This is a genomic window from Sheuella amnicola, from assembly GCF_010499255.1.
GTDB lineage: Bacteria > Pseudomonadota > Gammaproteobacteria > Burkholderiales > Burkholderiaceae_B > Zwartia > Zwartia amnicola.
In genome coordinates this window covers 1-115,343 of sequence record NZ_JAAGRN010000007.1, presented here as the reverse complement: position 1 = coordinate 115,343, position 115,343 = coordinate 1, and the positions used below count along the sequence as shown (strand labels likewise).

102 protein-coding genes, 1 tRNA gene and 1 other RNA gene (1 of these 104 running past the window's edge) are annotated in these 115,343 nt (G+C 51.1%); 55 read left to right on the top strand and 49 right to left on the bottom strand.

The features are described from left to right. Both carB and carA read right to left on the bottom strand, forming a co-directional pair. A protein-coding gene (gene carB / locus G3I67_RS11335) for a carbamoyl-phosphate synthase large subunit (protein WP_163655412.1) crosses the window boundary here: on the bottom strand, nucleotides 1-3,241 show its 5' portion. The gene continues 2 nt to the left of window position 1, outside the view; only the first 3,241 of its 3,243 coding nucleotides appear in the window; the start codon lies at nucleotides 3,239-3,241; only part of the stop codon is in view: it crosses the left edge, with 1 base visible at nucleotide 1. Nucleotides 3,242-3,250: 9 nt separating this feature from the next. After that, complete coding sequence (carA, locus tag G3I67_RS11330) at nucleotides 3,251-4,420, bottom strand: glutamine-hydrolyzing carbamoyl-phosphate synthase small subunit (protein ID WP_163655410.1); 1,170 nt, start codon at nucleotides 4,418-4,420, stop codon at nucleotides 3,251-3,253. Between the two features lie 51 nt (nucleotides 4,421-4,471). On the opposite strand from carA, the gene tal reads away from it, so the two are divergent. Next, nucleotides 4,472-5,431, top strand: coding sequence for a transaldolase (gene tal / locus G3I67_RS11325; RefSeq protein WP_163655408.1), 960 nt, complete (start codon nucleotides 4,472-4,474; stop codon nucleotides 5,429-5,431). A 9-nt stretch (nucleotides 5,432-5,440) separates the two neighbouring features. On the opposite strand, the gene recR is transcribed toward tal, so the two are convergent. The 7 genes from recR to G3I67_RS11295 all read right to left on the bottom strand — a co-directional run bounded on the left by recR (nucleotide 5,441) and on the right by G3I67_RS11295 (nucleotide 10,692). Continuing rightward, nucleotides 5,441-6,049, bottom strand: a complete 609-nt coding sequence (gene recR / locus G3I67_RS11320) for a recombination mediator RecR (protein WP_163655405.1) — start codon at nucleotides 6,047-6,049, stop codon at nucleotides 5,441-5,443. After that, nucleotides 6,049-6,375 (bottom strand): YbaB/EbfC family nucleoid-associated protein, encoded by a 327-nt coding sequence (locus tag G3I67_RS11315; protein WP_163655403.1) that lies wholly within the window; start codon nucleotides 6,373-6,375, stop codon nucleotides 6,049-6,051. Before G3I67_RS11315 ends, recR begins: the two co-directional genes overlap by 1 nt. Before the next feature lie 42 nt (nucleotides 6,376-6,417). Next, the gene (dnaX, locus tag G3I67_RS11310; RefSeq protein WP_163655401.1) at nucleotides 6,418-8,298 is read right to left on the bottom strand and encodes a DNA polymerase III subunit gamma/tau; all 1,881 of its coding nucleotides are present in this window, start codon (nucleotides 8,296-8,298) and stop codon (nucleotides 6,418-6,420) included. Nucleotides 8,299-8,326: 28 nt separating this feature from the next. Beyond that, nucleotides 8,327-8,424: signal recognition particle sRNA small type (ffs, locus tag G3I67_RS11305), an RNA gene on the bottom strand. Between the two features lie 20 nt (nucleotides 8,425-8,444). Then, nucleotides 8,445-8,582 carry a hypothetical protein gene (locus tag G3I67_RS14930; RefSeq protein ID WP_203583627.1) on the bottom strand — a complete coding sequence of 46 codons (138 nt, stop codon included), beginning with the start codon at nucleotides 8,580-8,582 and terminating at the stop codon, nucleotides 8,445-8,447. Nucleotides 8,583-8,607: 25 nt separating this feature from the next. Further along, complete coding sequence (locus G3I67_RS11300; protein ID WP_163655399.1) at nucleotides 8,608-9,828, bottom strand: MFS transporter; 1,221 nt, start codon at nucleotides 9,826-9,828, stop codon at nucleotides 8,608-8,610. A gap of 42 nt (nucleotides 9,829-9,870) precedes the next feature. After that, nucleotides 9,871-10,692 (bottom strand): DUF3313 domain-containing protein, encoded by an 822-nt coding sequence (locus tag G3I67_RS11295; protein WP_163655397.1) that lies wholly within the window; start codon nucleotides 10,690-10,692, stop codon nucleotides 9,871-9,873. A 127-nt stretch (nucleotides 10,693-10,819) separates the two neighbouring features. Here G3I67_RS11295 and G3I67_RS11290 point away from each other — a divergent pair, with 127 nt between their 5' ends. Beyond that, on the top strand, nucleotides 10,820-11,605 hold the full coding sequence (locus G3I67_RS11290; RefSeq protein WP_163655395.1) for a DODA-type extradiol aromatic ring-opening family dioxygenase: 786 nt from the start codon (nucleotides 10,820-10,822) through the stop codon (nucleotides 11,603-11,605). Between the two features lies 1 nt (nucleotide 11,606). Here the strand turns inward: G3I67_RS11290 and G3I67_RS11285 are convergent. Both G3I67_RS11285 and xerD read right to left on the bottom strand, forming a co-directional pair. Further along, nucleotides 11,607-11,682, bottom strand: a tRNA-Arg gene (locus G3I67_RS11285). A gap of 52 nt (nucleotides 11,683-11,734) precedes the next feature. Then, nucleotides 11,735-12,646, bottom strand: coding sequence for a site-specific tyrosine recombinase XerD (gene xerD / locus G3I67_RS11280; RefSeq protein WP_163655393.1), 912 nt, complete (start codon nucleotides 12,644-12,646; stop codon nucleotides 11,735-11,737). 127 nt (nucleotides 12,647-12,773) lie between these two features. Here xerD and tsaE point away from each other — a divergent pair, with 127 nt between their 5' ends. From tsaE to miaA, 4 genes are all read left to right on the top strand, one after another. Beyond that, complete coding sequence (gene tsaE / locus G3I67_RS11275) at nucleotides 12,774-13,346, top strand: tRNA (adenosine(37)-N6)-threonylcarbamoyltransferase complex ATPase subunit type 1 TsaE (protein ID WP_163655391.1); 573 nt, start codon at nucleotides 12,774-12,776, stop codon at nucleotides 13,344-13,346. After that, nucleotides 13,274-14,659, top strand: coding sequence for an N-acetylmuramoyl-L-alanine amidase (locus G3I67_RS11270; RefSeq protein WP_163655388.1), 1,386 nt, complete (start codon nucleotides 13,274-13,276; stop codon nucleotides 14,657-14,659). Before tsaE ends, G3I67_RS11270 begins: the two co-directional genes overlap by 73 nt. A 63-nt stretch (nucleotides 14,660-14,722) precedes the next feature. Further along, nucleotides 14,723-16,546: a DNA mismatch repair endonuclease MutL gene (mutL, locus tag G3I67_RS11265; RefSeq protein ID WP_163655386.1), complete on the top strand. Its 1,824-nt coding sequence runs from the start codon at nucleotides 14,723-14,725 to the stop codon at nucleotides 16,544-16,546. Beyond that, entirely contained in the window at nucleotides 16,543-17,508 is a 966-nt protein-coding gene (miaA, locus tag G3I67_RS11260) for a tRNA (adenosine(37)-N6)-dimethylallyltransferase MiaA (RefSeq protein WP_375539319.1), read from the top strand. Before mutL ends, miaA begins: the two co-directional genes overlap by 4 nt. Here the strand turns inward: miaA and purM are convergent. Further along, nucleotides 17,505-18,551, bottom strand: coding sequence for a phosphoribosylformylglycinamidine cyclo-ligase (gene purM, locus G3I67_RS11255; RefSeq protein ID WP_163655384.1), 1,047 nt, complete (start codon nucleotides 18,549-18,551; stop codon nucleotides 17,505-17,507). The genes miaA and purM overlap by 4 nt on opposite strands. A gap of 71 nt (nucleotides 18,552-18,622) precedes the next feature. Between purM and hda the strand changes: the two genes are divergently transcribed. From hda to folK, 4 genes are read left to right on the top strand one after another with little or no spacing between them, the layout of a single operon-like run. Beyond that, nucleotides 18,623-19,324, top strand: coding sequence for a DnaA regulatory inactivator Hda (gene hda / locus G3I67_RS11250; RefSeq protein WP_163655382.1), 702 nt, complete (start codon nucleotides 18,623-18,625; stop codon nucleotides 19,322-19,324). Further along, nucleotides 19,321-20,019, top strand: coding sequence for an HAD family hydrolase (locus G3I67_RS11245; RefSeq protein ID WP_163655380.1), 699 nt, complete (start codon nucleotides 19,321-19,323; stop codon nucleotides 20,017-20,019). The genes hda and G3I67_RS11245 overlap by 4 nt, the downstream gene beginning before the upstream one ends. Beyond that, on the top strand, nucleotides 20,019-21,395 hold the full coding sequence (gene pcnB / locus G3I67_RS11240; RefSeq protein WP_163655378.1) for a polynucleotide adenylyltransferase PcnB: 1,377 nt from the start codon (nucleotides 20,019-20,021) through the stop codon (nucleotides 21,393-21,395). The genes G3I67_RS11245 and pcnB overlap by 1 nt, the downstream gene beginning before the upstream one ends. A gap of 6 nt (nucleotides 21,396-21,401) precedes the next feature. Continuing rightward, a complete protein-coding gene (gene folK, locus G3I67_RS11235) occupies nucleotides 21,402-21,914 on the top strand; it encodes a 2-amino-4-hydroxy-6-hydroxymethyldihydropteridine diphosphokinase (RefSeq protein ID WP_163655376.1) in 513 nt (170 codons plus the stop codon). A gap of 21 nt (nucleotides 21,915-21,935) precedes the next feature. Here folK and G3I67_RS11230 read toward each other — a convergent pair whose 3' ends face one another. Genes G3I67_RS11230 through G3I67_RS11215 form a run of 4 tightly spaced genes read right to left on the bottom strand, consistent with a single transcriptional unit; the run spans nucleotide 21,936 to nucleotide 26,314 of the window. Then, complete coding sequence (locus G3I67_RS11230; protein ID WP_235931872.1) at nucleotides 21,936-23,141, bottom strand: CaiB/BaiF CoA transferase family protein; 1,206 nt, start codon at nucleotides 23,139-23,141, stop codon at nucleotides 21,936-21,938. Further along, nucleotides 23,138-23,968, bottom strand: a complete 831-nt coding sequence (locus tag G3I67_RS11225) for an HTD2 family dehydratase (RefSeq protein ID WP_163655374.1) — start codon at nucleotides 23,966-23,968, stop codon at nucleotides 23,138-23,140. Before G3I67_RS11225 ends, G3I67_RS11230 begins: the two co-directional genes overlap by 4 nt. Nucleotides 23,969-23,989: 21 nt before the next feature. Continuing rightward, nucleotides 23,990-25,105: an acyl-CoA dehydrogenase family protein gene (locus G3I67_RS11220; RefSeq protein ID WP_163655372.1), complete on the bottom strand. Its 1,116-nt coding sequence runs from the start codon at nucleotides 25,103-25,105 to the stop codon at nucleotides 23,990-23,992. A gap of 21 nt (nucleotides 25,106-25,126) precedes the next feature. Next, nucleotides 25,127-26,314 (bottom strand): acyl-CoA dehydrogenase family protein, encoded by a 1,188-nt coding sequence (locus G3I67_RS11215; protein WP_163655370.1) that lies wholly within the window; start codon nucleotides 26,312-26,314, stop codon nucleotides 25,127-25,129. A 199-nt stretch (nucleotides 26,315-26,513) separates the two neighbouring features. Between G3I67_RS11215 and G3I67_RS11210 the strand changes: the two genes are divergently transcribed. The 6 genes from G3I67_RS11210 (at nucleotide 26,514) to G3I67_RS11185 (ending at nucleotide 31,961) form a co-directional block, all read left to right on the top strand. Continuing rightward, a complete protein-coding gene (locus tag G3I67_RS11210; protein WP_203583625.1) occupies nucleotides 26,514-27,482 on the top strand; it encodes a Bug family tripartite tricarboxylate transporter substrate binding protein in 969 nt (322 codons plus the stop codon). Between the two features lie 2 nt (nucleotides 27,483-27,484). Continuing rightward, nucleotides 27,485-28,156: a 3-oxoacid CoA-transferase subunit A gene (locus tag G3I67_RS11205; RefSeq protein ID WP_163655368.1), complete on the top strand. Its 672-nt coding sequence runs from the start codon at nucleotides 27,485-27,487 to the stop codon at nucleotides 28,154-28,156. Then, complete coding sequence (locus G3I67_RS11200) at nucleotides 28,153-28,863, top strand: 3-oxoacid CoA-transferase subunit B (protein WP_163655366.1); 711 nt, start codon at nucleotides 28,153-28,155, stop codon at nucleotides 28,861-28,863. Before G3I67_RS11205 ends, G3I67_RS11200 begins: the two co-directional genes overlap by 4 nt. A 19-nt stretch (nucleotides 28,864-28,882) precedes the next feature. Next, nucleotides 28,883-29,857, top strand: coding sequence for a tripartite tricarboxylate transporter substrate binding protein (locus tag G3I67_RS11195; RefSeq protein WP_163655364.1), 975 nt, complete (start codon nucleotides 28,883-28,885; stop codon nucleotides 29,855-29,857). A 57-nt stretch (nucleotides 29,858-29,914) separates the two neighbouring features. Then, a complete protein-coding gene (locus G3I67_RS11190) occupies nucleotides 29,915-30,904 on the top strand; it encodes a Bug family tripartite tricarboxylate transporter substrate binding protein (RefSeq protein ID WP_163655362.1) in 990 nt (329 codons plus the stop codon). Nucleotides 30,905-30,980: 76 nt separating this feature from the next. Next, a complete protein-coding gene (locus tag G3I67_RS11185; protein WP_203583624.1) occupies nucleotides 30,981-31,961 on the top strand; it encodes an NAD(P)H-dependent flavin oxidoreductase in 981 nt (326 codons plus the stop codon). 42 nt (nucleotides 31,962-32,003) lie between these two features. On the opposite strand, the gene G3I67_RS11180 is transcribed toward G3I67_RS11185, so the two are convergent. Continuing rightward, entirely contained in the window at nucleotides 32,004-32,987 is a 984-nt protein-coding gene (locus G3I67_RS11180) for a Bug family tripartite tricarboxylate transporter substrate binding protein (protein ID WP_163655360.1), read from the bottom strand. A gap of 272 nt (nucleotides 32,988-33,259) precedes the next feature. On the opposite strand from G3I67_RS11180, the gene G3I67_RS11175 reads away from it, so the two are divergent. The 9 genes from G3I67_RS11175 (at nucleotide 33,260) to G3I67_RS11135 (ending at nucleotide 42,377) form a co-directional block, all read left to right on the top strand. Beyond that, on the top strand, nucleotides 33,260-34,174 hold the full coding sequence (locus G3I67_RS11175) for an SDR family NAD(P)-dependent oxidoreductase (protein WP_163655358.1): 915 nt from the start codon (nucleotides 33,260-33,262) through the stop codon (nucleotides 34,172-34,174). Nucleotides 34,175-34,176: 2 nt separating this feature from the next. Further along, nucleotides 34,177-35,034, top strand: coding sequence for a MaoC/PaaZ C-terminal domain-containing protein (locus G3I67_RS11170; protein WP_163655356.1), 858 nt, complete (start codon nucleotides 34,177-34,179; stop codon nucleotides 35,032-35,034). Continuing rightward, nucleotides 35,031-36,236, top strand: coding sequence for a CaiB/BaiF CoA transferase family protein (locus G3I67_RS11165; protein WP_163655354.1), 1,206 nt, complete (start codon nucleotides 35,031-35,033; stop codon nucleotides 36,234-36,236). The genes G3I67_RS11170 and G3I67_RS11165 overlap by 4 nt, the downstream gene beginning before the upstream one ends. Nucleotides 36,237-36,344: 108 nt before the next feature. Beyond that, on the top strand, nucleotides 36,345-37,463 hold the full coding sequence (locus tag G3I67_RS11160) for an ABC transporter substrate-binding protein (RefSeq protein WP_163655352.1): 1,119 nt from the start codon (nucleotides 36,345-36,347) through the stop codon (nucleotides 37,461-37,463). A gap of 34 nt (nucleotides 37,464-37,497) precedes the next feature. Then, nucleotides 37,498-38,370 carry a branched-chain amino acid ABC transporter permease gene (locus G3I67_RS11155; RefSeq protein ID WP_163655350.1) on the top strand — a complete coding sequence of 291 codons (873 nt, stop codon included), beginning with the start codon at nucleotides 37,498-37,500 and terminating at the stop codon, nucleotides 38,368-38,370. A 12-nt stretch (nucleotides 38,371-38,382) separates the two neighbouring features. Next, on the top strand, nucleotides 38,383-39,267 hold the full coding sequence (locus G3I67_RS11150) for a branched-chain amino acid ABC transporter permease (RefSeq protein WP_163655348.1): 885 nt from the start codon (nucleotides 38,383-38,385) through the stop codon (nucleotides 39,265-39,267). Then, on the top strand, nucleotides 39,264-40,016 hold the full coding sequence (locus tag G3I67_RS11145) for an ABC transporter ATP-binding protein (protein ID WP_163655346.1): 753 nt from the start codon (nucleotides 39,264-39,266) through the stop codon (nucleotides 40,014-40,016). Before G3I67_RS11150 ends, G3I67_RS11145 begins: the two co-directional genes overlap by 4 nt. Next, on the top strand, nucleotides 40,013-40,729 hold the full coding sequence (locus G3I67_RS11140) for an ABC transporter ATP-binding protein (protein ID WP_163655344.1): 717 nt from the start codon (nucleotides 40,013-40,015) through the stop codon (nucleotides 40,727-40,729). Before G3I67_RS11145 ends, G3I67_RS11140 begins: the two co-directional genes overlap by 4 nt. A 16-nt stretch (nucleotides 40,730-40,745) precedes the next feature. Next, entirely contained in the window at nucleotides 40,746-42,377 is a 1,632-nt protein-coding gene (locus G3I67_RS11135; protein WP_163655342.1) for an AMP-binding protein, read from the top strand. A gap of 110 nt (nucleotides 42,378-42,487) precedes the next feature. Here G3I67_RS11135 and G3I67_RS11130 read toward each other — a convergent pair whose 3' ends face one another. Together G3I67_RS11130 and G3I67_RS11125 are read right to left on the bottom strand one after the other, a co-directional pair. Further along, nucleotides 42,488-44,011, bottom strand: coding sequence for a fumarate hydratase (locus G3I67_RS11130; RefSeq protein ID WP_163655340.1), 1,524 nt, complete (start codon nucleotides 44,009-44,011; stop codon nucleotides 42,488-42,490). Between the two features lie 82 nt (nucleotides 44,012-44,093). Beyond that, nucleotides 44,094-44,861 (bottom strand): crotonase/enoyl-CoA hydratase family protein, encoded by a 768-nt coding sequence (locus G3I67_RS11125; protein ID WP_163655338.1) that lies wholly within the window; start codon nucleotides 44,859-44,861, stop codon nucleotides 44,094-44,096. 133 nt (nucleotides 44,862-44,994) lie between these two features. Between G3I67_RS11125 and glyQ the strand changes: the two genes are divergently transcribed. The 8 genes from glyQ (at nucleotide 44,995) to G3I67_RS11085 (ending at nucleotide 53,030) form a co-directional block, all read left to right on the top strand. After that, a complete protein-coding gene (glyQ, locus tag G3I67_RS11120) occupies nucleotides 44,995-45,894 on the top strand; it encodes a glycine--tRNA ligase subunit alpha (protein ID WP_163655335.1) in 900 nt (299 codons plus the stop codon). After that, nucleotides 45,894-48,029: a glycine--tRNA ligase subunit beta gene (gene glyS / locus G3I67_RS11115; RefSeq protein ID WP_163655333.1), complete on the top strand. Its 2,136-nt coding sequence runs from the start codon at nucleotides 45,894-45,896 to the stop codon at nucleotides 48,027-48,029. Before glyQ ends, glyS begins: the two co-directional genes overlap by 1 nt. Continuing rightward, the gene (gene gmhB, locus G3I67_RS11110; RefSeq protein ID WP_163655331.1) at nucleotides 48,026-48,565 is read left to right on the top strand and encodes a D-glycero-beta-D-manno-heptose 1,7-bisphosphate 7-phosphatase; all 540 of its coding nucleotides are present in this window, start codon (nucleotides 48,026-48,028) and stop codon (nucleotides 48,563-48,565) included. Before glyS ends, gmhB begins: the two co-directional genes overlap by 4 nt. Nucleotides 48,566-48,573: 8 nt before the next feature. Beyond that, nucleotides 48,574-49,335, top strand: a complete 762-nt coding sequence (locus tag G3I67_RS11105) for a lysophospholipid acyltransferase family protein (protein ID WP_163655329.1) — start codon at nucleotides 48,574-48,576, stop codon at nucleotides 49,333-49,335. Between the two features lie 2 nt (nucleotides 49,336-49,337). After that, nucleotides 49,338-50,177 carry a M48 family metallopeptidase gene (locus G3I67_RS11100; protein WP_163655328.1) on the top strand — a complete coding sequence of 280 codons (840 nt, stop codon included), beginning with the start codon at nucleotides 49,338-49,340 and terminating at the stop codon, nucleotides 50,175-50,177. Nucleotides 50,178-50,245: 68 nt separating this feature from the next. Beyond that, nucleotides 50,246-50,635 (top strand): lactoylglutathione lyase, encoded by a 390-nt coding sequence (gloA, locus tag G3I67_RS11095; RefSeq protein ID WP_163655326.1) that lies wholly within the window; start codon nucleotides 50,246-50,248, stop codon nucleotides 50,633-50,635. 15 nt (nucleotides 50,636-50,650) lie between these two features. Continuing rightward, entirely contained in the window at nucleotides 50,651-51,880 is a 1,230-nt protein-coding gene (locus G3I67_RS11090) for a spore maturation protein (RefSeq protein WP_163655324.1), read from the top strand. A gap of 7 nt (nucleotides 51,881-51,887) precedes the next feature. Then, a complete protein-coding gene (locus G3I67_RS11085; RefSeq protein WP_163655322.1) occupies nucleotides 51,888-53,030 on the top strand; it encodes a glycerate kinase family protein in 1,143 nt (380 codons plus the stop codon). Nucleotides 53,031-53,034: 4 nt separating this feature from the next. Here the strand turns inward: G3I67_RS11085 and rsmA are convergent, their stop codons facing one another. From rsmA to G3I67_RS11070, 3 genes are read right to left on the bottom strand one after another with little or no spacing between them, the layout of a single operon-like run. After that, entirely contained in the window at nucleotides 53,035-53,817 is a 783-nt protein-coding gene (gene rsmA / locus G3I67_RS11080) for a 16S rRNA (adenine(1518)-N(6)/adenine(1519)-N(6))-dimethyltransferase RsmA (protein ID WP_163655320.1), read from the bottom strand. A 3-nt stretch (nucleotides 53,818-53,820) separates the two neighbouring features. After that, on the bottom strand, nucleotides 53,821-55,443 hold the full coding sequence (locus tag G3I67_RS11075) for a peptidylprolyl isomerase (RefSeq protein ID WP_163655318.1): 1,623 nt from the start codon (nucleotides 55,441-55,443) through the stop codon (nucleotides 53,821-53,823). Next, nucleotides 55,443-57,797, bottom strand: coding sequence for an LPS-assembly protein LptD (locus G3I67_RS11070; RefSeq protein WP_311197095.1), 2,355 nt, complete (start codon nucleotides 57,795-57,797; stop codon nucleotides 55,443-55,445). Before G3I67_RS11070 ends, G3I67_RS11075 begins: the two co-directional genes overlap by 1 nt. Before the next feature lie 177 nt (nucleotides 57,798-57,974). On the opposite strand from G3I67_RS11070, the gene G3I67_RS11065 reads away from it, so the two are divergent. The 3 genes from G3I67_RS11065 to G3I67_RS11055 are packed head-to-tail and all read left to right on the top strand — an operon-like array spanning nucleotide 57,975 to nucleotide 60,487. Further along, nucleotides 57,975-59,018, top strand: a complete 1,044-nt coding sequence (locus G3I67_RS11065) for an aminoglycoside phosphotransferase family protein (RefSeq protein WP_163655316.1) — start codon at nucleotides 57,975-57,977, stop codon at nucleotides 59,016-59,018. An 11-nt stretch (nucleotides 59,019-59,029) separates the two neighbouring features. Next, nucleotides 59,030-59,716: an N-acetylmuramate alpha-1-phosphate uridylyltransferase MurU gene (murU, locus tag G3I67_RS11060; RefSeq protein WP_163655314.1), complete on the top strand. Its 687-nt coding sequence runs from the start codon at nucleotides 59,030-59,032 to the stop codon at nucleotides 59,714-59,716. 42 nt (nucleotides 59,717-59,758) lie between these two features. Further along, nucleotides 59,759-60,487, top strand: coding sequence for a DUF6776 family protein (locus tag G3I67_RS11055; protein ID WP_163655312.1), 729 nt, complete (start codon nucleotides 59,759-59,761; stop codon nucleotides 60,485-60,487). A 32-nt stretch (nucleotides 60,488-60,519) separates the two neighbouring features. Here the strand turns inward: G3I67_RS11055 and G3I67_RS11050 are convergent, their stop codons facing one another. Both G3I67_RS11050 and G3I67_RS11045 read right to left on the bottom strand, forming a co-directional pair. After that, the gene (locus G3I67_RS11050) at nucleotides 60,520-61,527 is read right to left on the bottom strand and encodes a LacI family DNA-binding transcriptional regulator (RefSeq protein ID WP_311197094.1); all 1,008 of its coding nucleotides are present in this window, start codon (nucleotides 61,525-61,527) and stop codon (nucleotides 60,520-60,522) included. Continuing rightward, the gene (locus G3I67_RS11045) at nucleotides 61,524-62,279 is read right to left on the bottom strand and encodes an SDR family NAD(P)-dependent oxidoreductase (protein ID WP_311197093.1); all 756 of its coding nucleotides are present in this window, start codon (nucleotides 62,277-62,279) and stop codon (nucleotides 61,524-61,526) included. Before G3I67_RS11045 ends, G3I67_RS11050 begins: the two co-directional genes overlap by 4 nt. Before the next feature lie 172 nt (nucleotides 62,280-62,451). Here G3I67_RS11045 and G3I67_RS11040 point away from each other — a divergent pair, with 172 nt between their 5' ends. The 4 genes from G3I67_RS11040 to G3I67_RS11025 are packed head-to-tail and all read left to right on the top strand — an operon-like array spanning nucleotide 62,452 to nucleotide 67,102. Beyond that, on the top strand, nucleotides 62,452-64,029 hold the full coding sequence (locus tag G3I67_RS11040) for a glycosyltransferase family 39 protein (protein ID WP_235931871.1): 1,578 nt from the start codon (nucleotides 62,452-62,454) through the stop codon (nucleotides 64,027-64,029). Beyond that, complete coding sequence (locus G3I67_RS11035) at nucleotides 64,026-65,039, top strand: lysylphosphatidylglycerol synthase transmembrane domain-containing protein (RefSeq protein ID WP_235931870.1); 1,014 nt, start codon at nucleotides 64,026-64,028, stop codon at nucleotides 65,037-65,039. Before G3I67_RS11040 ends, G3I67_RS11035 begins: the two co-directional genes overlap by 4 nt. A 25-nt stretch (nucleotides 65,040-65,064) precedes the next feature. Continuing rightward, a complete protein-coding gene (locus tag G3I67_RS11030) occupies nucleotides 65,065-66,318 on the top strand; it encodes a glycosyltransferase family 9 protein (protein WP_163655306.1) in 1,254 nt (417 codons plus the stop codon). Then, complete coding sequence (locus G3I67_RS11025) at nucleotides 66,311-67,102, top strand: phosphatase PAP2 family protein (RefSeq protein ID WP_163655304.1); 792 nt, start codon at nucleotides 66,311-66,313, stop codon at nucleotides 67,100-67,102. The genes G3I67_RS11030 and G3I67_RS11025 overlap by 8 nt, the downstream gene beginning before the upstream one ends. Here G3I67_RS11025 and G3I67_RS11020 read toward each other — a convergent pair. Further along, the gene (locus tag G3I67_RS11020) at nucleotides 67,094-68,029 is read right to left on the bottom strand and encodes a dihydrodipicolinate synthase family protein (protein WP_163655302.1); all 936 of its coding nucleotides are present in this window, start codon (nucleotides 68,027-68,029) and stop codon (nucleotides 67,094-67,096) included. The two genes, G3I67_RS11025 and G3I67_RS11020, sit on opposite strands and share 9 nt — an antisense overlap. A 155-nt stretch (nucleotides 68,030-68,184) precedes the next feature. Here G3I67_RS11020 and G3I67_RS11015 point away from each other — a divergent pair, with 155 nt between their 5' ends. Genes G3I67_RS11015 through G3I67_RS11005 form a run of 3 tightly spaced genes read left to right on the top strand, consistent with a single transcriptional unit; the run spans nucleotide 68,185 to nucleotide 70,482 of the window. Beyond that, nucleotides 68,185-69,168, top strand: coding sequence for a Bug family tripartite tricarboxylate transporter substrate binding protein (locus tag G3I67_RS11015; protein WP_163655300.1), 984 nt, complete (start codon nucleotides 68,185-68,187; stop codon nucleotides 69,166-69,168). Nucleotides 69,169-69,175: 7 nt separating this feature from the next. Continuing rightward, the gene (locus tag G3I67_RS11010) at nucleotides 69,176-70,075 is read left to right on the top strand and encodes an amidohydrolase family protein (protein ID WP_163655298.1); all 900 of its coding nucleotides are present in this window, start codon (nucleotides 69,176-69,178) and stop codon (nucleotides 70,073-70,075) included. 14 nt (nucleotides 70,076-70,089) lie between these two features. Then, nucleotides 70,090-70,482, top strand: coding sequence for a carboxymuconolactone decarboxylase family protein (locus G3I67_RS11005; RefSeq protein WP_163655296.1), 393 nt, complete (start codon nucleotides 70,090-70,092; stop codon nucleotides 70,480-70,482). A 6-nt stretch (nucleotides 70,483-70,488) separates the two neighbouring features. Here the strand turns inward: G3I67_RS11005 and pagP are convergent, their stop codons facing one another. Beyond that, nucleotides 70,489-71,043, bottom strand: coding sequence for a lipid IV(A) palmitoyltransferase PagP (gene pagP / locus G3I67_RS11000; protein ID WP_163655294.1), 555 nt, complete (start codon nucleotides 71,041-71,043; stop codon nucleotides 70,489-70,491). A gap of 162 nt (nucleotides 71,044-71,205) precedes the next feature. On the opposite strand from pagP, the gene G3I67_RS10995 reads away from it, so the two are divergent. Further along, nucleotides 71,206-71,580: a sirohydrochlorin chelatase gene (locus G3I67_RS10995; RefSeq protein WP_163655292.1), complete on the top strand. Its 375-nt coding sequence runs from the start codon at nucleotides 71,206-71,208 to the stop codon at nucleotides 71,578-71,580. Between the two features lie 45 nt (nucleotides 71,581-71,625). Here G3I67_RS10995 and G3I67_RS10990 read toward each other — a convergent pair whose 3' ends face one another. From G3I67_RS10990 to G3I67_RS10970, 5 genes are read right to left on the bottom strand one after another with little or no spacing between them, the layout of a single operon-like run. Beyond that, complete coding sequence (locus G3I67_RS10990; RefSeq protein ID WP_163655290.1) at nucleotides 71,626-72,690, bottom strand: isocitrate/isopropylmalate dehydrogenase family protein; 1,065 nt, start codon at nucleotides 72,688-72,690, stop codon at nucleotides 71,626-71,628. Nucleotides 72,691-72,694: 4 nt separating this feature from the next. Further along, the gene (locus tag G3I67_RS10985; protein WP_163655288.1) at nucleotides 72,695-73,069 is read right to left on the bottom strand and encodes a cupin domain-containing protein; all 375 of its coding nucleotides are present in this window, start codon (nucleotides 73,067-73,069) and stop codon (nucleotides 72,695-72,697) included. A gap of 51 nt (nucleotides 73,070-73,120) precedes the next feature. Continuing rightward, a complete protein-coding gene (gene rd / locus G3I67_RS10980) occupies nucleotides 73,121-74,494 on the bottom strand; it encodes a rubredoxin (protein WP_163655287.1) in 1,374 nt (457 codons plus the stop codon). Continuing rightward, nucleotides 74,491-75,585 carry an acyl-CoA dehydrogenase family protein gene (locus tag G3I67_RS10975; protein WP_375539318.1) on the bottom strand — a complete coding sequence of 365 codons (1,095 nt, stop codon included), beginning with the start codon at nucleotides 75,583-75,585 and terminating at the stop codon, nucleotides 74,491-74,493. The genes rd and G3I67_RS10975 overlap by 4 nt, the downstream gene beginning before the upstream one ends. After that, entirely contained in the window at nucleotides 75,585-76,139 is a 555-nt protein-coding gene (locus G3I67_RS10970; protein WP_311197092.1) for an OsmC family protein, read from the bottom strand. The genes G3I67_RS10975 and G3I67_RS10970 overlap by 1 nt, the downstream gene beginning before the upstream one ends. A gap of 152 nt (nucleotides 76,140-76,291) precedes the next feature. Here G3I67_RS10970 and G3I67_RS10965 point away from each other — a divergent pair, with 152 nt between their 5' ends. After that, nucleotides 76,292-76,786 (top strand): MgtC/SapB family protein, encoded by a 495-nt coding sequence (locus G3I67_RS10965; RefSeq protein ID WP_163655283.1) that lies wholly within the window; start codon nucleotides 76,292-76,294, stop codon nucleotides 76,784-76,786. Here the strand turns inward: G3I67_RS10965 and G3I67_RS10960 are convergent. From G3I67_RS10960 to G3I67_RS10950, 3 genes are read right to left on the bottom strand one after another with little or no spacing between them, the layout of a single operon-like run. Beyond that, nucleotides 76,760-77,521 (bottom strand): metal ABC transporter permease, encoded by a 762-nt coding sequence (locus tag G3I67_RS10960; RefSeq protein ID WP_163655281.1) that lies wholly within the window; start codon nucleotides 77,519-77,521, stop codon nucleotides 76,760-76,762. The genes G3I67_RS10965 and G3I67_RS10960 overlap by 27 nt on opposite strands. Before the next feature lie 7 nt (nucleotides 77,522-77,528). Next, on the bottom strand, nucleotides 77,529-78,467 hold the full coding sequence (locus G3I67_RS10955) for a metal ABC transporter substrate-binding protein (protein ID WP_163655279.1): 939 nt from the start codon (nucleotides 78,465-78,467) through the stop codon (nucleotides 77,529-77,531). Between the two features lie 15 nt (nucleotides 78,468-78,482). After that, entirely contained in the window at nucleotides 78,483-80,063 is a 1,581-nt protein-coding gene (locus tag G3I67_RS10950; protein WP_163655277.1) for a TonB-dependent receptor, read from the bottom strand. A gap of 482 nt (nucleotides 80,064-80,545) precedes the next feature. Between G3I67_RS10950 and G3I67_RS10945 the strand changes: the two genes are divergently transcribed. Next, a complete protein-coding gene (locus G3I67_RS10945; RefSeq protein ID WP_163655275.1) occupies nucleotides 80,546-81,115 on the top strand; it encodes a 5'-methylthioadenosine/S-adenosylhomocysteine nucleosidase family protein in 570 nt (189 codons plus the stop codon). A 137-nt stretch (nucleotides 81,116-81,252) separates the two neighbouring features. On the opposite strand, the gene G3I67_RS10940 is transcribed toward G3I67_RS10945, so the two are convergent. The 3 genes from G3I67_RS10940 to G3I67_RS10930 are packed head-to-tail and all read right to left on the bottom strand — an operon-like array spanning nucleotide 81,253 to nucleotide 84,193. Next, nucleotides 81,253-82,908, bottom strand: a complete 1,656-nt coding sequence (locus tag G3I67_RS10940) for a rhodanese-like domain-containing protein (protein ID WP_163655273.1) — start codon at nucleotides 82,906-82,908, stop codon at nucleotides 81,253-81,255. 25 nt (nucleotides 82,909-82,933) lie between these two features. Beyond that, nucleotides 82,934-83,506: a cysteine dioxygenase family protein gene (locus G3I67_RS10935; protein ID WP_163655271.1), complete on the bottom strand. Its 573-nt coding sequence runs from the start codon at nucleotides 83,504-83,506 to the stop codon at nucleotides 82,934-82,936. 60 nt (nucleotides 83,507-83,566) lie between these two features. Then, complete coding sequence (locus G3I67_RS10930) at nucleotides 83,567-84,193, bottom strand: response regulator transcription factor (RefSeq protein WP_163655269.1); 627 nt, start codon at nucleotides 84,191-84,193, stop codon at nucleotides 83,567-83,569. A 502-nt stretch (nucleotides 84,194-84,695) separates the two neighbouring features. Between G3I67_RS10930 and G3I67_RS10925 the strand changes: the two genes are divergently transcribed. The 4 genes from G3I67_RS10925 to G3I67_RS10910 all read left to right on the top strand — a co-directional run bounded on the left by G3I67_RS10925 (nucleotide 84,696) and on the right by G3I67_RS10910 (nucleotide 91,945). Continuing rightward, the gene (locus G3I67_RS10925) at nucleotides 84,696-87,893 is read left to right on the top strand and encodes an efflux RND transporter permease subunit (RefSeq protein ID WP_163655267.1); all 3,198 of its coding nucleotides are present in this window, start codon (nucleotides 84,696-84,698) and stop codon (nucleotides 87,891-87,893) included. After that, nucleotides 87,890-89,080, top strand: coding sequence for an efflux RND transporter periplasmic adaptor subunit (locus tag G3I67_RS10920; RefSeq protein WP_163655265.1), 1,191 nt, complete (start codon nucleotides 87,890-87,892; stop codon nucleotides 89,078-89,080). The genes G3I67_RS10925 and G3I67_RS10920 overlap by 4 nt, the downstream gene beginning before the upstream one ends. Further along, nucleotides 89,077-90,579: an efflux transporter outer membrane subunit gene (locus tag G3I67_RS10915; RefSeq protein ID WP_163655263.1), complete on the top strand. Its 1,503-nt coding sequence runs from the start codon at nucleotides 89,077-89,079 to the stop codon at nucleotides 90,577-90,579. Before G3I67_RS10920 ends, G3I67_RS10915 begins: the two co-directional genes overlap by 4 nt. A 76-nt stretch (nucleotides 90,580-90,655) precedes the next feature. Beyond that, on the top strand, nucleotides 90,656-91,945 hold the full coding sequence (locus tag G3I67_RS10910; protein ID WP_235931868.1) for a malonyl-CoA decarboxylase: 1,290 nt from the start codon (nucleotides 90,656-90,658) through the stop codon (nucleotides 91,943-91,945). 37 nt (nucleotides 91,946-91,982) lie between these two features. Here G3I67_RS10910 and G3I67_RS10905 read toward each other — a convergent pair whose 3' ends face one another. From G3I67_RS10905 to G3I67_RS10890, 4 genes are all read right to left on the bottom strand, one after another. Continuing rightward, complete coding sequence (locus tag G3I67_RS10905; protein ID WP_163655260.1) at nucleotides 91,983-93,452, bottom strand: efflux transporter outer membrane subunit; 1,470 nt, start codon at nucleotides 93,450-93,452, stop codon at nucleotides 91,983-91,985. After that, complete coding sequence (locus G3I67_RS10900) at nucleotides 93,449-96,607, bottom strand: efflux RND transporter permease subunit (protein WP_163655257.1); 3,159 nt, start codon at nucleotides 96,605-96,607, stop codon at nucleotides 93,449-93,451. Before G3I67_RS10900 ends, G3I67_RS10905 begins: the two co-directional genes overlap by 4 nt. Further along, the gene (locus G3I67_RS10895) at nucleotides 96,607-97,782 is read right to left on the bottom strand and encodes an efflux RND transporter periplasmic adaptor subunit (protein WP_163655255.1); all 1,176 of its coding nucleotides are present in this window, start codon (nucleotides 97,780-97,782) and stop codon (nucleotides 96,607-96,609) included. Before G3I67_RS10895 ends, G3I67_RS10900 begins: the two co-directional genes overlap by 1 nt. Nucleotides 97,783-97,885: 103 nt before the next feature. Continuing rightward, a complete protein-coding gene (locus G3I67_RS10890) occupies nucleotides 97,886-98,971 on the bottom strand; it encodes an isocitrate/isopropylmalate dehydrogenase family protein (RefSeq protein WP_163655253.1) in 1,086 nt (361 codons plus the stop codon). Between the two features lie 120 nt (nucleotides 98,972-99,091). Between G3I67_RS10890 and G3I67_RS10885 the strand changes: the two genes are divergently transcribed. After that, nucleotides 99,092-100,300, top strand: a complete 1,209-nt coding sequence (locus G3I67_RS10885) for an ammonium transporter (RefSeq protein ID WP_163655251.1) — start codon at nucleotides 99,092-99,094, stop codon at nucleotides 100,298-100,300. A gap of 30 nt (nucleotides 100,301-100,330) precedes the next feature. Beyond that, nucleotides 100,331-100,999 carry a DsbA family oxidoreductase gene (locus tag G3I67_RS10880; RefSeq protein WP_163655249.1) on the top strand — a complete coding sequence of 223 codons (669 nt, stop codon included), beginning with the start codon at nucleotides 100,331-100,333 and terminating at the stop codon, nucleotides 100,997-100,999. On the opposite strand, the gene argE is transcribed toward G3I67_RS10880, so the two are convergent. Further along, on the bottom strand, nucleotides 100,978-102,159 hold the full coding sequence (gene argE, locus G3I67_RS10875) for an acetylornithine deacetylase (protein WP_163655247.1): 1,182 nt from the start codon (nucleotides 102,157-102,159) through the stop codon (nucleotides 100,978-100,980). The genes G3I67_RS10880 and argE overlap by 22 nt on opposite strands. Nucleotides 102,160-102,233: 74 nt before the next feature. Between argE and G3I67_RS10870 the strand changes: the two genes are divergently transcribed. Then, a complete protein-coding gene (locus tag G3I67_RS10870; protein WP_163655245.1) occupies nucleotides 102,234-103,007 on the top strand; it encodes an SDR family NAD(P)-dependent oxidoreductase in 774 nt (257 codons plus the stop codon). Between the two features lie 6 nt (nucleotides 103,008-103,013). Here G3I67_RS10870 and G3I67_RS10865 read toward each other — a convergent pair whose 3' ends face one another. The 3 genes from G3I67_RS10865 to G3I67_RS10855 are packed head-to-tail and all read right to left on the bottom strand — an operon-like array spanning nucleotide 103,014 to nucleotide 107,737. Then, nucleotides 103,014-104,222 carry a beta-barrel domain-containing protein gene (locus G3I67_RS10865; RefSeq protein WP_163655243.1) on the bottom strand — a complete coding sequence of 403 codons (1,209 nt, stop codon included), beginning with the start codon at nucleotides 104,220-104,222 and terminating at the stop codon, nucleotides 103,014-103,016. Between the two features lie 44 nt (nucleotides 104,223-104,266). Then, the gene (locus G3I67_RS10860) at nucleotides 104,267-106,438 is read right to left on the bottom strand and encodes a type I secretion system permease/ATPase (protein WP_163655241.1); all 2,172 of its coding nucleotides are present in this window, start codon (nucleotides 106,436-106,438) and stop codon (nucleotides 104,267-104,269) included. Between the two features lie 24 nt (nucleotides 106,439-106,462). Continuing rightward, nucleotides 106,463-107,737: a TolC family protein gene (locus G3I67_RS10855; protein ID WP_163655239.1), complete on the bottom strand. Its 1,275-nt coding sequence runs from the start codon at nucleotides 107,735-107,737 to the stop codon at nucleotides 106,463-106,465. A 226-nt stretch (nucleotides 107,738-107,963) separates the two neighbouring features. Here G3I67_RS10855 and G3I67_RS10850 point away from each other — a divergent pair, with 226 nt between their 5' ends. After that, nucleotides 107,964-108,677 (top strand): haloacid dehalogenase type II, encoded by a 714-nt coding sequence (locus G3I67_RS10850; RefSeq protein WP_311197090.1) that lies wholly within the window; start codon nucleotides 107,964-107,966, stop codon nucleotides 108,675-108,677. Between the two features lie 41 nt (nucleotides 108,678-108,718). Here the strand turns inward: G3I67_RS10850 and G3I67_RS10845 are convergent, their stop codons facing one another. Genes G3I67_RS10845 through G3I67_RS10835 form a run of 3 tightly spaced genes read right to left on the bottom strand, consistent with a single transcriptional unit; the run spans nucleotide 108,719 to nucleotide 111,460 of the window. Continuing rightward, nucleotides 108,719-110,137 (bottom strand): serine/threonine protein kinase, encoded by a 1,419-nt coding sequence (locus G3I67_RS10845; protein ID WP_163655237.1) that lies wholly within the window; start codon nucleotides 110,135-110,137, stop codon nucleotides 108,719-108,721. A 16-nt stretch (nucleotides 110,138-110,153) separates the two neighbouring features. After that, nucleotides 110,154-110,906, bottom strand: a complete 753-nt coding sequence (locus tag G3I67_RS10840) for a metallophosphoesterase family protein (protein WP_163655235.1) — start codon at nucleotides 110,904-110,906, stop codon at nucleotides 110,154-110,156. Between the two features lie 17 nt (nucleotides 110,907-110,923). Beyond that, a complete protein-coding gene (locus tag G3I67_RS10835) occupies nucleotides 110,924-111,460 on the bottom strand; it encodes a YaeQ family protein (protein ID WP_163655233.1) in 537 nt (178 codons plus the stop codon). 126 nt (nucleotides 111,461-111,586) lie between these two features. Between G3I67_RS10835 and G3I67_RS10830 the strand changes: the two genes are divergently transcribed. Then, the gene (locus G3I67_RS10830) at nucleotides 111,587-113,200 is read left to right on the top strand and encodes an NAD(P)/FAD-dependent oxidoreductase (RefSeq protein ID WP_163655231.1); all 1,614 of its coding nucleotides are present in this window, start codon (nucleotides 111,587-111,589) and stop codon (nucleotides 113,198-113,200) included. 131 nt (nucleotides 113,201-113,331) lie between these two features. Here the strand turns inward: G3I67_RS10830 and G3I67_RS10825 are convergent. After that, nucleotides 113,332-115,343 (bottom strand): cadherin repeat domain-containing protein (locus G3I67_RS10825; RefSeq protein ID WP_163655229.1); only part of this gene is annotated, 2,012 nt, incomplete at its 5' end.

The following is a 115,343-nucleotide window of genomic DNA, read 5'->3' as shown; positions in this document are numbered from 1 at the left end:
AAGCCTGCTTGATTGACCGGTGCAGATCCTGCAGCGCGTAGACCTTGATACCAAGACCTTCGCGCAAATACTGCATACCTTCTACCGCAGCACGCGCACCCGCGATCGTAGTGTAGTAAGTCACCCGTGCAGCTAACGCCTGGGTTCGAATCGCACGCGAGTCTGTAATCGCGTTGCGACGCTCTTCCACTGTGTTGATCACCAGCGACACTTCGCCGTTTTTCAGCATGTCGACAATGTGGGGACGGCCTTCGGCTACTTTATTGACGATCGAAACCGGTATGCCGGCCTGCTCAATCGCAGCAGCAGTACCGCGCGAAGCAACTATCTTGAAACCAAGAGTATGCAATACGCGGGCGACTTCCACCGCCTTCGGTTTATCTTGATTTTTGACGCTTATGAATGCCGTACCGGATTCGGGCAAATTCACGCTCGCTGCCATCTGCGACTTCACGAATGCCTCGCCAAAAGTCACGCCAACGCCCATTACCTCACCCGTAGACTTCATTTCGGGTCCGAGAATCGTGTCAACGCCCGGGAACTTGACGAAAGGAAACACAGCTTCCTTAACGGAGAAGTACTGAGGCACCACTTCATTTTTAATGCCTTGGGCTTCGAATGTCTGACCGGCCATCGCGCGCGCAGCGATTTTGGCAAGCTGCAAGCCCGTGGCTTTCGAAACAAACGGAACGGTTCGCGATGCGCGAGGATTGACCTCAAGCACATACACATCGCCATTTTGCACGGCGAACTGCACGTTCATCAGACCCTTAACGTTCAAGGCGCGAGCCATCAACGCTGTCTGGCGCTTGATTTCTTCAGTCATTTCAGCCGATAACGAGTACGGCGGCAGACAGCATGCCGAATCGCCCGAGTGCACACCGGCCTGTTCGATGTGTTCCATCACGCCACCGATAAAAACGGTCTGCCCATCACAAAGGCAATCGACATCGATTTCAATCGCGTTATTCAAAAAGCGATCGAGCAAAACAGGAGAATCATTGCTGACCTTGACGGCCTCGCGCATGTAGCGCTCCAGATCCGTCTGCTCATGAACGATTTCCATGGCTCGTCCGCCGAGCACATAGCTGGGGCGAACAACGAGGGGATAACCGATTTCCTGGGCATGAGCCAAAGCTTCGCTTTCGGTTCGGGCGGTACGGTTAGGCGGCTGACGCAAATTCAGCTTATTCAGCAGCTTCTGGAAACGCTCACGATCTTCGGCAACGTCAATCGATTCGGGACTTGTGCCGATAATGGGTACGCCATTCGCTTCAAGGGCACGCGCCAGTTTCAAGGGAGTCTGACCGCCATACTGAACGATCATTCCGACGGGTTTTTCGATATGAACGATTTCGAGAACATCTTCAAGCGTCAACGGCTCGAAATACAAACGATCTGAAGTGTCGTAATCGGTCGAAACAGTTTCGGGATTACAGTTGACCATGATGGTTTCATAACCATCCTCGCGCAACGCCAACGCTGCGTGAACGCAACAATAATCGAATTCGATGCCTTGGCCAATCCGGTTCGGGCCACCACCAAGCACAATGATTTTCTTGCGATCGGTAGGTTTGGATTCGCACTCTTCTTCGTAAGTCGAATAAAGATAGGCGGTATTCGTGGCGAATTCCGCAGCACAGGTATCCACGCGCTTGAAAACGGGTCGAACGTTGTACTGATGACGCAACTTACGCACCTCAGCCTCGACCGTGTCGAGCAAGAAGCCCAGGCGACGATCCGAAAAGCCACGACGCTTCAACTGGAATAGTGTTTCTGCATCAAGGTCAGCGAGTGTCCTTTGCTCCAAAGCCAGTTCAATATCGACAATCTCTTTGATCTGCGAAAGGAACCAGGGGTCGATCTTGGTCAGCTGATGCACTTCATCAAGCGTGAAACCTTGAGCGAACGCGTCACCTACATACCAGATACGCTCAGGCCCCGGCTCGCCAAGTTCGACCTGAATCTTTTCCCGATCGGTGGTTTTCTGATTCAAACCATCAACGCCGACTTCCAGACCGCGCAGGGCTTTTTGGAAGGACTCCTGGAAAGTGCGACCAATCGCCATCACTTCGCCAACGGATTTCATTTGCGTCGTCAAGCGCGCATCAGCTGTCGGGAATTTTTCGAAAGCAAAACGCGGTACTTTTGTGACTACGTAGTCGATGGTAGGCTCGAATGAGGCCGGTGTCGCTCCGCCGGTAATTTCGTTCTTGAGTTCATCAAGCGTATAACCGACAGCCAGGCGGGCGGCCACTTTTGCGATCGGAAACCCGGTCGCTTTGGAAGCCAATGCGGATGAACGGGAAACACGAGGATTCATCTCGATCACGATCATGCGTCCGTTGTGCGGATTCAAGGCAAACTGCACGTTTGAACCACCTGTGTCCACACCAATTTCGCGCAAAACGGCGATCGATGCGTTACGCATGATTTGATATTCTTTGTCCGTCAAGGTCTGCGCCGGCGCAACCGTAATCGAATCTCCGGTATGCACGCCCATCGGGTCGAGGTTTTCGATAGAACAGACGATGATGCAATTGTCGGCGGTGTCGCGCACCACCTCCATTTCGAACTCTTTCCAGCCAAGCAAGGACTCTTCAATCAAAAGCTCGCTGGTGGGAGAGGCTTCCAACCCGCGACGGCAAATCGTCTCGAACTCTTCGGCGTTATAAGCAATACCGCCACCACTGCCCCCAAGCGTAAAACTGGGGCGAATCACAGCGGGAAAGCCTGACGTGCCAACCTCGGCGGCGATACGGCGCTGAACCTCCCAGGCCTCTTCAAGCGAATGTGCAACGCCGGACTTAGCCGACTCAAGACCAATCGCCTCCATGGCGACCTTGAACTTCTGACGGTCTTCGGCCTTTTCGATCGCATGCGCATTCGCACCGATTAATTCGACACCAAACTTTTTCAGAACCCCATGCTTGTCCAGATCTAGTGCGCAGTTCAATGCGGTCTGTCCACCCATGGTTGGCAATACGGCATCGGGACGTTCTTTTTCGATGATTTTTTCAACAACCTGCCAGGTGATCGGTTCGATGTACGTGACATCAGCCGTCTCGGGATCGGTCATGATCGTCGCAGGATTGCTATTGACCAAAATGGTTCGGTAACCCTCAGCCTTCAGGGCTTTACAGGCTTGTGCGCCGGAATAGTCGAATTCGCAAGCTTGCCCGATGATGATGGGGCCTGCGCCGATAATGAGAATACTTTTTAGGTCTGTACGCTTTGGCATGGTGACTCTTTATTTTTGACCGGCCATCTGGCTCATGAATTTATCGAACAGCACGACTATGTCGTGCGGGCCAGGACTTGCTTCAGGGTGTCCCTGAAAACAGAATGCGGGGCGATCCGTCAACTCGAATCCCTGCAACGTGCCATCAAACAGCGACACGTGCGTTGCCCTTGCATTTGAAGGCAGCGTGGAGGCATCAACTGCAAAACCATGGTTTTGCGCGGTGATGAATACGCGACCGCTCGAGAGTTCTTGAACGGGATGATTCGACCCGTGGTGACCGGTTTTCATTTTGACGGTTTTGGCACCAACCGCCAAACCCATGATCTGGTGACCGAGACAAATACCGAAGACAGGCAATTTACGGTCGAGAAAGGTTCTCGTGGCCGCAATCGCATAATCGCAGGGGTCGGGATCGCCCGGGCCATTGGAAAGGAAAATGCCGTCCGGATTAAGCTTGAACACTTCTTCTGCGGAAGTCTGCGCTGGAACCACCGTGATATGACAACCACGCTCTGCCAGCAAGCGCAGGATATTGAATTTGACACCGAAGTCATACGCGACGACATGCGGTTTTTTGCTGTCCGTTTTGCCGTAACCTTTGCCTAAAGTCCATGTGGACTGCGTCCAGTTCACGGACTTGGGAGCAGAGACGACTTTAGCGAGATCCTGACCGGTCATTCCCGGAAAACCGCGAGCCAACTCCAGTGCCCGATCCGCATCATCACCAACAAGGATGCAACCGCCTTGAGCGCCGCCCTCGCGCAGAATTCTGGTCAATTTACGCGTATCGATATCGGAAATCGCAACAATACCGTTGGCCTTGAGATAATCCGGCAGTGATTGAGTGGAGCGAAAATTTGACAGGCGCGCCGGACAATTTCGTACGATCAGCCCTGCTGCAAACACTTTTGAAGATTCGATATCTTCGGGGTTAATACCGGTATTACCGATATGCGGGTAAGTCAGTGTCACCATTTGACCGCTATAACTAGGATCAGTAAGGATTTCTTGGTATCCTGTCATGGCCGTGTTGAAAACAACCTCGGCAACGGTATGGCCTGGCGCACCTATGGACAGACCTCTGAAGATCGTTCCGTCCGCCAAGGCTAGAATGGCTGTTTGGGGGCTATTTATGGCACCACCTGCGGTAGCCTCAGGAAATATATTTGGCAGCACGATCAACCCCGGCAATAAAAATCAGTAAGCAAACCTTGGAAGTATAACCCGATGGCCAATCTTCTAGAATCCCTTCGCATTCATACCACCGTCGTCGCCGATACGGGCGACTTCGAGAGCATGAAACTTTACAAACCAACCGATGCGACAACCAACCCGTCGCTCATCCTCAAGGCGGTACAGCAGGATGCATACCGGCCTCTTCTTGAACGTTGCGTAAAAGACTACCCCCTTGCCGACGCCAAAATGCTAGTCGATCGACTGCTTGTGTCGTTCGGACGTGAAATTCTGAATATCGTGCCCGGTCGTGTCTCGACTGAAGTGGATGCGCGCCTGTCGTTTGATACACGCGCAACCATCGAACGCGCTCGCCGGTTGATTTCTCTGTACCGTGCGGCTGGCTTTGATCGCGACAGGGTGCTCATCAAGATTGCCGCCACATGGGAAGGTATCCAGGCCGCGCGTCAACTCGAGTCGGAGGGAATACGTTGCAACCTGACTTTGCTCTTTTCCTTGTCGCAGGCCGTGGCCTGTGCAGATGCCAAAGTCAGGCTGATCTCCCCTTTTGTCGGACGAATCTACGACTGGCATAAAAAACAGCAGGGATCGGCATGGGATGAAGCCGCAAACAGCGGCGAGATGGATCCTGGCGTACTTTCGGTGTCACGTATATACGCCTACTACAAAAAATTCGGCATCCCGACCGAAATCATGGGAGCAAGCTTCCGAAATACAGGGCAAATCCTGGCTTTGGCCGGCTGCGACCTGCTCACCATCAGCCCTGACCTACTCTCGAACCTTGCCGCAACAGAGGGTAATTTAAATGCCCGCCTCAACTCGGCATCAGCTCAGAATAGCGATATCGCCGCAATTGATGCTTCAGAAAAAAACTTCAGATTCATGCTGAACGAAGATGCAATGGCAAGCGAAAAGCTATCGGAGGGGATTCGCGCTTTTGTTGCCGATGCCCGCAAACTCGATCAATTGATTGCGAACTTGCGTCAAAGTTAAGAAAGCTACTCAGGTCGGCCTGCGCTCCATCAACGCCCAGGCGACCGTACCGGCATCCACATACTCGATCTCGCTGCCGGCAGGCACGCCCCGGGCAAGTCGAGTGACTTTCACGCCGCGCGCGCGCAGCGCTTCCGACAGATAATGCGCAGTGGTCTCGCCCTCGGCAGTAAAGTTGGTGGCGAGAATCACTTCCTGAACGACCCCATCACCTGCCCGTTCCAAAACTCTTCGAAAATCCAATTCATCAGGCCCCGTACCCTCAAGTGGTGCAAGCCTGCCCATCAACACGTAATACAGGCCTTGATAGCCGTGTGTGGCCTCGATAGTGTTTTGATCGGCGGGAGTTTCGACTATGCAAAGCAAACTATGATCCCGCTCGGGATGGGCGCACATTGCGCAAATAGCGACTTCGGTGAACCCATTGCACTTTTGGCAATGCTGCAAACGCTCGACCGCATGAGTTAACGCCAAACCAAGCTGTTCGGCGGACTTCAAATCGTGCTGCAACAAATGGTAAGCCATGCGTCGTGCCGTTCGTACTCCAACGCCGGGCAAGCGACGCAACGCTTCGACTAGCTCAAGCAGTGGCTGGGGTTCAGACGAAAGATTTGACATCAGAAAGGCAATTTCATGCCGGGAGGCAGTGGCATACCGGCAGTCACAGCAGCCATTTTTTCGGAGGAAGTTGCCTCCGCCTTACGCAGTGCGTCGTTGAATGCGGCGGCGACAAGATCTTCAAGCATGTCTTTATCGTCGGCCAATAAGCTTGGATCAATAGTGAGCCGCTTGACATCATGGCGGCAAGTCATGGACACCTTAACCAAACCGCCTCCGGCCGCACCTTCGACAATGATCTCGGCAAGCGCGTCCTGCGCTTTTTTCATGTTTTCCTGCATCTGTTGCGCCTGGCGCATCAGACCCGCAATTTGACCTTTCATCATGACTTGAATTCCTGAATGTGATGTTTGAATTAAAGAGAATATTTAAATCTGGACACCGGGGCGAATCGTACCCGGGATCACTTGAGCGCCGAATTCGGCCACAAGCGTTTGAACAAATGGATCGGCATGAACGGATTGTTCAGCGGCTTTCTGCCGCATCTGCTTTTCCGCTTCATCGATGGCATGAGCTGACTGCCCCAATCCCGCAGCGATTTCAAACTGAAACTGAACGGGAAAACCAAAGAACTCGGTCAATACTGTACGAAGCCGATCCGTATGTGGTCCCTCAGTCAGTGCGCGAGTCGGCACGCGAAGCGAGATCACCTTGCCTGCCACCCCTAAGCATTCAGACTGGCGCGCGAGCTGAGAGGCCAAACCCGACAAGGGCAACTTGGCAGCAAACGCAGGCCATGGCTCAGGCAATACGATTGATTCTGACGGTGCATGGGGTACAACTCGCGACGTCGGACCAGGTTCGGGAACTTGATCCGGGACAAAATCGAAGCCATCATCAATCGGCATCGCCATGGACATCTGATCTTGTGAAGAAGCATCATCCAAATCTCTGGCATATGACTCCGGCTCATCCTCCCATGGCGGCGTCACACTTTCGGAAGCCTTTTCAGATATCGGTGCCGTTGGAATCGGTACTGACGGCGTGGGCACAGCCTCAATTCTTGAGGCTTGCACCGGAACGGATTGAGTCGTGGCGGCGGGCTGGGCGAGTGCCTTTAAAGGGATAGAACCGTTCTGTGTCGTTTGCGATTCGACAGGCGTCAATGCAGTGCCCGAGGCAACTGGAGCCGCGCTGGAGGAAATGGGACGAGAGCCAGCCGAGCTGTCCGCATAAACAGACAACATGCGTAAACATGCCATGACAAAACCGGCATATTCATCCGGGGCAATAGAAAGTTCGGAGCGACTGTGCACTGCGACCGTATAAAACAACTGGAGCGCATCAGGATGCAGTGACTGCGAGAGGCGTCTGAGATCCTCAATCATGGGATCCGAATCATCCGCCGCCTGCGCCACTCTCTGCATGATCGCTATCCGCGACAACAAAACAGCAAGATCTCCCAAGGCGGCTCTATAAGACAGGCCTCTAGTCGATAATTCGTCGGCGACTTCCAGCACAGCACTTGCCTGACCTGAGTGCAATGCATCAATCAGTCGTATCAAGTGGCGTTGATCAATCGTGCCCAACATCCCGCGAACAGCTTCTTCAGTCAAATTGCCGGCGCTGTAGGCAATCGCCTGGTCCGTCAATGACAGGGCATCACGCATCGAACCCTGTGCCGCTTGCCCTAGCATGCGCAATGCAGGCACTTCAAAAGGAATATGTTCCTGATTCAATACGGATTGAAGATGCCCGACAATCGAATCGCCCGCCATCTGTTTCAGGTTGAACTGCAGACAGCGAGAAAGCACCGTCACGGGAATTTTTTGCGGGTCGGTCGTAGCCAGAATAAACTTGACGTGGGGTGGCGGTTCTTCGAGCGTTTTGAGCATAGCATTAAAGGCATGCCCGGTAAGCATATGAACTTCGTCGATCATATAGACCTTGAAACGACCGGCGCTAGGCGAATAGACAGCCTGCTCAAGCAACTGGGTCATTTCTTCAACACCACGATTGGATGCGGCATCGAGCTCAAGGTAATCGACGAAACGACCGGCATCAATCTCGGTACAGGCCTGACACACGCCGCAAGGTGTGGCGGTGATACCGGTTTCGCAGTTCAAGGATTTGGCGAGTATGCGAGACAGTGTCGTCTTGCCTACGCCACGCGTACCCGTGAAAAGCCAGGCATGATGCAATCGCTGTGTAGTTAAGGCATGAGTCAGGGCGCGGACAACGTGGTCTTGTCCCACCAGGGTATCAAACGAACGGGGACGCCATTTGCGCGCAAGAACCAGATAAGTCATGGACGTATGAACCACCGACTGAAATTAGAAAGGCGAGCCTGACTTCGGCACTGTTTCTGCACGGCTGTGGCTGCTTCGTTCCCGACCTGACCAGATTGACCGCCGAACCATGCGAAGGGGCCCGCCGAACAGCATTTTAGCAGGCTTCAAAATCCGCACATTGTCGCAATGGTTTCCCACTGCAACTGCATGCTGGGATGGAGGTATCCCAAAAAGCCGATCCCCAGCACCAAAACAAGAAGCAACCACAAGCCGAACCGAAGCAGTCGGGATGGTTTGTTCATTGAATTGAGCGCCATCATCGAAGCATCACGCCGCAGCAGCGACAGCCGGCATGGTCAAGGGCTTCTCCCGAACCGGTAAACAAAGTGCGGCTGCGATCAGGGCCAGCACGACACCCATCCACCAAACCAGATCATAGCTGCCAGTCATTGCCTGAACACGACCGCCCAGATAAACCCCGACAAAGCTACCCAACTGGTGTCCGAGAAAAACCATACCCGATAAGGTTGCCGCATAACGCAAACCATATACCTGGGCAATCAACCCCTGAGTCAGGGGCACAGTCCCAAGCCAGAACAATCCCATCCATCCTGCAAAGACGTAAACGACAAAATCTGTCGTGGGCATGTACAGAATCCACAGAATGCCGAAGGCCCGCATGGCATAAAGAAAGGCGAGCAGATTTTTTTTGCTGTATTTACCGCCCATTTTTCCGGCAGTAAACGAACCGAAAACATTGAATAATCCGATCAAGGCAATCGCCATTGCTCCAACCTTTTGATTCAATCCCGAATCGATGACAAATGCAGGCAGATGCAATGTAATGAAAGCGGTATGAAATCCGCAAACAAAATAACTCCAAAACAAGAAATGAAACGTGGGATGTTTAAGCGCCTGCCGAATCGCTGACAGCATGGATTGCTGAGGACCAGAGCTTGCGGCGGGCTTGCCTCGCAAGAACCAGGTTAAAGGAAGCGTTGCCGCTAGAACGACAGACAAAATCCAGAAAGCACCCGTCCATTCGAAAGTATCGATCAATAATTGCCCTGTCGGCACAACGAGAAATTGACCGAGTGATCCGCCTGCACTCGCGATGCCCATCGCCGTCGAACGGGATGAAAGTGGAACCGTGCGCGCAATCACAGGCAAAATCACAGCAAAGGTCGTCCCCGCCTGTCCCAGGCCGATCAAAACACCTGCCGTCATGTAAAGCTGAAACTCGCTGGTGGACAACCTTGCGCCTATTAATCCAGCTGCATAAAACAACGCGCACATAGCAATGGTGCGCGCCGACCCGAAGCGATCGGCCATCATGCCCGCACCGATTGCCGCAGCACCCCAGACCAGATTCTGAATCGCGAAAGCCATCGAAAACACTTCGCGCTGCCAACCGTACTCAAGTCCCATTGGCTGCATGAACAATCCGAATGTTGCACGTGTCCCCATTGCAAGTAACACTATGAACGTGCCGACCAAGATGGTGCGAACGGAATTGGTGCTTTCTTCGGATGCGGTAATTTGTGTCATGACGCTTTCAAGCCGGCAGGATACTGAGAAGGTGACTGTACTTTACTTCTTTTGTGCGGTTTCGTTGGCTCGCATCTGTGTGATGCGTTGCGCCACCAATACAGACCACTTATCAAACGCGTTTTTTGCGTATGACCAGGATTGGAATGAGTTCAAATAACCACCCGCCCATGTCTTGGCAGCACCCAGGACACCGGAATCTAGATCAGCCGCATACTTGCGACCGATTTCGGCATCCCTGCATTCTGCGAGAATGGCTCCCGTCACGCCATCCCGAAACTGCAACTCCATGCCAGTTTGACCAAGATACGGCGTAGATCCCGCCGGGCGGCCGGTTGCGGTTCCGGAGCTAGCCTCTGCAATGAATGCATATGGGATCAGGGTGCCAGCCACACTTTCGGCAACAGTCGTCGGAACCAGATCGGTCAACGCAACTCTTAACACCGCCACGCCGGGGCCGGGCTTGTCGACTACCTTCATCACAGGATTCAGGTTTTTAACTAAAGCATCATGGAAGTAATCCGTCAGCATCTTGAGGTCTGTCGGATCGATTGTCTGGTTGCTACCCTGCTCTGCATCCTTGGTTTTGGGTGGTGCAATTGAAACGACAATGCGCGGAATCACAACCTTGTTGTAGTTCCTGACTTTCAAATTAGGCGCACTCCAGCACTCGATTCCTTCACCCCAGGTCGTAGGCTTGAGTCGAGCGTAATCAGTCAAAAATCCCGTATGTGTCATGCCCATCTTGTTAGATGCCGTTATGTCTGCGCTATTGAGGACTGAAGATTGGTCCGAAGCGCAACCAGCAATTAAACCGATTGAACAGATTAAGAGATAAAACGATGTGCTTTTGATTAATTTCATTTGGGTTCGATTCTTCTCATTTTTGGAACACTCATCGCCAATTAAGTGTATTTATCTTTGATTCTAGAACAATTAAGGTATCCCCATAGAATTATCCAGAACTAACTCTTTACTTTCGGGAGTCATCATGACATCCACTACAAAAGCCCCTGTCATTTTCGTATCGCATGGCGCACCAACTTTTGCAATCGAACCCAGCAAACTGACGCCTCAACTCAATGCGCTAGGTAAGACATTGAGCACTGTGCGTGCGATTTTGGTTGTATCTCCCCATTGGCAATCTCAAGGAGTCAAGGTCGGCACCACCAGCACGCCCGAAACGATTCACGATTTCGGAGGCTTTCCAGCCACCCTGTACAAATTGCAATATCCGGCCACAGGCGCACCGGAAATTGCAAAGGAAGTGATCGAACTCCTCACGCTTGCGGGCTGGCCAACTCGCCAGGACGAATCACGAGGCCTGGATCATGGGGCATGGGTACCGTTGATGCATCTGCTGCCTCATGCCGATATTCCGGTTTTTCAGGTATCCATGCCGCACGATCTGGATGCCAAGACCGCATTCGCCCTTGGTCAGGCATTGGAACCCTTGCGTGGTCAAGGCATTATGATTCTGGCCTCTGGCAGCATGACGCACAACCTGTATGAATTCCGGTATGGGGACGCCCGACCGGATTCATATGCAACAGAATTCACTGACTGGGTACGCGGCACTGTGATCAATCACGACACCGTCAAACTTCGGGATTATCGTAGCCTTGCTCCACATGCGCAGCGCGCGCATCCGACTGATGAACACTTTTTGCCGCTGCTCATCGCAATGGGTGCGACAAGCAAGCAGGATCAAGTCACTGTGCTGGATGGAGGCGTAGACCACGGAGTACTATCCATGGAGTCCTACGCCTGGAAATAAGTGGCACCGCCGACACGAATCGAACGTGCGACTCCCTTCTTAGGAGGAAGGTACTCTATCCACTGAGTTACGGCGGCAAGAGCGCTAGTTTAGCAAGGCTGGCGAAATACCGCAGACACAATCCGCACGCTACCCGCGAGGATGATGTTGCGCGTGAAGACTCTTGAGCCGTTCGCGCGCCACATGCGTGTAAATCTGTGTAGTGGAAATGTCGGCATGCCCAAGCAGCATTTGAACCACGCGCAGATCCGCCCCGTGATTCAACAAGTGTGTCGCAAAGGCGTGACGTAAAACATGCGGAGATAGGGGTGCGTTAATGCCGGCAATGATGGCGTATTTCTTAATCAGCAACCAGAAAGATTGTCGGGTCATCGCTTCGCCACGGGCGGTGACGAATAACGCGGGACTTGTTCGGGTCCCCAGTAGTTCCGGCCTGGACTGAGTCATGTACTGGGTTACCCAGTGAGCGGCTTCGGCTCCCAAAGGGACGAGTCGATCCTTTCCTCCCTTGCCCTGCACGACTCGCACAACGCCATCCGTCAAACTCACCTCAAGCACTCCAATGCTGACGAGCTCGGAAACGCGCAGCCCGGTTGCATACAACACTTCAAGCATTGCGCGATCGCGCAAACCTCGTGCGACATGAATCGAGGGCGCAAGCAACAGCGCCTCGACTTGCGACTCGGATAAAGTTTTGGGAACTCGCAAAGGTTGCCGTGCAGTCACCATCCTCAAGCATGGATCGACTGACACGCGTTGATGACGGATGGCCCATAAATAGTATCGGCGCAAGACCGCAAGCCTTCTGTTGGCGGTGCTAGGCTTGGAGTCTTTGTGCCTGGCCGCGAACCAAGCTTCTATATCAGCGGCAGTCGCGGCATCGATTTCAAGAGCACGCTCCTCTTTCAGCCACTGCTCGAACGCGACCAAATCCCGACGGTACGCCGCAAGCGAATTGGCAGCCAATCCGTCTTCCAACCATACCGAATCGATAAATGCAGAAACAGCAGCAGATTCTGTTCGCGCGGTTTTTCGCGTCACCTTTAACCACCAGCAATTGCACGCAGTTGATTGCGCATGCGTCACAATAGCAGTATTTTGAATCAAGTACTGCCGCACTTGCGCTTGGCATTCAGCGACAAAGGGCAATCCGGATTACCCCGAAATCATGACAAAAACGCCCCCACTCTTAACTCTCTCCATAGATTTGCCGGATGAGTCGGCTACCGAAGCCTTAGGTAGGCAATTAGCTGTTATCGCTGCCAAATTGCATCCGGATGCATCCGGCAGGCTTATACCTGGCGACGGGGCGGGCGGACGTATCCACCTTCAAGGTGACTTAGGGGCGGGTAAAACATCCTTAGTTAGAGCTTTTTTACGACATTGTGGGGTTTCCGGTCGAATTAAAAGTCCAAGTTATGCTTTACTTGAATCTTATGAAGTTTTTAACTTATACTTGTATCATCTTGATTTCTATAGATTTAGCGACCCAACCGAATGGTTAGATGCTGGGTTTAGAGATTTGATGCAAGAAAACGCGCTAATTTTGATTGAGTGGCCAGAGCGCGCGGAAGGTTTTATAGGCGATCCGGATATATTAATTAACCTGAGATATGCCGAAACCGGTCGACACGCCACGATAGATGCAAGGACAGGGAAAGGCCTCATATGGCTCACCGCTCTAAATCTTCAACGGACGGAACAGCGTCCAACGTCAGAGCGCCAAAACGCCGCCAGCTAATCAGCGCGGTCTCTACCCTATTGCTTTTGCCCGTTATTCCACGCGTCGCCATGGCGGCAAAATTATTGGCTGTTCGTACTTGGCCTGCGGATGAATACACTCGCGTCACCCTTGAGCTTGATAGTGAACTGAAAGCTGAACATTTCACTCTTGAATCTCCCCACCGTATGGTCGTGGACATTCAGGGGCTGGATATGAGTCCGGCATTGAACGATTTGGTTCGCAAAGTCAGAACAGATGATCCATACATCAGTTCTTTGCGAGTCGCGCAAAATCGACCGAATATTGTTCGCCTTGTATTTGATCTGAAGCAGGCCATTGCGCCACAAGTATTCACACTCAAGCCTGTTGGTGACTACAAGTTCAGACTTGTGCTTGATCTCTATCCCAAAGCGATGCAGGATCCGCTGACCGCTTTACTCAAAAAATCGCCCCAGAAAAACGATGACGATCCTTTGGCTCGTGTGCTCGAGGATATCGGTCGAAATCCACAAGGAACGGGCATGGCAAGCATGCCGGTCATTCCGGAGCGAGTAGTGCCGACCATTGCACCTCCAGCTTCCGGCATCGAATCGCCAGATACGGCTCAGCAACGACTTGGCCGTAACAAACGCGTCGTGACGATTGCACTTGACCCAGGCCACGGCGGGGAAGATCCTGGTGCAATCGGCAAAGGCGGAACGCGGGAAAAAGACGTTGTTCTAGCGATCGCACTCAAGCTAAAAGCCCGTATCGATGCGACACCGGGCATGAGGGCATACTTGACGCGGGATGGTGACTACTTTGTACCGCTGCATGTTCGCGTCGAAAAAGCCAGGCGCGTGAAAGCCGACCTGTTCGTCTCCATACACGCGGATGCTTTCGTTCGCCCAACTGCCGGCGGAAGCTCGGTGTATGTTTTGTCACAAAGCGGCGCATCGAGTACTGCGGCGCGCTGGTTGGCGGATAAGGAAAACGCAGCCGATCTGATCGGAGGTATCAACCTGAATGTGCAAAACAAGCAGGTTGCCCAAATCATGCTCGACATGTCGACATCCGCTCAAATCAAGGACTCCAGGCTTTTGGCCGATACCATGTTGAGTCAATTGAAAAACGTGTATCGACTGCACAAACCGCAAACAGAGCAAGCCGCTTTCGCGGTGCTCAAAGCACCCGATATGCCATCCATTCTGGTCGAAACTGCATTTATCAGCAATCCCGACGAAGAACGCATGCTCCGATCCGGAACCGATCAGGAGAAGTTCGCCCAAGCGTTGCACGGCGGCATACGGCAATTCTTCAAAGCCAACCCGCACTTGGCCATGGCGAACTAAGAACCGCAACAAAGACCACTGCAAAAGCCCTAAAATGTGGGGTCATCTTCCGCAGTGGTCGCTATGTCCAACCGTCGCTCCATCCATCAGTTACCCGATCTGCTGATCAGCCAAATTGCGGCCGGCGAAGTCATCGAACGCCCCGCCTCCGTTCTCAAAGAGCTTGTTGAAAATGCGGTTGACGCCGGTTCCCAAACTATCGAAGTTCGTCTCGAAGCAGGCGGTATACGACGCATAGCCGTCATTGATGATGGGATCGGAATTCCTTCAAATGAACTGTCTCTGGCGTTAACACGACATGCCACCAGCAAAATCACATCGCTCGATGAACTCGAATCAGTCGAGTCGATGGGATTTAGGGGCGAAGCATTAGCCTCGATTGCATCGGTCGCATCACTGACTTTAACGTCCAGAACGCGCGATGACCAACATGCATGGAGCTTCGAATCAGGCATGCCCGAACCAGTTGCCGCGGCAGGTGCTCCAGGCACAACCGTAGACGTTCGTTATTTGTTCGACATGGTTCCGGCCAGACGCAAATTCCTGCGCGCGGAAGCGACTGAATTTGGTCATTGCATCGATGCAATCGAGCGAATCGCCCTTGCGTTTCCCGAGGTGGGTTTTCGAGTATTCCACAATGATCGGGCGGTCAGGCAATGGCTGCCAACAACAGTATTGCAACGGATCAGTGATGTGCTAGGCCAGGAATTCAATGAGCATGGCATCGAAATCAATGCACAAAGCGGATTAATCTCATTGCTTGGCGTAATCACAAGGCCAACGGCTGCACGCGCGCGTGCCGATCGTCAGTTTCTCTTCGTCAATGGACGACACGTTCGCGACCGAACGGTATCGCATGCGATTCGCAGTGCATATGCCGATGTACTTCACGGAGATCGACAGCCATCGTTTGTATTGTTCTTGAACATTGACCCTGCAGCGGTTGATGTCAATGTTCACCCGGCAAAACATGAAGTCAGATTCCGGGACTCCGGCGCGGTGCACCGTTTCGTTGCACACACAGTTACGCAAGCATTATCAGGTTCGGCGAGTCTTCAGGCCGCCGATAGCCGCTACGCGTCCCCGAATGAGTCAACCCCTACAGCTTTATCGACTCACTCATCCGGTTCACCACTGCATCACGCCCAGACATCTTTCTCTGAATCGGCTGCTCGACCTGGCTGGCAACACTCGACACAACAGCCGCTGCACCTTCGAGAGCGCCAATACGAAACTTATCAGAGCAAGGCCGGCACGACTGTCTGGCAACAAGCCTATGCCCCTCTTCCGGAGGAAACAACAACATGGCCTCTTGGACGTGCGCTCGCGCAAGTACATGGCGTTTATATTTTGTCCCAAACCGCCAAGGGACTTGCCCTGATTGACATGCATGCAGCGCATGAACGCGTTGTCTACGAGCAACTTAAACAGGCGCTAGATGCACACACATTGCCGCAGCAGACATTGCTCGTTCCGGTCGTCTTTAGAGTGACGGATAAAGAGCTGGCCTTGGCCGATGAATTCAGAGATCAACTACTCGAGCTTGGTTTCGAAATGACACCGGGCGGTCCGCAATCGATGACACTACGCGCCGTCCCCGCGATTCTTGCACGAGGCGATCTGGAAGCACTGGCTCGTGGGGTATTACGGGATCTGGATCAGGTCGGTGCAAGCAAGCTTTTGACGGAACAGCGCAACACCTTGCTTGCAACAATGGCGTGTCATGGCGCAGTACGCGCAAACCGGCAGCTGTCGATCGAAGAGATGAATGCGCTACTGCGTCAAATGGAACAAACCGAGCGCGCAGATCAATGCAATCATGGTCGTCCGACCTGGGTGCACTGGACCGTTTCTGATCTCGATAAGCTTTTTCTGCGTGGCCAATGAAGGATTCGACCACCTTCGGCATGCAACCAATACTCTGTCTCGCGGGCCCGACTGCCTCAGGCAAGAGCGCGATCGCCCGAGCTATCGCCGAGCGTTGGCCGACAGAAATCATCAACGTCGATTCAGCCACGATCTATCGAGGCATGGACATCGGCACAGCAAAACCAACTCTCGAAGAACGCAAAGCCGTCAGACATCACTTACTTGATATTCGGGACCCTACGCAATCCTATTCCGCAGCCGCATTCAGACATGACGCGCTGAAGTGTGTCGCCGAAATTCGCGAAAGAGGACACCTGCCATTACTGGCCGGTGGAACGATGCTTTATTTCAAGGCGCTTCGCGAAGGCCTGAATGACTTACCGTCAGCGAACCCCGAAGTAAGACAAGCACTAGAAGTACAGGCTCAAAAAATCGGTTGGCCCGGCATGCATGCCGAGTTAACTCGCATCGATCCAGTCACCGCTCACCGGCTGGCTCCCAATGACAGCCAGCGAATACAACGCGCACTGGAAATATGGCACATCAGCGGTCTCCCGATGTCAGAGTTAATTGGCAAAGCAAACCCTTCCGATGCACCCGTTGCGACCTTGACCATTAGCCTGGAACCGAGTGACCGAAGCATTTTGCACATGCGAATTGCACACAGATTTGATGAAATGCTCGAGCAAGGACTTCTTGCGGAAGTCGAAAATCTTCACAAGCTACCCGACTTGCATCCCGGACTGCCCTCCATTCGATGCGTCGGCTATCGCCAGCTATGGTCAATGCTTGATGGAGAGGTCAATATGCAAACCGCTCGAGAACAGGCAATCGCTGCTACGCGCCAACTGGCAAAGCGTCAACTCACATGGCTGAGAAGCCTACCAGGCAGGCAAATTGTTGATTCGCTCTCACCGGACGCATTGCAACAGGTGCTGCAATGCGTCCAAAAACAGGCACGCGAAATTACGGGGTTTTAAACCACAACCGTCTGGGGTTGATCAACAGCGGCGGAACGAATATCACCTAACTGATAAACGGTTTCGCCCTGATCACGGAATGCCTTCATGATCTCTTGCGCACGGGCGGCCGGTACAACAACTACCATGCCGATACCGCAATTAAACACACGATGCATTTCAGTGTCCGCAACCCCGCCCTGCTGTTGCAACCAGGAGAACAGCTCTGGCATGGTCCAAGCATCCCGATTTAAATGCGCCTGCAGGCCTGGTTGCAAGATACGCGGAACGTTGTCCAGCAAGCCACCACCGGTAATGTGAGCCAACCCTTTGATATCACTACCGAATTCTTTCAAAACAGCCAAAACAGGCTTGACATACAAGCGTGTCGGCGCCATCACCACATCACCTAATGGACGGCCATGAAAATCCTGCTCGGGGCGTGCATTGGCGCGTTGAAGGATTTTGCGCAACAACGAATAACCATTTGAATGGGCGCCGCTTGAAGCCAGCCCCAACACCACGTCACCGGGAACGATGGATTTGCCGTCGATCAGCTTGGACTTTTCTGCTGCGCCAACCGCAAAACCGGCTAAATCATACTCGCCGTCAGGATACATACCGGGCATCTCGGCGGTTTCACCACCGATCAACGCGCAACCGGAGAGTTCGCAGCCTTTGGCAATGCCGCCCACGACTTGTGCGGCCACATCCACCGAAAGTTTGCCGCAGGCGAAATAATCCAGAAAAAACAAGGGTTCGGCACCTTGCACCAAAATATCGTTCACGCTCATCGCAACCAGGTCGATACCGACCGTGTCGTGGCGCTGCCAGTCGAAAGCCAATTTAAGCTTGGTGCCCACCCCGTCCGTACCTGACACCAAAACCGGCTCTTTGTAGCGTTTGGGTACTTCGAACAGTGCACCAAAACCGCCAATACCGGCAAGAACACCTTCCCGCATCGTTCGGGCGGCCAAAGGCTTGATGCGATCAACCAGGGCGTCTCCGGCATCGATATCGACGCCAGCATCACGGTAAGTCAGGGGGGCTTGTTGTTGAGTCATAGGAAAATGCCGTTGTTGTGTGACAATTGCGGGGTTTTATACGTAGTTTTCACTAATTTTACGACGAGTCAATGAGCAGGCAATTACTTCTGGAGATCATTCCCGCCCCGGACCCGACATTAGACAATACTCTGGTCGGACAAAATGGGGCTGCAATCGATGCTGCGCGCGCCTTGCAGCCGGGTCGGGCACTCTACTTATGGGGTCCTCCGGGGGCAGGACGCAGTCACCTTTTACGAGCGATGGCGGGCGGGAGACCATCCGTTCTGGTCAATTCCGAAACAAATTCGGCCGATATCCTCTCAATGGCAACGTCCTCGGCCCTGGCACAAGAAATCAAACTGGTTGCGGTCGATGACATTCAATTGATGGATGATGCCCAGTTGGCTGGGGTATTTGCCTTGTACAATCACTGGCGAGAGTCGGCTACGACATCTTCGGCCTTTGCGCTGGCGGTAACTGGCGATCGCGCGCCGATGATGATGTCTTTACGTGAGGATTTACGCACCAGGCTGGGTTGGGATTTGGTTTTCAGACTTGAGCCTCTATCCGATGCCGATAAGTATGCCGCCCTCAAAACCCATGCCCGTCAGCTTGGGTTGCCCTTATCGGACGATGTACTTGACTGGATGCTGACACATTATTCCCGCGATATTCGCCAACTATTCGCACTGGTCGATGCGATCGACCGGTATTCACTGTCTAAACACCGGGCAGTCACCGTACCCTTGATGCGTACGATGCTTTCCGATCGTGAGTTTTTGCAATCATGACCTCCAGACGACTTGCCCTTTTCGATCTTGACCACACATTGCTACCTCTTGATAGCGATCATCAATGGGCCGTCTACATGGCTGAATCAGGGCGAGCCGGCGATCCTGCCGAAGCATTGCGTCGCAATGAGGATCTGATGAACCGCTACAACGCGGGTGACCTGACCGCCGAGCAGGCTGCAGAGTTCATGCTCGGCCTCTTGGCGGCACACCCCCCGCACCTGCTTGCCGCCTGGCACGAAGACTTCATGCAACGGGTGATTCGTCCTGCCATGAAACCTCAGGCTATCGAACTAGTTCAGCGCCACCTGGCCGCCGGAGACCTATGCGCCCTGGTTACTGCAACAAACAGTTTCGTCACAGCGCCTATTGCGCGCGCTTTTGGCGTCCCGACATTGATCGCGACTGATCCCGAATATATCGGTGGCCGTTACACCGGAAAAATCGCAGGTACGCCCAGCTTCAAACATGGCAAGGTTTTGCGCGTGAACGACTGGCTGGCCGGCATGAACAAAAAAATTGTCGATTTCGAGGAGTCCTATTTTTACAGCGACTCTATCAATGATTTACCACTTCTTGAAGTTGTCACGCATCCGATCGTGACCAATCCAAGCCCAAGCCTTTTGCAAATCGCAGAGCAACGCAAATGGCCCGTACTGAATCTGTTCCCGAAACTGGCTGATAACAAATCCTGATGATTACAGACACGATCAAGCGCTTCGTCGGCCAACTTTTCAAGCAACGCTCGCATGGCGCTCAGCATATTCCGAAAGAAAAGCATGGCATTGATCGACGCAATGTTTCAAGACACGCCATCAAAGTCTGCGAAGTTCTTCAACACGAAGGTTATCAAGCCTATATCGTCGGTGGTGCCGTTCGGGATCTGATTGTCGGTCTCGAACCAAAAGACTTCGATGTGGCGACAAATGCCACTCCCGAACAGATTCGTCCTCTATTCAGGCGAGCCAGAATCATCGGTCGCAGATTCCAGCTCGTTCATGTCGTATTCGGTCAGGAAATCATAGAAACTTCAACGTTTCGCGCTCCGGCATCGATCTTGAACACCACCGACGACCATGGCCGGATATTGCGTGACAACGAATTCGGCACACATGAGCAGGATGCTGCACGTCGCGATTTCACGATCAACGCACTTTATTACGACCCCACCACCGAAACAGTGATCGACTTCCATCGAGGTGTGGAAGACCTCAAAAAACGAACGGTCAACATGATTGGCGACCCCCGTACTCGATACCGTGAAGATCCCGTCAGAATGTTGAGAGCCGTTCGCTTCGCGGTCAAACTCAATGGCAAGATTTCACCCGCAACGCGTGAACCGTTGCAATCGATGGCGAATCTTATCGAGAACGTTCCTGCATCCAGACTTTTCGATGAAATGCTCAAGCTTCTGACTTGTGGGCACGCCATGGAATGCCTTCAACAATTGCGTCAGGATGGCTTGCACCATGGCATGTTGCCGCTACTTGATGTGGTGCTTGAACAACCGGGCGGTCAGGCTTTTATCGAGCTAGCCCTGGACAGAACCGACCATCGCGTTCGAGCCGGAAAAACCGTCAGTCCGAGCTTCTTGTTTGCGGCATTACTGTGGCATCAGGTTGATCTCCGTTGGAAACAACGCATCAAGAATGGCGAGCCCACCATCCAAGCCATCATGCAGGCAGCCGACTCCGTTCTTGACGAACAAACCGAAAAACTCGCAATCCAAAAACGCTTCAGTTCGGACATGCGCGAAATCTGGTTCATGCAACCACGATTCGAGAAGCGCCTACCAAAAGCGATTTGGCGCATCCTCGAGCAACCCAGAATCCGCGCCGCTGTCGACTTTCTGCAATTGCGCGCGGCAGCACATGAATTCGACAGCGTGCTCGCTCAGTGGTGGATGGATCTGGTCAACGCAGACGATTCGACACGCGCTCGGATGGTTGAAGATCTGGGGAAGCTTCCCCGTGAGTTGGGCTCCGGCGCATCCAAATCGCGGACACGCAGGCGCCGTCGCGGCCCCAGACCCGGCATACCTGAACACTCCAATGCGCCAACAATCGATTAATTCACAATGAACGCCAGTGCCTATATCGGTCTTGGCGCCAATCTGGGTGATGCCAAACAAACACTTCTGGATGCCGTAGACTCGCTTAGAACCACAAGCGGCATATTCCGATGCGTCGTATCCCCTTTTTATGCAAGTGACCCAATCGATGCAACCGGACCGACATTCGTCAACGCGGTTGCGCATCTTGAAACCAGTCTGGCGCCGCTTAACTTACTGGATGAGTTGCAGCGCATCGAAAATCGATTCGGAAGATTGCGTCCTTATCGCAATGCGCCTCGTACGCTAGACATGGATCTGCTTTTGTACGACAAGCTGACAATCAATACGCCACGATTAACTTTGCCACACCCGAGAATGCATCTTCGGGCATTTGTTTTAAAGCCACTGCAAGATTTGGCACCCGATGCCAAAATTGCTGGCCGATCATTGCACGCATGGCTCGAAAACTGCCGAGACCAGAATATACGCCCACTAAAAATCAAAGATCCGACCGCATTGAACGGATCGGATCTTTAAGGACAGCGATCTTCGAGCAGACTAGATTGCCTTGTCGGCTTCAAGTCGTGAGATGATGTCAGCAGTAACTCCCAACTCTTTCAATATGGCATGCGTATGCTCTCCGATATCCGGAATCCGATCCATGCGCGCATCGAACTGATTGTTTGTGGCAGGCGGAATCAGCGCAGGCAATGCGCCAACAGGACTATCGATATTCGTCCAGCGGTCCCGCGCCTTGAGTTGCGGATGAGCCCATACGTCTTTCATCTCATTGACACGGGCATTGGCGATCTGTGCATCTTCAAGATACTGAACGACCTGATCGATTGTCATCTTCGCAAAAGCCCCAACAATCAAACCTCTCAGACGATCACGATTTTTGACGCGCAAAGAATTGGACGCGAAGTCTGGCTCATCTGCCAAGTCAGGCTGTTTAAGAACCTTTTCGCAGAACACGCGCCACTCACGTTCGTTTTGCAAGCCCAGCATGACGTTGCTGCCATCGCCAACAGGAAATGGTCCGTAAGGGTAAATGGTTGCATGGGCCGCGCCTGCTCTTGGTGGAGGAGAAGCACCATCAAACGCGTAATACATCGGAAAACTCATCCACTCGACCATGCTTTCCAGCATCGAAACGTCGAGGCGACTTCCCAAGCCTGTTTTGCCGCGCAAAAGCAATGCGTTCAATATACCCGAGTACGCATACATACCCGCGGCAATATCCGCAATCGAACAGCCTGCTTTGGCAGGCTCATCGGGAGAGCCTGTCACGGAAACAAAACCGCTTTCGCTCTGAATCAACAAGTCGTAAGCTTTCTTTGTTTCGTAAGGGCCACCATCACCGTACCCGGAAATATCGCAAACGATCAGGCGCGGGAAACGGGCATGCAACGCATCAAACGACAAGCCCATCCGCGCGGCTGCGCCTGGCGCAAGGTTCTGCACAAGAACGTCTGCCTTCTCAAGCAATTTTTCGAGCGCAGACATAGCGTCGGCGTTCTTGAGATCAAGCGTCAGACTTTCTTTTGATCTGTTGGTCCAGACAAAATGCGAAGCCATGCCGCGAGTGCGCTCATCGTATTTGCGTGCGAAATCACCGACACCAGGGCGCTCGACCTTAATCACGCGTGCGCCCATATCCGCCAACTGACGTGTGCAAAAAGGGGCCGCAATCGCATGCTCCAGACTGACGACAGTTATACCGTCAAGCGGGCGCGGCGATTGACTTTTATCTTGTTTCATCATGCTTCAAACCTCAATTCAGCTTGGTGGGCCAGCGTACCATCCTGCTCGGCCCAAAGTTGCGCCAATCCCGCTTGCGTCACGTGCCCGGCAACTGCAAAAGGCGTTGGAGCAATCAAGGGGCGAAGTCCGCGATAACTTAATTGACGCAGCCTGGCCTGGGGATTCGCATGCGCAAAGGCTTGGCACATCAATGTCGCAATCATGGGGCCGTGCACAACCAGTCCGGGGTACCCTTCTTTTTCGGTGACATAGGGATGATCGTAATGAATACGATGGCTATTGAAAGTCACTGCAGAATATCGGAACAGCAAGACAGGGGTCGGGTCAACGGCTTCTTTCCACTGCGAGACGGGTGCAGGCTCGGTGCCGACAAGCTTGGGAGGACTGGGTTCCCGATAAACGATATCCTGCTCTTCGCTGACGACCATTACGCCATTTTGAACAATCTCGTGTTTGACCGTCACGAACAAAAGAGAGCCGGTTCGCCCCTTTTTCTCCTGAATCGCGGTCACCGTAGAGGTTTTATGTGCCTCAACACCAACTAGCAGCGGTCCATTAAACGTTACTCGCCCTCCGGCCCACATACGATTTCGATTATCGGCAGGAGGCAAAAAGCTACCCCGAGCAGGGTGGCCATCCGTACCGGTTTGCGCAATCGGCACAGTCTCGAGAAAGTATGCCCAATGCCAAAGTGCAGGCAACGGCTTGCCTGAAGCCGGAACCGGTTCGCCCAACGTAACGGCAATGCATGCCGCATGATTGGGATCCAGGCGATCAGTAACGGTCTGGGACTTGCCTAGCCACGCACTGAGATCATTCGTAGACATCTTTAATCCTTAAAACAACAATTAGTGACCCAAGTCCTGCATCCGTTGCAAGTGATAATTCGTATCACCCAGCAACTGATCGGCAAACGACAAGCGCTTGAAGTAGTCTCCGACATCAAGCTCATCGGTCATACCCATACCGCCATGCAATTGCACTGCGGATTCGCCCACAAATCGCCCGGCAGCGGCAACTTCGACTTTTGCCATGGATACAAGCCTGCTGCGTTTTGCTGCGTCTTTTTCATCCAGACCCGCCACGGCAACATAAGTTGAGGATAGCGCCATTTCCGCATGCGTCAGCATATCCGCCAACCTGTGTTGCAGCACCTGGAAATTGGCAAGCGGTTGCCCGAACTGCTTGCGTGTTTTCAAATATTGGATCGTGATATCGGTCAAGGCCTGCATGGCTCCACACGCTTGTGCGCACAGAGCGGTAATGCCAAAATCCAATGTTTGAGTCAGCAATGCGAGCGCTTCTTCACCCTTGGCTATCAGATGCTCGCTGCTCAAGGAAACGCTTTCGAAACCGACTGTCGAAGCACGTGCGCCATCGAAAGTGGGATAGTCGGAAATCGACAATCCTTTCGAATCGGAAGGGACTAAAAATAAAGCGATTTCACCGTCAAGCACTGCGGAAACAATCAAAGCCTGGGAACATGCAGCATGCCATACAAGCACTTTGCGGCCATCAATCGAAAATCCTTTTTCTGTAGCCGTAGCCCGGGTGCAAAGTGGTCGCAAAGCATAACGTTCACCTTCCTCTTGCCAGGCAACAGACAGAATCGCTTCACCCTCAGCAAGAGCGCCAAGCCACTGCGACTTGAGCGTTTCATTATGACTATTTGCCAAAAGCGTGGTGCCCATCACAGCGCTCGAAATAGCAGGCTCACTCACCAATCCGCGGCCAAGCTCATAATGAACGACCAGCATCGTGGCGGGCGACTCGCCAAAACCGCCAAAATCCTGAGGAACCATTAAGCCTGCCACCCCTAGTTCGACAAGACTGTTCCACGCCGATTGGTCCATCACACCTGCGCGCTGCCTTTCGCGACGCTTGGCATAGGTCCAGTTGTCGGTCACCAAACGGCGCAAACTGTCCGTCAGCATCCGTTGTTCTTCTGAATATGCAAAATCCATGATTATTCCCGTTTGCGCCGATTAAACGCCGATGATCTGTTTAGCGATGATGCCCTTCTGCACTTCGTTGGTGCCACCATAAATAGCGGTCTTACGCATATCGAAGTAACCTGCCGACGCTGCGGCAGAGTATTCAGGCCCGGGTCCATGAAAATCCGAATCCGCATACAACCATTCGGGAGCGTAGGGCCATGAGTCGGCACCAGCCACCTGCATTTGCAAACGAGCCAGTTCCATTTGCAACTCGGAACCGCGGATTTTCAAAATTGACGCTTTGGGGCCAGGATCCGAGCTATCGGACGCCACGCGCAACAACATCATCTCCAGCGCCAGCACCTGCGCTTCAATCCGGTTGATACTGTCGCGCACACGAGAATCCAGACTAAGCGATTCACCACTTGCCATCGTGCGTTCAGCCAAGGACTTCAATATGGCAAGTTCGCGATGGCAGTGTCCAATGCCGGCAATACCGGTTCGTTCGTGACCCAGCAGATACTTGGCGTAGGTCCAACCCTGATTCTCTTCCCCGATCAGATTTTCAATGGGGGCTTCGACGTTCTCGAGCCAGACCTCGTTGACGTCGTGACTACCGTTCAGTGTCTTGATCGGACGCACTGTGACGCCCGGTTGCTTCATATCGATGAGCACCATCGATATGCCTCGTTGCGCTTTTGCCGTTGGGTCTGTTCGCACGAGACAAAACATCCAGTCCGCGTAGTGCGCAAGTGTGGTCCAGGTTTTCTGGCCATTGATGATGTAACGATCTCCAACTCGCTCAGCTTTGGTCTTGAGTGAAGCAAGATCCGAGCCTGATCCGGGCTCTGAATATCCCTGACACCACCAGTCCTTCATCTGGATGATACGTGGCAGGTAGTGATCTTTTTGTTTCTGATTGCCGTATTTCATCAAAACGGGGCCGATCATGCTCAAGCCAAACGGCAACAGTCGCGGTGCGCCAGCCTTGAACGACTCAATCTCGAAAATCAGTCGTTGCATGGGATTCCAACCGGTACCGCCATATTCTTTTGGCCAGGCGGGTGCACCCCATCCCCGTTCTGCCAGAAGCAGATGCCAGCGAACATAATCTTCGCGTACGAGATGGTGATGGGCAAATGCCTTCGCTTTTAAATCGGCAGGCAATTTCGACTTCAAAAAATCTTGCACTTCCTCGCGAAATGCACGCTCTTCAGTTGTCCAGGTCAGATCCATGGCTTTTCTCCTAGTATCGCAATGTTAACGCTGTCGACTATCCGCCGTTTCTCGCATTTTGAAACCCTGCATTCCGCACAGACAAAACCATGGTTCGGGCAATCAAAAGGGTAGAGAAGGGTAAACCCCAAACCGAAGAATGATTACCCCCCTTACAATCGACGTCATTGACTTTAAAAATCCTATTCGGGGACGAATCATGAAAAAAATTCTTTGCAGCACACTGCTTGCCATGACCACGGCAGTAACAAGCACGGCAACAATGGCGGCATGGCCAGACAAACCTATTACGGTGATCGTACCGGCCGCCCCCGGTGGTACGACCGATATTGCGGCGCGGTTCCTTAGCGACAAAATCGGGGCCGAACTCGGAACAACACTCATTATTGAAAACAAAGCAGGTGCGGCCGGCATCATCGGTACGCAGGCACTGACACGCGCCGCGCCTGACGGCTATACGATCGCCATGGGCAATATCGGTCCAAACGCAATCAACTACAGCTTGTATAAAAAGTTGCCCTACAAGCCAACCGATTTCGCACCCATCACATTGGTGATTTCGGTACCGAATATTCTGGTCGTTAATGGCGCATCACCCTACAAGAGTGTGAAAGAGCTAGTGGATGCGATCAAAAAAGATCCAAAAGGAAATTTCGCCTTCGGATCATCCGGAGCCGGCCAATCCCCCCACCTGTCTGGCGAAATGTTCATGCAGCGCGCGGGTATCAGCGTGCCTCACATCCCCTACAAGGGTGCGGGTCCTGCCGTGACTGCATTGCTTGGACAACAATTCACTTTCATGATCGACAATTTGCCTAGCTCGATGCCATTCATCAAGTCTGGACAGTTGCGCGCATTGGCCATTACCGGAAACACCCGCTCGCCTGAACTACCCGATGTGCCCACCATGGCCGAAGCAGGTATTCAGAACATGGTCGTGACAGCCTGGTTCGGATTTATCGCCCCCGCCGGCACACCACCTGAAATCATCCAGAAAATTCAGCAAGCCACCAAAAAAGTACTTGCCACACCTGAAGTGCAAAAACGCTTTGCCGAAATGGGCGGCACTCCCGGCGGAAACACGCCTGCAGAATTTGCAGCCATGATCGACAAAGAGCGCGAAAGCTGGAAACAGACGGTAGAAGCCGCAAAGCTTTCGATGGAGTAATCATGCTGAACAAGATTTCCGCATCCCTGGAAGACGCAGTCGCTCCTATTCAGGACGGTGCAGTACTGCTCGTCAGCGGATTTGGCGAAGCCGGTATTCCGTTCGAATTGATGAGCGCCATCATGGACAAGGGGTTACGTGAACTGACAATCGTCAGCAACAACGCCGGAACGCAAGAAACTGGTATCGCCGGCCTGATCAAGGCCGGTCGAGTTCGCAAGATCGTATGTTCGCATCCACGCCCTCCGAAATCGGATGTTTTCGCAAATGCCTACCGAGCCGGACAGCTCGAACTGGAATGCATGCCTCAGGGCACGCTTGCAGAACGGCTCCGTGCTGCCGGTGCGGGTCTTGGACCTTTTTTCACTCCAACCGGTTACGGCACACTCGTCGCCGAGGGTAAAGAGCAACGCGTGATTGATGGCAAAGGCTACATCCTCGAACAACCCCTGCATGGTGACTTTGCACTTGTGCGCGCTCACTTGGGCGATCGGTGGGGCAATCTGACTTACCGCTGGGCTGCGCGCAATTTCGGCCCCGTCATGTGCATGGCATCCAAACACTCGATCGCTCAAGTCAATCGCATTGTCCCCTTAGGTGAACTTGCTCCGGAACACGTCATGACACCCGGCATCTTTGTTAAATCCGTCGTAGCAATCGGAGGCGAGCGATGAGCAACACGCATACCGGCTCCTTCACGCCATTAACACGCGCGGACATCGCCTATCTTGTCGCGCACGATATTCCCGACGGATCCTACGTCAATCTGGGCATCGGCATGCCGACTCAAGTTGGCGACTTTCTTCCCGAAGACCGTGAAATTATTTTGCACAGCGAAAACGGTATTCTCGGCATGGGAGTAGCCGCAACCGGGGATCAAATCGATCTGGATCTGATTAACGCGAGTCGCACGCCAATCACGCTTCTACCGGGTGCATCCATCACGGAACACACGGTATCCTTCGCCATGATGCGCGGTGGCCATCTCGACTACTCGATACTGGGTGGTTTCCAGGTCGCCAGTAACGGAGATCTGGCCAACTGGATCACGTCCGGACCTGATGCGATTGCCGCAATCGGTGGAGCAATGGATTTGGCGATCGGCGCTCGCAATGTCATCGTGATGATGGAACATGTCGCCAAGGATGGCACGCCCAAGCTGCTGAACGCATGCACATATCCATTGACGGGGGCCGGCGTGGTGAATCACGTGTACACCGATCTGGCCATCATCGACGTGACAAACGAGGGTTTTGTTATTCGCGCCATTGTTGACGGTCTGACTGTCGAAGCGCTTCAGGCTCGCACCGAAGCCCCCCTGAAAGCATCACCTCATCTCGCCCGGATCCGTCGCGATTCGAATGGCAATCCCATCTATTAATTATCCGAAGGAGTTTCGCATGCAGGATTCAAAACGATTCAATCGCATTCGCCGCGCCCTGTGCATAGCCGCCCTGATGGTATCAGGCTCAACCTATGCGCAATCGGACGCCCAACCCCTCACGCTGATCATCCCCTACCCTCCCGGCGGAAGTGCCGATATGCTGGCACGACCCATGCTGCCTGAACTGCAAAAGAAACTGGGACGCACCGTTGTCTTGGATTACAAGGCGGGAGCAGGTGGCACGATCGCAACCTCCGCTCTGGCCAAAGCTAAACCTGATGGCAATACTATTTTGATGGTGCTTGCCGCTCATGCCATCAACAACTCGCTTTACCCTTCCCTTCCCTACAACACGCGCAAAGACTTTGCACCTGTATCGCTTGTCGCCACACTCCCCCTCGTAGTTGCCGCCCCTTTGGCAACGCCTGCAAATAACATGCAGGAACTGATCGCCTATGCAAAAGCCAATCCCGACAAGCTCACATATGCTTCCGCGGGAAACGGCAACACAAGCCATTTGGCGGTGGAAATGTTCAAAGCCGAAACAGGCACGAAGATGCTGCACATTCCATACAAAGGCAGCGGTCCCGCGGTTGTCGCCATGCTTGGCAACGAAGTGTCTTTCATGTTCGACAGCATCTCAACGTCGTACCAACAAATCAAGAATGGCAAGCTGAAAGCGTTGGCAGTCAGTGGCGCCAAGCGGTCACCTTTGCTCCCCAATGTCCCGACCATCTCTGAAACCGTTCCCGGCTTTGTTGTTGATGGCTGGTATGGCATTTTGGCTCCTGCAGGCACACCACCGGCAGCGATCGAAAAACTCAACAAAGCACTGATCGAAGCCGCCAACGATCCCAAGGTCAAGGCACAACTTAACGACAGTGGCTATGAAATCGTCGGATCAACTCCAGAGTTTTTCGGCAAACATATCGAATCCGAACTCACCCGCTGGGAAAAGGCAGTGAAAGATTCCGGGGCCAAAATCCAGTAATACGGACACCATTTCAATTCATTCAATTTTTTGTCGCAATCAATCGGAACGCCAATCATGAAACGTCGTCAACTCTTAGGTACTCTCGCCCTGTCCTGCTCAGCATTGCTTGGAGTATTTGCCAACGCATCCGTTCAGGCACAGACGAATTGGCCGGAACGGCCTATCAAGCTGTTGGTGGGCTACGCTGCCGGCGGTCCGGTTGACGTGACTGCACGAGTATTCGCAAAATACCTAGGCGAACAACTCAAGCAAAACGTCGTAGTCGAGAACCGGGGAGGCGCAAGCGGAATGATTGCCGCCGATGCCACGGCCAAAGCGACGCCGGACGGATACACACTGAACTTTATCGCCAGCCCGAGCATGACCATCGCACCGGTTGTTCAACGCAGCAAATTGTTCGATCCACGTAAAGACTTCACATTGATCGGCCCGGTGGTGAATTACGCCAATATCTTATTGATTGGCCCGCAAATCAAGGCAAACTCAGTCAAGGAATTGATTGATTACGCTAAAGCCAATCCGGATAAAGTCGCATTCGGCTCGGCTGGCGTGGGCGCATCCAATCACTTATCCGCAGAGTTGCTCAGACAGTCGGCTGATGTGCAGATGTTGCATGTGCCCTATAAAGGCAACTCCCCTGCCATGATGGATGTCGTCAGCGGCAAAATCACTTTTATGTTTGACATTGTCGGTACCGGCAAAGTGTTCGTCGATAATGGGCAGGCGCGTGGCTTGGCAGTGACGTCCAAGACACGAAACCCAAGCATGCCAAACGTTCCAACCATGATCGAGGCAGGCATTGCGGACTATGAAGTGATCGGCTGGTTTGCTCTTGTCGGCCCTAAAGGAATGCCGGACAACGTGACGGAAAAATTGATTAGCGGCCTGAATGAGGTTCGAAAAAACCCCGACTTCCGCAAAGCCGTCGAGGAGGCTGGCTACACAGTGGAAATGGCCGACAAAACGCAGCTTCTGGATCGAATCAACAATGAATTGATTCTATGGCAAAACGTTGTCACGAAAGGCAATATCCAGAACAACTAAAAATCGAATCCTTTAATTTTTCATAACCTGTCAAGCAATTCCGTTTATCTATTCATTCGGTCACAAAGGCATCACGATGGCGACAACTCCTGTCATGCAAAAACTGCTTTCGCAAACGCGTATACCCATTATCGGTTCACCACTATTTCTGGTGTCGGGAATCGATCTTGTCGTAGCGCAATGCACTGCAGGCATCATTGGCACATTCCCGAGCTTGAATGCCAGACCGCAGGAGGAATTGCCAAAATGGATTGAAGAAATCAAGTCACGCCTGGCAGCCTACAAAGCCGAACATCCCAACGAAATTGTTTCCCCTTTCGGTGTCAACTTGATTGTTCACCCATCGAATCCGCGATGGGAGGGCGATCTGGAAATTTGCGCGCAGCATCAAGTGCCGCTTTACATCACATCCCTGCATGCGCCCAATAAGGTTGTCGAACGGGTTCACCCTTATGGCGGCATCGTCTTGCATGATGTGACCAATGCTAAACATGCCCGCAAAGCGATCGATGCAGGTGTGGATGGTCTGATTCTGGTTTCGAACGGCGCGGGCGGACATGCCGGAACAATCAATCCAATAGCGCTCATCAACGAAATCAAAAGCTTCTACGATGGCCCGATTATTTTGTCCGGCTGTATGTCCCGTGGAAAGGATGTGTTGGCCGCGCAAGCACTGGGATGCGATTTCGCATACTTGGGCACCCGATTCATCCCGACCAAGGAGTCTTCCGCGCAAGCTGCTTATCAGCAAATGATCATCGACGCTGACTCGACCGACATCATTTACTCGCCATTCTTTACCGGCGTGCCGGGCAACTATCTCAAACCAAGTATCGTTGCCGCCGGAATCGATCCGGAAGTAGTGAGAGAAGCCAAAACCGGCGGATCAAACGGTGGTGCGGTCAACTTGAACAAAGACGCGCGCCCCAAGACCTGGAAGGATATTTGGGGCGCGGGTCAAGGCGTTGGTTCGATTCAAAAAATTCAGACTGTGCGCGAAGTCATCGATGAGATGATTGAAGAATATCAGGCAACTCGCAAGCGCCTACTCGGCTAAGCAGACTGGTGGCGCAGAGCTGTCTGCGCCACCTAAATTAATTTAGTCGACAGTAATTTTCGCGGTTCTAATGATATCGCCCCACTTTTTGATTTCATTATTCAAAAACGCGCGAAATTCTTCAGGCGTGCCTGGCATGGGCTCTGCGCCGGCTGCCATAAGCGATTCAATCGTTTTCGGATCTTTCAATACTTTGACCATGTCGGCATTCAGGCGCTTGACGATAGCATCAGGCGTTCCGGCCGGAGCCACAACACCAGTCCAGGAATAAGCCTCGTAATCAGGCAGTCCGGCTGATGCGATCGTCGGGACTCCCGGAAAGAATGCCGATGGAGTTGGATTGCCTACGCCCAAGGCGCGAATTTTGCCTGCCTTGATGAAGGGCAAGGCAGAAGGGCCATCGGCGAACATAACCTGCACCTGACCGCCGACCAGATCCTGCATCGCGGGTGCACTTCCTTTGTAGGGAATATGCTGCATCGTTGTCTTAGCCTGGCTATTGAACAGCTCGCCCGCAAGGTGGGTGCCGCCGCCCGTACCAGAGGAGCTATACGCTAATTTATTCGGGTTCGCCTTCGCATAAGCGATCAACTCGGCAACGGTATTAACCGGCAGCGAAGGATTCACGACCAACACGATCGGAAAACGCGCCGTCAATCCAACCGGTACAAAATCTTTTTGAATGTCGTAACTTAAATTATTTTTCAGGCTGGGCAAGACAGAATGATGAATCGCCGCAAAAAAGTAATGGTAGCCATCGGCGGGAGCTTTGACCGCAGCCTGAGCACCGACGATTCCACCCGCACCGGCTTTGTTATCGATCGGTGCCGTCACATTCCATAACTTGGATAACGGTTGAGTCGTTAAGCGTGCCGCCGTATCAACGGGACCGCCAGGAGGAAATGGCACGATGAAATTGACCGGTTTGTCCGGCCAAGCCTGCTGCGCATAGGCGGACGGCGCCACAGCTAGGCTAAAGGTAGCCAAGCCAAGTAAACAAGCAACACGGGACAGGTATTTTTTCAAGGCATTTCTCCAAAGCGAAATGTACTTCGCACACCGTCGAAGTCATTTGGAAATTTATTTTGATTAAGGGTTATCCCTTAAATGGCGATATGATCGTCAACTGAAACAACTTTGATAACGATAACCCATGCGCGCAAAGCGTCTGTTCCAACTATCCAAAGTCTCACATTTTAAAATCTGAATACCTGTTTAACCGGTTTCAATCTACTATCAAACCTTTGGCGAGATTTCTTGCCACGGGTATTTTCATCCAAAAATAAGGGAGATGTTTCATGAGCGGAATGTTGGCAGGTAAAGTTGCAATCGTCACCGGCGCAGGTGGTGGCATTGGACGTGGAATCGCCTTGGCCATGGCTGCAGCCGGCGCCAAAGTGGTTGTCAACGACATCGGCGCGAGCCTTACTGGCGAAAGCACCAGCGCAGGTCCCGCTCAGCAAGTGACTGAGGAAATCATTAAAGCCGGCGGCCAAGCGGTACCTTGCACGGATAGCGTTTCAACCTATGCTTCGGCTAACAGTATTGTTGAAACAGCTGTTAAAACCTTCGGCAAGATCGACATCGTGGTCAACAACGCAGGTAACCTTCGCGATCGCGTTTTCCACAAAATGAGCGAAGAAGAATGGCGTCAAGTGATTGATGTGCATCTGAACGGAACTTTTTTCGTCAGCCGTGCGGCAGCCAACTACTTCCGCGAACAGGAATCCGGCGCCTTCGTGCATATGACATCCACTTCCGGCCTGATCGGCAACTTCGGGCAAGCAAACTACTCGGCTGCCAAATTAGGCATCGCTGCGCTTTCCAAGTCGATTGCCCTGGACATGAATCGCTATAACGTGAGATCGAACTGTATCGCTCCTTTTGCATGGAGCCGCATGACTAGCTCGATTCCGGCCAATACCCCCGAAGAAAAGGCGCGTGTGGCAAAACTCCAAAAAATGGAAGCCGGAAAGATTGCCCCGATGGCCGTATTCCTTGCCAGCGACAAGGCAAAAGACGTCAATGCACAAATCTTTGGTGTGCGGGCCAACGAAATCATGTTGTTCAGCCAGCCACGTCCCGTTCGCTCCGTTCATATGAGCGAAGGCTGGACCGCCGAAGCAATTGCGGATATCGCCGCACCCGCCATGAAGCATCACTTCATGGCACTCGAGCGCTCACCCGATGCCATCGACTGGGATCCGATCTAATCATGGATTACAACAACATCAAAAACTGGAAGTTCCCTGAAGTCGATCAGACTTACACGGAAAACGACAGCATTTTGTATGCGCTGGGGATCGGTTTCGGCCAGGAACCGACCAACCCGGATCACCTGAAATTCGTTTATGAGCAGGATTTGCAGGCGTTTCCGACGATGGCGGTCGTGCTCGGCTACCCCGGCTTCTGGATGAAAGATCCAAAAGCCGGAATCAACTGGGTCAAACTGGTTCACGGCGAGCAGCGCATGACTATTCATCGTCAACTGCCCCCTTCCGGTCGCGTCATTGGTCGCTCCCGAATTTCTCATGTGATCGACAAAGGTGCCGACAAAGGCGCGCTGGTCATTACCGAAAGGACTTTGCACGACGGGGATGGCAATCTGCTGATCACGATTGCGCAAACAACTTTCTGTCGCGGTGATGGTGGACTGACACAAAGCGACGAAAGTCCGATTCAGCTTGAAGCCACACCGGATCGCGCACCTGATATGACCTGCGCGTTACCCACATTGCCTCAGGCGGCATTGATATATCGTCTTTGTGCGGATAACAATCCACTTCATGCCGATCCGGCAGTTGCGGAAAAGGCGGGCTATCCTCGTCCGATTCTGCACGGATTGTGCACCTATGGTGTTGCCGCGCGAGCCATCGTTCAGGCGGCATGCGGTAACGACACATCACGACTATTGTCGATGAACACTCGCTTTTCGTCGCCGGTCTTTCCAGGTGAAACCATAGTTTGCGAAATTTGGCGCGATGGTGACGAAGCGGTTCGCTTTCGCGCAAAAGTCGCTGAAAGAGATATTGTCGTGCTTTCGCACGGCTACGCAGGAATCAAAAAAGCATGACTCAAGCACGACAAGCACCATTGACAGGCATTCGCATTCTCGATTTATCGCGAGTGCTTGCCGGTCCCTGGTGTACTCAAAATCTGGCGGATCTTGGAGCAGACGTCATCAAAGTCGAGCGCCCAAAATATGGCGATGACACTCGCGCCTGGGGTCCGCCCTTTTTGAAAGATGAAGAAGGTCATGACACGACCGAGGCCGCCTATTACCTGAGCGCGAATCGAAACAAGCGTTCGATCGAAGTCGACATCGCCAGTCCTGAAGGAATCAAACTGATCAAGGACCTGGCTAAATACTGCGATATTCTTGTCGAGAACTTCAAAGTGGGCGGCCTGCAACAATACGGTCTGGACTATGGCAGCCTGAAAGATGAATGCCCGCATTTGATTTACTGTTCGATTACCGGTTTTGGTCAAACCGGTCCTTTCGCCGAGCGTCCGGGCTATGACTTTATGATTCAAGGTATGGGTGGCCTGATGAGCATCACCGGGGAGCGCGACGGCTTACCCGGCGCCGGCCCCCAAAAGGCAGGTGTGGCGGTTACCGATATCATCACCGGCATGTACGCTTCGCTGGCCATTATGGCCGCATTGCAAGAACGTCAAAAAAGCGGCCTAGGACAGCATCTCGACATCGCTCTTCTGGACAGCCATATCGCCATGCTCGCCAATCAACCGCTGAACTTCATGACATCGGGCGTGGCGCCAACGCGTGCGGGCAATGCGCACCAGAACGTCGTGCCTTATCAGGTTTTCAAAACATCAGATGGCTTCATGATCGTCGCAGTGGGCAATGACTCCCAGTTCAGGTCTTACTGCCAGGCTATCGGAAAACCGGAGCTTGGAACCGATCCTAAGTTCGCGACGAATAGCCAGCGCATCATCAACCGCGACGAACTCATTCCCATGCTCGAAAAAATCATGGCAACCGGAGAACGTGACGCATGGATCGCTAAATTCGAATCCGCTGGAGTGCCCTGCGGCCCTATTCAGACAATTGATCAGGTCTTTTCTCACCCTCAGGTTATCCACCGCGGCATTTGGCAAAACATTCCACATCCACTAGGTGGAACCACCCCGACTACGGCCAGTCCGATGCGTTTTTCAGCCACACCGGTTGAATATCGTCGCGCACCGCCCACGCTTGGTCAGCATACGGAAGAAATTTTGCAAGAACTTGCCAACCATAAGAAAAAACAATAGCTAAACAGTGTTAGGATAAGCACCCAAGTAAGCGTTCCCGAACGCATGTTCACTCTTAAGCCGCAGCCTAATAAGCGGTATTTTGAAAATATTCAACGGAGACTTTCAATGAAGAAAATCATTGCGGCCATCACCCTGGCTCAAGCTGCTTTTGTCATGCCCGCGTTTGCGGCTGACTATACGATCGGCGCAGCGTTCCCCATGAGCGGACCCAATGCCGAATATGGCGAGGTGTTCGGATCAGCAGCCAATATGGCAGCCGACCATATCAACGCCGACAAAAAACTTTCGGGCAAACTGACTGTGGTCTATGAAGACAGCCAGGGCCTCCCCGCACAGGGCGTGATTGCAGCAAACAAACTGATCAACGTCAGCAAAGTCCCTTATGCACTGTCTGCATTTACAGGCGTCTCCAAAGCGGTTGCTCCGATCGGTGCACGCACTAAAACCGTCATGGTCAACGGCGGTGGCGTTGGTCCAGACCTCGCCTCTTTGGGCGATTACTTCTGGAACGTCATTCCATTGGTCGACTTTGAAGTGCGCGCCATCACTCCTTACCTGGTCAAAGAAAAGGGTCTGAAGAAAATCGCCCTGATCTATGTTGATGATCCCCTGGGTCAGTCTGTCGTTTCGGAATTGGGCAAAGAGCTCAAGGCTAATGGCGGAGAGCTGGTTGGCTCATTTTCAATCCCGACCACGCAGCAGCAGTTTTCTGGAGTAGCCGCCCGCGTGCGCGACACCAAGCCTGATGCCGTCTACTTTGCCACCTACGGCAACCAGCAGGTTCAACTGGTCAAGCAATTGCGTGACAACGGAATTAGCCAACCACTCGTAAGCTATTCAGCGGCTAGCCTGCCTTCCATGATGGCGCTGCCCGAAGCAAAGGGTCTGATCTTCACGGGTCAACAAATGGAATGGAATAAAGACGATGCCAAGGCAATGCGTCTGTATAACGATTACAAGGCTAAATACAACAAAGAGCCTGGTGCGTATGTTGTGAACTATTACAACTCCGTACTGCTGTTTGCTGAATTGGCTGCAGCCCTTGAAAAGGCGGGCAAACCGGTTACCGGCGAAAACCTGTTGGCACAGCGTAAAGCAACTGCAACCTTCCCGTTTGTTGGCGCAACCGTTTCATTCGCTCCCAACGGCACGATTCAATCTCCGATTCAAATCAATGAGATTGTCGGCGAAGGCAACTCCAAGGTCTTGAAAGTTATCAAGTAACCGCGTTCGCGCTGCCTAAAAAGAGAGTCGTCTCATGCTGTTCATCCAACTATTGGTCAATGGGCTGCAGACCGGCGCGTTATACGCGCTGATCGCAGCCGGGTTTTCGCTGATCTTCGGCATGACCCGTATTTTTCATGCCGCGCATGGGGCGACCTTCACCATTGCGGGTTTTATCTTTTACGAATGCTATTCGATCCTGCAATGGGCATGGCCGTTCGCTGTTCTGGCTGCGGCAGTTGCTGCCAGTATTTTCGGTATCCTGCTTGACCGCTGGGTATACGCAACAATTCAGCGTCATGAGGGATCTTTCTTTACAGTGTTTGCTGCATCGTTTGGTGCAGCGATCGTTGTGCAGAATCTGATTTCGATCATGTTCGGTCGTGGTCTTGTCACTGTTACCACGCCACTAAGCAAAAGTATCGAAGTAGTTCCTGGCCTGTTCATTGCCCCAATCGCGGGCGTGATCATTGTTTGCGCCTTGATCTCTTTTGCCTTGTTGCAATGGCTTCTTACCAAAACCAATCTGGGAATCGCCTTGCGTGCTTTGGGTGAAAACCCAGCATTAATTGAAGTCTACGGACTCACCCCAAGACGTCTGTCCCAATATGTTTTCCTGATAGGTTCCATTCTTGCCGTCCCATCCGCAATTCTGACCGCGACGACCTCGGGGCTGAATCCTGCCATGGGCAACCACGTGATGCTCATTAGCGTTGCCGCAACAATTGTGGGTGGCGTCGGAAGTTTGCGTGGCGCGGCTCTTGCGGGCCTGTTGCTAGGACTTGCCGAGAACCTCTGTCTGGCCGTGATCGATCCGCAGTGGAGCGAAGCAGTGACGTTCGTGATTCTTTTCCTCTTCATCCTGTTCCGCCCAAGTGGTGTGTTCGGACGAGCCATCGTGTCTTAAAAGGAACAGATCATGATTGCTTATCTTCAAAACATAGCAGTACTTTTTTGCATCAATGCGATTCTGGCCCTGACCTTGAATTTCATCATGGGTTATGCAGGTATTTTTTCACTTGCTCATGCCATTTTCTTTGGGGTCGGCGCATATACGACGGCTTTTATTGCCCTGCACTACTCCGACTCCTTATTGCTTTGCATGGCGGCTTCTGCCGGTCTTTCGGCCTTGCTATCAATGGCGCTCGCCTTGCCGGCCTTGCGTGTACGTGGCGAATATTTCGTTGCTGCATCCATGGGGCTGCAAGTTATCGGCGTGACGATATTTTCCGAATGGAAATCAGTGACCGGCGGGCTTGGTGGCATGATCGGCATCCCGCGTCCGAAATTCCTGGGGTTTACATTCAATGACGATCTGGCATTTCTTGCCCTGTGCATTGTCATTCTTCTGCTCGTGATTTACATCACTGCGCTACTCGTGAGAGGAAGTTTTGGCAGAAGTCTCATGGCAATTCGCGATAGCGAGTCGGCAGCGCAAGCCTATGGCAAACATGTCAACGCGATCAAAACATTGTCCGTTTCCGTTTCCGCAGGCTTGGCAGGCGTAGCAGGCACTCTTTATGCGTTTTACATGAGCTTTATCAACGTTGAAAGTTTCATGCTGGAATTCTCGATCCTGTTGATGGCGATGGTGATCATTGGTGGTACGGGCACATTGTTCGGACCCGTAGTGGGCGCAGCGTTATTGATGTCCCTGCCTGCCGCCCTGACCTACTTGCCCTTCCTGCCACCAAGTGAACTTGGCACCATCCAACAAATCATCTACGGCATTGCAATGGTCTTGCTGATGATGTTCCGTCCAGGCGGACTGATTGGTGGCCGTAGCCGGGAGAAGTCAGCATGACAACCCCTACCCAACAACACGACATTCTGCTGCAAATCCGCAACTTGAACAAAAACTTTGGAGGTCTCAAAGCGATTCAAGATGTAACTATGGATTTACCCGCCGGTGTAATCACGACTTTAGTCGGACCGAATGGCGCCGGCAAAACGACTTTGTTCAACCTGATTACCGGTCATCTAGTGCCAACAAGCGGCACCGTTCACTGGTTAGGTCAACCGCTTAAAGGCATCGAGCCGTGGCGCATTGCCCGCATGGGAATTGCACGGACATTTCAGGACTTGCGATTGTTCAGTCACATGACGGTCGAAGAAAATATTATGTCCGTGATGGAGCGAAGCAGTTGGCTCTGGCAAGGCGGGCGTGCCGCAGCTGAAAAACGTGTCAATGAAATTCTGGCCGAAACCCAATTGACCGAAAAACGCTTAGAGCGCGCAGTCGATCTCGCGTACGCAGAACGCAAATTCCTGAGCCTGGCACGCATCATGGCCAGCGAAGCAAAGCTTTGGTTATTGGATGAACCTGCATCCGGACTTGATCCACGATCCTTCGAACGCTTTGTCGCCCTGTTGCGCGACTATGCATCCCGCGGGATCACGATTTGCATCATCGAGCACAATCTCGACATCGTGATCAAACTTTCGGATCGTGTGGCCTTCCTGGATCAGGGAAAACTTCTTGCTCAGGGAAGTTCACAGGATATTTTGAAGGATCCGCACCTGGCCGCCATTTACTTTGGAGACCGTTCGTGAGCACGACACCTTTTCTCGAAGCAAAAAATCTGCGTGTCGGCTACGGTGGTCGCCCCGTTTTGGAAAACTTCAATATCAGCCTCAGGCATAACGAAGTACTCTGCCTGATCGGCCATAACGGCGCAGGCAAATCGACGCTAGTGAAGTCGTTGTTCGGCCTTGTTGCGCTTGAACAAGGCAGCATTGAACTTGAAGGCAAAACCATCAACAAACCTGACCCGAAAGTCATGAATGCCGCTGGTGTGGCGATGGTTCCGGAAGGGCGTGGCGTATTTCCCGGCCTGACAGTAGCCGAGATCATGAGATTAGGCTTCTACGCCAATAACATTCCGGCAGGCGAACATGCAGCCAGGCTGGACTGGGTCATGGGCGTGCTTCCCATGGTTAAAAAGTTTTATCAGCAACGCGCCGGCACGCTTTCTGGCGGACAACAACAGATGGTTTCACTTGGCAGAGCATTGCTCAGTCAACCCAGATGTCTGCTGCTTGATGAACCTTCCATCGGTTTGGCTCCAAAGCTTTTTCAGGATCTTGTCGGCCCGATCCGTGAACTGCAAAAAGAGCGCAAGATGTCAATTCTGATCGTCGAGCAAAACGTTCGCGAGGCGCTCAAAATTTCGGATCGCGTGATCGTCATGAAATCCGGTCAGATCATCCGCGAAGGTACGCCGGAACAGTTCAGCAGCAATGCGGACTTGATGGATCTTTATTAATAAAGGTGTAGTAGTCATGTCGCAGGTGAGCAGTCTTTACTCGATTTACCAGTCGCACCTCGAGCGCTCACCGGATCAGACGATGCTGATCGAGAATGATCAGATTGTCAGCTATAGAAATTTTCATGATCAAGTCATCAACTGCGCACAGTGGTTGAGTGAACAAGGCATTCGATCAGGTGATCGTGTCGCTGTCTGGCTTGTGAATCGAACTGATTGGCTGGTCCTCTTATTCGCCCTTGCGCGCTTGGGCGCGACACTTGTTGCCGTAAACACCAAATATCGTAGTCACGAGCTTCATTACATTCTTTCCAACTCACAGGCGAGCACGCTAATACTGCAACTGAATTTTCTAAAAATCGATTTCGCTCAAATCGTTGCAGATGTCGACGCACAATCTTTACCCCATCTTCAAAAAATATTCATTGTCGATGCCGATACAGATACGCCTTCGTCCTTACTTGGGCGTAAAACGATTGCGATGCCGACCGGCGTAACGGAAAAAAAATCGGATACCCTTGAATTGCCAGATCTCGACGTAGATTCAGCGGCGATTTTTTTCACGACATCCGGCACAACTAAAGGACCAAAACTGGTGATGCATTCGCAACGTACATTGAGTACGCATGCCGAACACGTTGCCACTAGTTATGAACTTGCCCATGCCGACAACAAGCTCATCGCAGGCCTGCCCTTTTGCGGTGTTTTTGGTCTAAATAGCGCTTTGGCTGCGATAAAAGCCGGAATACCTGTGGTCATTATGGATTTCTTCGATGTCGCCACGGCCACCGAGCTCATTAGACGACACAAAGTTACGCACATATTTGGTAGCGACGAAATGTTGCGCCTGTTTGTTCAACAGGTCGCCAAAATAGGCAACCCTGCAGTCCCATTCCCGTCGCTTAAGCTATTCGGTTTTGCTTCCTTCAGCCCGCGATACGTCGATCTAGCCAACGAACTCATTCCGCGTGGATTTCCAATGCGAGGCTTGTACGGCTCGAGCGAAGTACACGCATTGTTCTCGCTTCAAAAAGCAGACTTGCCAATCGAAGAGCGCGCCCAAGGCGGCGGCTACCCGGCAGCACGAAGCCTTGCTCATATCCGAGCGCGCGACCCCGATACGAATGAAATCTGCGCGCCCGGCGTCACGGGTGCTATCGAAATAAAATCGCCCACTCTGTTTCGCGGATATTTCAATAACCCGAATGCGACAGCCGACGCATTTACCGATGACGGTTATTTCAAAACCGGAGACATGGGTTTTTTGCGTGAAGACGGCAGTTTTGTATATCAGTCACGCATGGGTGACACGATGCGAATTGGTGGTTTTCTAGTTGATCCATCGGAAATCGAGCACGTGCTAGCCGAACAGCCCGAGATCAGAAGCGCCCAGGTTGTGGGTGTGGAAATCGACGGAAAACTTCGGCCTGTCGCTTTCGTCATCAAAAAGACGACAGATACGCCTTCTGTCACTCACATTCTCAATAATGTTAGTAAGCAACTAGCCAAATTCAAAGTGCCGGCGCGTTTATGGTTTGTAGACGAATTTCCCGCGACAGCAAGCGCGAATGGCCTCAAATTCCAGCGCGTCAAACTTCGGGATATGGCGTTGGAAAAACTCAAGCAGGAAAGCCTTAGCCACGCCTGAGTCACTCAACCTGCAGAAGCTGAATTTAAAGTAAGCCACCAGGGACCGAAAAGGCATCAAAAGAAAAAGGCCGCGATTGCGACCTTTTTCAAAATACAAAGCGATCGAAATCACTTTGTCACAACAGGTATTCCCGCAATCTTGGCCGACCACTCTTTGGGGCCGGTAGTATGCACTGACGTACCCTTCGAATCAACAGCCACCGTCACGGGCATATCAACCACATCGAATTCGTAAATGGCTTCCATACCCAAATCTTCGAATGCGACAACTTTCGAGCCTTTAATCGCCTTAGACACAAGGTAGGCGGCGCCGCCAACAGCCATCAAGTAAGCCGAACCATTCTTGCGAATCGACTCAACCGTTGCCGGACCACGTTCAGCCTTGCCAACCATGGCAAACAACCCTGCTTTCTCAAGCATCATGTCGGTGAACTTATCCATGCGGGTCGATGTAGTCGGGCCGGCAGGTCCCACCACCTCGTCACCAACAGGATCAACAGGGCCTACGTAATAAATCGTACGGCCATGGAAATCGACCGGTAGTTTTTCACCCTTGGCAAGCATGTCCTGAATGCGCTTATGCGCTGCATCACGACCCGTCAACATTTTTCCGTTGAGCAACAAGGTTTGACCCGGCTTCCAGCTTTCGACTTCCGCCTTAGTCAAATTATTCAAGTCAACTTGCTTGGAAGATTTGTAATCAGGTGCCCAGTGCACATCCGGCCAATCGGATAGTGACGGACGATGCAAGTGTGCGGGGCCCGAACCATCCAGCTCGAAATGGGCATGGCGAGTCGCTGCGCAATTAGGGATCATGGCGACCGGGAAAGATGCAGCATGCGTTGCGAATGTTTTGATTTTGACATCCAGAACCGTCGTCAAGCCACCCAAGCCTTGGGCACCAATGCCCAGGCCGTTCACTTTCTGATAGAGCTCGATTCGTAACTCCTCCAGTTTGCTTTTCGGGCCACGCTCGAGTAGTTCGTACATGTCCAGATCTTCCATCAATGCCTGCTTGGCCATCAATACGGCCTTTTCTGCCGTACCGCCTATGCCAATTCCCAACATACCGGGCGGACACCAACCGGCTCCCATTGTCGGGACCGTCTTCAGAACCCAGTCGACAATCGAATCATTCGGATTAAGCATCGCCAGCTTGGACTTGTTCTCGGAGCCACCCCCCTTGGCTGCGACTTGCACATCGACTTTAGCGCCTTGAACCAGTTCGACATTAACGATGCAGGGGGTATTGTCCTTAGTGTTCTTGCGGGCAAAAATCGGATCATCCAAAACCGAGGCACGCAAAGGGTTTTCCGGATTCAAATAGCCGCGACGCACACCCTCGTCGCACAACTCTTGAATGCTCTTCTTGGTATTGAAGCGCACATCCATGCCAATCTTCAAAAACACATTGACGATACCGGTATCCTGACAAATCGGACGACGTCCTTCGGCGCTCATGCGCGAGTTGGTCAAAATCTGAGCCATCGCATCCTTGGCCGCCGGGCTTTCTTCGCGCTCGTATGCACGGGCCAAATGCTTGATGTAATCGGCCGGATGGTAATAACTTATGAATTGAACCGCATCGGCAATCGACGCGATGAAATCTTCTTCCTGAATCGTGACGGACATAATGTGTCTACCTGTATGTGTCTTAATAAGAATTCCGTGCTCTCATGCCGCGCATGACTTATGCATGCGGGCCTGAGTCCAACTACTTGCCGGTCCAGATCGGTTTGCGCTTTTCTGCAAAAGCGGTCGAACCTTCCTTGGCATCGTCCGAGCGAAAAATGTGATCGATCAGCGGTCGTTGCATTTCGAACATTTTATCGCCGGGAAAGTCCAGCCCTTGATTCACCACACTTTTAGCCGTTTGCACTGCCAAGGGACCATTTTCGCAGATTCGACGGGCAAGTTGAATCGCCTGCTCCAGGGCCTCTCCGGGTGCTGTCAGCACGTTGATCAAACCGAATTGATTCGCACGTTGAGCGGTGAACATATCGCCAGTCAGAATGACTTCCATTGCGATATGGTAGGGAATCTGTCTGGGTAACCGGAGCAACCCGCCCGATCCCGCCACTAAACCACGCTTAACTTCAGGTAGCCCGAATTTGGCGTTATCGGCAGCAACCACCAAATCGCATGCCAGCATCATTTCGAACCCCCCGGCGAGCGCATATCCCTCGACTGCGGCAATTAGCGGCTTTTTTGGGGGGGCTTCATTTAGGCCTCCAAAACCTTTGCCCTCCACCAAGGCGCGCTTGCGAGTTTGAGAGAAATCCTTCAGATCCATGCCGGAACTGAAAGTGCCGCCAGCACCGGTCAGAATGCCGATTCTGACATCCTCTCTACTATCCATTTCATCGAAGGCGGCCGACATCTGATGCGCTGTTTCGACCGAAATCGCATTTCGCGCCTCAGGACGATTGATCGTAATAATCAAGATGCCATCTGTGAAATCCACATTGACCAGTTTTGACATGAGAACTCCCGGAATTCAAGCTTAAAAATTAAAAGGATCTCGGAATCATAGGCGATTCGGGATCAGGTCACCGCTTAGGTCTGCCCCAAGCTAAAATGACTGGTTAATCCGCTTATCAAGCACGCGAGCCTCCATGCTTACATTTCAGCAAATCATCCTGCGACTTCAAGAATACTGGGACCAGCAAGGCTGCGCCCTCCTGCAGCCCATCGACATGGAAGTCGGGGCCGGAACATCCCATACCGCGACTTTTCTACGCGCCATCGGCCCGGAACCTTGGCGCGCAGCTTATGTTCAACCTTCCCGACGCCCTAAAGACGGGCGCTACGGCGAAAATCCGAACCGCCTTCAGCACTATTATCAGTATCAGGTTGTACTGAAACCCGCCCCCCCCGACATTCTCGATCTGTATATCGGGTCTCTGGAAGTACTGGGTATCCGCCCGACGGAGCATGACATCCGATTCGTTGAAGACGACTGGGAAAATCCGACACTCGGAGCGTGGGGGTTAGGCTGGGAAGTTTGGCTAAATGGCATGGAAGTCACTCAATTCACTTATTTTCAGCAAGTAGGTGGATTGGATTGCACCCCGACAACCGGTGAAATCACCTACGGCCTTGAACGTCTTGCCATGTACCTGCAAGGCGTCGAGAGCGTATATGACCTTGTTTGGACCGATGGCCCGAAAGGCCGCGTACTCTATCGCGATGTGTTCCATCAAAACGAAGTGGAACAGTCAACCTACAACTTCGAGCATTCGGACGCCGAAACATTGTTCCGCCATTTTGCGGATCATGAAGAAAACGCCAAACGACTCATGAAAGTCCCCCTCGCGCTTCCCGCATACGAAGCTGCGCTAAAAGCTGCGCACACATTCAACATGCTTGATGCGCGGGGAGCAATTAGCGTCACCGAACGCGCCGCCTACATCGGCCGCATCCGCAATCTGTCCCGTGCCGTTGCTCAGGCCTACTACGAATCCCGCGAAAAACTTGGTTTTCCTATGCTTCAGTCAAAACAGGAGGCGCGCTGATGTCCTCCCGCCCACTTCTCATCGAACTTTTTACCGAGGAACTTCCTCCAAAAGCCTTGCCTAAACTCGGCCAGGCTTTTGCACAGGGCATTCACGACGCACTGCAAGCGCATGGACTACTGGCAAGTCAAAATCAGGTCGAAGCATTTGCGACACCAAGACGCCTTGCCGTTCGCTTAAGCCAAGTGTTGTCCATCGCCCCCGAGCAAAGCTTTACCGAAAAACTAATGCCGGTCAAAGTAGGACTTGATGCCAACGGTGCTCCCACACCCGCACTGCTCAAAAAACTTGCCGCTAAAGGTTGGGAAAATCTTGATATTTCTTCGCTTGGACGAGAGTCGGATGGCAAACAAGAATATTTGATCGCAAGCGGCAGGGCACCCGGTGCAAATCTGCGCACGGTTCTTCAAGGCGCGATCGAATCAGCGATCAATGCACTGCCAATTCCAAAAGTCATGCGTTACCAGCTTGACGATGGCGTCACGACAGTCAAGTTCGTCCGTCCTGCCCATGCATTGATTGCCTTGCATGGCGACGAGATCATACCGGCGGAAATTCTCGGATTAAAGAGTGGCAACATTACGCACGGACACCGATTTTTACACCCCGGGCCGATTACGATCATCTCGGCTGATACATACGAAAATCAACTCGCGGCCGAAGGTCGCGTGGTCGCCTCTTTCACCAAAAGACGCACTCGCATTTCGGACTTGCTCTCCACCGAAGCGGCCCGCCTTGGCGCTAGTCTCGGCGATGACCCCGCGGTCGATGCATTGCTCGATGAAGTCACGGCCTTGGTCGAAGAGCCGATTGTTTATGTTGGATCTTTCGAGAAACGTTTTCTTGACGTACCTCAGGAATGCCTGATTCTGACCATGCGTCTTAATCAAAAATACTTCCCCCTCTTTAACCCCCTCAGCGGCGCACTTACCCATCAGTTTCTGATTGTGAGCAATATGCCGACCGATACACCTCAAGCGATTATCGAAGGCAACGAACGCGTTGTGCGTCCGCGCCTGGCGGATGCGCAGTTCTTTTTCGATACTGATCGAAAAATTCCCCTTCGAGATCGTGTTCAGCAGTTGGGATCCATCGTTTATCACAATAAGCTGGGAACACAACTCGAGCGAACCGAACGCGTGCGCAAAATTGCCGCATGGATCTCACATGCTCTTGGCATCAATCCGGCACAAGCGGATCGGGCCGCACTTCTGGCCAAGGCGGATCTGACTACAAACATGGTCGGTGAATTTCCCGAACTTCAAGGCATTATCGGCTCATACTATGCCAAAGAAGATCAAGAGTCCGCTGCGGTCGTTCAAGCAATTGCCGAGCAGTACAAGATCAGATTGGATCAACCGGTTACGGCCGACAACCTCACGCCTACCGTACTTTTCATGGCAGAACGCGCTGAAACTCTTGTCGGAATCTGGGGCATAGGTTTGGCACCAACCGGAGAGCGCGACCCATTCGGATTGCGTCGGGCGGCTTTGGGATTGATCAGCGCTTTTGAACAATTGACCGCCGGAAACGTACTCCAACCGCAGCAGGAAAGTCCTTTGACCATCGAAGGCCTAATGGGGGCTGCGGCTCTGACGTTCAAGGAAGGATCTCTTGATAAAAGTACTGTCGATGAAGTCCATGCCTTTGTAATCGAACGTTTGCGCAATCAATTGATTCAACTTCATGATCGCAATGCAGTCGAAGCAGTGCTTGCCATTAGACCGCCCTTGCATCAAGTCGCCTCACGAATTCTAGCCGTGACAGACTTCGCAAAAGACCCCGCGGCGTTAAGCTTGGCTGCAGCAAACAAGCGCATCGGAAATCTGCTCAAAAAAGCAGAAGATCAACTAAGCGGGCAAATCAATACCGCCTTATTGACCGAGCCCGCAGAACAAGCTCTTGCGAACAAGATTGCCGAGCTTCAGCCGATTGCACAGATGTATTTCGAAACAGGTGACTACCGCTCGGCCATGTTAACGCTTGCAAAAGTGCGCGAGCCTGTCGATGCCTTTTTCAATGACATCATGGTCATGTCGGATGATCCGGCAGTGCGCAACAATCGATTGCTTCTGTTGGCTCAGCTGCATGATCTGATGAACCAGGTCGCTGACATTTCAAGGCTCGAACAATGAAGCTGATCATCCTGGATCGCGATGGCGTCATCAATGAAGATAGCGCTGCGTACATCAAACATCCCGATGAATGGATTCCCATACCGGGTAGCCTTCAGGCTATAGCGAGATTACATCAGGCGGGCTGGACGGTTGCGATTGCATCGAATCAGTCAGGCCTGGCGCGTGGATACTTCGACATGACGACCCTGACTGCCATTCATCGCAAAATGCGCAAAGAGCTTGCGAACCTGGGCGGATCCATTGACGCTATTTTTGTTTGCCCACATGGCCCTGATGATCATTGCAGTTGTCGCAAGCCACTGCCCGGCCTGTTTCACGACATCGCGCGCCGCTACGATATTTCACTGGAAAACGTGCCGGCCATCGGCGACTCGATGCGCGACCTGAAAGCTTCTTATGAGGCTGGCTGTTCGCCTTGGCTTGTTCAAACCGGCAATGGAGCCAAGACAATCAAACAAGACGATATCCCACCCGGAACACGTTTCGCCGAGAATCTGGCAGACGCTGTTGATCAAATTCTTTCCGGACATTAAAAGAATATATGCTTTTTCTCCGGTCCAGCCTCTACGCACTATTTTTGATTGTCACAGTCATTCCATATGCTTTTGCATGTCTGTTGTGGCTTCCCATGCCTTTGCACTGGCGCTTCAAACTCACCATGGGCTGGCCGCGAATGGCTATCTGGGGTGCAAAGGTGATTTGCGGCATCAAATGGAAATTCGAAGGGTGGGAGAATTTACCCGAAGGACAAGCGATTATTCTTTCCAAGCATCAGTCCGCTTGGGAAACCTTATTTCTTCCGGCGTACCTTCCCCGTGAGGTATGCTTTGTTTACAAGAGAGAGTTGCATCGTGTTCCTTTTTTCGGGTGGGGGCTTGCGATGCTGAACATGATTCCGATTGATCGAGCAAAAGGTCGCGACGCCTTTGAACAAGTTGTCAAAATAGGTCAGCAACGACTAAACGAAGGACGCTGGCCGATTCTGTTTCCCGAAGGCACGCGTATAGCCCCCGGCAAAACAGGCCGGTTCAAAATGGGAGGCGCGCTGTTAGCGACCAGAACAGGCGCACCGGTTGTACCAATTGCCCACAACGCCGGAGAATGCTGGGCTCGTAACGCTTTCATCAAACGCCCCGGATTGATCACTGTATCGATCGGACAACCCATCGAATCCTCGGGACTCACTCCCGAAGAGCTTAACGAACGTGTTCAAAGCTGGATCGAAGCTGAAATGCACCGCCTCAACCCTGAACGTTATTCCAAAAAAAAGGGCGCAAAACCCCACGAGAAAAGCCTCCAATAGCCATGAGTCAGCTGGACCTCCTGCTTACGGATGACAATACACCGATACCGGACTGGGTTATTCCGCCGGCTAAGCTTGCGCCGGATACAAAGTGGAGATTGGTCAAGCATGGCGATCACACAGTAGGCTTCGTGCTCATGCGGTCCCGAAGACGCAGTATTGGTTTCGTGATCGGCGATGAAGGATTGCGCGTGACAGCTCCCTACTGGGTCACATTGAGTCAAATCGATGCCGCGGTCATCGAGAAGATGTCCTGGATTCTCTCGAAACTAAAAGATTGGCAAGCACGCAAAGAACAGCTTGCACTATCGCACACGCGATGGCAGCCGGGTGGACAACTTCCTTACCTGGGCTGCAAAATAGTCCTGAACAGCGGAGTACCCGGACCTCATATTCAACCCGGGACAACCTATTTCGACGGAAATCCGGATTCCCCGCAGGATGGTCAGACGTTATGGCTGCCCTTACCGAATGATGCCGACACCAATCGCATACGGGATATGACACAAGCGTGGCTTCAATCGCGGGCCCGTGTTTTTTTTGACAATCGAATCAACCATTTTCTATCCCTGACTGGCCTGACAATCCGCCAATGGCGACTTTCATCGGCTGCAACGCGCTGGGGGTCTTGCACTAGCGATGGAAATATCATGCTGAACTGGCGCTTGATTCACTTCTCTCCAATCGTGATTGACTATGTGATCGCTCACGAACTTTCACATTTGCGCGAAATGAATCATAGTCAAAACTTCTGGAGCGAAGTTGAACAACTGTTTCCGGACTACCAGACTGCCCGGAAAATGCTGAATCGCCATTCCCCGGACGGTGTTCCCGAAATATAAGCGTCCGGTCAACTCCGTTGTTATGATTGAGCAAACAATCTTCAATCCTATTATTTTCGGATCATATTATGCGTATTCTTCACACCATGCTTCGAGTCGGCAATCTTGATCGTTCGATTGCGTTTTATACAAACGTGCTGGGCATGCGCGTGCTGCGCAGCACAGAATATCCGACAGGACGTTTCACCAACACATTTGTCGGCTATCAAAGCGAATCCGAAGGTCCTGTACTTGAACTGACATATAACTGGGATACGGATAAATACGACCTTGGAACGGCCTACGGTCATATTGCCTTGGAAGTTGATGACGCATATGCCGCTTGCGACAAAATTCGCAAACTCGGCGGAAACGTTGTTCGCGAAGCCGGTCCGATGAAACATGGCACCACCGTAATCGCCTTTGTCGAGGATCCGGACGGCTATAAGATCGAACTCATCCAGAAAAAATCACTCTAAACGTCCAACCCGATCATGCTCAATATCCTCTGGCTAGGCTTCTTTTTGATTGCCGCCGCTTCAGCACTGATTCAATGGGCGGTTCTCGGCAATCATCAGATTTTCAGCCAGATCGTGGCAAGTCTGTTCGAAATGGCCACTCTCTCTGTTCAGATCATGATCGTGCTGTTCGGAACATTGACGCTTTGGCTAGGATTTCTTCGTATTGCCGAGCATGCGGGGCTGGTGAACACCCTCGCGCGCTGGCTAGGTCCCTTATTTGCCAGATTGATGCCGGGCGTTCCGCGCGGCCACCCCGCCATCGGTCTGATCACATTGAACTTTGCCGCAAATGGACTTGGACTGGATAACGCAGCCACGCCGATCGGCCTTCGCGCAATGCGCGAACTACAAACTCTTAATCCGGATCCTCTGACCGCGACGAATGCTCAGATTCTGTTTCTGGTTCTCAATGCATCCTCGCTGACATTGATACCTGTCAGCATATTCATGTACCGTTTGCAACAAGGAGCCCCGGACCCGACACTTGTATTTTTACCGATTTTGCTGGCAACCAGCGCTTCGACACTGACAGGGTTTCTGAGTGTCGCCTTTATGCAGCGGATTCCCTTGCGCGACCCGGTTGTACTGATGTGGATGCTCGGAATCACACTCTTTCTAGGGTCAATTATGGCCGGAGCGTTAAGCTTGAGCGCAGCAGCGCTCTCTCAGGTTTCCGCACTTACCGGCAATTTAGTCTTGTTCGGAATCATCATCATTTTTGTAGGGTTTGGCGCTTGGCGCAAAATCGACGTTTATGAAACTTTCGTTTCAGGTGCGCGAGAAGGTTTCGATATCGCTAAAGATTTATTGCCATATCTGGTTGCAATGTTGTGCGCTGTTGGAGTGTTGCGTGCATCCGGCGCGCTTGATATCGCATTGGACGGAATTCGCTGGATCGTGCATGCTTTCAGCGGTGATGACCGGTTTGTAGATGCTTTGCCAACCGCTCTCGTCAAGCCTTTCTCAGGCAGTGCCGCAAGGGCATTACTGATCGAAACCATGCAACATCATGGCGTGGATAGTTTCCCCGCGCTAGTCGCTGCAACCGTACAGGGCAGCACTGAGCCGACATTCTATGTACTAGCTGTTTATTACGGTGCGATCGGAGTACAACGTGCGCGTCACACGGTTGGATGCGCCCTGCTCGCGGATCTTGCCGGCGTAATTGCTTCCATCGCGGTCTGCTATTGGTTCTTTGGTTGAGTTTTTCATGAAAATCATCATCGCACCCGATTCGTTCAAAGAAAGCCTATCCGCTCCTGAGGTGGCCTCAGCGATTGAAAGAGGCATTAAAAGTGCAGCTCCGGACACCCATGTTATTTGCATTCCGATGGCTGACGGTGGCGAAGGCACTGTCGATGCGGTGCTTGCCGCAACCAATGGAGAGAGGCGTATTGAGCGAGTTCAAAACGCTTTAGGCGAGCCGATTGATGCAGCATGGGGGTGGTTGGACAATGAAACTGCCGTAATTGAAATGGCTGCCGCCGCCGGCCTTGAACACATCCGGCCTGAAATGCGTGATCCGATGCGCGCCACTAGCGCCGGTGTTGGTGAACTCATCGTGCACGCTCTGAATGCAGGTGCTAAACACATCGTCCTCGGACTGGGCGGTTCAGCGACAAACGATGCCGGCGCAGGCATGCTTCAAGCATTGGGCTTGAAACTACTTGATGGCAATGGAAAACAAATCACTCAAGGCGGCGCGGCTCTCGCTAATCTTGCATCCATCGATGACACGCTTTTTGATGAAAGACTTCGTAACGTCACGGTCACCATCGCCTCCGATGTCAATAATCCATTATGCGGTGACAAGGGCGCATCCGCTATTTTTGGACCACAAAAAGGCGCAACCCCTCAACAGATTAAACAACTTGATGCCGCATTGAGTCACTTTGCAGATCTGAGCGCTAAAAAACTTGGTTATGACAAGCGCGATGCACCGGGCTCTGGTGCTGCCGGCGGCCTGGGCTTTGCAGCGCATGCATGGCTGCAAGCGCGTTTCAGGCCAGGAATCGAAGTTGTTGCAGGCATAGGTGGACTAGCTAATGCAGTGCAAGGGGCAAGCCTGGTCATCACTGGTGAAGGTCGTATGGATGCGCAGACTTTACTGGGCAAAACCCCCATGGGTGTCGCCACTATTGCCAAACAGGCAGGTGTGCCTGTCATCGCTATAGCCGGGTCACTAGGTGCGGGTTATCAAAACTTATATACCGCCGGTATTCAGGCTGCTTTTAGTTTGACATCCGGCCCTATGACGCTACAGCATGCCTGCGAAAACGCCGCAGAGCTTCTTGAAGATCGCACCCGAGACATCATGCGCCTCTGGCTTGCCGCACGACATCACGTCATCTAGTATTTCAGACTACTCCGGCAGCGCTTAAAGCATCCGACATACCGATAAAACCAGCTACCGAAACTTGTTCGGCCCGCCAGGTGGGCTCAACGCCGAGATCGCTCCAGGGGATGAGTGAAGTCCATTCACCCAAAACACCACGCAACATTTTGCGGCGTTGAGAAAATGCCTTTTGCACAAGACGCGAAAAAAGGTCTTCGTTGACGGCGCGAAGTCGATCGGCTCCCAATGGAATCATCCGAACGATCGATGACGTCACTCTGGGAGGGGGATCGAATGCATCGGGCGACACATCAAACAGCTTGTGCATGCGCCAGCGTGATTGCAACATGACGCTCAGGCGACTGTAATCACCGCTGCCCGGGTCTGCGACCATGCGATCGACAACCTCGCGCTGAAGCATGAAATGCTGATCAATCACTTGCTCGGCATGATTGGTTAAAGCAAAAAGCAAGGGACTTGAAATGTTGTAAGGCAAATTTCCCACAATTCGCAGCCCTGATCCGAATTGAGAAAAATCAATCTGCAACACGTCCTCATTCACCACCGTTAAACGATCGGCAGGATATTTTTGCGTCAAGCGCGCGGCGAGATCGCGATCGATTTCTATGGCGGTCAAATGATCCAAGCGATCGAGCAAAGGTGCCGTCAGCGCGGACAAGCCCGGACCAATCTCGATCATGCGGTCGGAGCGCTGGGGTGCAATCGCACGAATGATCGAATCAATTACGGATTGATCCACCAGAAAATTCTGGCCAAACCTTTTACGCGCCTGATGGTTGGCCACCGACTATTCCTTGGACTGACGCTGACGTTTCTCGAGACGATTATCTATATAGGACTGATTTCGAATCTGTTGCAACCAGTTTTCGAAAGCGGCATCCGATCGTTGCTGGAACAATTTCTGTCGCACCTGATTGCGCTGGAACTGCTCGGCGATATCTTCGGTACGTCGATCATCAACAATAATCAAATGCCATCCGAATTGAGACTGCACGGGCTGACTTATCTCGCCGATTTTGAGAGCATTCATTGCTTTCTCGAAAGGAGGCACTGTTTCGCCGGGATTCAACCAACCCAAATCTCCGCCCGATGGAGCTGAACTATCGTTAGAGAAACGTTTCGCCAAATCGGAGAATGATTCTTTGCCATCAACCAGACGCGATCGTATTTGCTCAAGTTTTTGCTGCGCAATCTCATCGGATACGACTTGCGAAGTCTTGATCAGAATATGTCGTGCCTTGGTTTGCTGAACTGGCATTGGCCCCTGCTTTGCGGTTGCAGCATCGCCTTGCGCACGGCCCGGGACGGGACCGGGGCCTGGCTGTTGAGGCGCATTCTGATTTCTGGCCGCAGGTGGTGGTGCGGACTGTTGACCACCGGCACGACCTAGTACTTTCAAAATATGGAACCCGTTCGGGCTTTGAATCACCCCGCTGACCTGACCGTCTTTAACATTGGCAACAGCCTTCAAAAACAAATCAGGCCAACCCTCTAAAGGCCGCACACCAAGCTCTCCACCTCGATTTGACTCGGGACCGTCAGATGAAGACTGTGCGACAGCCTCGAAACTTTCACCAGCCCGTAATCTAGCCATGATCGCATCTGCACGTGCGCGATACTGTTTTAACTGATCTTTCGAAGTCCCCTCGGGCACTCGTATCAGAATTTGTGCAAGCCCCAGGATGGGTGGTTGATTGGGAGCGCTTTGGGCGGCCTGCCGTTGAGCCGCAGCTTGTTGCGCCGCCTGTTGAGCGGCCTGCTGTTGGGCAGCCTGCTGCTGCATTCCTTGTTGCGCTAATGCAGCCAAGCCGCCGGATTGACGAGCGGTTTGATCTTTGAGATAGGCATCCACCTCGGCATCGGAAATCAAGATAGTGCTATCGACAACTCGCTGACGCAATCCTTCAAGCATCACTTCGCGACGGATCATGCTGCTGTACTGATCCCAGGACATGCCTGAAGCTTCAACCTGCTTACGCATATTCTGTACTGTCGTTTTGTTACGCTGAGCAATACTCTCGATCGCCCTATTGAGCATCTGATCGGTCACTTCAATTTTTTGACGCTTGGCTTCCTGCTGCTCCAAACGTTCTTGTATCAACCTTTGCAGCACTTCACGCTGCAAGATGTCGTCAGACGGCAAGGGGGCTTTTTGTCTGGATAACTCTTGTCGGATTTGCGCTAAACGAACAGATAACTCACGCTGGGTAATGATGTCTTTATTGACAACGGCTACGATCGTATCCGCTTCCTGGTCGGCGGAAGAGGTGGATTGCTGAGCCTTGGGCGCGGCCGCTGGCTTAGCCTTACCGGTCTGACTTGCCTGTGCCCCGGCGTTCCATGCCGCACCACATCCTGCGCACACAATGAATGCAGCTAAAAGTCGGCTTAAAACGATCGCACCTTGCATTATTCGTACCTTTCAAATTTACTGACAGACGGTATTGGCGGGTTGATGTTCTGATAATCCGGAATGCTTTTACCCAGCAAGCCCATAGGATTTTGTCCAAGCGCGCCCAATCCACCAAGCTCAAGCTGGAAAAACACTCCGGTGTTTGTCTGGTCTGCGCTAACGACATATCTCTGGAACACCACTCTGCCGCTCCAACAGCAATCGCCTTTGTACTCGAGTCCCAGAATCGCCTGGGTCACTTTAGGCATTGCAACGATCACTGTCGGATCGATAATACTTGGCGCATCCACGCGATTGAACGAATAATCGACACGGCCCACCGAGTACCAGCGATTGGTCAGTGGCCACTGGAAAGCGGCACTAATCTGGTTTTGACCAGGCGTCTGATAAATCGCTGTCGGAGGCGGGTTAATTTGATAGCGATAAGACAAAGACATCATTGCCAGACGCTGGGGGCGCCAGCGTGCAACAACTTGTGCACGATCCCATTGGTTGGTGTAAGGGTTGTACTGGAAAGTTGCCGCAGTATTCGTCGTATCGGTCAGCGCAGCGTTACCGCCCAACAAATACACCGATCGTGTATCTGTGCGAGCTCGTTGATAGGGCAATGTGACGTATTGATCTTCGAAGTAGTACTGCTGAGCCAGAGACAAGCTCAGGCGCTCAAAGCCGGAATCTGCGTCCAGCCAGCGTGTTGTCAAGGCAACAGTTGTCTGATTCGCATTGCTGATACGATCGTAGCCGGCAAAAATATTTTCCTGGAAAATTTGCGAAAAGTTCAAATCCGCAAGCGTCGTGTCATAAACCGGAAGTTGGGATTGGTCCTGGTAGGGAACTCGCAGGTAATAAGCTCTGGGTTCAAATGTCTGCAAAGCATCTTTACCGAAAAACGTCGTTTGCCGGTCAAATGTCATTCCCGAGTCAACAGACATAATGGGCAACGCGCGGGTGTTTGAATCCTGGCCGTAGCCGTAATACCTATCAAGACCATACCAATCAGTCTGATATTGAGCCAGGGTCATTGCAACCTTGGGAGTCACATACCAGCCCGGACGCACGATCGGATAGGCAATCGAGTTGTAGGACAGCGCGCGCTGTCCGTCGGGTTTCCATCGAAGCGAGCCGTTGGGACCAAGCGCAAACCTTTTGTCCTCAGGCATCTGGAAGGAGGTCAGGGTATTTTGTGACTGAACATCAAAACCGCCGAAATCGAATCGCTGGCCATTGAAGGTATATTCCGGCACCTTGTTGTACTGCGGCGCAACTAGACTTCCCGGAGGGGAAATCGTCTGAAACGTCATGACCTGAACACCTGTGGTCCAGTACTCGTTAGCCCAGCCACCGCCAACCTGGCGCGGCAAGTAACTGATCATTGCCTGATTGACGGCGATGCTGGAGAAGTCCTTGAAATAATTATCGTCGGACACGCCGCTGACGTTATAGCCAGCAAAAAATCCATTGCCAAAGCGCTGTCCATGCTGTGCCGTGTACAACCAGCGATCGGTTCCGGTCTTGATGTCGTTAGGCAAATAGGTACCGGCCATCAACCCCGAATAACTTTCACCCATGTAACGGAATTCATCGCCAAGCTGCAGACCGTGCTTGCTCATCGCGCGCAACTGCATCGTCATATCGTAATTGGGCGCAAGGTTGAAATAATACGGCTGCGTGTAATCGATACCGGTATTGGTCGTCGACCCAAATGTCGGAAGCAGAAAGCCGGATTTGCGCTCTTTTTTCAGGGGGAAAGTCAAATATGGAGATGCGAGAATCGGTACTTCCTTGAAGTACAGCACTGCATTTCTGGCCACACCTTCGTTTTCCTGAAAATCAAGATCCAACTTATCGGACTGCAAATACCAAGATGGCTGAGGACATGGGCAACCGCTATAAGTCACATCGGTCAGACTCATCTGATTGCGGTTATAGACATCGGCCCAGGATCCGACCCCGGCCCCACCACTTTCAAGCCAGAAATTGGGTTGATCAACTGTGGCCGTTCCGTCTTCGATGTTGTATGTGATGCTGGGACCGGTCACGATGTTTCCATCGCGAATCAGGCGGGCATTAACCTGTGCATCCATGATGCCCGCTTTTTTGTTGTAGTCGATGATATTGGCCTTTAGCACCGAATCCTGGCGTCTGGCGGATGCATTTCCGGTCATCCGAAGATTATTTTCGGCATCGCCACGCATATTCACGGCTTCAAGAAAGGCAGGCATCTGATTATCAGACACACCCGAGCGGCCTAATGCCGGAGAAACCTTCAGGCCAAGCAACTGCACATCCTGCGCCAGTGCTGGCGCAAAACTTGAACTTAGCAGAAGCAACAACCAGGGGAGAATGCGCACGCTCAGCAAATTAACCTTAATACATGACACTTAGGGCAACACACTACCCGTGTCAAAGAAGGACACAATATAAATGCGTTGTACCAGTATTATAGAGAAGCCTACGGTATTGCGTCAGATCAGTTGAATAATCGCTGAATTTACCAAAAACCATTGATTTTATTGATTTTTTTAAATATGCAAACACTCGAACCGGATCTTCGCTTAGACAGCCTGCTCAAATGGCTTGAGTCCCTACCATCTGAACTTGGGCTGGTGACGAGCTCTCTTGCGCCCGCCTCGAGCGATGCAAGTTTCAGACGATATTTCAGGCTGACGGCCTGCGCAGGGACGCTCGTGGTTATGGATGCTCCCCCCCCGAACGAGGACTGCCGCCCTTTTATCAATGTAGATGAGCGCCTGCTTCAGGTCGGCCTGAATGTTCCAAAAATTCTGGCTCAAGACATAGAGAATGGCTTTTTGCTTTTATCCGACTTGGGGCCGACAACTTATTACGCACGGATTCAACAAGGCATCGACGATGCCACGCTGCAAAAGCTTTACCGTGAGGCGATTGCCGCCCTGGTTCAAATGCAGACGGCCGACCATCGGGGATTGCCCGCCTACGATGCCGAAAGACTCAAAACCGAACTTGGATTATTTCCGCAATGGTATGCCGACAAGCACTGCCAATCCGCCCTGAGCGTGACTGACATGCAGGCCCTGGATACTGTTTTCGATATGCTCGTCGCTCACAACGTCAAACAACCGGTTGTATTGGTTCATCGAGACTTCCACTCGCCGAATCTTATGGTGTGCGAGAAACCTGAGCATGGAACCAACCCCGGCATTCTGGATTTTCAGGATGCCGTAGCCGGTCCGATCACATATGACTTGGCTTCACTTGTGGTGGATGCGCGCACCACATGGGAAGAGCCGCAACAGCTGGACTGGGCGATCAGATACTGGGAACTGGCTCGACAAAAGGGATTGCCGGTACCAACCGATTTTGCCGACTTCCATAGAGATTACGAATGGATGGGTTTGCAACGCAACCTACGCATACTTGGCGTCTTTGCAAGGCTCAATCATCGTGACGGCAAGGCTGCCTACCTAGCGCATATGCCTCGAGTCAATCAATACGTTCGTCAGGTTGCTAATCGCTATCTGGCATTCAAACCTTTGGTCAAAATCCTGGATCGGCTTGACGGCATTCAGGCTAAGGCCGGATACACTTTTTAACGGAAAGCAAGATGCGAGCAATGATTCTTGCCGCCGGACGAGGCGAACGCATGAAGCCGATTACGGATACCATGCCCAAACCTCTCATCCCCGCCGGAGGTAAACCGTTAATCGTATGGCATCTCGAAAATCTTGCACAAGCCGGATTTAAGGATGTCGTCATCAATCATGCATGGCTTGGTCAACAAATCGAAGCCTATCTGGGTAGTGGATCCGCATGGGGATTGTCGATTCAATACTCAGCCGAAGTCACCGCGCTGGAAACCGCTGGCGGAATCGCAACCGCACTACCATTGTTGGGCGATCAGCCATTTCTGGTGGTCAACGGTGACGTATGGTGCGACTGGGACTTCAAGCAGGCTATCGGTGTTGCCGCCAACCTCGAAGCACAAGCCGGGCTTGCCTGGCTGTTGATGGTCGATAATCCTGAGCATCATCCGGACGGAGACTTTGCACTTGATCCTAACGGACAAGTTAGTGATACTGGCGTAAACCGCCTTACATTTGCAGGCATCGGACTATACCGACCTGCTTTATTCGCCGAAACGGCCACCGGGCAACCGGCCAAGCTAGCTCCGCTGCTTCGATTGGCGATGTCGGACAGAAAGGTCCTTGGAGCAAAACACGCCGGCATCTGGGTGGATGTCGGTACGCCCGAACGGCTAACCAAATTAAATGATCGACTCGCACTCGGTTGAATCGCAAACATATATATCGATACGTTATTTCAGGAAATTCTCATGGTGATTCGAGTACAAACCAAACGTCCGGTTTTCAAACCATCTCCTTACGAAACCAGTCGTCGCTCCAGACGAATACCCAACTGGTTAATTCTGCTCTCTATCGGTATCCTGATCGGATCAGCCGGACTTCTTTTATTGCAGCATAGCTATGGTCCCAAACTCCTATCTATCGCCGAGTCTCAGAAAATCCTGACCGAACTCAATGGCCTAAGTCAGGATAAACAGCGCTTGCAAAGTGAAGTGGATGAAGTCAAGCGCACCCTGGAATCCGAACGGGCCGAAAACGCAAGCATTCGGACATCGATAGAAACCGAACTTAAAGACACGCAAGCACAACTTGCCCCTTTGAAAGCTCAGTTGGGCTCGCTCATCCAAACACTGCCTTACGACTCGCGCTATGGTCCATTAGGCATTAGCATGGCGAGTTTTGCCCAATCCAAACCCGGCGAAAAACTTAACTACACCGTGCTGTTAATGCAGGATAAACCGGACAGGCCCGAGTTCTCCGGTTTTCTGGACCTCGCAGTTGAAGGCATTCATGCAAATGGTCGACACGAGACGATTAATCTGCCCGCCATCCCGGTCAAACTCGGACATTATTCACCCATATCCGGTCAAGCCGAACTACCCGAAGGATTCAGCGCAAAGCGCGTCAATGTCAAGGTGATGGATGCCGGCGGAAAGAAACAGGTCACCTGGCGCCTGATGATCGTGCAACAAAAATAGATTTCTTGAAATAATTTTCGGGATTAGAACACTCAGATACTGCCGCGTCGAATCAACCTCACAGGCTTGACGATTCGGCAGACTGATAGATCCGATTGATTGACCGACTTCATTAAAACTTCAACTGTCGCATCGACCATTCCAGTCGCATCCTGCTCGATCGTCGTGAGTGCATAAGCCGGCCAAGCCGACTGCGGAACATTATCAAAGCCGATCACAGCAACATCTTCCGGAATCCTCAAATTCAACTCGCTGCGCAATGTGTCCATCACGGCAAGCGCCATGTGGTCATTGGCAACAAAAACTCCATCAGGACGATTCTTGCCACCAAAAAGCGTGCGTGCCGCGTTGCACGCACCTTGATAACTGTAATCGCCCGAGGCGCGGGCAAACAGACTGAGTCCTGCCTCTTGCAGCCTGGCAATCAACCCTTGTTCGCGCTCGATTTGCGTGGATGCATCTTCAAGTCCGGCTATGTAAGCGATTTTCCTGCAACCCGCTTCGATCAATGCCTGCGCGGCCATACGACCACCAGCCACATTATCTGAGGCGACCGCATGCACCCCCTCGAGCGGAACAACCCGATTGAATAAAACAACAGGAACACCTGCAGCCTGACACCCTTGCGCTAGCGCGGAAGACAAAGTGACGCTGGCAAGGACTAGCCCATCGACTTGATACTGCATGACATCCATCAATTGATCGTCTACGTCGGCACCGGTTTCATGCCCATCGCTGATGAACAACAACACGTGATAACCATGTCTTTGAAGCGCCTGCGACAGCTTTTCGATCACCACAGGGTAAAACTGATTTTGCAGATATGACACGACCACGCCAATGATGCGGGAGCGCTTGGTGGTCAATGTACGCGCGATGGCATTGGGACGATATCCCAGCTTGCGGGCTGCCTGCATGACCTTTTCGCGGGTAGCCGGCGCGACGCTGGCTCCCGGCGTGAATGTACGACTAACTGCCGAGGTGCTCACCTGAGCAAGCTGGGCAACCTCGCTCAAAGTAACTGTTTTGATTTGACTCACGCAGCTGTCCAGCCGCCATCCACCATCAGCGAAGATCCCGTCACCATCGCCGAGGCATCGCTAGCCAGAAACACCATCGCGCCCATCAGGTCCTGAGGCTGACCTACTCGACCCAGCGCGATCTTGGACAGCACAGAATCCATAAATGCCGTGTCCTGAAGCATTCCGCGCGTCATATCGGTTGCGATAAATGTCGGACAAATCGTATTGACCCGAATGCCTGCAGGACCTACTTCCCATGCCAACGCCTTGGTCATGCCTTCGATTGCATGTTTGGTCGCGCAATACACCGTTCGCTTGAAGCCACCCACATGTCCCATCTGGGAAGAAACGTTGATCAAACTTCCGGGCAAACCTGCCTCAAGCAGGCCGCGGACCACCTCACGTGCAACGTAAAAAGCGGCCTTGACGTTCAAATCCAGCACCGCATCCAGATCACTGTCTTCCATTTCGGTAAGTAATGTCGGGCGATTCATTCCGGCATTATTGACAAGAATCTGGAAGGGGCCATGACTGGCAATCCCTTTTTTAACCGCCGCCGAGTCGGTGACGTCGATCACCCAGGCGGACGCTTTGCCACCTAGGGCGTGAACGCGCGCGCACACTTCGTTAACCTCCGCTGCGTTTCGGGCGGCCACAACTACATGTGCACCAGCCTCGGCCAAAGCGAAAACAGCTGCTTGACCAATTCCGCGACTGCCTCCGGTAACCAAGGCACGTCGACCATCCAATCTAAAACTTGGTGTTTTCACAGCATTCACTCCATGAGCAGGATAAAAGTCCGAATTGATCGTCAAATTATGCAATGAGGATGCAAACGCTTGCAATCCCTCAAAGCAAAGTATGGAGCTTCTAAGGAATACCAAAGGTTTCTGCGCCAAGTTACTAGGGCATTTATACTTGCGGAGTCTTGAGGAATCCTTTTTGCACACCACAAACCGCCCCCCCGCCTTTTCACCCGAATCGCCCTACAAGCGGTTATGGGGGTTGCTCACCCTTGGCATTCTGATTCATCTTGGATTTGGCTGGCTACTGACATTTTCGGTCGACGAAGCGCATTACGCTTACTACGCGGTCAAGCTGGACTGGAGTTATTTTGATCATCCTCCTCTGGTGGGATGGGTTCAGTGGCCTCTAGTCGCACTAGGGGCGCCAGATGGACTAATTCGGATCGTTCCGGAATCCCTTTGGTTCATTTCCTGCCTGCTTGCCCGGCAGCTCGCCTATGAAATCGCTACCCTCGTGCCGGACTGGAACGTCCCTCGCTTACGCGAATCGGCGGGATTATGGGCGATCGGCCTCGTGCTGCTTGCACCATTAATGCATGTGCTTGCGGTCGGTTTATTGCCCGATACCCTCCTGATGACTTTGACTCTGGCCCTGATGCTGGTGACTCTCAGACTGATTCCACCCATTGCATCGGCAGCGGGTTCGACTAATCTGAGAACAAAACCCGCAGGATCCATATCACTCTGGTGCCTGCTCGGTTTTTTGCTCGGATTGGCAGGTCTGTCCAAATACACGGCCGTTCTGCCTGCAACCGCTATTATCCTGATCGTGAGTTGGCGCTTCGGCTGGGCTGTCCTATGGCAACCCGGACCATGGCTGGCTGTGATGATTGCTGCGTTTATGGTGCTACCTGTCTTTTACTGGAACGCCCAACATGATTGGATTTCTTTCTCCTATCAAATCAATCATGGCGCAGGCGGCAAGTGGAGGGCAACGCGATTAGCCGCGTTTACAGGCATACAAATCGCTGCGTATGGTCCGCTGCTCATCCTTGGGTCCGTAGCAGGGGTGCGTCAGGTTCTGAAAAATCGAGCCTGGATAGCTGGGGGATTCTTATTATTTTTCTTCATTCCCTTTGCTGTCACCGCATTTCTGGCTGGCGGAGGTGGTAGCCTTCCCCATTGGACCGCTCCGGCTTGGTTGGCCATCACGCCTTTTGCCGCAAATGCACTTGCCCAACGCTGGCATCAAGGCAGGCACCGGCTGATTCGAGCTTTAATCTGGATTCAAGGCGTAATCTGCGTGCTTGCGTTTGCCGTTCTGTTTTTTGCCGGCATCCCCGGCATCAGTCAGCAGCATACTTGGGGTAAAAAGAATCCGATCGCAGACCTGTGGGGCTGGGAAACGGCTGGCGATATTGCCCGTCAACTCGCTCAAAAGCACAAAATCCCTTCGATTTCAGTCTCCAACTGGACGCTGGCCAGCAGATTGGCCTGGTATGCGCGCCCGACCCCCGTTTATGTTCTGGATAACCGTTTTGATCAATTCGACCTATGGTTCGGACAAATTCCTGCAGGCAGTGACAGTCTTTTTGTAAACTGGTCACAAATGCGCTTTGATTTACCAACCCAAGCCGGTCGTTTTGAATCGTGTACGCAACTTCAGACGTTTGAATTCAATCGTCTGGGACGTGTCATTTCAGACTTCGGCTTCTATCATTGCCGCAACTGGGGTGCAATTGGTGCGCCCTCCGATACAGGCAAAACCCGTTGAAAAAAACACTTAAATCCGCTTGGCCCTATTTACGAGTCGTCTTGTCCGTCCTGCTGCTTTGGCTGGCAGTACGCAACATCGACTTCAAGGCTCTAAAAGAATCCGACATCTCGATTCAACCCGCCTGGCTTTTGTTGGCTATTGCGATCATGATCCTGGGCAACCTGATGGCGACATTACGTTGGGGTTGGTTGATGCGCAGCGTCGGACTTTATCGCACTGGTTTCGAATATGTCACCCTTTATTTCACCGGAGGGCTGATCAACCAAGGCTTGCCCAGTACGATCGGCGGAGACAGCTACCGTGCAATCGAAGGCAGCCGTATCGACTCCAAATCTAAAGAGCCTCTACCCTCGATTTCTGAAGAACTGCATCAAAAAGTCGACCTGAATAAAGCACCGCCCAGACTCAGATTAAGTTTTGTCGCAACCGGACTTGATCGTGGCCTGGGACTGTTCGGCAATAACATCCTCGGCGCAATCGGCCTGATTCTGGGTGGCGCAATGATTGCGCCCTGGGGGCAAGATGCCGGATGGCTGGCCCTGATCGGAATGTTGTCGATTATCGTGATCGCTTACTTGACACTTCGTATCGCCCGAACCCGTAAATTGGTACAGGCTGTATTCAACAAACTGGGCATGCCCGGCGGCGTTGCCGCGCTTGATCATGCCTTTGGATGGCCTGATGTGATTCCCCAGACCATCAATTCCACTCTGATCCACTTTCTTACTACGATTGCGTTCTGGTGCTGTTTGCGTGCCTATGGAGTATCCGCGCCTATGGATGCACTGATGGTGGGACTTCCGGCACTGGGTCTCTTGACCATGTTGCCGATCAGCATTTCGGGCTGGGGCTTGCGCGAAGCGACTCTCTCGGCGGCACTCGCCCTTTGGGGCGTGGACCCGAGTGTATGTGTGATGGCTTCGGTCAGCTTTGGCCTGATCACCGTCATTGTTTATTTGCCTAGCGCCATCGCTTTACTCAAGCGACGTAAAAAATCCGCTCACTAACCAACAATAGGCTACCTTCTAAATCATGAGTTTAAGTGTAGACACCATGCGCACAATCGACCGATGGGTCGGTGTGCCTCTATGCGCTTTGGTCAGTCCTTTTGTCGCATTGATCGATGGAATCAAGAAACTGTTCGGTTCGATTCAAACCCAGCCTCGCAAGCTGCTTTTCATCGAGCTATCCGAAATGGGAAGCGCCATCATTGTCGACCCTGCCATGCGTGACGCGCAAAAACGCGGGGCCGAAATATTTTTTCTTATTTTCAAAAGTAATCAGGCAAGCCTGACTCTGCTCAATACGGTTCCACCGGAAAATATTTTTACGATCGATGCCTCGAGTATCGGCTCGCTGATCAAGGATACGCTCAGTTTTCTCGTACAAGCTCGCAGACGCGGAATCGACTGCGTCATCGACCTGGAACTGTTTTCGCGTTTCACTGCCCTACTGACCGGTCTGTGCGGTGCGAATCGACGAGTCGGATATCACATCTTCCACGGCGAAGGCTTGTGGCGCGGCACCATGCTGACCCATCGTGTCCATTACAACCCTCATATCCACATCGCCAAAAATTTCATGTCACTGGTGCACGCGGCATTTTCAAACAGACAGGAAACTCCGTTCAGCAAAATCCAGATTCCAGACTCTGCGATCAAGCTTGCCCAGGCAACAATTTCACCTGACATGAAGCAATCCGTTCTTGAGCGTATCGTGCAACTTGCGCAAAATCAGGGACATGATTTTGAACTGGGACGACATGCTCTTTTTCTGGTCAACCCTAATGCAAGCGAACTTCTGGTTCAGCGTCGCTGGGCTCCGGACAGTTTTTCTGAACTGATCGTTGAAATGAGCCGCAAGTGGCCGGATAGCCTGATTCTGATTACCGGATCTCCTTCAGAACATGAGTACGTAGAACGTGTTCGGGCAAAAGCCAATGTTGCTCGGGCATTGAACTTTGCAGGCCAGGTTAAGTTTTCAGAACTGCCTGCTCTATATGATCTAGCCGACGTGATGGTAACTAATGATTCCGGCCCGGGACACTTCTCGGCCGTGACCAAGCTTCACACGGTTGTATTGTTCGGGCCTGAGACGCCGGCACTTTATGGATCGCTGGGCAAATCGATACCCATCACGGCACAACTCGCGTGCTCGCCGTGCGTAAGCGCCGCCAATCATCGCAAAACACCTTGTTCGGATAATGTCTGCATGAAGTCTATCCGTGTGGATCAGGTACTAGATAAAATCGCGATTCAATACCACGCTGCACTAACCCATGATTAATCAATCGGTGCGTATTCCCCCTTGGGCATGGGGATTGTGGGTTTTGCCTCTCATGCTTTGGCTGGCGGTTTCTTTAACTACCAACCCATCCGAACTTTTCCTTCGCATCAATCAAGATGCAAGAGTGGTACCGGACACTGTCTGGGTTTTTCTGAATTTGTTCGGTAACGGCTGGTTCGTGTTTGCGTTGACAGCCCCGCTTTTGGTTTTAGCGCCCAGATTACTTGTGGCCGGCGTAATCGGAGGTGCGATCACTGGCGCGCTCAGTCGCTCAATCAAACTGACGCTGGAAATGCCGCGACCCGCTTCGGTACTGGATCCAAGCACGTTCCATATCATCGGCAAACCCCTAACTTCGCTATCGATGCCTTCTGGACACACATTAACTGCTTTTTCACTTGCGACGGCCTTGTATTTCAGCGCATCACCCGAAAAAAGAAAACCATTTATCTGGGTGTTTCTGATAGCAATCGGTGCCGGGTTAGCTCGGATCGCCGTCGGCGCGCACTGGCCGGCCGATGTCATGGCCGGAGCTGCGATTGGACTCTTTGGTGGAATCATTGGGGCGGCATTGGCCCAACGCCTGCCCGCAAATGCAACAACATCACCGTCTAGCTGGTTAATTCGGCTAATCGGAGCAAGCGCCCTGCTCTGCCTGTATATGTTGCTGACGAATCAAATGGACTTTGTCGAATCGTGGCCGTTTCAGTATGCTGCCTCGGTCGTTATCTTCATCAGCATACTTTTCTTTATTCCGGCCACGCTCAGAGGTCGTTCAACCTAACTTGGCGAGTTTTGCTTCCTGACGGGCGATCAGTCGATCGATATCAGCGATATCAAGGGCCGAAAGCTTCGGACCAGGCTTGCGAATCGCAGCTGATGCGATCGCGCCACGCTTGGCTAACAAGTGCTTTCTGACTGCCAGACCAATGCCTGCCTGTTGTTCGTATTTGGCCAACGGCAAGTAGGCATCGAAAATATCAAACGCTCGTTCGACATTGCCTGCAGCGTGCTCGCGCACCACGTCGACCATCATTTCAGGATATGCAAACCCCGTCATCGCACCATTTGCACCACGCACCAGTTCTTCAGGCAAGAAGAGGCCTCCACCATTGCCAGTTAAAATGGAAGTCGGCTTGAGCTTACCCTGTTCGATCGCATTTCGAATCGCAGTCAATTTGGCAAGACCAGGCCAGTCCTCATGCTTGAGCATGACGCATCGAGGCGAATTAGCAAGTATGCGCAAAATCACGGCAGTCGACATTTGGACACCGGTCGACACGGGGTGATCCTGCAAACACCACGGAACATCCGAACCCAGTGTTTCATTGACCATGTCGAAATAACCGCAGATCTGGTCGTCCGTACGAACAGTTGGCGCCGGCGCAATCATCACCCCGGCAGCTCCCATGTCCATCACGCTCTTAGTCAGTTCACCCATCGGGGCAAAACCGGCTGCAGAAGCACCAACGACTACAGGCACCTTGCCGGCAACACGATTCAGAACCTGTTTGACAAAAACTCGAGATTCATCTGCAGTGAGCTTCGTTGCTTCACCCATGATGCCCAAAATCGTTAGCCCGGTGACGCCGCGCTCCAGGCAAAAGTCGACCATCCGATCGGTGCTGACCAAATCCAGTTCGCCATTGTCCTTGAACGGAGTGACGGTGATGAGATATACGCCGGATGCTGTCTCGTTAAATGTACTCACAATATGTCCCTGTCAAATTTTTTAAAAAACTGCTTGTGTAACGTTATCACATTGATCTAACAAGACAAATCACTTGCAAATCCTACTGTTAGACAATAGTCTAGATCTATAAAACTGATGTCGGGCTAAAACAGATTCGACCGGAGTGAGACAACATGATATCCATTAAAAAAGCGATTGCCCTGGCTTTGGGCTGTGCGTCCTGTATTGGTACGGGAATACAAGCGCAGACTGAGGATTTTCCAAAACAACCTATCAAGCTAATCGTCCCCTGGGCACCTGGCGGTAATGTCGACATTACGGCACGCGCTGTCGCGCCTGCCATGTCCGAAATATTGGGACAACAGGTCGTTGTTGAAAACAAGCCTGGAGCGGGTGGATTCATCGGCACAACCGGTGTAGTTCGTTCGCCACCCGATGGCTACACGCTTATGTTGGGTTCGAGCGGTTCGATCTCCGTCGGTCCGGCTCTTGCCAGAAAGCCCCCTTATGACCCCACCAAGGATCTGGTTGCGATCGGTCCGATTCATTCCGTACCAATAGTCATGTCCGCATCGGCGAAGGGCAACATCAAAAATTTCGATGACTTCAAAAAGAAGGCTACTACGTCTAAAGATCTGATATCGATCGGATCTGCAGGCAATGGATCGAGCCAGCATCTCGCACTTGAATTGCTGGCATTGCGCATGGGAATCAAGCTCAACCACATTCCGTATAAAGGAAGTGGCCCTGCACTGAACGATGTGGTTGGTGGGCAGATCGATATGATGATGGATCAACTGACTGCTTCAATCAGTCATATCCGAAACGGCACAATCATTCCGATCGCCCAAACCGGTAAAACGCGTTCCCCTCTGCTACCCAATGTGCCCACATTTGGTGAACTCGGCATCAAAGATTTCGAAATGGTCACTTACACCGGAATTTTCGGTCCGACGGGTATTTCGCAACCAGTTTTGGATAAGTTAACCGAGGCATTAAAAACAACCTTGACGCGCGCTGACGTGAAAGAACGATTTGCAGGTTTGGGGGTCGACATCATCACTGTAGATCGCGCAACTTTTCAACAAGACGTCAACAAGGACTTTGCCAACTCGCAAGCGATCGGCAAAGCGGCAAACATCGTCATCAATGAATAACACATCAATGTCTACACATTTACTGGGACCTGTTCTGGACCTACGCTCTCCAAAACGTCAAGTACCCGCGGGCACGATCGACTGTCACGCACATATTTTCGATCAGTTCGATAAGTACCCCATGGACCCCGACAGAAAATACACTCCACCTCTTTGCACTCGCGAGTCATGGCTGAATATGCATCGCATCATGGGTGTGCATAGAGGCGTGCAAGTTCATGGATCAACTTACGCATTTGATAATTCAATCACGGAAGACTTTATTCGTACCGACCCTGATCGATTCAGAGCGGTTGGCGCCATCGCGCCCGGCACAAGTCGATCGCATATTGCAAAGTTGCATGAAGCCGGGTTCAGGGCAGCCAGGCTCATGGATCAGTATCCGAACGGAGCCACGACGCGCGATCTGGAAAAAATTGTCGATATTGTTGCCGAGTTCGGCTGGCACATCGAAATCAATATTCTGAATGGCGCGGACTGGATTGGCTTGGAAAAACGATTAATGGATTGCCCGGTCGGGCTCGTTTTCGATCACATGGGACGCATCCGAGGCAATACAGGCATCGACTCTCCCGAGTTCGCAGTAATTCGACGGTTGCTGGATCAAAAGAACAACACCTGGGTAAAGATTTCAAGCTGGTACCGGATGTCGGATGCTCCCGTACCGGCAACTGGCATGCCGCTGTATCCTGACATGAAACCTTTTGCGCAAACACTCCTGACGCATCATGCCGACCGTTGTGTCTGGGGTACCAATTGGCCGCATCCGGGTATTCAAAAAAATATGCTCAACGACATCGATTTGCTCGATCTGCTGGAGTCATGGATACCCGATGAAGCGACACGGCAAAAATTATTTGTCACGAACGCCGAAAAACTTTACGGCTTCAAACCCTATCAAGCCTAGATTTGGAAAGCCTCATGTCAACACTAAACGAATCGGAACAAAAAAAAATAGAAGCGCTTGAAGCGAACTATCATCATGTTCTGGGCTTTGTTCCCGACAGGATTCACTCACGCATTACCCTTGGGGTTCAAACAGCGCCGGAAATGACTGAGGGAGTTGAAAAGCTGCGCGCGCAGCTGCTCGAACCCGCGGCACTGGATTTGAAAACGAGTCAGTTAATGGCGTTTGGCATGCTATTGATGAATTTATCCCAAGCAGCAGAAAATCATGCGGTAGCCGCGTTGCGAGCAGGTGCAAGCGTAGAGGAACTTCAAGCGGTTGCAGGCATCGCCTTCGTTTTCAGGGGCATTCCGGCGATCAATTTATCCGGAGATGCAATCGCCGGAGCGTTGAAAAAAATCGGCTGAACCGTATCAATCGAAGGTCCATTTACCCCAGGCGAATAGAACGTTTCCATTGCCTTGGCCCCCGGGAACATAAGCCGCCTGAAGGCTAAAACGACTGATGGTTAAGGATGCCACCGGAAGTATCCCCGGAAAAGGCGTGTAATGACCGATATCGGCTCGGGCAGTCAGAAATCCGACGACACCGACGCCAACCTTTAAGTCCGTGTTGTCGATTTGCCAAGAGGGAATCCAGCCGTACCCCAACATGTACTGAGGCTGCCCATGCGAGTCCTGGAACACCATCCCGTATATGCCTTCATAATTGCCACTGGCGTTGTAACGACCTTTGCCCAAACCGAAACCCAATGGATTTTCGGTGTACTGACTGCGCTTTTCGGCAGAATAGGCAAAGGGCATGTGATACGACAAAAATGGAACGTATGCTTCGACGGCACCGTCGCGCCAAGTCTTGGAAACGCTATTCATGGCCTGGTCGTACCAGGCATCCTGCGCGTGAGCAAGTGAAGAAACAAAAAAAGACATTCCAAAAATCAACAATAAACGTTCGAACTTAGCCTTCATGACTTCAGTAGCCCAATCTCAAAACGACAGCAGGCGCCATCTATATCAAAATAGTTGTAAAAATAAACACGGATAAACATAATTTTAGCCTTTTAGGCGTACAACCCCTAACCACACTCGTACACTCGATAAATTAAAGTATTACTTGGTAAAATGGTCCGCATGGATTTAAATGAAAAAACCGGCCTTATCCTGTTTGCGCATGGATCCCGCGATCCACAGTGGCGTTTGCCATTCGAGGCAATTCTTCGACAAACACAGGCTCATCACCAGGGACCCGTCGCGCTTGCGTTTTTAGAGTGCATGGAACCGGATCTGGCAGGGGCCATCGCCGATATGGCATCGAAACATGTTGAATCAATACGGGTCATACCAGTCTTTCTGGCGGTCGGCAGCCATGTGCGTCAAGATCTTCCCAGGCTAATTAATCAGGCTCAGGAAGAACACCCAGGGATAAACATCTACACAACAACAGCCATCGGCGAACAACCGGACATACAGAGGGCAATCGCAATGTTCGCACTGAGCGAACCTTAACAATCACTCCGCTGTTTAGATCAAGACTGTTCAATACGAGGCTGTTTAAAGTGACTGTTTCAGGTGTTTAACCAAGGCATCACCGGCTTGTCTCGTGCCATGACTTCCACCGACATCAGCAGTACCCTCACCCGCGGCAATTGTCTTTGCAATTGCGACATGCAGAGCCTCGCTTGCGCGAATGAATTCGGAACGCTTTTGTTGCTGACCATACCAGGCTAGCAACATCGCTGCAGAAATCACTTGAGAAAATGGATTCGCAATATTTTTTCCGGCAATATCAGGCGCAGAACCATGCGCAGCTTGCGCCATGGCATAACGCGCTCCGGCATTGATAGAGCCCGCCATACCCAGACTGCCGGCAAGCTCAGCGGTGAGGTCGGACAAAATATCACCGAACATATTTGTAGTAACCAATACATCGTACCGCTCGGGCGTTCGCACTACGTGGGCCATCATCGCGTCCACGATCACATCATCTACACGCACCTCGGGATAAGCCTTCGCGACATGATGGCATGAATCTATGAACATGCCATCTCCGATTCGCAAAACATTAGCCTTGTGCACAATCGTTACATGTTTTCTGCGCGTCATCGCCAGATCGAATGCGGCACGAGCGATCCGCTCGCAACATTCGCGCGTAATCCTGCGAAGCGAAACGACAACATCGTGTGTCACCAACATTTCGCTGCCACCAGATTCCATGTTTCTGTCGGCATAGAATCCTTCGGTGTTTTCGCGCACGACCACCAAGTCGAGTGGTTTGTATACGTTGCCGCTGCCAACATAAGTTTTTGCCGGTCGGATGTTGGCGAACAAATCCAGCTCTTTACGAAAAAACTTGGAAGGATTGATTTCTCCTTTAGACTCGTCCTTGAAATCGTATGTGGACATCGGACCCAATATCAATCCATCAGCTTGCTTAACGTCATCGAGCAAGCCATTTCGAATAGTCGTTCCGTATTTTTTCAGGCTATCGTGTCCGCCTAATTCCGGCTGCAGAACCAAATTCAATCCGAAACAATCCGAGAGGACACCAAGGACATCTGTTGCGACGGACATGGTCTCGGGACCGATGCCATCCCCGGCAATCACAACTATTTTCATGGCTTTAGTCCGGCAGCGAAATTGTTTCGAAATGACCGGGCAGCACGATTTCAATCAATTCGAGATCTTCGGAGTGCGCGATTTCACGATGACGAATACCTGGGGGTTGATGCACACAGGTACCGGCAACCAATTTATGCTGGCCATGTCCCTCGTATTCGAATATCGCCCACCCTTTCAGAACATAAACCAGTTGCAACTGTATGTTGTGCTTGTGCCATTCGCCGGTTGCGTTGGTTCCCTCATGGGCACGGATAACATGCATGACCGCCTTGCCATCCGTTGCTTCGAGAATACCTAAATCACGATAGTCGAAATACTTGCGCAAGCCATCATGCTTGAAGCTCGAATCCGCTGCATGCTGAACACTGAATTTCATGCTGTCTCCTCGTTTGAATGAGGATCATCTTGCCAACCTTCCCGACCTGAGTCAAGAAACTGAAGCAATCTTCGAAGATTTACGCCTGCGACCCGCCAACGGGCCAATCTCCAGCATAGAAATGACTTGGCCATTTTCGGTTTGATGCATCACCAAAACATCCGGCGAATCTTCCAGCACGGACCAGCAACCATTAGGCCGAGGGGCACCATGCAAAAGAATCGGTAAGGATTTTGTTTTGACCCGAATCACGGGAGGCTGATGACTATAACCGGGATGCGCTCGATTCAGGACAGCGTGCGCTATCGAATCGGCCTGTTTGGCGATGGGCTCGATAAAACGACAAGGGATGCCTTCAAAGCTCACGCAATCCCCTAACGCATATACATCCCGAGCACTCGTGCGCAATGTCGAGGGGTCAACCACGATACCGCGATTAAATTGCAAACCTGCGCCGCGGGCCAGTCTTTCATCCGTGATTAATCCGGTTGCTGCAACCACTTCATCCGCAGCCAACGTTCGACCGGACTGAGTGGTGACCACCCTTTGACCATCAGGTGATTGCATCACGCCCGAAACGCTCTCACCACCGCAAAACTGAATTCCGGCCTGTTCAAAATTTTGCAAAAGTCTCTTGGACGCAATCTCTGGTAGTAAAGAAGCCAAAGGCAACGCCTGCACATCCATCAATACCACCTGATGACCTGCGCGAGCGAAATCATCGGCTAGTTCGCAACCAACGAGTCCGGCACCTATGATGATGATTCTTCTGGAATCACCATGGATTTTCTTTTGTAGACCGGACCATCCTTCCAGATCATTCACACGCCAGCACTGACTGGCAGGTAGTGTCGCCGGCAAAGCAGGTCGCGCGCCCTGAGCAAGGATCAGGCTGGAGTAGGAAAGAGTGCCTCGCGTTGTGCGCACCTGACGCAACTCGGGTGAAATACCGACAACGAAAGTGTCTGGCACTAATCGAATATCCAGTTTTCGCGATGCTTCGATTGCAGATTCGCGCACAAGAGTTTCACGTGTGGCGCCACGACTCATCGCAATCGACAGTTCCGGTTTCAGATAACGATCCCCGCTACATGCCGTCACCATCGTGATTCCGATGTCAGGATCAAGGCTTCTCAATGCTTGAGCGGCGGTCCAACCCGCATGTCCGGCACCTACGATCACGACCTCTCGACCTTTTGCACAATACCCGACTGAAGGCAATGATTTTCGTCGAGGGTCATCAGGCTGGATTTCATAGGGTTCGAAATCGGATTTCACCACGCCACACAATGGACAAACCCAATCCTGCGGGATGTCTTCGAAGCGCGTACCGGGTGCAATCCCACTATCGGGATCGCCGACCTGTTCGTCGTATATCAACCCACACGCACGACAAATAAACTGTTTCCATTGCTTGCTTGTCATGCAGGCATTTCCTGCCGCGAAAGACGGGCCATTTCCGATCGAAGATGTTTGATTGCAGGTGTCACAATGGCCACAAAATGCGCCTCTCTAATGCGCCTTTGCGGAGCCGAACTCATCAAATAACCCCTGGCGCCTTGATGCATTAAAGATGATTGAGTTGCACGCAAAACAAACTCGGCACCATGCGCGCGCACATCAAGCACATCAAGCAAATAATCCGTACTGCCATCGTAGGGGTTTTGAGCAAGCTTCATGATGCGCTTGGTCAACTCTTCAAACTCGAACTGAAGTTGATCAGGCCGATTATCGAGATATTGATTCACATGCCCCAATAATGGTTCTACTTCACGCATGGAATCGATACTGCCTTGCGCTACGCCTGCGGCAATCCCTGTTTGCAACAGGATAAATGCTGCGCGAATCCTCGCGATGAAGGGCTTTGCGGGGTCGGCAATCAGCGAATCCTCGCCCACGAAATAATTTTCGAGCCTCACGCCCCAAGTGCTTGTACCTTCCATACCCGAGAATTCCGGGCACTGTCGCAACACAACTTCAGGCGTGCAACGCAGCAGAAACATAATCTCGTGCGAAGCAGTCTCGTCGTCCCGATAAACACTCGCGATTGCGCCACAATATTGTCCCGGTGCAATGTGACTGACCCAGGGCAGCGCACCACTGACCAGATATCCGCCTGGCACCTTCTTTGCACGAAGGAGCATTTTTTCTATGCCGGCGAAAGTTTTCATCGGATTCGACAGGGCCGTTCCGCCAAAAGTATCGCCCCGAATATGCTTATCCAGCGCCTCTCCCATCAGGGCGGGATTGCCGGATTGCTCCATATAAAGGCCACAGACATCGTGACACCAGGTCAAAAAACCAGTGGAGCCGCAATTTCGGCTAATGGCACGCATCGCATCGATAGCGATATCGAATCGTGCGCCATTGCGATCGAGGTGGGCACCGAAAGCACCAGCCTGCGCAAATTTTGTCAGGATATCGAGGGGATAATATCCCTCGTGATCGATGCGACACGCTGCCTTGGCTAGAACGTTGTCGGAAACTTCAGTGACTTGCGCCAGCATAGACGTCATTAATCAACAAGACCGATTTCGAAAGGAACGGGATTGCGCATAGTGTTAGCAACCGGGGAATACATGTTCGCGTGACGAACAATTTCGTCGAGTTGCTCGCGCGTAGCGTCGCCCTCGACCAGCACTTTGACGCGAATTGCCTGAAAGCCCATTTGAGCAGGCAACATTTCGGCACCTCCTGCGCCCCAGGCAGCAGGATTACCAATATCACCTTCCAAAAATAACTCAAGCTTGCTCAGTTTGACTTGCTTCCAGGTGGCGACCGCGGTGATCCCGACAGCAAGACAACCACCGAGTGCCGACAACACGATTTCACCGGGAGCCGGTGCAGTATCCTGGCCGAACAAATGAGGTGGCTCATCCACAACTACCGGTGCATGGTTGCCAACATAACTCAGCGTACGATATTGGCCTTCGGTCACTGTATGAACTTTGTTGGTTCCGCGACGTGTCGGATCGGCTCGCCCCTTCTCGGCGAAGCCAAGCAGGCCTTCGCGATCAATCGGGCGCAGATAGGCTTTGACTGTACCGGGGGTTGATGAATTGTTGCTCACAGTAAACTCCATGAATGTAGAAATGAAACGGGCTTTCGCCTCACTCGCGCATATTTCGTCCAATTCTAAGCGAAAGGGCTTATATAGCTCTGAAGCTTGTCTATATAACTAAAACGTCTAAAATCGTTACAAGGAAATTTTGGTGAACGATCATGATTGAAATTCCGTTAGACATTATTTCCCGACTCGGGTTAGCCCTACTGGCAGGCATCATCATCGGATTAAATCGCTGGATGCACCATAAATCGGCTGGAATAAGAACCCACTCAATGGTTGCGCTCGGCGCCTCTGTCGCAATGCTGCTAATCAGCCAGCACTCCTACACGGACGCGCAAGCTCAAAGCCGTGTCCTGCAAGGTATCGTGACAGGGATCGGTTTTCTCGGAGCAGGTGTGATCATTCGTGAAAACTCTTCCAAACGTGTTCATGGACTAACAACGGCAGCCAGTATCTGGACTTGCGCATTACTTGGCGCCGCTTTTGGTGCCGGCGCATTCTCACTTGCCATCACAGCATTGGCAATGATGATGTTGACGTTACTGATTGGAGGTCCGCTGGAGACCATATTGAGCCGTTTCGTCAAAAATCGTCCTACAAATGGTGAACACGACACCGAGAATTCAGCGCATTCGAAGTACGAGGGCTGATATTAATCCGGTCAACGCCAATGACCAGACAATCAATGGACCGGTTGGCAAATCGAAGTATGCCGACCCAAGCAGACCGATGGCATAACTCAATCCGGCCATCAAATAACCCGCCCCTAATCGCACCCGAGAATTTCGAAGCAATACCGTCGACAATGCCGGAATAATCAATGTGGCAAACACGAGATACACGCCTACCAACTGGACTGAAACTGTGATGGCGATTGCGAACACGCTGTAGAAAGCATTTCGCCGGTGACGCAACAATCCAATTGCGACGAGAATGAACGCAGTTGCCACAGCCGAATAGAGGATCTGGTCTTGACTGATCCAGAGAATTTGTCCGGCCAGGAGATCCGACAAGTGCTGACCACCATGCGGATCTTTAGCTAAAAGCAGAATCACCGCGGTGGCCGACAGGACAAACACAATACCAATCAAAGGCTCCTGATAACGCTGACTCAGCCGCTCGGTTGCCACCAATAACCATGAAGCAACCAACGCCAGTAGCACGGCTCCGAACTGCATCCAGAAAGTAGACACATCCTGCCCCCAAAGCATAGTGACAAGATATGCCCCCAGGCCGGCCACTTGTGCAATTGCCAAGTCAATAAAAATGATTCCTCTATTTAGCACTTGCACACCAAGCGGAACATGGGTGGCAATCACCAGAAGTCCTGCACAAAGCGCCGGAACCAGGATATCAAGGGGAACATCTCCGATTGAGAAGGTCATGATGATTTCAATTTTTCGGACTTTGTTGCAAGGCCTTGAGCAAACGATTCACCGTGTCGTCATACAACGCAGTCAAGGATTTCGCATCGGAAGAACCGCCAACGGTAAACGGCAACGTCGCAACAGGCAAACCGGTTTTTTCGCTCAGCCATTTTGAAGGGCTGGCACTTAAATATGCGGCCACAACAATCATTCGTGCGTGCTCGGTCTTTTGTCTGGCCAACACTTGCGTCAGATAAGCGACTGAAGGCTCCACACCGGGCTTTGGTTCAAGCGTTCCCACTTGCGCCAACCCGAGCCAATCGTTCATATATGGAAACCCATCATGCTGAGCCCATATCTTGACTCCCCGCAAAGGCGCAGCCTCGGAATCCCATCGTTTCAAATTGGCCTGCCATGATTCGATGAACTGATTGAGTCTCGACTCAAAATAAGATCGATTGTCAGGATCCAGGTCGATCATTCGTGCCGAAAGCGCCTTGGCAACTGGCATAAGTAAACGCGGATCGGTCTGGATATGTGGATTCCCTTCAGCATGTACATCCCCCATGCTGCGATCAATCGATTTCGGTATATCCCGCAACGTGACAAACTTAGACGCTACAAATTCTCCGGGCTGACCCGGTTGAATCGCGGGATTACCGGAATCTCTTTGCACAATCGGCAACCAACCAACCTCGAGATCCGCTCCAGTCGAAATGAGCAGCTGAGCATTGCGTGCCCTTGAAATCAATGCAGGCCTTGCTTGTATATGGTGTGGATCCTGTGCAGCGACGGTCGCAACAAAAACCTTGACTTTATCGCCGCCTAGCTCCTGGGCCAAAGCGCCCCATTCGGGAACAGTGGCAAAAATATTGATTTCCGCTCTTGTGACGGAGGTCCAGAAAAGTCCTCCAATCAAAGAAACACAAAAGAAAAAACGAATCAGACGAAATCGACGTGGCATGGCAGCCTCTCCTGATCAATAGCGATGGGCACTATGCGCGCCAAGGCTCATGATGTATTGCAGATAAACCTGGTTATTCGTCAAACCGGGACCAAATGTTGTATCACGCGCCAGTTGCAAGCGGAACATCGAGTATTCGCTATTGGCCCAATCAAGCATCACCGTATTGCGGTTGGGATTCCAGGGTTCAAGCGTAGTGCCAGCCAGCGCGCCATAAGCCAAGCCATAACTGGAGCTGCCACTGTAAAGTTGATCATAACGATATCCCACACGCCAACGTGGCATGAATTGATAAATCGCCTGAACATAAAAACCCTTCTGTGTATTGGTGTAAATATTTCCGAAGCAAGGTGTTTCACAGACGGGATTCGATGCCGAAGAATTCAAAACACCGGAACCGTTTTGGGCATTCCAGAAAAACTCTCCCTGCAATTTCAAATTTTGATTTGAAGCATTACCATTTGGAGCCCATTTGTATACAAAATCGGCGATGTAAACATTGGTCGTGCCGGTGAAGTCGAATGTATCGGTGTCGCTAAGTGTCGAGACACGAGGTCGATTGCCGGTCGAAGCGCGTACATAGGATAGCCCCCCCTGCCAGGATGAAGAAATCCCCAGATCTCCTCCCGCTTTGGCGAAGACAGTCCCAACCAATGGTTTATTGTTGTTGTAATTATCGCCGCTTGGAAATCCGGAGCCTTGAGCATACTCGCCACCCACTCTGAAGTACATTTCATCAAGCGGAGCAAGCCACTTGATTTGACCGCCGGTGTTATTGAGTTGGCCGCCGAAAAATGCTTTATAAGCCAGAGGTAAATCGACAAAGTCCCACTCGTGCGGATGGCGATTATTCAAATAACCCACATCGGAAAAGAATTTACCTCCTTTGACCTTGAAACCCGAAGGTAAACCGAGTGTTTCAAAGAAAGCTTCTTCCAAGCTGATCCCGGTACCGGATCCATCTTGCGAAAAGACGAAACGCGCTTCAGCGCGAAATAAGTTATCGACGGTTCCGGCCAATGCCAACTCAGACTCTCCGAGAGAAAACCCGCGCGGAATATTCTCGGCACCCGAAGATAGAAATCCACGCATCGGCAGATCCGGATTCTGACTTTGCGCAGAATACTTTCCGTCCAAAATCAGGGATATTTCAGGCGTCAGGGGGCCGATTTTGGGAAGCGTGATTCCCCGGGACAACGAAGGCTGCGATTGAGTCTGATTGTTCGAGGCCGCTTGCGCAGTAGGGGTTGCGGGAGATGCTGCAGTTGCTACCCCCACAGACACAGGGGCTGTGGACGAGGAGGTCGAAACGATGGTGTTTTTCTCCCCGGATAATTTGGACGATGCAGCTGATACTTGCTGGTTTAGGGCAGAGTTCTGTTGTTGCAGAACATCCACTTTTTTTTCGAGCGACTCGATCCGCTTTTCATAAAAAGCACGCATTTCGTTCAGGCTTGCCTGAATTTGGGCAAGATCTTGTGGCGTGACCGTTTGCGCCAGGCTAAGCTGGGCAAAAGAGGCAGAAATAAATAGCGCGGCAATAGAATGGCCGATTTTCCTGGTGACAGGCATGTACGTTCCTTGAATAGGTTTCATGAATCGAAGCGAAGTGCTTCAAAGAAAACTTAAACAAGGCGAGTAGGAGGCCCCCTCTGATTTGCACGTTCCGGAGACAAAAAAACATCTCCCAAGGCAAGATCAGCCATAGAAAGAACATGATTCGTATGCAAATACGGCAACCGCGCATCGGAAATCAACGCGAATGCATGGGCAGTATCCTCAAGGCATTTCAAGCAAGTCATTTCATTATTAGAGTTTTTTTCCAGCGACGCGCTCAAGGATCCTTTCGATTGTGGGATTGTGGCTCCTGAAGACGGTTTGGTCTGCAGAGCGATGTGCTCCACAGCATGCCAGATCAAACTATGCTGCATCGCCATAAAGGATAATAAGGCGAACGAAATCAGGATCAATCTTATATTGACCATTCGTCTGCAAAGAGTTGAAATCTGGCGAATCATGATGCACGTAGCTTAGCTGACAATTCTCATCACTTCAAACAAAGGCCTCTAGAAAGCACTGTGACTCAACACTCCAACAGCAAAATTGTCGTAATCACGGCACTTGACCTTGAGCTCGACGCAAAAAAGCTCCCCACTCGAATCAAACTTGTTTATTCGGGTGTCGGAAAAATCAATGCAACGATTGCAACCATGCGTGCGGTGACCCGATATGCGCCGGACTTGATCATCAACTTCGGCACTGCTGGCGGTCTGCGACCGGAAATTGGCGGGCTTTTGGGCATTTCGCGCGTCGTTCAACGCGACATACTGGCTGAACCACTTTCACCTCGGGGACGTGTACCATTTTGTGAGCGCCCACATGAGTACTTTTCTAAAAAGGGCCAATTTTCTTGTGGATCCGGAGACAGTTTCGTCACCAGCCATGACCCTTGGCTGCATGAACAAAATATCGATGTTGTCGACATGGAGCTTTTTGCAATCGCAAGCGTTGCGCATGAACACAAATTACCCTGGCTTGCATACAAATATGTGACCGATCAAGCCAATCATGAATCAGGCAAGGAGTGGTCTGATAAGGTCAACCACGGAGAAGATTTATTTCTGGAGGAACTCGAAAGACTCGTCTAATGCAAATGTTCGCGCCAAAAGTTGATGAAAACGGCAATGAACTTGGAGGTGTACCCGTTGTATTGCTTGATGCTCCGCTTGAAGCCCGTTACAAAGACCATGCGCGGCGATGTAACCGATCGCCACGCGAACCTTGATCACAACACCCAGAAGTGATGGGTTCCATCGCGCCTCAATTGTTCGATCAAACCGAATTCCCAATCAAGATATGCCTGCATTGCCTCACGAGGTACCTCAGTACCTTCGTAGGGACGTTTGTACCTGTCGAGTGGTTCGCTGATCAGCCGCTGCGGACCTGTCTCCAGCGCTTGCCCCGCCGATTTCCAGGCTTGCGTACCTCCTTTAAGCACGCGAAGATCAATTTCAGGTCCATCGCTATTCTGCGACTGAAGTAAAGCTTTGATCTCTTCGAAAGCAAACATGGACTGCACGCCGTCCGGGCACGTCAGCACATAGCGTGATGACTTGGGCAAGGACTTCACTGCTGAATCGAACTGAGATCTCAGGACGTAATATGCACCTGGAATATGGCCCTGGACATACTGCGCATGCTTGGCTAGATCAATCACGACAACTGATCCTGAAACAACTTTTCCGATTTCACTCTTTAAAGCGACCGCATCAAGTTCAGGCACGACCGGCATCTTTGGCAAGACTGGCTGCCACGCACCGAGCTCAGTCAGTTGCGATACGTCCACACCATCGAGGACATGCACATCCCAAGCCATCTGAGCCAACCAGGATGCGGTCATGTTAGAACGGACGCCATCGGTATCTGCGAGCACAATTCTTGCTCCACGCACCGGTGCAACCATTTCGGTTTCCTGCACAAGCTGCCCGCCAGGGGTTGAACGGAAGCCGGGCAAATGTCCTGCTGCGTACTCTTCAGGTGTTCGCGTATCCAGAAAATAAGTTGTTCTACCAATCTGCTGTCGCCAACTCTGAATATCAGAAAACTGTGCACGTTTGACCCCCGCACGATCAGCAACATCCCGAGCTCGTTTTGCGGCATTCGATTTGGTTTCATTTGAAACATCACCGAATTTGCGAACCTGGCCACGATCAAGAGTCTGACCAGCCAGCGTCCAGCCAATCGTGCCATTTCGCAATGCGCTGACTTGATTTGGAATTCCGGCATTGATCAAGGATTGTGTTCCGATAATGCTTCGGGTTCGCCCTGCACAATTGACAATCACTCTGGTTTCAGGACGTGGCGCGAGTTCGGCGATTCGCAGCACCAGTTCAGCTCCCGGACAACTGATCGCGGTCGGAATACTCATTGTGTTGTATTCATCGAATCGGCGCGCATCAACAATGACTATATCGGCCTTTTCATTTATCAATGCTTGAACCTGCTCTGCCGCCAATGATGGGGTATGGGCGCGCGCTTCGACAAGCTCACCAAAAGACTTGCTCGGTACGTTTACGTCCTTGAAAAGCTCGCCACCTGCCTGTTGCCATGCCACTAGCCCGCCATCAAAAATAGAAACATCGGTATAGCCCAGACTGATTAAACGTGCTGCAGCAAGTTCCGCATCAGTCAATCCGTCCTTATTTTTCGTCACACCATCATCGAATGTCACGATGTGGACATCATGGCGTGGAAGCTTGGAAAAAGCATCCTGCTCCAATCGCGACAACGGAAAATTGGCCGCGAATAATGGATGAGATTGCGCATGAGGATCCTCCTCACGCACATCAAGCAATGCGATTTCCTGTTTAGCGAGTAATCGTGCGCGCACGTCCTGATAATGAACGCGCGCAATGGGCATTGAAATGTTTGAATTCGTCATTTTTCCAGCTTCAACAATCTAATTCTTAAGACCACAAATTAGGCACCACATTGTTCGAGTACCCCGACACAAAATCCTTTGACTCTCCGGTCCCGGGATTAAAAACATGTCGTTGGATTCGCCCAATGTTCCCTCCATAAACATGAATGCTAATGGAAACCCTATCCTGATAAAAATTCGCAACTTCATGAACATCATGAGTCGCAGGCGATACAGAGCCGATATCTCCCGGTTTGAGGATATGGCTATCACCACGCCTAAAAGTCTGATCGGCTTGTCTGAAATAGTGCGTATCGATTTCCTGTCCACGCAGCATCCCGATCAGTCCCCAGGTCATATGATCGTGAACCGGTGTTTTTTGACCGGGTCCCCAGACAAAACTAACAATGGAAAAGCGATCCAAGGGATCGGCATACAGCAGGTACTGCTGATAAAACTGGGGATGGGGTTGGGTGAATAGCTCCGGCAACCAGTCATCTTGGGCGACCAATGTCGCCAACAGGCCCCCCCCCTCTTTGAGGATGATATCTTCCGCGGGATTGCTCTGCAGCAGCCGGCTCAAGCCTTGCACAAAAGCCAGTAATTTCTGATTTTGCATCACATCGATCACCTTAATTAAATAGGTGACCAAGTGTAAAGCAAGTATGTGCTGGGTCAGCTAACCCTCGTCCTTATTTAAATCTGATTCAAAATACACCTTAACTAAGGTGGGAATTGAATCGAGTTGCATTTTTTGCAGCACTCTCGCCTTGTGGATTTTGATGGTTGCATCAGTAATGCCAAGCTGCTGGGCGATTTCCTTGTTTGACAACCCCTTAACAAGTAAATGGCAAGTTTCTTTTTCGCGTGCGGTCAAACTATCAAAGCGTCTGCGGGCATGAATATCGCTTGTTATCTTTTTCAGCTGGTTCTGATCCAACTGGATTGCCGAGTTCAACGCATTGATCAGCTCTTCCAGATTGAAGGGCTTGAACAGAAAATCAAAAGCTCCATTCTTCAATCCCTTGACGATCTGTTGTGGATGACTCTGGCCACTGATGAACAAGATGGGCGTTTGGCGACCTACTTCAAGAAGTTTTTCCTGCAATTGCAAACCAGTCATATCCGGCATGGCCATATCCAGCAAAATCGCAGCTGGAGAAATGGGCAAGGAGTTCTCAAGAAACTCCCTGGCGCTCGAAAATTCCTGGACACTGTATCCAAGCTCAACCAACATCCTCGAAAGCGAAAACCGCATCGAATTGTCGTCATCAATCAAAAAAATATGGCCGGCGCGCTCATTCATTTGAACTCTAGCTCAAAAAATCAATATAGGAAATCTACTTGATCAATGAATCGATTCATATTAGCTCTGCGGCGTATATGTAGATATTTCAGAATCAGAACTTGAAAATTTTTTAAATTCAATCCACCGACATTTTTGAATTCGAAATGAATTGTTTTTGTAATTCAACAACATTGACTGTATCGAGCTGACATACCTAGTGTTAGTCCTAGGGTAAGCAGACCGGCTGTTGAAATATCAAATTTAACACTCGAAAAAATAAAACAATACTTAGCCAATGAGCGTAAAAATGATAAATTTGTTAATAATTTTGATATGAATGAAAAACTCGGTTTTATATGTATACATTGAACCTTCCGGTTAAAAAATCATCCATAAATCAATATGTTGAATTTGAAAAGCGTTCATCTATACTCAAAACTTTTATCAATTGATGATAAATCCTATATTTCCGGATCTATCTTTTCCTAAATTTTTACAAAGCTTAACTAGGTAAATTCGGATGTGGATTGTAAGGACGGCACTAGAAAAGCCATACACGTTTATCGTGATGGCGATTCTCATTCTGCTTTCGACGCCTCTGTCACTCATGCGCACTCCAATGGATGTGCTGCCTGAAATCAATATCCCCGTCGTTAGCGTCATCTGGAGTTATAACGGGTTATCCGCTCAGCAAATGGGTAACCGTATCACCCAAAGCCATGAAAGATCACTGACCACGACGGTCAGTGACATCGAGCATATCGAGTCGCAGTCGTTAGGCGGCATCGCGATCATCAAAATTTATTTTCAGCCTAACGTCAATATTCAAACTGCGATTGCGCAAGTTGTTGCATCGTCCCAGTCCGTGTTGCGGCAAATGCCTCCCGGGATCACTCCTCCACTTGTCATCAAATACACCGCCTCTTCGGTCCCCGTCATCCAGTTAGGCATGTCCAGCACGACACTTTCCGAAAAAGAGCTATTCGATTCGGCGTTGAATATTTTGCGGCCTCAGCTTGTCACGATTCCAGGCATTGCAATGCCGTTTCCTTACGGCGGCAAGGTTCGTGCGGTTTCAGTGGATATCAATCCCCAGGCCCTACTTGCCAAAGGAATGACATCTTCGGATGTGATCAATGCCATCACGTCCCAAAACCTCACGCTCCCATCAGGCACGACGAAAATTGGCGATACCGAATTCAACATCTCGTTGAATGCGTCGCCAACCTCGATTCAAGGCTTGAATGACATACCCGTAAAAACCATCAACGGGGCAACAACTTATCTGCGTGAAGTGGCGCATGTCCGTGATGGCTTCTCGCCGCAAATCAATATCGTCCGACAAAATGGACAACGCGGACTACTGTTGACTGCACTCAAAAATGGCGGTGCGTCCACGCTGGATGTTGTCAACAACCTCAAAGCAAAACTCCCCTCCCTGCTCCCGCTACTTCCCGAGGGCATCGAAGTCAAACTTCTTGCGGATCAATCCGTTTTCGTGAAGGAGGCGATCGCCGGTGTTATCCATGAAGCATTGATTGCGGCATTGCTGACAGCCCTCATGCTCTTGCTATTTCTCGGAAACTGGCGAACCACCACTATTATCGCAATCTCGATTCCCCTGTCGATATTCACTTCCCTGATCGTCCTGCAGCTTCTGGGCGAAACCATCAACATCATGACGCTTGGCGGACTTGCCCTCGCTGTGGGCATTCTGGTGGACGACGCAACCGTCACGATCGAAAACATCGAGCGTCACTTGCATATGGGTAAAGGGCTATATGAATCGATCATGGATGGCGCCGGAGAAATCGCCGTTCCCGCCTTTGTCTCCACGCTTTGCATTTGTATCGTTTTTGTCCCGATGTTTTTCTTGGGCGGCGTGGCGCGATATCTGTTCGTTCCACTTGCCGAAGCGGTCATTTTTGCCATGCTCGCTTCGTATGTGCTTTCTCGCACACTGGTCCCCACCATGGCGCTTTTGCTGCTCAAAAACCAAGGCAATCCGGGGCGCATCACCCTGTGGATTCATGATATCCACGAAAAATTCAATCATCACTTTGAAAAACTACGAACTCATTACGTATTGCTGCTCAGCCACCTTCTGACGCATCGCAAACAATTCATTGCCAGCTTTCTGGGTTTCTGTATCCTGTCTTGCGGCATTTTCTTCATTCTAGGTCGTGACTTGTTTCCAAATGTGGATACTGGTCAAATCAAACTTCACATGCGTGCACCAAGCGGGACGCGCGTGGAAAAGACAGCGCTCATCGCCGATGAAGTTCAGGCCGTCATTCGGCAAGTGATTCCAGAAAAAGAAATCGATTCGATACTGGACAATATCGGATTACCGAACAGCGGCATTAACTTATCTTACAGTAGCTCGGGAACAATCGGATCCTTTGATGCAGATATTCTGATTTCACTTAAACCGGGGCATCGCCCAAGCGAGTATTACATCGAAGAGTTGCTGCCGGTTTTGCGTAAAAATTTTCCCGGAATCGAGTTCTTTTTCCAGCCGGCCGATATCGTTACGCAAATTTTGAACTTCGGCATACCAGCCGCGATCGACGTTCAGATCGTGGGTAATAACTATGCAGCCAATCAACAACTTGCCGGAAAGCTTGTCAACAAAATTTCGGCTATCAAAGGAGCAGCTGATTCGCACATTCATCAGCGACTCGATACGCCATCCATTGCATTGAAAATGGACCGCGCCCGAATGCAAGGCATAGGCCTGACGCCGGCCGATCTTGCGCAAAACGTGCTTCTGCCCTTGTCAGGCAGCGCCCAAACCTCGCCCTCATTCTGGTTGAACCCGGCTAACAACATCAATTACTCGATTCAGGTGCAAGCGCCTCAAGCCAGTATAGAATCTTTAGACGACTTGATGCGTCTACCGGTAGGACCATCCAACGCTGCACAATCAGCCGCCTATTCGGCATTGAATACAGCCAGCGGCAAAGGCCCTCAATTATTGGGCAACCTTGTTTCCCCTTCGCCAACCGTCGAGTTTTCGATACTCACCCGATACAACATCCTTCCTTCCATAAACATTTACACGAATGTTCGGGGACGTGATCTGGCGTCTGTCGCCAAAGAAATTCAAGTCATCATCGATGAAGCAAAAAGCGAATTGCCTCGCGGTAGTCGCATTGTTATGCGCGGACAGATCGAAACAATGTACAACTCGTATATTGGTCTTGGAATCGGTCTAATCGGCGCCATCATTCTGGTTTATCTGTTGATCGTGGTGAATTTCCAATCGTGGCTGGATCCGTTCATCATTATTTCGGCCCTGATTGCCGCATTGGCCGGAATTGCTTGGATGTTGATCCTAACCAGAACGAATTTGAGCGTACCGGCCTTGACTGGTGCAATCATGACCATGGGGGTGGCAACGGCCAACAGCGTACTTGTCATTTCTTTCGCCAGACAGCGGTTGAACGACGGGTTGCCTCCCCTGTCCGCGGCTTTAGAGGCGGGTTCGACGCGGTTGCGCCCTGTTCTGATGACAGCTCTTGCAATGATTATCGGCATGATTCCGATGGCGATCGGTATCGGCGAAGGGTCAGAGCAAAATGCCCCGCTAGGTCGCGCCGTGATTGGCGGACTGTTATTCGCAACCGTTTCGACTATCTTATTCGTGCCGGTCGTTTTTGCATCGTTTCACCGCTGGCTCGCAATACGCAACGATCATAGGAAAGCATCAACATGACCGAACAACGCCATGCGCACCAAGGCTTGCCGGAATTTCATCTGCACGGCCCCGACAATGATCAGAGTCGCAATCGAGTCGTAAAGATAACGCGCAATGCGGCGCTCCTGCTTGTGATCCTGATGCTGATCGGATTAGGCGCCACCCTCTTGTCACGTTGGTCATACAGCAACGTCCTAGCAGATCGTGCCCAAAAGAACGGCATCATGCACGTACTGGTCACGAGTCCGGTTCCGGCCAACAAAAACGGGGCGACAGCAAAACTTGTTCTACCCGGAACCTTGCTTGGCATCAATGAAGCACAAATATATTCCCGTGTGAATGGATATGTCAGTAAATGGCTAAAAGATATTGGCGACCCGGTCAAAAAAGGGGAAACACTCGCAATTCTGGATATCCCCGAAATCAATAAACAAGTCGAAGAAGCGACTGCCAATCATGAACTGGCTAAAACTGCCTACGAACGGTGGAAGAGACTGCGTGCGCAAGACGCGGTCTCTCAACAGGAACTGGACGAAAAAACAGGAATATACAAACAAACCGAGGCTGTATTGAAAAGGCTGCGCGATCAACAAAGCTTCGGAACGGTTGTCGCCCCCTTTGACGGCAACGTCACCCGTCGCAACATAAATATGGGTGACCTTGTTAACGCAGGCAACACCGGAACGGCTCAAGCTATGTTCACCATCGCTCGCACGGATAACCTGCATGTGTATGTTTATATGCCTCAAGATCGCGCATCTCAAGTGCGAGTCGGCGAGGAAGTCGAAATCTTTCAGATCAGCTCACCGGACAAGCCTTACATAGGACGTGTCGCTCGTACCGCCGGCGCTATTGACACCAATACGCGAACACTCCAGGTGGATGTTGAAGTTCCGAACAAGGATAAAGCGCTTCTTCCGGGTTCTTATGTCGAAGTCGCGATGAAAATCAATACCGGCGATACGTTGATTCTGCCCACTAACACACTGATTTTTGGTGCAGGCGGCCCTTACGTTGCGGCTGTCGTGGACGGTAAAATCGAAAAGAAAAAAGTCAAACTCGGAATTGATTACGGCATGACCGTTGAAATCAAAAGCGGGGTTTCGGCGCAAGATCAGATCATCCTCAATCCTCGCGATTCGATCATGGATGGTCAGCCTGTCGTTGTAGAAACCACAAAAGAATCGGGTAAAAAGGGATCATGAAACGCTTGATCCTTCTTGGCTTGATAGGATTGGCTTGCGTCGGGTGCTCGCCAATAGGACCGGACTATGAAAGGCCGGCCTTGGATCTGCCCGATAACTGGAAGTCACTTCCCAGCGCAAATCCGGCTCTATGGAAGCAAGCTGAGCCTGCGGATGAAATTCCCAAAGGCAAGTGGTGGACTGCATTTGGTGATGAAACGCTCAACGAACTCGTTTCCAAGGCCCTGGACAACAATTTCACGTTGAAGGCATCGCTTGCCAGACTAGATCAAGCGATCGCGCAAAGCGAAGCGCGTGGCGCCGCGCTCCTGCCGACTATCACCGCGGGCGCTACTGCGTCTCGAACACTGACATCAGCCAACCGACCCGGAACGACTTATGATTCAGTGAACGTCCAAACCGTTCAAAACGACTATCGGCCAGTCGCGATCATGACCTATGAGATCGACTGGCTAGGAAAGGTTCGTCGCGATGTAGAGGCCGCCAATTACACCGCAGAGCAAGCCCGAGCCGATACGGAAAACGTCAAGCTTCTTATTAGTGCCCAGGTCGCATCATCGTACTTCTTGCTCAGACAATATGACGAGGAGATACGCGTTCTATCGATTGTTGTTTCACTTCAGGAAAAGCTACGCAGTCTTGTCGAAAAACGCTACAACGAAGGTGCCGCCGGACGCACTGAACTCGCCCAACAAATGGCATTAACTGAAACGACGGGTGCTCAACTCGAGGTTCTGAAGTCACAGCGTAATGTGCAGGAAAACTTGCTCGCAACACTTACGGGGACACCCGCTGCCAATTTCAGCATCCCCGTCGGTAAGTTACCTGCGCATTTACCGGCATTTCCAGTCAGCTTGCCGTCTAGTCTGCTTGAACGTCGGCCGGATGTTGCCGCCGCCGAACGGGCAATGGCTGCAGCCAACGCCCAAATCGGTGTCGCAAAAGCGGCATTCTTCCCGTCACTGTTGATCGCACCTGCCTTTTTCGGCACAGACTCCACAAATATGGCAACGCTACTGAATGCGCCTTCCATGATTTGGTCAATCGGACTGACTGCGACACAAACCTTGTTCGATGGGGGAAGAATCAGCGCAAACTATCGCTTCGCACAAGCAGGTTACGCCGGAACAGTTGCGAACTATAAACAATCCGTTCTCGTTGCCATTCAAGAAACACAGGATGCAATGAGCAACATTCAACAATACGATCGGGCCAGAATCAAACAAGACGAGGGTGTTAAAAATTACATTAAAGCCTACCAGACCAGCTTGATTCGCTATCAGGAAGGTTTGGATAACGCTCAGACGCTTGCTTTAATCCAACAAAACTCCCTGACAGCGCTTCGAATCAAATGGCAACTCCACGGCGCTCAATTTTTAGCCAATGTTGCTCTGATCAAAGCTTTGGGCGGTGACTGGGAAGGCATGACAAAACCAGCCCCCAAACTAAGCATGCCGGCGGATGCGGACATTTTGGGGTCAGTAAAAGACGGAGATTGAACAAAAAATAATTTCATCGCAAAGATTCCCGCTATGATGTCCCGGATGGCAATTCCATCCTCATTTGGAGCTTGCGATGATTCTGCTGGAAAAAATTGTTCAATCAAGACATCAATCCAAAATAAATCAAGCCGTCAAACGCTTGATGTCCGGACCTGGCGAAGCCAACAGTTCAAGCATGGCTCAAGATGTCATTCGGCACTACCAGGCGCTGGACGATGGCGGACGCCTGGACTTTTACTCTTTACTCGCAGAAAAATTCAATCCTGATCCAAAAAGCGTGATGCAGGCTGCGCTAGCCTATGCAGAGCAACCCGATGCGCGGAATCTGATTGCTCTGACCCGTATTACAGAGTCCCCCAGACAAGAATTGCTCAGAAGATTAAATCGCGCACCAGGCGGCACGAAAATCATTCTGACGATGCGCCGGGAAATTCTTAAATTACTCGAAAAACGTCGCGACCTAGCGGCGTTGGACTACGACATCAGGCATTTACTGTCTTCCTGGTTTAATCCCGGTTTTCTTAAAATGCATCGCGTCGACTGGCAGTCGCCTGCGCATGTACTCGAAAAAATTATCCATCATGAAGCGGTTCATGCCATTGATGGTTGGGATGATTTAAGGAGACGTCTTCAACCCGACCGCCGTTGTTTTGCTTTTTTTCACCCTCAATTACCCGATGAGCCACTGATTTTTGTCGAAGTTGCTTTGCTAGGGGACATTCCGGATGCAATCGGCCCGCTGGTCGATAAAAAATCGGAACCCAATGAAGCAACGAAATTCAAAGTGGCTGTTTTCTATTCGATCAGTAACTGCGAACCCGGATTGCGTGGCGTTTCATTAGGGAATTTCCTGATCAAACGGGTGGCCGATCAACTTAAAGCCGAATTTCCAAGCTTAAAGACATTTGTCACGCTTTCACCCATACCCGGATTTGTGGACTGGATGTCAAAACCGGCTGACCACGCTGTGTTCGAAAAACACCCCGGCGTGGCGGAAAAATACGAAAAAGCTCTTCAACTGATCAGTCTCAAAGGTAAAACATGGGTGCAACGGCTGACTGAAGGATGGACACCCGCGACTTCGACAGATGCTGAAAAAAATGCTTTGCAAACTCTTTGTGCAACCTATTTGATCTATTTTTCGACGCATCGATCCGGGAGTCCTGTCGCTAAATTTCACCTCGGCAACGGCGCCAGACTAAACCGAATTAATTGGGCGGCCGATTTATCGAAAAAAGGTCTAAAAGAATCCGCCGGACTCATGGTCAATTATTTATATGATCTGGATGAGGTGGAGGAAAATCATGAGAAATTCAATCAAGGAGAAGTGGTGTTCGCCAGATCCGTTGGCAAATCGATCTGAATAAAACCGATTGCCCTCCTAATCATTAGTCATGCGATCACTGTCTTACCCAGCCACCACCCAGCGCTTTGAAAAGATCGACGCTTGCCTGCAACCGCGCGGATCTATTCACGACAAATGCCAACTTAGCCTCGTTTGCAGCACGTTGCGACTCCAGCACACTCAAAAAGTCGACATAACCTGCTTCATAGCGGGTTAAAGCGAGCTCCTGAGCTTTGGAGGCCGCCGCGACTTGAGTATTCAAATACATTTCTGTTTGATAGGTTTGACTTACTGATACCAATGCGTCACTCACCTCGCCGTAGGCACCGCGAACGACCTTGACATAGTTACCTAGAGATTCCTGTTGCTGAGCGCGTGCAAAATCCAAACGCCCTTGCAAGAGTCCGCCGGAAAAAATCGGTTGAACCAGCCCCAAACCAGCGGACCAGACCAAACTTTGTCCGGACAAAAAGGCGCTGAAGTCGACACTTTGCGCACCTAGCAGCCCAGTCAACGAAAACGTTGGCAACAGCCCGGCTGTCGCTACGCCAATTCTGGCATTAGCAGCGCGCAACTCCTGTTCTGCACGATTCACATCAGGACGATTTTCAAGCAAGGATGAAGGCAAGCCTTCAGGCGGCAGTGGAGGGATCGGCAATGCGCGAACATCACCAGGCGAAATAACCAGATCAAGTTTTCCGGTCAGTACAGCCAATTGATTCTGCACGACGGCCCGCACTCTTTTCTGTTCAGACAACAAGGCCTGAGCGCTAGCCTGCGCCGCCAAAGCTTGATTCAAATCGATCGGAGATACCAAACCCCCTTCGAGTTTGGCTTTCGCAATACGCAACGAATCGCCTCTGGTGCGAACAGAATCCTCTAAAACATTAATCTGTGCATCCAATGAGCGCAAGCGCAAATATGTGTTTGCCACCAGTCCGGATAGCGTCAGTCGAACGCTTGCCTGATCGTAAACACTTGCATTGACCAGGGAAGTGGCGGATTCGATATTGCGACGCACACGTCCCCACACATCTATTTCGTAAGAAGTCGTAAGCGCTGCTTGCGTTGTATTTGCAAGAACGCTCACACCTGATACGGTCGCCACAGATCCCGATGAAGACCTGACTCCACCGGCTGCAAGATTCAATGTCGGATAAAGAGCCGCTCCTGCCTGTTTGGCAAGTGCCTCAGCCTGCCCAAGCCGTGCCATAGCAATCATGACATCGGCATTATCCTGATGCGCCCTGCGCATTAATTCATTAAGTTGTGGATCATTGAATAGATCCCACCAGTCGGGTCGAATCGCGGCGGATGCTTGCAATGCTGCGGCATTCGATCCCGAGGCTGTCGCAGCCGGATCATTTATCGATTGCGCAGAACGGTATGCATCCGGCAACTTCATGTCGGGACGTTCGTAGTCGGGTCCGAGCAGGCAACCTGACAAGCTTGATGCGACAAGGACTATTGCTGCAACTTTTAACTTTGCAGTCAGCGGCTGTAACGAATATAACGACTTCATCATGACCGATCCTCAGGTTTTGAGGACACCACCTCTGCAATAGCATGTCCCGAATCGGGAGTACCTTTTTTGCCGTGCTTGTCGCGCGAAAGCCAAGTAAAGAACATAGGTACAAAAATAGTCGCAATAAACGTGGACGCAACCATGCCACCGAACACCCCGGTTCCCATTGAGCGACGCGCCGCTGCGCCCGCCCCTGAAGAGATCACCAACGGAAACACTCCAAGGATGAACGCCAGAGAAGTCATCACAATCGGTCTGAATCGCAACTTGGCAGCAACAAGTGCCGCCTGCATGCTGCTCATTCCCTGTTCGCGTTTCTGCGCTGCGAACTCAACGATCAGAATCGCATTTTTAGCTGATAGTCCAACAAGCACCACTAGTCCGATCTGAAAGTAAATATCGTTGGGCATGCCTCTAATCATGACCGCCATCAACGCCCCCATCAAGGCAAAAGGCACTGCCAGCAGAACTGCGATCGGTAAAGACCACTTCTCATACTGCGCCGAGAGGATCAAAAACACCATGATCAAACCAAAAACAAATGCCACTGCAGAAGTTGTCCCAGTGCGGATTTCCTGAAAAGCCTGTCCGGACCATGCAAGATCATATGAAGGCGGAAGGACTTGACCAGCCACCTCCCGCACGACGCGAATGGCATCTCCGGAGCTCAATCCCGGAGCGGCACTACCTAACACCTTGGCGGCAAGAAAACCATTGAAACGTTCAAGTTGCTCAGGACCGACAACTTGCTTAACGGACACCAGAGCCGAAACAGGAACCATGCTGCCGTTACCGGCTCTTACATAAATCTGCCCAATGTCAGTAGGATCGGTACGGTACTGGGAATCGGCTTGCAACTGGACGCGATAGGTTCTTCCGCTGAGGTTGAAGTCGTTTACATATAACGACCCCATCATTGCCTGCAGACTCTGATAAACATCGGCAACCGGTATATCCAGGGAAAGCGATTTAGCTTCATCGACCTCAAGGAATAATTGAGGAGCGGTCGGCCTGAAAAAAGTATTAATACCTGTCAATTCGGGACGATTTCGAAGAGCATCCGTAAAGTTATTAATCACCTCTGCCAATTTAGCTGGATTAGGCTCACCCTTGGATTGAACATAAAACTCGAATCCGCCAGCACTACCCAATCCCCTGATGGGTGGAGGATTAAATACCAGAGCCATGCCATCAGGAAAACTCATTCCAATACCAGTGAATTTTTTAGCTAGCGTCTCGGCACTGGTCGTTCTTTCTTTCCAATCTTTCAATGGTATGAATATTGTGCCTGCGTTCGTCTTGACACCGCCGCCTATGATGTCATTGCCAGCAATAACAAATACCCGAGCGACGGCAGGATCTTGCACAACCGCGCGCTGAAAAGATTCACCCGTGTTTTGTGTACGTTGAATGCTTGCGCCGTCTGGCAAAACAAGCGCACTAATCAAATAGCCCTGATCCTCGGCAGGCACAAATCCACCGGGAACGGCCCTGAACATTACGATGCTACCAACAATCACTAAAGCAAAAACACTTGTCCCAATCAAACGGTGATGCAAGGTCTTATCGACAATCAAACTGTATTTCTCGGTGAGTGTGTTGAATTTCCGATTAAACCACTTGAAAAAACGATTAGGTTCAGTATGCGTGGGCTTCAACAAGACGGCGCACAAAGCAGGGGTCAACGTTAAAGCGACAATCCCGGATAAAAATACGGACAAAGCCACAGTTACCGCAAACTGCTGATAAAGCTTGCCGGCAATTCCACCAAGAAATGCGACCGGAATAAATACGGCCGCTAGCACCAACACGATCGCGACCACCGCACCGGATACCTCTCGCATGGCCTCGTAAGCCGCTTCCCTGGGAGGCAAACGATGTTCTGTCATCAAGCGCTCGACGTTCTCCAGCACAACGATCGCATCATCAACGACAATACCGATCGCGAGTACCATCGCAAAAAGCGTCAAGGTATTAATCGAAAAACCGAACAACCATAATCCGGCAAAAGTGCCAATCAGGGATACGGGAACCGCTATGAGCGGAATCAGGGTCGCACGCCAATTTTGCAGAAACAGGTAAACCACCAGCGCAACCAGAACCATTGCCTCAAGCAATGTCTTCACAACCTCGCTGATCGAAGCATCTACAAACTTGGTCGTATCGAAAGGAATGACATAATCGACACCAGGCGGAAATCTTTTCTTGAGCGACTCCAGCGTACTGTAAACCCGTTGTGCAACATCCAGTGCATTTGCGCCGGATTGCAAAAAGATGCCGATCACAGCTGCAGGTTGTCCGAGCATGGTGGTGAAAGCATCGTAATTGGCGGCATCAAGCTCGACTCTGGCAACATCCTTGACTCTTAGGACACCACCGGGGCCGTTTGATCGAATGACAATGTCGCCAAACTGCTCGGGGGTCATCAACCGCCCTTTTGCCGTAACGGTATAAGTCAACTGCTGCCCTTGAGGAGCTGGCTCTTGTCCGATTTTTCCGGCTACGTTTTGCTTATTTTGGGATGCAATCGCATTGGCGACATCACTTGTCGTCACCCCCAATTGCGCCATACGATCCGGATTCAGCCATATCCGCATCGAGTAATCTTTGGCACCGAAAATCTGGGCGTCCCCTACTCCGGGAATTCGTTTTAAATCATCCAGAACATTAATAAGCGCGTAATTCGAGAGATATAAAGCAGAATATTCCCCCTGTGTCGATGTGATCGCCGTGGCCAGCAAAATATCGTTTGAACGTTTTTGTACCGTCACTCCATATTGACGAACAACATCAGGCAAGCGAGGTTCTGCAATCTTCACGCGATTATTCACGTTGACTGTCGCGATATCGATATTTGTACCGACTTCAAAAGTCGCGGATATCGTCAATTGCCCGTTGGAAGCGGCCGTGGAATTGAAATACAACAGGTTTTCAACACCCGCCAATTGCTCTTCGATCGGACCTGCCACTGTTTTTGTCAATGTCTCGGTCGAAGCACCGGGATAATTGGCGGAAATCACGACTGTCGGTGGTGCAATTTCCGGGTATTGCGCAATCGGCAATACTCGCAATGCCATTAATCCTGCGATCACGATCGTGATCGAGATGACAGATGAAAAAATCGGCCGACTAATAAAGAAACTGGAAAAACTCATCAACCTTCCTTGCCGTTCTTCTGCTGATCACTTCCTTTTGCCGCTGGTTCAAGCGGAACAACTGTGGGTGTAACCGTAGTACCAGGGCGGATCTTGATGATGTTATCGATGACGACACGATCACCTGCTTTCAAACCGGATAAGACGATCCAGTTCTTGCCGTGCCACATTCCCATTTGCAAAGGAGCTGGCACGACCTTGTTGTCCGCATCCAGTTTCCAGACCATAAATCCGCGTTCGGACTGAATGACAGCAGCTTGGGGCACCAAATAAACATTTTCCTGTTTACCGGTGGTAAGTCTGACCTTCAAAAATTGTCCCGGCAAAATTTGTTGGTCCGGATTTGGGAACTCGGCACGAAATTGTTGAGTACCTAATTTTTGATCAATGAAAGTAGAGAGGAAATTCAACTTTCCCGGATAGGGATATAACTTGCCATTAGGCAAGTAAATTTCCACCTGGCTTGTCTGCTCGGGGTTGAGACGTCCGCCCGGAAGTCTGGCAGTTTCACTGCTCGAAAGACCGAACCTCACCCAAATCGGGTTAATTTCGTAGATAGAGGTCAACAAACTGCCATCACTCGTCGTCGTGATCAGGTTACCCTCAGATCGCTGTGCACGCCCACTGACTCCACTCATTGGAGCAGTCACTGTCGACCACTTTAAATTCAGCCGGGCAGTCTTTAGATTGGCCTGCGCAATCTCATTGGCAGTCGTGGCATCATCATATTCTTTTCGACTGACGGCTTGTTGGGCGAACAACATTTTTAACCGAGCAGCCTCGCGCGCGGTCTGTTTTGCCTTGGCTTGCGCCTCTTCCAGGGTTATCTTGAAAGGTTCAGGATCAATTTGAAAAAGAGGCTGCCCCTCTTTGACCCAAGCGCCTTCTTCATACAGGCGCTTGATCAAAATTCCGCCGACTCGCGAACGAACCTCGGTTTCTTTTGCGCCTTCAGCCTGAGCAGTCACCTCAAGAATGTTCGGCAAAGTCACCGATGAAACCTCAATCACTGATACAGGCAGTGCAGGAGGTTTGCCGGCATTGCCTTGAGCTCGTGAAGGCGAAACGAGCAACAACCCGCTCAAAAGGACTGACGCCACTCCGAACACTGAAAAAAACGAACGCAGCAAAACATTCCCGCCCGAATCGGCGACTTTACGCACAGATGAAAACATCCGGATATCCCAATCGAATTCTTGAATGTATTCATTTTATATGGGATAACCCTTAAAAACATTAAATGCCCTTATATGAATATAAGGGCATCAGTTCTATCACTTATGTTAGATGCTTCAGAATGGCCTCAGTTACATCGGTACAGCTTGCATTCCCGCCCAAATCCCTTGGTATCGCGATTTTTTCACTCAACATGGCTTCTACCGCTCTTTCGACTCTCTGTGCCGAGGCAAGAAGCGAAGAATCAGAATGTCGATCACTTAACCATCGCAACATCAAGGCACCTGATAAAACTGTGGCTAGAGGGCTAGCGATATTTTGTCCGGCAATGTCGGGGGCCGATCCATGCGCTCCCTGAAAAAGGCCATGCGTATCGCCAACCTCTCCTGACGGAGCAATTCCCATCCCACCCACTGTCGCAGCCCCCAAATCCGAAATAATGTCTCCAAACATATTTTCGGCAACGATGACATCATAAAAATCAGGTTTTTTAACCATATGCACCGTGATCGCATCAGCATATGCATAATCGATTTCCACATCGGGATAGTCTTTTGAAACTTCATCACAGACCGATCTGAAAAAGGCATAGCTGCGCAGGATATTTGCTTTGTCACAAACCGTCAGGCGACGTTTACCGTCTCTTGGAGCACCATTGCGCTTACGCGAAAGATCGAAAGCAAAACGAGCAACTCGCTCAATACCCTTTCGAGTCATGACCAGCGTATCCGTCACGACTTCGCCTCTCAATGAAACACCTGCTCCTCTACTTGCATACAAGCCTTCGGTATTTTCGCGAACGATGACATAGTCGATCTCACCGGATGCACGATTTTTCAATGGTGAAAAATCGCCCTGGTACAACCGGATTGGCCTAACATTTGCATACAAATCGAGCTTGAAACGAAGCTGAAGGTGCAAATCATTCCCCACTTCGGTGCCATCTGGATAGGTCACATCAGGCATTCCCGCAGCACCATGAAAGATTGCATGCGAGTCGCGGCATGCTTGGAAAGTATCCTCCGGCAACACGAATCCCGATCGGACATAATGTGTTGCACCGCCCGGATACTGATTAAAGTCCAGTACCCCTGCACCACAAGTCTCTTGCAACACCGTCACAGCTGACTGACAAACCTCCGGTCCAATACCGTCGCCTTCTATTGTTGCTATTTGATACTTAGCCATTCTCTCGTCCCCATTTTGGTGCAAATCATGTTTTATAGTGGGCCATTATGCCTCTTAATTCCGTTAAGATTTTTTCCACATTTTGTTGAAGTATTTCTATTGTCAACCGACAAGGCTATCGTGGAAAATATTCAAACAGGCATTGACGCCTTATTTATACTGCTTGGCGCGATCATGATTCTCGCTATGCATGCCGGCTTCGCATTTCTTGAGTTAGGCACTGTGCGCGAAAAAAACCAAGTGAACGCCTTGGTCAAAATTCTCGTCGACTTTTCAGTTTCAACCATTGCCTATTTCTTCATTGGTTACTCGATCGCCTACGGAACCAACTTCTGGTCCAGCGCAGACGTTCTTGCGCAAAAGAGTGGCTTCGAGTTGGTGAAATTCTTTTTTCTTTTAACTTTTGCAGCGGCCATTCCTGCGATTATTTCAGGCGGCATTGCCGAGCGGTCTAAATTCAACCCTCAACTTCTGGCAACTTTTTTGCTGGTTGGTTTGATTTATCCCCTATTCGAAGGCATTGTCTGGAATCCGACACATCCTTTCGGCTTTCAACCGTGGATCAAGGCGCTAACAGGTGAAGAATTTCATGATTTTGCGGGCTCAGTTGTCGTTCACGCGATGGGTGGTTGGATCGCATTACCAGCTATCTTGCTGTTAGGCGCCAGAATGGGACGATATCGTAAAGACGGCCGCATTTCCGCTCATCCACCATCGAATGTGCCCTTTCTCGCTTTAGGTGCATGGATACTGACTGTAGGCTGGTTTGGGTTTAACGTCATGAGTGCGCAAACCATAGACAAAATGAGCGGCCTGGTTGCGATCAACTCATTGATGGCCATGGTTGGCGGAACATTATCCGGGTGGTTTATTGGTAAAAATGACGCGGGCTTTAGTTACAACGGCCCTCTTGCAGGCTTGGTTGCTGTGTGCGCAGGCTCTGATGTGATGCATCCTTTGGGTGCACTTGTTGTAGGACTGGTGGCGGGAGCGTTATTCGTCATGGTGTTCATCCGAGAACAAAATCGATGGAAAATAGATGATGTCCTGGGAGTTTGGCCCCTTCATGGCTTATGTGGTGTTTGGGGAGGTATTGCTGCAGGTATCTTCGGTCAACAGGCATTAGGTGGCCTTGGTGGTGTGAGTGTCGTCGCGCAGTTGATTGGAACGGTTTTGGCAGTGACGATCGCGCTTGTTGGCGGCTATGTGGTTTACGGGCTGCTCAAAGTAACTGTGGGCTTAAGATTGAGTCAGGAAGAAGAGCATGCAGGCGCCGACCTCAGCATTCACCACGTGTCTGCCACTCCAGAATCCGAAAGCTCCTGGTAAAGTCAACACTTCAACCCAAACGAGAGTGTCATGAACGAGAAAATCATTATCGATGTAGTCTCCGACATTGCATGCCCTTGGTGCGCGGTCGGTCTTGGCTCTCTTGAACAAGCGGTCAAACAAGTTGAAGACGAAATCAAGATAGAGATCCGCTTCCAGCCTTTCGAACTCAATCCTGATATGCCACAAGGTGGTCAGGAAGTGATTGAGCATTTAATGCAAAAGTATGGAATGCCGGAAGAACAAATCAGGCGTAACCAGGCAAATATCTACAATCGAGCAGCAGCTGTCGGATTTCACTTTCATCCTGAAGGGCGAAAGCATGTCTACAACACTTTCGACTCCCATCGCCTTTTACATTGGGCGTTAACGGAATACGGACCTCTCGAACAATATCGACTGAAAAAAGAACTGCTCGCGACCTACTTCACTTTGGCTGTGAACCTGGATGATCAATCCAATTTGATTGATGCCGTTCAAAGGGCTGGGCTTGATATTGAACGTGCCGGACAAGTTCTTGAGTCCGGTGCATATGCCGATGACGTACGTACCACTGAGCGAAAATACACCGGAATGGGAATCAACTCAGTCCCGTCATTGATTTTCAATCAAAAATACCTGCTTCAGGGCGCTCAACCAGTCGACTCTTTAGTGCAAGCGCTACGTCAACTCGCTGCTCAGCAGAGCAGTACTTCCTGAGTCATTCTTTCGCGCAGACGATCAAGAAAGCCCAGACACTCTTCAAGTTGACTGACTTCAACGTATTCGTTAGGTTTATGGGCAACATCAATATCCCCCGGACCGACAACGACGCAAGGAATACCTGCCTGATGCAACCATCCTGCATCGGTTGCAAAGGAAACTCTTCCCAATAAATTGTTTCTGGCTAAGGCACGTCCCAGGTATGAGATGGGCGCTTCATCAGGGGTATTCAATGGCGCAGCATTTGCGAGTGTTTCGAAAGTGATGTCCGCCTGAGAATAAATATTGCGCATTTCAACTTTTATTTTCTCGGCATATGACTGGATTTTGCCAATCAACTCATCTGCATTGCTTTGAGGCAATGGCCTGCAATCGAATACAAATTCGCAATCCTTCGGAACGATATTCGGCGCGGTTCCACCTTTAATCAATCCAGTCTGCATCGTAGTATGCGCAACCTTGAATCCCGAATCAAAGGGACCGTGGGTTCTCAAGTCAACGGCCACCTGGCGTATTTGCTCGATGATTCGTCCGGCATATTCAATCGCATTGACTGCCTCTGGAGCCAAAGAGGAATGGGCCTCCAATCCTCGCACGTGACATCTTGTCACTCTAATGCCTTTATGGGCTGTCATCACTTGCATTCTAGTGGGTTCGCCCACAAAACAACCCGCAGGGTGTATGTCCAATGCTTGCAAGTCGCGAATCAAAGTCTGAACTCCAACGCAACCGACCTCTTCATCGTAAGTTAAGGCCAAGTGCAAAGGTTGCTTCAACGCGCTGGATTGATAGGAAGGCAACATCGCAAGGGTTGCAGCGATAAACCCTTTCATATCGACTGCGCCTCGACCGTAAATTTTGCCATCTGCGATATGAGCTTCAAAAGGGTTTGTATCCCATGCCTGTCCATCAACCGGCACGACATCAGTATGACCGCATAGGACAATACCGCGACCCGATTGATTGCCTATCGTCGCGAACAAATTAGCTTTCCGCTTGTCGGCATCGTAGGACAATCTGGAATCGATTCCCAAGTCGGCTAAATAATTTTGCACAAACTGTATCAAGCCCAGGTTTGATTCACGACTTGTCGTATCGAACGCAACCAGTGCCTTGAGCAGTTCTATCGTTTTTTGGAGAATCTTGTTCGAATTCATGGAAATCAACCTGTGTAATCAAAGTTAATGTATTGTTTAAAGATTCTACCCTCAACCAATAATGGAGACTCATTGTGGATCTTGGACTTAATCAACGTGTCGCACTGGTCACTGGCGCATCTCAGGGAATAGGCAAAGCTATCGCTGCAAAACTAGCTCAAGAAGGTGCAAGCGTCGTATTGACCGCTCGTGGCGAAGATAGACTTAATCAGGTTGTCAGTGAAATTCGCGCAGCAGGAGGCAAAGCTGTAGGAATTGCTGCCGACGTGAGCAAAAAAGAGGATTGCGAACGCTTGATTCAATACACCGTCGATACATACGGAAAAATCGACATTCTGATCAATAACGCAGGCACCTCCGCAACTGGTGAGTTTGAAGCTGCTTCGGACGATATCTGGCAAGCCGATTTTGACTTGAAACTATTCGCTGCCATACGTCTGTCCCGCTTAGCGATACCCTTCATGAAAAAACAAAACTGGGGGCGAATCATCAACCTCACCAATATTGGCGCTAAACAACCGGCGGCCAAATCTATGCCGACAACTGTCACTCGAGCGGCTGGTCTCGCCTTGACAAAAGCTTTATCGAAAGAGTTTGCTCCGAACAATATTCTGGTTAACAGCATTTGCATCGGCTTGATTAAAGCTGGTCAACATGAAACTAAGGCTGCTAAAGCCGGCATTCCAGTTGAACAACTGTATGAAACCCTTGGAAAAAATGTCCCACTTGGACGTGTTGGTCGCGCTGAAGAGGTCGCAAACGTGGCAGCCTTTCTGTCATCCGAAGCTGCAAGCTACGTGACTGGAAGCAGCATTAACCTAGATGGAGGCACATCAGGCGTCATGTAACGCAAATCAGCGCTCTCTCAAAGCCTGGCTAACCGATTGCAATGGCCTAAAAAGATATTCCAAAACAGTTTTTTCTCCTGTTCTGATATCGACGGTCGCGGTCATGCCAGGCAAAGGTTCAAGCACACGCCCCGCGCGTTCAACTTTAGAGTTGAGAATACGCACCAAAATGCGGTAATACCCCTCCTCCAAATCCGCTTGATTGGCCCCTGGCTTCTTAACCTTGTTTTCATCCTTCAATGTATCGGGACTTAAGTGCTCAAGCACGCCATCAAGTCCGCCGTATTTATTGAAATCATAAGCAGTCAATTTAACCACCGCTGCCTGACCGACCTTCAAGAACGCAACCTCGGATGGTTTAACGTAAGCTTCAACCAGCATTTCATCGTCAACTGGAACAATTTCCAAAATATTCTGTCCAGCCTGAATGACTCCACCAATGGTATTGACCTGCACATTCTTGACAACCCCCTTCATCGGTGAACGTATCACCGTTCTTTTATATGCATCCTCTCTGGCCAGAGCATTTTCTTTGGTCTGCGACAACTCGGCCTCAACACGAATCAATTCATTATTCGCATCAGTTAAATATCGATTGCGTCGTTCTACGATTTGCCCCATCAAATCGGCTTGCTGCCGTTTAAGTCTCAACAATTCAACTTCGGAAACCACTCCCTCATTAACCAAGGGCGCAGTAAGAGATATTTCACGAGTCAATGCGGCGAGTGATCGCTCCATTGCCGCAATATGCTCATTGACGGCCTGCTTTCGTGCCTTATATGCCTGCGTTTCTCTATCGACAATTTGAGGAAACTCTTTAATCTCTTCGGGAAACACCAATTCGGTGCCATAAGACTCTGCCCGCAATCTGGCTGCTTGAGCCGAAAGTGCCAACCATTTTTCCCTTGCTTCGCGATATACAGGGCCGGAACGATTGTCATCGATTCGTAACAGGATCTGATCCTTTTCGACTGAATCACCTTCATGCACATACATTTCAGCCAAAATTCCGGCATCCAGACTTTGGATGACCTGCTCGCGACTGGATGGAATGACCTTTCCTTGACCTTTTGTGATTTCATCCAAATGAAAGTTGGAGGCCCAAATCAAAGCGATCAATAATGTCAGGCCGACAGCCCAAATCAAGTGGCGACCTGCCCGGCGCTCATCATCCTCGACCGACTTGAATGACATTCGATGATTAAAACGAGCCATACAAACACCTGAAATTCTCGATTAATTGGGGGTAGCGATTCATTTCAAGCCTGCGCCTGTTTGGTGTCCTGCATGGGAACACCTCTTGAAAGTTGCGCCAGTACGTTTTCTTTTGGCCCTTGAGTCACAATGACACCTCGTTCCAAAACAGCAATCGTATCGACAAGCGAAAGCAATTGGGGACGATGCGTAGCCAGAACAAGCGTTCTACCCTTAAGCCAAGTTGACATCACTTCAATCACACAGGCTTCGGAATTCTGATCCATGTGCGATGTCGGCTCATCCATGAAAACTATCGACGGTTCACGCAACATCATTCTGGCAATGGCAAGCATCTGCCGCTGTCCTCCCGACATCCCGCCGCCGGCTTCAGTCAGCGGCATATCCATCCCCCGCGGATGGCTTGCAACCACTTCATACATTCCGAGTTGTTTCAGTACATTCAAAATTGAAACGTCGCTAATCCACGAATCGGACAGCACCAAATTTTCACGCAATGTACCCATGAACAACTGATCATCCTGTCCAACGTATCCGATGAATCCGCGCAATTCCGCAGGATCGATCTGTTGAACTTCAATATCATCAACACGCAAACTACCACCCAGAGGCGTATACAAACCAGCCAACAATCTCAGGTATGTGCTTTTTCCGCTACCGATTCGACCCAGCAGGGCAACGTGTTCACCGGCTTCGATCTTCATCGTCACTCTTCGAATAATCGGTATCTTGTGCTCCCCCGGATAAGCGAATTCCAGATCTTCTGCGGACAAACTGCCGTGAAGTTGAGTGAGAGGTACATAACGTTTGTTATTGTCCCGATCCCTAGGCCGCTTCATTAGGCCTTCCAGTGTTTCAAGAGAAATAACCGCTTGCTGATACCGGGATGCTAATGACATGATGGACCCCATCGGACCAATCGCACGACCGGCAAGAATGACAGAAGCGATCAAACCACCCAGCGTCAACATATTCGAGTGAATGAGATAAACCCCGATCACAATCATTGCCACCGTCACGAATTGAGTCAATGCCGTTGTCAATCCGGTGATTAAATTAGAGAGCGCTCGGGTCTGTTTGTATGATTCGGACGCGGCCACGTTTGCCACTTCCCAGCGACGTTGCAAGTAGCTTTCGGCATTGTGTGCCTTGAGCAATTCAAGATTCAACACCGATTCGACCAGAACACTTTGCCGATCACCGGACTCTTTCATGTTGGTTCGCATCGCCTTAAGCATGGGATGCTGCGCAGCCAACCCAATGATGACAAGCAGCAATGCGATGACTGCCGGAATCAACATCAAGGGCCAGGCAATCACGCCTATCAATGCGATGAACATAATGGCGAAAGGCAAATCCGCAAGAAGCACGAGCGAGGCCGATGAAAAGAAGTCCCGCAAGGATTCGAAATCTCGCATGGAGCTGGCAAAAATTCCGATCGACTGTGGTCGATGCTCCAACCTGATCGACATAATTTCGCGCAATAACAACGCATTGATCGCCAAGTCGGCTTTTTTACCGCCTAAATCCACTAGGCGCGCCTTGAGCCAGCGCATGATAAATTCAAGAAAAATCGCTACTGATGTACCAATCGCCAATGTCCATAAGGAGGTATACGCTTGTGTCGGGACAACCCTGTCATAAACGTTCATCGAGAAAAATACCAATGCAAGGGTGAGTATGTTTGCCACAAGCGTGGCGACCATCGAATCAACGTAATATCCCTTGAATCTCCATAATGTCCCCCAGAACCAGGCGAATGCATCACCCCCATAAGGAACGAGCTGCTGCTGTCCTGTTTGAGGAGCAACACGAACATGAAGAATCTCTCCTGTCGATAACGCCTCAATTTCATCTACAAGTATGGTGAGCTCTTCCATGCCTGTCTCTGGCATCAATACGGTTGCTTCACCCCCCTTGATCGATCTCAAAATGCAAGCACGTCCGTCAATAAACGGAACAATGATTGGCATTGCATAATTTGGAACGGACTTGGGACGTGCACGCGACCAGGCCGCGCGCATGCCATGCTTAAGTGCTAAATCAGGAAATGCCTCAAGCGGAATTCTGCCTTCTTCATTAACTGCAAAACCGGTCCTCAGCGCTGGCAAATGAGCAGGACAGTTCAACAATACCGAAATTAAAGCCAGACAAGTCAGTAGCGGGTCATCCGATGCTTGGGATGGGTTGGCAACAGGAGAGTGGGCTACATTCATAGATATGATTATTGAAGCGGGTCTTTAACCCGATTTTTTTTGAAATTGTTTAATCTGGTACGAAATAGCCAACTTACCCATCGCTGCCAGCACTCTGGCTCGATACGCCTTTTCGTCGTACGAAGCAATAATCGCATTGCTTTTATAGGAATACTGATCCGCCTGTACGTTCAATACATCGAGCAAAGACCTCTTCCCGATCATGAACTGTTTAAGATAGCTGTCGACAACTGACTGTCCAGTCGCACTCTGACCTTTACCGATCTTGCTGCGCTCTTGGGCAGTCTTCCAGTCCGACCAGGCCGATAATAGTTTTTCCCTTTGAGTAAGTCGTGCTTCTTTCACTTCAAACTCGAGTGCTCTCAATTGTCCCTGAGCCTGATCCACCGCCCCCACAGTGGAGCCTCCGGAAAAAATCGGCATATTCACTGTCAATTGGGCAATGTAGTCACCTTGCCCCGAACCTTGGGTTGTTTGTTTGCCGTAACTGACATTAACCGTGGGTGAGTATTGTGATTTCGCGTTATCGACATTCGCTCGTGCTGCTTCCATTTCAGCAATTTTTTGCGCGATCACAGGATGCCTGTCGTTTATCTCTGCTGCGGCCTGCTCGGCCTTGGCAGGAATCGTGCCGGGCATATCATTCATACCTGTCGGTTTTGACGGCATTTTGCCAAGTAGCATTCTGTTCAATCTCTGCGCTGCAATCCCAAGCTCTGCTTCCCTTTGCTGTAAAGATAATGTTGCGTTTTCATACCGCACGCGCGCCTGACTTAAATCGGCGCCTCGACCACGATCGACATCACTGATTTTTTTGATATCGTTCATGATTTTTTGGTGTGTAGCCACATTCTCCTTGGCTAACTTCACAAGATCCAGTCCGCGCGACCAATTCAAATAAGCCTCGATCACTAAAAGGGCAACTTCGTCCTTGGTGATTTTTTGCTGCTGCTGACTTGCAGAAGACAATGCTTTGGATCGATCAACGTCAGCCTGAATCTTGCCCCCGGCCCATACGTTCATGTTGACTGTCGGAGACTGAATCCAGGAGTTTGCTCCGGAATTTCCATTGCCATACGTACTCTGGGTACCACTCCACGAGACCTGGGGGTAGTGTGCACCTTGCGCACGAGTAATGTCCGCATCGGCCGCTGCCGACTTTGCGCGAGAAGCCAATATTGAGGGATATTGCTCTAGCGCGATATAGACTGCCTCGGTCATCGTTTGAGCATGCGCTACGCCTGCCAGCGCAAACAATGCTAACCAAGGGGTGTACTTCAGCAGGCGTGAAACTTGCATAAAATCTAACTTTTAACTTTATGAAACTTAGCTAACTATTTAAATTTTTTAGAAATTTTTTCACGCACGCCAATCCCTGTAAATTCCCTCAAGGGAGTACTCTCTTGGCGGAAATATTGAAAATCATGGGTAAATCCGATCCTCCGATCCAATCAACTAGCATCGACCTGTGCTCTTGACGTACCATGCAAGATCATGTTTCAAAACAATTTCGGGGAGCAAAAAAGTGAGCACATCAACCGTAAAAGCGATGGTGTTCGATACATTCGGATCCGTCGTTGATTGGCGCGGCAGCATCATTCGTGATCTCAGCCAGTGGGGGCTTGCGAATGGAATCACTGCGGACTGGGCAAAGCTAGCAGATCAGTGGCGATCGCTTTACCAGCCCCAAATGGAAAAAGTCAGATCCGGTGAACGCGAGTGGACCATACTTGACGTATTGCATCGAGAGTCGCTTGATGCTCTTTTACCGGAGTTCGGTCTTCAATCATTGACCGAAAATCAGAGACAGCATGTAAATAAAGTTTGGCACAGACTAGACGCATGGCCCGACTCGATTGGTGGTCTTTTGCGTCTCAAAAGCAAGTACATCATCGCTCCACTATCCAATGGAAATATCTCTCTACTGACAAACATGGCCAAATACGCCGGACTACCTTGGGATTTGAATTTATCCACAGAGGTGTTCAAGTGCTACAAACCCCAGCCTCAGTCATATCTTGGAGTGTGTGCGGCACTGCAACTTCGTCCTGATGAAGTCATGATGTGCGCTGCGCACAATGACGACTTGTTGGCCGCTCGTCGGGTTGGTCTGAAAACGGCATTCTGGCCTCGCCCTACTGAGCACGGACCAGATCAGACAACCAATCTTCAAGCAACGGAAAGTTGGGATATCGTGGCCAAGGATATTCGAGACCTCGCTCGTCAAATGGGTGTCTAAGTCAGATTAAATACATCAGGTTCAATTTGATAATGGATCGCTCAACTTCGAACGATATGGACACTACAGGGAGCCTCTTCGACAATTTTAGTCATTGAGGTTCTCCAAGGCACGACCTTATTCGGAACTTGGCGTGACGCGCCAATCAAAATAAGCGATGCGGCGTTATCTTGCGCAAACTCGACGATTCGGGCGGCCGGATCCATGGCCTCTAGTACATGGCAGGAAAAACGCTCAGGTGGAAGCTTCAGAGGTTCTGCCCATTTCATCAGTTGCACCAAGTGCCCCCGCACAATTCCACTGGCAGACTGCGCTTCTTGCTGACCATCGATCGCAGGCGTTCCGGGAATCGTACTTAAGCAGATCAGACGACTTTCAGGATCAACTTGCATTAAAAGCGAAGCTGCGCTCAGCATTCTCTCGCGAAGGCGAGCATCCGACTGCCTTGTATCGATTGCTGCGATAATCAAAGGAGTTGCATCCTGCTCAACACTAGGCGCAGGGCATGATGATGGCACATAGCCTGCGGCGCGCCACCAACGCTTAACGCTATTTAAGAAACCTAAAGACTTCAATCTTTCGGCGCGTTCGGTTAATTTCACGCTCTCAGGCTCAAGCAAACACTGCCTCAAGCGGCTAGCGCTTTGATAGCGATCCACCGCTCTGGCCTCCAGGCAACGCAGCACCACCTCTTGCAACCAGGGAGGCGTATCGGGCCGCAATGCCCGTGGTGCAGTAGGCTGAGCCCAGAGACGTCTACGTAAACCACCCATGGACTGAGGATTACCAAAAGGCAATTCATCAGTCAGCATTTCATACAAAATCACGCCAATTGAAAATATGTCGCTACGACTATCTTCTCTGACACCCATGATCTGCTCAGGAGAAACATAAGGAGCCGAACCAACTCCCTTACGCATTTCTTCGGCTAGTAAATCCGGAAAATGCGCATGGTGAGCTAATCCGAAATCAATCAAAGTTAATTTGCCGGATGCATCAAGCAAAATATTTTCCGGCTTCAGATCAAGATGAATGACATCCTGCGCGTGCAAAGACTGCACAGCTTGCGCCAAAGTTGCACCGATCCGAATCACCTCAGAGATCGGGAATCGTCCAACCTGTTCACCGAGCTCTTCCAAGGACGTGCCGGCAACGCGTTCCATCGCAATATAAGGATGCGTCGCTATCGTGCCACCACCCAAAAACTTGGGAACATCGGGACTATCCAACACACTCATGATATTGAGTTCAGTCTCAAAGCCGATCAGGCTTTCAACCGGTTGATTGCGTCCCACTCTAGGAATTTTTAAAAGAATCGGCAGATCGATTCCCTCTTTTGTAGCGCTGATCAGGACGGCCATCCCACCACGATGAACTTCTTCACCGAGCACAAAACCATCTATTACCTTACCAGCCTGAAACGCTTCATCAACGGCCGGAATGTCTGAAGCCTTACTCATGGAGCACTACCTCGCACTAGTCGGCCGTAATCAAACGATCCGCAAGACTATCGGGCAACCCCGCTCGCCGAACCTTTTCCGCCGCGGTGTAATAATCATAGGGGACACGCTGAAAACTCATGTGTTGCTCGCGCGGGTCGAATACCGCGAAGCACGCTTCTGGCAAACCATCTCGAGGCTGACCCACGGAACCAACCACCGCCACCCAACGACGATGACTAGGCATCGGGACTTCTTTACCTGCGTGAGGTTTAAAACGTCTGAGCTTACCAATTTCAGTCTGATAGAACAGCATTGGATCATGCTCATGCCCAACAAAGGTATAGATCTCCCCGGAATGCTCTGCACACTGCCAAGCACTGACATCATTATTTACGTAACGCCAGCTCTCTGGCTGATATGCTGAAGCATGAACATAACAAGCATCCCCGTCTTTCAGGATCAGGGGAAGCTGTTTTAAAAAATCAAGCTGTTGTGCATTGAGTTGCGCACGAGTCCACTCTGTTGCTGTCCAAGCAGCGGGATTCATTAACCGGCTATGGTCGGTAAATATCGCCTGATCATGATTGCCCATCACTGCGACTGCTCGGCCAGAGGCAACCAGTGCAGCAATCCGATCCACAACGGCGGCGGGGTCAGCGTTATAACCGACCAAGTCTCCGAGGAAAACCATGCGACTCACGCCGAGTTCGCCAGCCCGTTCCAAACAGGCATCCAACGCCTCAAGATTACTGTGTATATCGGCAAACAAACCAATGCGTTCGCTCATGATGCACCTCGACTTCGTTATCGCCAAACCTCTTGTTGAACCGTCAGTTGTCCATTGGCGTTCGAAATAAAAACTTCACCATCCTGAATATTCACATGCAAAGTCATATTTCTTTCGGCGTAGGCAGCTAGGGCTTTTGTTTCCTCCGATGGCAAGTAGATCACCTTCAGATTTTTGACTCGTTCAAGCTTGTTACGGACCCCATCCCACCAGATTTTGCTAGCGTGACCGTTATAGCAATAGATGACAACCAGATCGGCACGACCACAGGCCTTCAATATGCGCTTTTCTTCTGGCTGACCAACGTCAATCCATAACTGAATCGCACCAGTCAGATCTTTTAGCCAAACATCTGGCTCATCCACCTCGCTTAAGCCTTTTGTAAACGTCAGATATTCATGTCCATTTAAAGCGAATGCAAGCAACCTGACCATCATTCTTTCATCAGTTTCAGACGGATGCCTGGCCAGCGTCAATGAATGTGTCGCGTAATAGTGCCGATCGGAATCAGCGATATTCAGTTCTGTTTTAAAAATGGTTGCGCGTAGGGCCATGAGCTTCTAATCTTTATCCTTAAAAGTTCTTTTGCTCATAAAAAATACCTTTCTCTGGGCAAACTAAGTCCGTTCCCCCCCAGCTTATCAGGATTTTTACGTCTGATTTGTGTATCGTTCACATCTATGATCCATATCACTGAATTACGCCTGCCCGTTCATCACAGCCCAGAAGAGCTGAAACAGGCCATTATCCAACGGCTAAACCTACGAAGCGGTGACCTGCTTAGCTTCATCGTCTTTAAGCGCAGCTACGATGCACGCAAAAATTCCGCGCTGTCTTTCATCTATACCGTTGATGTGGAAGTCAAAAACGAGCAAGATATCTTAAGAAAGTTTAGTCATGATGCGCACGTCAAACCTTCTCCTGACACCGAGTATCATTTTGTTGCGAACGCTTCTCAAGTAAAGAACTTTTCATCCAAACTCAGACCGGTGGTGATCGGTTTTGGACCCTGTGGAATTTTTGCCGCACTGACGCTTGCCCAAATGGGGTTTAAACCGCTCGTGCTCGAAAGGGGCAAAGCCGTACGGGAACGCACCCAGGACACCTGGGGACTATGGCGAAAAAACAAACTCAACCCCGAGTCGAATGTACAGTTCGGAGAGGGGGGTGCAGGCACATTTTCCGATGGCAAACTGTACAGCCAGATTAAAGATCCGAAATTTTATGGCCGCAAGGTCATTCAGGAATTTGTCAAAGCTGGTGCGCCAGAAGAAATCACCTACGTCGCAAAACCACACATCGGCACATTCCGACTGGTCGGCGTGGTTGAAAAAATGCGACAGGAAATCATTGATCTAGGCGGAGAGATACGCTTTTCGCAAAAAGTCACTGGATTTGACATAGAAAATCATCAAATTCAGGCGATTCGACTTGAGAATGGTGAAACAATCTTTACCGATCACGTCGTGCTGGCACTAGGACACAGTGCTCGTGACACTTTCAAGGTACTGCATGACGCGGGCGTCTACATGGAGGCAAAACCTTTCTCTGTCGGCTTTCGAATCGAACATCCTCAGTCAATGATTGATCGCGCCAGACTAGGGCCGCATGCAGGTAATGAACTGATTGGTGCAGCGGACTATAAATTAGTCCATCATGCCAGCAACGGGCGCACTGTTTACAGCTTCTGCATGTGCCCAGGTGGCACTGTTGTTGCCGCGACCTCCGAACCCAATCGCGTCGTCACCAATGGCATGAGCCAGTATTCTCGCAACGAGCGCAATGCCAATGCAGGTATCGTTGTTGGCATCACTCCAGAGGACTACCCTGGCGGGCCGCTTGCAGGAATCGAATTTCAACGCGCACTTGAATCTCGCGCCTTTGTACTCGGGGGCGGCACCTATGAAGCACCCGGTCAGCTCGTAGGTGATTTTTTAAAAGGCAAGCCCTCAACCCAGATCGCCAGTGTGATTCCTTCTTACAAACCAGGCGTACATTTAACCGATCTGGCAACAAGTTTGCCGGACTACGCTATTCAAGCGATTCGTGAAGCCATTCCTGCGTTTGAAAAAAAAATCAAAGGCTTTTCAATGCCTGATGCCGTACTGACAGGCGTTGAAACACGAACCTCGTCGCCTTTGAGAATTAAACGGAGCGAGAACTATCAAAGTGTCAATATAAAAGGCTTGTACCCTGCTGGGGAGGGTGCCGGCTATGCCGGTGGCATTATGTCAGCCGGTGTCGACGGAATTCGCGTAGCAGAAGCTGTGGCGCTTGACTATGTAAATGGGTAGCGCTGCTGGCCTCTTTCAAAATCTTTGCAGCCAGCAGGTCTACATTGCCGCGTACAAACAGAATTACTGAAAGATTCACATAATATAACCAATAGGGAGTGCTTTAAAGGCACTCACCTTTTCTTTGAGCTTTATGGATTGTGAATAATTGGATTACTCAGAGTTGGATCAACTTGGGGCTCTGAGGACGATGTCACAATAGGATCCGCGGCGACGACAGGATCCGATGTTGCTGAAACGCCTGTCTGTGCTGCCACATCTGTTGCGCCATCAACCACATCCGTCCATGCCGTAGCAACCAAGGGAGCATCCACCGCGGCTGAGGACACAACAACCTCCGTCCAGGCACCAGCGACCAGTGGAGCAGGATCCCCAACGTGATAGGACGTATCTACAACCACAGTTTGTGGATTGATCGTTGTTTCCTGATTTGGTTCGATGGTATAGGTCACACCACCCAACTCAAGATAAAGTGGCTCTGAACTACTGATCGCAGGTTCAAGAACACATGTCATGCTCGTTTGATCCATCGATACGACTGAATGAGCACTTTGAGTCTCGTTCGGATTCACTAGACCAGCTGTTGTCTCATCCGTCAGATTCTGACTTGTGGCAAAAGCGACATCTTCAGCCAAATAGGTTTTGCCGTCAGCCATTGTATAGGTCGTGTGCCCATAAATAATTACATCGCCGTTTGCTGCCTCTGTTGTCTCGCCAGATGATTGGAGTGAAATACTAGTTATGCCTACTTCTGCCAAAGATTTAAATTCACCACCTGCTACGGTGCCATTTGAGTCGGAGTCTTGCCAAACGCCAAACTGGGAAAAAGCAGCATCCTTAGAGTCAAAGACCCCGTCTTTGTTTATGTCATAGACTTTTGCCAATCCCTCGAGATCTGTTTCGCCATCTTCAGTAGAAAAGACAATATTAATTTTTCCATTCTCATCCAAATTAGCTAACAAGCCATCTCCTTGCCCAACCCAAGCGGTCGATTCAGCGATGCCATCTTTGTTGTAGTCATAAGTCACACCAAAACTCTGGTCAAGATAATGAACACCGTTGCCGTCCATATCAAAACTGATGGGCGTTGCGTAGATTGTTTTATTTGTTGTGAAGGTATTCGAAGTCAAGAGATTGGTAGGATCGGCAAATGCTTTGAGATAATACAGTTGCCCACCCGCGTTCTTCGTGGGCTGCGTGTATACAAAAGTTGAGTCTCCATCACCAATATTGGCTTTAAATATCGCGGTTGTTCCTGCGTTACCAATATCATTTTTATTCAAATATTGAACGACTGCAGCCAATTTGGCTGTTGAATCAACAACGACTGGATTTCCCAATGTCGCATCATTATTACCTGTTACAAAAGTGATTACCCCAGAATTAACGGAATGAGACTGTACTTTCGCGCCATTAATCGTTAAGATTGAATCAGAAAAATTCCCCTTGTTTATATCAGCCATCACAGATACCGTGTTTGTTGGCAAATTTAATATATCAGCACTTCCTGGCAACCCATTTGACGATTGATAGCCAACGATCGTGTCATAGCCAGTAATAGTTCCCGAATTTCCTGATCCTCCAATGGTGAATGATGAAGTCCCGTTGGCAAAATTAAAGGTATCCACTCCATACGTGCCGGTGAATGTTTCATTTGCTGTCGATGTCGCTGTAAATGTCGAACCAGGTATAACTTCACTGACATCTGTCACCGTAATCGCGACCGCCTGGGTCGTGATGTTCGTGCCATCCGAGGCGCTCACCACAATGTCGTATACGTTATTGCCACCGCTATCGGCGGGGGCTTCGTAATTCGGCGAAGCCTTAAACGTCACCTCACCCGTAGACGTATTGATGTTGAACTTGTCCGCATCCGTTCCGCTGAGGGAGTACGTCAGGGTCGCACCCTGATCCACATCGCTCGCCACAGCCGTATAGACCACGGTTGAAGTCGAGACGTTTTCCTCAACGGAGGCCGTGGCACCCGAGGTAAACGTCGGGGCTTCGTTGGCGTTCGTCACCGTAATCGCGACCGCCTGGGTCGTGATGTTCGTGCCATCCGAGGCGCTCACCACAATGTCGTATACGTTATTGCCACCGCTATCGGCGGGGGCTTCGTAATTCGGCGAAGCCTTAAACGTCA

Coding starts and splice junctions, on each gene's coding strand:
- tal (WP_163655408.1), top strand. CDS start 4,472: ATGGCCAATCTTCTAGAATCCCTTCGCATTCATACCACCGTCGTCGCC.
- recR (WP_163655405.1), bottom strand. CDS start 6,049: ATGTCAAATCTTTCGTCTGAACCCCAGCCACTGCTTGAGCTAGTCGAA.
- G3I67_RS11315 (WP_163655403.1), bottom strand. CDS start 6,375: ATGATGAAAGGTCAAATTGCGGGTCTGATGCGCCAGGCGCAACAGATG.
- dnaX (WP_163655401.1), bottom strand. CDS start 8,298: ATGACTTATCTGGTTCTTGCGCGCAAATGGCGTCCCCGTTCGTTTGAT.
- G3I67_RS14930 (WP_203583627.1), bottom strand. CDS start 8,582: ATGAACAAACCATCCCGACTGCTTCGGTTCGGCTTGTGGTTGCTTCTT.
- G3I67_RS11300 (WP_163655399.1), bottom strand. CDS start 9,828: ATGACACAAATTACCGCATCCGAAGAAAGCACCAATTCCGTTCGCACC.
- G3I67_RS11295 (WP_163655397.1), bottom strand. CDS start 10,692: ATGAAATTAATCAAAAGCACATCGTTTTATCTCTTAATCTGTTCAATC.
- G3I67_RS11290 (WP_163655395.1), top strand. CDS start 10,820: ATGACATCCACTACAAAAGCCCCTGTCATTTTCGTATCGCATGGCGCA.
- tsaE (WP_163655391.1), top strand. CDS start 12,774: ATGACAAAAACGCCCCCACTCTTAACTCTCTCCATAGATTTGCCGGAT.
- G3I67_RS11270 (WP_163655388.1), top strand. CDS start 13,274: ATGGCTCACCGCTCTAAATCTTCAACGGACGGAACAGCGTCCAACGTC.
- mutL (WP_163655386.1), top strand. CDS start 14,723: ATGTCCAACCGTCGCTCCATCCATCAGTTACCCGATCTGCTGATCAGC.
- miaA (WP_375539319.1), top strand. CDS start 16,543: ATGAAGGATTCGACCACCTTCGGCATGCAACCAATACTCTGTCTCGCG.
- purM (WP_163655384.1), bottom strand. CDS start 18,551: ATGACTCAACAACAAGCCCCCCTGACTTACCGTGATGCTGGCGTCGAT.
- hda (WP_163655382.1), top strand. CDS start 18,623: ATGAGCAGGCAATTACTTCTGGAGATCATTCCCGCCCCGGACCCGACA.
- G3I67_RS11245 (WP_163655380.1), top strand. CDS start 19,321: ATGACCTCCAGACGACTTGCCCTTTTCGATCTTGACCACACATTGCTA.
- pcnB (WP_163655378.1), top strand. CDS start 20,019: ATGATTACAGACACGATCAAGCGCTTCGTCGGCCAACTTTTCAAGCAA.
- folK (WP_163655376.1), top strand. CDS start 21,402: ATGAACGCCAGTGCCTATATCGGTCTTGGCGCCAATCTGGGTGATGCC.
- G3I67_RS11230 (WP_235931872.1), bottom strand. CDS start 23,141: ATGATGAAACAAGATAAAAGTCAATCGCCGCGCCCGCTTGACGGTATA.
- G3I67_RS11225 (WP_163655374.1), bottom strand. CDS start 23,968: ATGTCTACGAATGATCTCAGTGCGTGGCTAGGCAAGTCCCAGACCGTT.
- G3I67_RS11220 (WP_163655372.1), bottom strand. CDS start 25,105: ATGGATTTTGCATATTCAGAAGAACAACGGATGCTGACGGACAGTTTG.
- G3I67_RS11215 (WP_163655370.1), bottom strand. CDS start 26,314: ATGGATCTGACCTGGACAACTGAAGAGCGTGCATTTCGCGAGGAAGTG.
- G3I67_RS11210 (WP_203583625.1), top strand. CDS start 26,514: ATGAAAAAAATTCTTTGCAGCACACTGCTTGCCATGACCACGGCAGTA.
- G3I67_RS11205 (WP_163655368.1), top strand. CDS start 27,485: ATGCTGAACAAGATTTCCGCATCCCTGGAAGACGCAGTCGCTCCTATT.
- G3I67_RS11200 (WP_163655366.1), top strand. CDS start 28,153: ATGAGCAACACGCATACCGGCTCCTTCACGCCATTAACACGCGCGGAC.
- G3I67_RS11195 (WP_163655364.1), top strand. CDS start 28,883: ATGCAGGATTCAAAACGATTCAATCGCATTCGCCGCGCCCTGTGCATA.
- G3I67_RS11190 (WP_163655362.1), top strand. CDS start 29,915: ATGAAACGTCGTCAACTCTTAGGTACTCTCGCCCTGTCCTGCTCAGCA.
- G3I67_RS11185 (WP_203583624.1), top strand. CDS start 30,981: ATGGCGACAACTCCTGTCATGCAAAAACTGCTTTCGCAAACGCGTATA.
- G3I67_RS11175 (WP_163655358.1), top strand. CDS start 33,260: ATGAGCGGAATGTTGGCAGGTAAAGTTGCAATCGTCACCGGCGCAGGT.
- G3I67_RS11170 (WP_163655356.1), top strand. CDS start 34,177: ATGGATTACAACAACATCAAAAACTGGAAGTTCCCTGAAGTCGATCAG.
- G3I67_RS11165 (WP_163655354.1), top strand. CDS start 35,031: ATGACTCAAGCACGACAAGCACCATTGACAGGCATTCGCATTCTCGAT.
- G3I67_RS11160 (WP_163655352.1), top strand. CDS start 36,345: ATGAAGAAAATCATTGCGGCCATCACCCTGGCTCAAGCTGCTTTTGTC.
- G3I67_RS11155 (WP_163655350.1), top strand. CDS start 37,498: ATGCTGTTCATCCAACTATTGGTCAATGGGCTGCAGACCGGCGCGTTA.
- G3I67_RS11150 (WP_163655348.1), top strand. CDS start 38,383: ATGATTGCTTATCTTCAAAACATAGCAGTACTTTTTTGCATCAATGCG.
- G3I67_RS11145 (WP_163655346.1), top strand. CDS start 39,264: ATGACAACCCCTACCCAACAACACGACATTCTGCTGCAAATCCGCAAC.
- G3I67_RS11135 (WP_163655342.1), top strand. CDS start 40,746: ATGTCGCAGGTGAGCAGTCTTTACTCGATTTACCAGTCGCACCTCGAG.
- G3I67_RS11130 (WP_163655340.1), bottom strand. CDS start 44,011: ATGTCCGTCACGATTCAGGAAGAAGATTTCATCGCGTCGATTGCCGAT.
- G3I67_RS11125 (WP_163655338.1), bottom strand. CDS start 44,861: ATGTCAAAACTGGTCAATGTGGATTTCACAGATGGCATCTTGATTATT.
- glyQ (WP_163655335.1), top strand. CDS start 44,995: ATGCTTACATTTCAGCAAATCATCCTGCGACTTCAAGAATACTGGGAC.
- glyS (WP_163655333.1), top strand. CDS start 45,894: ATGTCCTCCCGCCCACTTCTCATCGAACTTTTTACCGAGGAACTTCCT.
- gmhB (WP_163655331.1), top strand. CDS start 48,026: ATGAAGCTGATCATCCTGGATCGCGATGGCGTCATCAATGAAGATAGC.
- G3I67_RS11105 (WP_163655329.1), top strand. CDS start 48,574: ATGCTTTTTCTCCGGTCCAGCCTCTACGCACTATTTTTGATTGTCACA.
- G3I67_RS11100 (WP_163655328.1), top strand. CDS start 49,338: ATGAGTCAGCTGGACCTCCTGCTTACGGATGACAATACACCGATACCG.
- gloA (WP_163655326.1), top strand. CDS start 50,246: ATGCGTATTCTTCACACCATGCTTCGAGTCGGCAATCTTGATCGTTCG.
- G3I67_RS11090 (WP_163655324.1), top strand. CDS start 50,651: ATGCTCAATATCCTCTGGCTAGGCTTCTTTTTGATTGCCGCCGCTTCA.
- G3I67_RS11085 (WP_163655322.1), top strand. CDS start 51,888: ATGAAAATCATCATCGCACCCGATTCGTTCAAAGAAAGCCTATCCGCT.
- G3I67_RS11075 (WP_163655318.1), bottom strand. CDS start 55,443: ATGCAAGGTGCGATCGTTTTAAGCCGACTTTTAGCTGCATTCATTGTG.
- G3I67_RS11065 (WP_163655316.1), top strand. CDS start 57,975: ATGCAAACACTCGAACCGGATCTTCGCTTAGACAGCCTGCTCAAATGG.
- murU (WP_163655314.1), top strand. CDS start 59,030: ATGCGAGCAATGATTCTTGCCGCCGGACGAGGCGAACGCATGAAGCCG.
- G3I67_RS11055 (WP_163655312.1), top strand. CDS start 59,759: ATGGTGATTCGAGTACAAACCAAACGTCCGGTTTTCAAACCATCTCCT.
- G3I67_RS11030 (WP_163655306.1), top strand. CDS start 65,065: ATGAGTTTAAGTGTAGACACCATGCGCACAATCGACCGATGGGTCGGT.
- G3I67_RS11025 (WP_163655304.1), top strand. CDS start 66,311: ATGATTAATCAATCGGTGCGTATTCCCCCTTGGGCATGGGGATTGTGG.
- G3I67_RS11015 (WP_163655300.1), top strand. CDS start 68,185: ATGATATCCATTAAAAAAGCGATTGCCCTGGCTTTGGGCTGTGCGTCC.
- G3I67_RS11010 (WP_163655298.1), top strand. CDS start 69,176: ATGTCTACACATTTACTGGGACCTGTTCTGGACCTACGCTCTCCAAAA.
- G3I67_RS11005 (WP_163655296.1), top strand. CDS start 70,090: ATGTCAACACTAAACGAATCGGAACAAAAAAAAATAGAAGCGCTTGAA.
- pagP (WP_163655294.1), bottom strand. CDS start 71,043: ATGAAGGCTAAGTTCGAACGTTTATTGTTGATTTTTGGAATGTCTTTT.
- G3I67_RS10995 (WP_163655292.1), top strand. CDS start 71,206: ATGGATTTAAATGAAAAAACCGGCCTTATCCTGTTTGCGCATGGATCC.
- G3I67_RS10990 (WP_163655290.1), bottom strand. CDS start 72,690: ATGAAAATAGTTGTGATTGCCGGGGATGGCATCGGTCCCGAGACCATG.
- G3I67_RS10985 (WP_163655288.1), bottom strand. CDS start 73,069: ATGAAATTCAGTGTTCAGCATGCAGCGGATTCGAGCTTCAAGCATGAT.
- rd (WP_163655287.1), bottom strand. CDS start 74,494: ATGACAAGCAAGCAATGGAAACAGTTTATTTGTCGTGCGTGTGGGTTG.
- G3I67_RS10975 (WP_375539318.1), bottom strand. CDS start 75,585: ATGACGTCTATGCTGGCGCAAGTCACTGAAGTTTCCGACAACGTTCTA.
- G3I67_RS10965 (WP_163655283.1), top strand. CDS start 76,292: ATGATTGAAATTCCGTTAGACATTATTTCCCGACTCGGGTTAGCCCTA.
- G3I67_RS10960 (WP_163655281.1), bottom strand. CDS start 77,521: ATGACCTTCTCAATCGGAGATGTTCCCCTTGATATCCTGGTTCCGGCG.
- G3I67_RS10955 (WP_163655279.1), bottom strand. CDS start 78,467: ATGCCACGTCGATTTCGTCTGATTCGTTTTTTCTTTTGTGTTTCTTTG.
- G3I67_RS10950 (WP_163655277.1), bottom strand. CDS start 80,063: ATGAAACCTATTCAAGGAACGTACATGCCTGTCACCAGGAAAATCGGC.
- G3I67_RS10940 (WP_163655273.1), bottom strand. CDS start 82,908: ATGACGAATTCAAACATTTCAATGCCCATTGCGCGCGTTCATTATCAG.
- G3I67_RS10935 (WP_163655271.1), bottom strand. CDS start 83,506: ATGCAAAATCAGAAATTACTGGCTTTTGTGCAAGGCTTGAGCCGGCTG.
- G3I67_RS10930 (WP_163655269.1), bottom strand. CDS start 84,193: ATGAATGAGCGCGCCGGCCATATTTTTTTGATTGATGACGACAATTCG.
- G3I67_RS10925 (WP_163655267.1), top strand. CDS start 84,696: ATGTGGATTGTAAGGACGGCACTAGAAAAGCCATACACGTTTATCGTG.
- G3I67_RS10920 (WP_163655265.1), top strand. CDS start 87,890: ATGACCGAACAACGCCATGCGCACCAAGGCTTGCCGGAATTTCATCTG.
- G3I67_RS10915 (WP_163655263.1), top strand. CDS start 89,077: ATGAAACGCTTGATCCTTCTTGGCTTGATAGGATTGGCTTGCGTCGGG.
- G3I67_RS10910 (WP_235931868.1), top strand. CDS start 90,656: ATGATTCTGCTGGAAAAAATTGTTCAATCAAGACATCAATCCAAAATA.
- G3I67_RS10905 (WP_163655260.1), bottom strand. CDS start 93,452: ATGATGAAGTCGTTATATTCGTTACAGCCGCTGACTGCAAAGTTAAAA.
- G3I67_RS10900 (WP_163655257.1), bottom strand. CDS start 96,607: ATGAGTTTTTCCAGTTTCTTTATTAGTCGGCCGATTTTTTCATCTGTC.
- G3I67_RS10895 (WP_163655255.1), bottom strand. CDS start 97,782: ATGTTTTCATCTGTGCGTAAAGTCGCCGATTCGGGCGGGAATGTTTTG.
- G3I67_RS10890 (WP_163655253.1), bottom strand. CDS start 98,971: ATGGCTAAGTATCAAATAGCAACAATAGAAGGCGACGGTATTGGACCG.
- G3I67_RS10880 (WP_163655249.1), top strand. CDS start 100,331: ATGAACGAGAAAATCATTATCGATGTAGTCTCCGACATTGCATGCCCT.
- argE (WP_163655247.1), bottom strand. CDS start 102,159: ATGAATTCGAACAAGATTCTCCAAAAAACGATAGAACTGCTCAAGGCA.
- G3I67_RS10865 (WP_163655243.1), bottom strand. CDS start 104,222: ATGGCTCGTTTTAATCATCGAATGTCATTCAAGTCGGTCGAGGATGAT.
- G3I67_RS10860 (WP_163655241.1), bottom strand. CDS start 106,438: ATGAATGTAGCCCACTCTCCTGTTGCCAACCCATCCCAAGCATCGGAT.
- G3I67_RS10855 (WP_163655239.1), bottom strand. CDS start 107,737: ATGCAAGTTTCACGCCTGCTGAAGTACACCCCTTGGTTAGCATTGTTT.
- G3I67_RS10845 (WP_163655237.1), bottom strand. CDS start 110,137: ATGAGTAAGGCTTCAGACATTCCGGCCGTTGATGAAGCGTTTCAGGCT.
- G3I67_RS10840 (WP_163655235.1), bottom strand. CDS start 110,906: ATGAGCGAACGCATTGGTTTGTTTGCCGATATACACAGTAATCTTGAG.
- G3I67_RS10835 (WP_163655233.1), bottom strand. CDS start 111,460: ATGGCCCTACGCGCAACCATTTTTAAAACAGAACTGAATATCGCTGAT.
- G3I67_RS10830 (WP_163655231.1), top strand. CDS start 111,587: ATGATCCATATCACTGAATTACGCCTGCCCGTTCATCACAGCCCAGAA.